Below are 115,343 nucleotides of genomic sequence, written 5' to 3'. Positions count from 1 at the left end.
TTGGTCGTTTGCCGTCTTGGTCGTTGTTATCGTCCCAAGCCTTGGTTACAGTGAAGCTGGTCTTACCTGGGGTGTAGCTGTTGGTGATGTTGTAGCCGTTGATAACTGTTGTATAGCCGTCAACAGCGTCCTCTGTGACAGTGTAAACAATTTCCTTACCATCTGCGTATTTTGGCAGATTAGTAAATGAGTATGCCCAGTTATTATCTGCGCTCACTTGTTGTGAGTCAACTTTCTTGCCATTTGCTAGAAGATTAACGGTGATAGCGCTTGGACGTTTGCCATCTTGGTCGTCGCTATCTTTCCATGTCTTCTTACCAGAAACTTCTGTCGTTTCTGGAGAGTGTGTGTTGGTAATCGTCACGTTGCCGTTTTCCACATTGCCGACTGTGGTGGTGTATCCATCCACTTTAGTGACTTCTTTGACAGTGTAGACGATGTCTTTCTTCTTAGCCTTTTGAGCAAGACCTGTCCATGTATAGGTCCAGTTGTTAGCTGCACTCAAGGTAACCACGTCACCAGATTTTTCACCGTTCGCATAGAGTTGAACGTCAATAGTCTTTGGTCGTTTGCCGTCTTGGTCGTTGTTGTCATCCCAAGCTTTAGTTACGGTGAAACTGGTTTTTCCTGGGGTGTAGCTGTTGGTGATGTTGTAGCCGTTGATAGCTGTTGTATAGCCGTCAACAGCGTCCTCTGTGACAGTGTAGACAATTTCTTTACCATCTGCGTATTTTGGCAGATTAGTAAATGAGTATGCCCAGTTATTGTCTGCGCTCACTTGTTGTGAGTCGACTTGCTTACCATTAGCCAAGAGGTTAACAGTGACAGAGTTTGGTCGTTTGCCATCTTGGTCTTCGTTATCACTCCACGTCTTTTGTCCTGAAACTTCTGTGGTTTCTGGTGTATGTGTGTTGGTGATCGTCACATTGCCGTTTTCCACATTGCCGACTGTTGTAGTGTAGTTATCTACTTTTGTGACTTCCTTAACAGTGTAGACGATGTCCTTCTTCTTCGCCTTTTGAGCAAGACCAGTCCAAGTGTAAGTCCAGTTGTTAGCCGCACTCAAGGTAACCACATCGCCAGATTTTTCACCATTTGCGTACAATTGCACGTCAATAGTCTTTGGACGTTTGCCGTCTTGGTCATTGTTGTCGTCCCAAGCCTTGGTTACAGTGAAGCTAGTCTTTCCTGGGGTGTAGCTATTGGTGATGTTGTAGCCATTGATAGTTGTTGTATAGCCGTCAACAGCGTCCTCTGTGACAGTGTAGACAATTTCCTTACCATCTGCGTATTTTGGTAAGTTAGTGAAAGAGTATGCCCAGTTATTGTCTGCGCTCACTTGTTGTGAGTCAACTTTCTTGCCATTTGCTAGAAGGTTAACGGTGATAACGCTTGGACGTTTACCGTCTTGGTCTTCGTTATCACTCCATGTCTTCTTGCCAGAAACTTCTGTGGTTTCTGGGGTATGTGTGTTGGTAATGTTATAGCCATCAACCGTTGATGTATAGCCTGTTACAGGATCTTCTGCAACCGTATAGACGATTTGATTACCATTATCGTCGTATTGTTTTAGACCAGTGAAGCTATAAGACCAATTATCGTCTGCTGTTACTGTCCGACTATCAACAACCTCTCCATTCGCTAAAAGGTTGATTTTAACAGATTTTGGACGAAGACCATCTTGGTCATTATTATCGTCCCAAGTCTTAGTTCCTGCAATGTCAATCGTTGAGCGTTTATCTGTGATGGTCACAGTAGAATTGTCAGCTACTGCTGTGACAGGGTCTGCAATCGTATAGCCATCTGGTGCTTTTGTTTCTGTGATGACATACTCATCCTTTAAGAGCCCGCTAAGCGTTGCTGTACCATCAGCACCAGTTGTGAGAGTACCAACAACTTGACCATTTGACTTACGAGTAACCGTAAACTCTGCTCCCGCAAGAGGTTCATTAGCTTCATTTACCTTTTTAATCGTCAAATCGTAGTTGTAACCGTTGGCTTGTCCGTTAGCTGATTGATAGTAAACCGTGTTTTTAGATTCATTGATCTGAATGCTGTTTGAATTGTAAGTGGCAGCATTTTTAAGCTGTTCACCGTTTACCAAATCGTATGAAGCTTTCACCTTATACTTGATAGAGTAACCTTTTGAAATGTTCCCAAAGTTAATACTAAAAGCATTGTTATCGGCAGAGCGTACGATATTGTAATTATTTGTTACATCTGTCGCATTGTCTAATGCCCAGTAGTTTTGAGCGTTCTTACGCCATGTTCCTTCAGAGATTCTAAAGCTACCTTCAACATAAGTCAAACCTGCTGAGTTGATCTGGTCTTTAATAACAACATCTGATACACTAGCACCTCTGGTGTTGAAGTTGATGAGGTAAGTGATTTCGTTCGTGTCGTAATCAACATAACCATATTTCCAGAAATCGACATTGTCCTCATCACCACCGATATTGTAGTCAATACCGCCACTATCGATGGTAAAGGTATTACCATTGACTGTGATTGAGGCAGGAATCTTTCTGTTGGTCGTTACCTTTGTCGTATCTGCCCTAACGATCATTGACAAAGATCCAGTGACCTCATCGTGAGTATCCACGTAGTCGGTATAGATCATGGTCAAGGTCTTCGTTGCTGTATCAATAACCGCTGATGCTACAACGGTTTGCCCATCAGGAGCATAGACGTTGAATTCTTGATTACGCTGAAAATTCAGCTCCTCTGGCAATGAAATAACCGTTTTATCTCCTGACTTTGCGGAGTTAGGAACCCCAAAATCAAAAGCAAATTCGGTTGAGTCCGCCCCTCTCAAACTGTTCTGCGTCAACCTAGGATTACTAACGGTAATATCCACTGTATCTGCAAGCGCTGTCTTTACAGAAAAGATACTACCCAAAAGTAATAACAAGGTGACGATCACTTTACTTAGCTTCGTCATTATTTTCCTCCTTCTTAAAATAAGCTTAAACGCCCACAGTTTCATTCTAGCATATATTCAAGGGAAGGCAATCTTTTTATATTTACACAGTGTAAATATAAAGTAAGGGTTTTCTCTTTGATTTATTTGTCTTGTTTTCAAAAAAGAGTTATACTTTTCATGGAAACGTTTTAATATTTGTTAAGGAGTGATCATGGCAAAATACACACGTGAAAAAATTATTGAAGCTTTTTTTGAATTAGCTATCAACCATCCTGAAAAGACGAGTTTCACAATGGTGGAAATCGCTGAACAAGCTGGTATTTCTCGGCAAGCCATCTATCAAAAACATTTTAAAAATTTCCAAGAGATTATAGACTATGTCCATAATCTCATTGACGAGCAGATCTATCAGATTTACGATAATTATGATATGACGAGCAACGTCAACCCGTTTGACTACGTAGCAGAAAATGTCCTTCCGACTATTTATAAAAATAGAAAGTGGATTAGTTGTTTATACACTTCTGCTATTGATCCCTCATTTGAAGGATTTATCGTGTCAACCTACACTAAATGGGGCATGAGAAATATCCGCCCTAAGAGTGAGATTTTTCACTTGCCTGACGAAGTTCTCATCCAACTCATCGTGGAACAGACGACGATGATTATTAAAGATTGGATTACACAAGAGAAACCGACACCGCCGGGACTGTTTAAGGAAGACTTTTTGCAGCTCGTTAAATCTCCTTTATACGATTACCTTACTATGGAACCTTAAAGTTTTTCAAAAATAAACGACCTCGGTTATGGCATTACATCTACAAAACAGGAAGATGAGGTGTCTTCTCTTGGTTTCGGCAGGCAAGTCAACAAAAAGCCCCGCAAGGATTATGTCCTTGCGGGGTTTTCTCTTACTCCATATCATCTAGCAGTTGCTTTAGTTGGTTGAGTTGGGTGTCATCAAGCGAGCCTAGGCGTGGTGTGGTGAGGTCAATGTGGGCTGACATCTTATCAAGGTCAGACTTGACCGTCTCCACTCGCTGCTCAAGCTCACGAGCAGACACTCGCAGAGCGCCTTGGGAAAACACGGTCCACTGCTCATTGAGGTCGCTAGTAGCGACAGAGACTAGATAGCGTGCGGACTGATTGAGCTCAGCCGCTAAGCGCTCAATATAGCTGTCAGCGGTCTCATCTTCCTTGGTAAAGACGACACTAATCTGGTAGCTATCGTATTGCTGGCGATGCCCCGGCACATGCTGGGCGTCAAAAACACAGATAATCTCTATATGCTCAAAATGCGCATAGTGATTGAGCTTTCTAAGAAGCACTTCACGTGCTTCGTCCAAGCGATTGGTCTTAAAGAGTTGACGGGTAGACTCCCAAAAGGCAATCATGTTGTAGCCGTCAACAAGTAGGATATTCTTCTTTCTCATAGGCGATTGCGAAACACTTCATACATGAGAAGGGCGGCAGCGACACTGGCGTTTAAGCTCTGCACATGCCCATTCATCGGGATAGTAATCATCTCATCCACTTGCTTTTTAATATTTTTAGAGATACCCTTACCTTCGTTACCAATGATAAGCGCTAGCTTGCCTTGGGTGTTCCACTTGTGAGAAGGGGTGCCGTTCATGTCCGTTCCAAAAATCCAAAAGCCAGCCGCTTTTAGCTTATCTAGGGTCTGGCTGAGATTGGTCACACGACAAATAGGCACATGCTCAAGCGCACCTGTTGCGGTCTTTGCCACAACAGGAGTGATCCCCACAGAGCGGTGCTTAGGAATAATGACCCCGCAGACATTGGTCGCATCTGCCGTTCGCAAAATAGAGCCGAGATTGTGCGGATCGGTCAGCCCATCTAGGATGAGAATGAGGGGATTGTCCTCTTGCTCTGCTTTTTTGAGGAGAAAATCAAGCTCTGTATAGCTAAAGGCTGCCACCTTGAGGACAAAACCTTGGTGGACACCGCCATCACACATGTCAGACAGCGTTTTTTTAGGTGTCCAAGAGATAGAGACCTTTTTCTCCTTGGCAAGGAGCTTGATTTTGTCAACATTTTTGCCACGGAGGTCTTCTTGGATGTAGAGTTTATTGCCGGTATTGGCTTGCAGGCTTTCTGTTACAGCGTGCAGTCCGTAGACGATATCATTTGTTTCCATACGCATTAGTTCTCTTTTCTTTCGACAGTTTCAATGCACCAAGCAATCAGCTCCTCAAGGCGCTCTATATTTTCAGTCATGTGGAGATAGCCCAGCAGCGCTTCAAAGCCTGTTGACATGCGGTAGGTCACGACATCAGCATTTTTAGCCTTGGTGTGGCTGTGAGCGTTTCTTCCACGCTTGTAAATCTCAAGCTCTTTATCACTGAGGAGATTGTCCTCTATCATGCGACTAATCAGCATGGCTTGGGCTTTTGCTGAAACGTAGCGTGTCGCTTTTTGGTGGAGCTTTTGCGGCTTTGTCATACCTTGAAAGATGAGATGACGGCGGATATACATGGCATAAACCGCATCCCCCTCAAAGGCGAGAGCAATACCATTGATAAGATTGACATCCAAATTAGTCACGTGTCCACCTCACACCGTCCTTGGTATCAAGGAGTTTAATGCCTTTTTCAGCCAGCTCGTCTCGAATTTTATCTGCTGTGGCAAAATCACGGTTTTGGCGTGCCAGCTGACGCTTTTCAATCAAAGCTTCAATGTCAGAATCAAGCACCTCTTCTTCAAAGACGATACCAAAAATAGACAGCAGTTGTGCAAAAGTCTCTTTGACCTCTTCGCTATAGTGCCCAGAGTTAATCCACTTGGCAAGCTCAAAGATGACGGTGATACCGTTTGCAGTATTGAAATCATCATCCATAGCTGCCTCAAAGTCTGCCACAAACTGCGCTAAGTCTGTCGTATCCATATCTTCCTTGACAGGGAGCAAATAAGTATTTTTGAGATACTTAAGGTTGGCTTTAGCGTCATGGAGTGCTTTTTCGGTGAAGTTAATCGGCTTTCTGTAGTGCTGCGTTGAGAGGAAGAAGCGTAAAATCTGCCCGTCCACGCTCTCTAGCAGATCATGCACAGTCACGAAATTCCCTAGCGACTTGGACATTTTTTCATCGTCCACATTGACAAAGCCATTGTGCATCCAGTAGTTGGCAAAGGTCTTGCCAGTTTTGGCTTCAGATTGAGCGATTTCATTGGTGTGATGAGGGAACTCAAGGTCAGACCCACCACCGTGAATGTCAATGGTGTCACCTAAAATCTCTGTCGCCATGACAGAGCACTCGATGTGCCAACCAGGACGCCCCAAGCCCCAAGGGCTTTCCCAAGACACTTCTCCTGCCTTGGCTTTCTTCCAGAGGGCAAAGTCCAGCGGATTTTCCTTGCGACTGGTTTCCTCATCAACACGACCTGAAGCCCCTACCTCGAGCTCTTCTAGGGTTTTATTGGCTAATTTGCCGTAGTTGGGCGCTTTTTCCACACGAAAATACACATCACCCTCTGAAGCGTAGGCGTAGCCCTTGTCAATCAAGACCTCAATGAAGTCCATGATGTCACTCATATAATCGATGACACGAGGGTTTTTACTAGCAGGCTTGACACCAAGCGCCTTGACATCCTCCATAAAGGCAGCGATAAACTTGTCCGAAAAAGCCTTGGTGGTCATGCCAGCGTCAAGCGCACCTCTAATAATCTTGTCATCCACATCGGTAAAGTTGGACACGTAAGTCACGTCATAGCCCTTGTACTCAAAGTAGCGACGAATAGTATCAAAAGCCACAACACTTCTGGCATTGCCCACGTGGATGTAGTTGTAGACCGTCGGACCGCAGACATACATCTTGACTTTTCCTTCTTCAAGCGGGACAAAGTCTCGCAAGTTTCTCGTCATTGTATCGTAAATTTTTATCATCTTTTCATTCCTTTGCTATCTCACCTTTTAGAGGTTTGAGGAGTGGAGACTTTCATGGCGGAGTTGGTCTAGCTTTGAGGTGTAGTATTTGGACTCACGCTCTTCTTCTATTTGGTGAATGGCGTCCTTATCCTTTTTGCCATGCACACGCACGACCTTAGCAGGAATGCCAACGACCGTCACATCACTTGGCACGTCTGAGACAACGACTGCGGCTGCCCCCACCTTGGCGTTTTCTCCAATCTCGACAGGTCCAATCACCTGAGCATGCGCCGAGATGAGAGCACCACGGCGAACAGTTGGGTGGCGTTTACCAACGTCCTTGCCAGTACCTCCCAAGGTCACACCGTGATAGAGCATGGCTCCGCTCTCAACGACAGCCGTCTCACCTATCACAAGCCCTGAGCCGTGGTCAATAAAGACACCTTGTTCTATTTGTGCTCCTGGGTGAATCTCAATCTGTGTCCAGAAGCGCCAAAACTGGCTGTGCATACGAGCTAAGAGTTTGAAACCATGTCTCCAAAGAAAGTGCGATAGGCGGTGCGCAGCCAGAGCCTTGACACCAGGATAGGTCAAAAGCACCTCAAGCGAGCTCCTTGCCGCAGGGTCATTTTCTTTTACAACTTGTATGGTTTCTCTCCACCAGCCCATAAACTACCTCATTCACTTTCAATATCGGACCAATCCACTAAAATCTGCTGTTCATCAAAAGGATTGATGGCTACGCCAAAGGTTTCTTCTAAATCCTCTTCGCCGTTACGTGGACGGTAAATGTCGTTGATGGTCCATGTGACAACGACACCTTGATTTTCCCTAAAAGGAACACCAAACTCTGGGTTATTATACCACTTGGCAAAGCTGTCAAGCGTTGTAAAGGCAGGCACATAGCTCTTGCCTTCTGGCGTTGCCATTGTCGGGAAAAGACGCTCAAACTGCTCATCCCCCTTAGGAAAGACAAAGACAGGCACCAAGTAGACCTTGTCCATGATGTCAGCGTCTGTATTTTCCTCAGTCATAAGAGTGTTGACAACACTTGTCAACTGGTTGATGTAAGGCACTAGCTCGCTATTGGTAAAGACGACACTGTTATCGCTGTTTTCTTCGGGTTTGAGGTTGAAAGCCAGCCCGTCAAGCGACTGGGAGATTTCCTCTTCCATGACATCAAAAGCAATACGCTCAACCCATTTTTGCTTGTGACTGCTTTCTTGAACGGCTTTAAAAGCCTCTAAGTCCGCTGCTGTTGTAAAGACAGGCACAACCTTTTGCCCATCAACTTCAATCGCATAAGGCTCTTTTGGCGCTAGGATTGACATAGTATGAAAAGCATCCACAAGAGCGATACCATTTAGAAAATGGTCAGGCTCTTTTAAAAAGGCACGTAAGCGAAAATCAAACTCTGTAAATTTACTCATGGTTGTCCTCTCCTTTAGCAGGTTTAGCTGGTTTTGGTCTTGGTAGTAACGCCTTCATAGACGCATCAATACGTCCTTTGTCGTCAATCTTGATGACCTTGACATCGACCTCTTCGCCGACCTCTAGGACGTCAGAGACTTTTTCGGTACGTGTCCAAGCAATCTCAGAGATGTGCACCAAAGCGTCGGTCTTGTCAAAGAGATTGACAAAGGCTCCGAATTTCTCGATACGCACGACCTTGGCATTGTGATAAACCTCACCGACCTTGGCTTCACGCACGAGGCTTGCGATGATTTCCTTAGCTCGGTTAATAGCGTCTTGGTCGCTTGAGTAGATAGAGACATTACCCTCTTCATCGATGTCAATCTTGACACCTGTCTCGTCGATAATCTTGTCAATGGTCTCGCCACCTTTTCCGATAACGACCTTAATCTTATCCACGTCAATCTTGATGGTGTCAATCTTAGGCGCTGTCGGTGCCAACTCTTTACGTGGTTCTGGGATGGTTGCCTCAATCAAGTCCAAAATCTCAAAGCGTGCTTTCTTGGCTTGCGCAAGCGCTTCTTGTAAGATTTGTGGGGTAATCCCTTTAATCTTGATGTCCATCTGAAGCGCTGTAATGCCCGCACGAGTCCCAGCAACCTTAAAGTCCATGTCACCAAAGTGGTCCTCAAGCCCTTGAATATCGGTCAAAATGGTGTAGTTGCTACCATCTGAAATCAACCCCATAGCAATCCCAGCAACCGGCGCTTTGATTGGCACACCACCAGCCATCAAAGCTAAGGTTCCTGCACAGATAGAGGCTTGTGAAGACGAACCATTAGACTCCAAGACCTCAGCCACCAAACGAATGGCATAAGGGAACTCTTCTAAACTTGGCAAGACTTGTGCAAGCGCACGTTCACCCAGCGCACCATGCCCCAACTCACGACGCCCTGGCGCACCGTAGCGTCCTGTCTCTCCGACAGAGTACTGTGGGAAATTATAGTGGTGAAGAAAACGCTTTTTGTATTCTGGGTCAAGCCCGTCTACAATCTGCGTCTCACCCATAGGCGCTAAAGTCAGAACAGAGAGAGCCTGCGTTTGCCCACGGGTAAAGAGCCCAGAGCCGTGCACTTTTGGCAAGAAATCAATCTCTGCTTCCAAAGGACGAATCTCGTCCACACGACGTCCGTCAGGGCGGATTTTGTCCTCGGTGATGAGACGGCGCACCTCAGCGTGCTCCATCTGCTCGAGAATCTCTGCCACGTCACGCATGATACGCTCAAACTCTTCGTGCTCAGCGTGTTTTTCCTCATAAGCTGCGATGACTTCTTCCTTGATAGCTTCGGTTGCCGCTTCACGGGCTTTCTTTTCCTCGACCTGCACGGCTGCTTGCAGTTGGCTGTTGTAGTTTTGGATGATTTCGGCTTGGAGGTCAGCGTCTACCTGCAAGAGCTCAACTTCTGCCTTTTCCTTGCCGACAGCTTTTACAATCTCATCTTGGAAGGCAATCAAGTCACGCACCGCTTCATGCCCTTTAAGGAGCGCTTCTAGCATGACCTCTTCAGATAATTCCTTGGCACCTGACTCGACCATGTTGATAGCGTCACGGCTACCAGCAACTGTCAGCTCTAAAAGAGAGCTTTCTTTTTGCGCTTGACTTGGGTTGATGATAAGCTCACCATCTAGGTAGCCCACCTGCACCCCTGCGATAGGTCCGTCAAAAGGAATATCAGAAATGGCTAGGGCAAGCGATGAGCCAAACATAGCTGCCATCGGTGCTGAAGCGTCCTCGTCATAGGAGAGAACGGTATTGATGATTTGCACTTCATTGCGAAAACCTTCCGCAAACATAGGACGAATCGGGCGGTCAATCAGTCTCGCCGTCAAGGTCGCATCTAGCGAAGGACGTCCCTCACGCTTGTTAAAGCCTCCTGGGAACTTACCTGCTGCATACATTTTTTCCTCATAGTTGACTTGCAGTGGGAAAAAGTCGCCACTTGCCATTTTTTTAGACATGACAGCAGCTGATAAGACCGTTGTCTCACCGTAGCGGATAAGCGCTGCACCGTTAGCTTGTTTTGCCACTTGTCCAATTTCTACGCTCAAAGGTCGTCCAAAAAAGGTCGTTTCAAAGACTTGTTTTGTCATAAGATTCTCCAAAGATTAAAATTTTTGCGTTTGATACCATGTTTTCTACAAAGCTCAAGAAAAGAAGTGCTATTTCCTCAACTTTGCATAAAACAATGTATCACGCTTATTTTATCATATTTGACAGCAAATTTCAGCTATTGAAACCAATTATCTTTTGTGGGGACAATCGTAACCACTAGCTTACACTGTGGCTTGTTCTTGATTATAATGAGAAAATACGCTAAATATATACCAAACCACTATCAGCAATAAATTGCAACATCCAAAAATAGTAAAAAGACCTTCTCAGGTCCTTTTTATAAGTCAATTATATTTACTTGATAACCAATGGATTCAATAAATAGCATTAAATCAGTTGTCTTTATAAAAATTGTTTTTTCATTTGTATTAGGGTGAAAGCTCATTCTTTGTTCGGTAGTAATTTCGTTATCAATATAAACTAAAATATCTTTATCTTTGTTATTTAATAATCCAAATGGCGACACAACGCCAGGTGGTAAAAGCATTTTATCATAAAGACTATCACTTGAAGCCATACGGATTCGATTAGCGTTCGTTAGCTCTTTAAACTTTTCCATGTCTAGCCTTTTTTTATCATCCATTACGAGTAGGTAGTATTGTGTCTTCTTTTTGTTCGTTAAAAACATTGTTTTCGTACGTACACCTTCAATACCTTCAATAAAACTATCTGCTTGTTCTGTGGTCAATGCTGGTTCGTGTTCCACTATTTCAAATCCAATATTGAGTTCATTGAGCTTTTCTACTACAGGAGTATACAAATCCTTTTCCATATTTTCCACCTCTTTCATCATTATTATACCAAAGCAAGAAAGGGCTTTCAATAAAAAGGGAAGAAAGACAAATGTTCTCTCCCATATCTTTAAATCCCCAAGTAAACAATTGCTATTTAGCAACGAACTAATCCCCACCTAAGTCAATCACACGGTCAAAATGAGGTAGAAGCGCCTTATCGTGCGTCACTACAATAATCGTCACGCCATCATCACGCAGTTCTTTTAATGTGTCCATCACAAAAAGGCTGTTTTTCTCATCCAGCGAAGCCGTTGGCTCATCTGCAAAGAGAATCTTGGGTTCTTTGAGTAGCACCCTGATGAGCGAGACACGCTGCTGCTCACCGCCACTCAGCTGATACACTTTTTTATAAAGAGAATCCTCACCTAAGCCAAACATGTCTAGATATTCTGTGATACGCTCTTTATCCTTAGAGATAAAGCTCAGATTTTGATAAACCGTTTCATTGTCAACTAGGGCAAAATTTTGAAATAAAAACCCAAACACCTCTCGAAAATACTTCTTGCGATTTCTTTTGGTGACACGCTCGCCCTCAATCACAATCTCACCGGTATCGACATCATCGAGCTGTCCTAGGCAGTTGAGAAGCGTGGTCTTACCTCGCCCACTCTCACCGATAATGGCAACCATCTCACCTTTATGAATACTGAGCGAAAAATCCTTAAAAATCACCTTATCCTTATAAGCTTTTGAAATATGCTTAACCTCTATTTGCGCCATACTCACTCTCCTTGTTTTAACATTGCCAAACGCTCACGCTTTTCAAATAACAGCAACAAGCTACTATACATCACAACATCCATCACTAAAATGCCCACTACTATCGGCAAGTTCACTAAACCTAGCGCCAGCACGACCACAAGTGGTAGCAGTGGCAAGCAAAACATGGCTATCAAGAAAGGTTTGTGACGTGTGAGATACGACTTCCCAAATAGATACCAGATGACCAGCTTTTTCTTTTGACTTTCCAGATAAGTCATGATTAAAAAATAATTGATAACCACAAAGACAAGGATACTCATGACCACGCCGACAAGTCTCAGATAAAACTGCGAACGCACCTGTCTTAGTTTTGACAGACCTAGCTCACGCCCAGACGTCAGCCTTGCAAAATCCTCTGTCAACTGATGCGTCTCAAGATAGTTCATGACAGGCTCCTTCTTTTGGAAAAGATAGCGCCCTTGCGACATCTCGCCAACTAAGGCGTCGACCTTGTCGCCAAACAAAGCTGGATTTGCCACTAAAATGACAGGATTATCCACTTCTGTCTGCGTAAAGTCACTGGTATTAAAGTTAAAAACTTTTTGCCCTGAACGTAAGAAGGTCACGTCTAGTTCACCAGCATAGGCTTCATTTTCATCTGCTGAGACATTCTGATGAAAAGCGATAACTTCTCTCATAGTCTTCTCAATAGCTGCCTGCTGCTTTCTTAGATTTTCGGGTATGATGAGCTGAAATTTGTCCTTAGCTAAATCACCCATCGCCTTGCCATCTGGTCTATAGACAGCAACGTCCTTTAAAAACTGATGATTGACCACCATGTAGGAAAAGCTTGTCTGCTCAGCAGACTGACTTTCAGCGAGAACTGCTCCTGTCTCTTCACCGATAGCAAGCAAGTCTGACACCACTTTTCTGGCTTTTTCATCTCGTGCTTCTATCTCCTTTTGGCTACTGTGAGCTGTTGGAAAAAGGCTGGTATCGCTACTAAAATTTAGTACCAGATAATCAGGCAGTTTTTGCCAGACGGCAATAGCTTTTTCCATTTTACCTAGTCTATCGATATCCGATAAGCCCTGAGAGAGCGATAGGGCACAGACAAGAATAGCTAGTAGCTTGATGATGACATTGAAAAAGAGGAGTTTTTTGTAGGGCTTTTTCGCCTTTATCTTCTCCACGATAGTCGTGAGATGACTTGCAAGCGCCAAGCTAAGGATATGACTCAGACATAACCACAAACAAACGATAGCCGCTAAAACTAAAAAATAAGACAGCCCCAGCGGAAAACGCCAAATCAAGATGGCCACGACACCTATGACCAAGGGCAATTCAAAACGTAAAGGAAGAACAGCCAAAGGCAAAGCCGTGTGCCCATGTAAGGCAAGTATGCCCAGTTTTTTGGATTGGGAAATGAAAACAAAAACATCAATCACAAAGAGGATAAGCCCGAGGAAAATCAAGAGCCCGCCCAAATCATTGGCGAAAAACTGCGCCAAAACGGACGCCATAAAGCCCGACGACGTCGTAACCTCTAGCCCTAAATCCTTAAAGACGGACACCAACTCCTTAGGAAGGGAACTTGTCAGATAGTAACTGCCCAAGGGATTTTCAACCGTTAGGTCGCTACTCTTTTTAAACTGAACCTTGTCCTCAAAGAAACTGTCATCGTAGTGATAAGGCTTGTTTGATGGGTAATAATAGACATTCTTGACCATACTGCCATCGTCAGACGTCCCAAAGGTGACCTTGTAAAGTGGGAGCTTGTGTTTTTTTGAAAACTCCTCCAAGGTCTGATAGATTTGAGTTGCAGACTTTGACTTATCCCAATCAACCACTTCTATAGTTGCCCTAGCCTCTGGCAAGGTTAAATTGTACACTTCTGTGATGACCTGCCCCATATAGAAAAACAAGGACAGCAAAAAAGTCACCAAGACAGACCAGTATATTTTCTTCATCAAAATCTCCCTCCTATAAACCTATTATATCATGACACAACTATTTTGTAGACATTTTTGGCCAAAGTGTCTATATTTACTTTGTGAGCTTTTAGTTACAGCTAAAGGCAGTTACACAAAAAAGCTCTAGCCGTTTGGCTAGAGCTTTTGACTTCGCTTTTGAATTAACGACGAAGTCCAAGTGATTGAATCAATTCACGGTAGCGGTTAACGTCTTTACGACGAAGGTATGCTAACAAGTTACGACGGTGACCGATTTTTTTCATCAATCCACGGTAAGTTGCGTGGTCTTTTTTATGTTGTTTGATGTGGTCGTTAAGGTGGTTGATTTCCCAAGTAAGTACAGCTACTTGAACTTCAACTGAACCTGTGTCACCTTCGTGACGTGCGTATTGTGCGATGATTTCATTTTTTTTCTCTTTTGAGATTGCCATTGTTAGTCTCCTTTGATCTTAATGCTCTATCCGAGTCCTAGGTCTGGCAGTTCCTAAAACCAAGAAAGAGTGCGTCTTATAGACATTTCAATTGTATCAGACCTTTTGGGATTTGTCAAAAAGATTCACTCAAAAACTAGAGTTCTATCACCTGTGGTTTGATAGCTGTGTCGTGGTTGGCAATAACCTGGATACAATTTGCTAGCTCGCTTTGTGCTTTGACCCATTTGAGAGAAGTCATCTGCTTGTCCTTATCTAGCGAAATGCCTGGTAAAATCAGCTCTTTCCATGACTTTTCAGCGTAGCCAGCGTCTGACGCCAAAAGGACAAAGTTGCCATCGCCATTTGTCACCTTGACCGCAAAGAGACCATCTGCATGCCCTGGGATATGAATCATCTGAATAGACCCATCGCCAAAAAGGTCGTAGGAATGCTGAAAAGGACCTTCATTTTCCGTCCAATCAAAGGCAGTTAGAGGGATGTCTTTCCACCATTTTTCTTGGTAGCGAGGCTTGTGATGTGGCGCTGATAACAGCTCATCTCGTGAGACGAGGATGTTTTTAGCAGCAGCGACGGAGTGAAGCCCTGAAGCGTGGTCACAGTCCAAGTGCGTCATCAAGACATAATCCAAGTCCTCAGGCGCATAGCCAAGTGCAGCCAACTGCTCAACAACAGCCTCACCTTTTGGCACGACGCCTTGGTTGACATGGTAGAGGATGTGACTGCCGAGGTGCTTGATTTGCGCTTTTTTGTCAAAGCTACCATCTGGACTCATCTCACGACTCCAGCCTGTATCCACCAAAATCAAGCCCTTAGGGTGCTCAATCAGATAAGCCGAAACAGGTAGCCACAGCTTTTTGCTAGCTGGCATCAAGAGACCAGACGCCTTTAGAAGATTGGTGTGCTCCCCACCAAAGGGAAGGTCTGGTGCTACTCGCACCTGACCAGTATGCATGATGTGTATCTTAATCGTTGACATGAAAAGCTCCTTTTTCGTTTTTACTAGGATAGCACTTTTTGGACACAACGTCAAAAACAAACCCTTGACATCTGTCTATTTTAGCATTTATTTTTTTCAAAAAAAGGCTTGACATGGAACGCGTTTCAGACTTTACAATAAAGGCAATAAAAGATGAAACGAGGAAAAAACAATGATTAAACGGATTTTTTCAGACATGGACGGCACTCTTTTAAACAGCAAGGGAAAACTGGCTGAGAGCAACGCTAAGGGTATCAGGGAGGCGGACATTCCTCTGACTTTGGTCTCTGCCAGAGCTCCTATGGAAATGCTTGAGGCTATTTGTGCGCTAGAGCTGACAGGACCTCAAGTCGCTTTTAACGGTGGCTTGATTTATCAGATGGAAAAGGGGCACATCAAACCTCTCTACGCTCAAGCCATCAAAAAGGATACGGTCAAAGAGCTGCTTTTGCGCTTGTCGACAGACTTTCCGCAGGTCAGCTTGTCTTATTATGACCTCAAGCACTGGTATTGTGATACAATAGACCAAGGCATACGCTATGAGAAAAAGTTGACAGGCTGTCAACCAACTAAGCTCAGCCGTGAGCGTTTTTTAGCTCCGCAAACAGCTATTTTCAAGCTTATGCTCATCACCTTTGATGAGACAATCATGCAGGCGCTTTTATCTTATCTTGCTAAGCTTGATAGAAGCGACATCACTTATCAGCGCTCGGGGAAAGCTTATCTGGAAATCACACATCATTTAGCGAAGAAATCACAGGGGATTGGTCGCATTATGCGAGAGGAACAGCTCAAAAAACGAGACACCGCTGCCTTTGGCGATGGGCACAATGACCTTCCTATGTTTGAGCAGGTAGGCTATGCTATCGCTATGGACAATGCTATGAAAGCTATCAAGGACTATGCCCACTACATCACACAATCAAATGACCAAGACGGTGTCAGCTATGGTATCAAACAGTTTTTACAAAAGGAGAGCTTATGACCAGTATCAGGGATTTGGCGGATTATACAGGATTTTCCGCAGCGACTATCTCTCGTGTGCTTAACAACCACCCGCATGTGGCAGAAGAGACCAGAGAGGTGATTTTACAGGCGATTAGGAAGCTAGACTACAGACCCAGTCAGATGGCTCGGGACTTGAGCTTTGGACAGACCCACCGTATCGGTGTGGTCGTGCCACATACTCGCCACCCTTACTTTACCAAGATGCTAGAGGGGATGATGGACGCAGCAAAGGAGAGCAGCTATCAGCTTCTCCTGCTTCCGTCTGATGATTATGATGACCAGAAAGAAAAGGCTTATCTTGAGATGTTGGCTGGGCGAGCTATCGACGGGCTTATCTTTAGCTCACGGGCTCTTTCGATTTCTAAAATTGAGCCTTATGCCGACTATGCACCTATTGTCCTTTTGGAACCTGTGGACAGCACTAGTCCGCTATCTTCTACCTACAGCCAGCGCTCTAGCGCTTATGTGGCGCTTTTTACCCGCTTAAAAGAGATGGGACTCAAGCGCATAGCTCTGCTATTTTCCAGAAATAGCAAGGCTTCTGCTACCTATCAGATGACCTTGTCGGCGTTTGAGCAGGTCTATGAGGAGAAGCCAGTGCTTAGCATGGGGCATGTGGATAGCCCTCATGAGGTCAGCGAGGGGCTTAGAGAAAGCCTCGAAAAGGCAAAACCACAGGCGATTTTAGCCACCAGTGATGAGGTGGCGGCTTATCTGATAAAGTGCTATCAAGATAAAGAAGCTCCTCTTATCATCGGTCAGGAAAATCAAAGTATCAGCCAGATTTTAGACTTTCCAACCATTGATCACCACGCTTATGAGCTGGGAAAATGCGCCTTTAGACAAGCCATCTCTTCAGCTAAGCAAGAACGTCCCTTTACTTCGGAACTTATCTGGCGCTAACCAAAAACACCTCCCTAAGGGAGGTGTTTTTGGTTACTCAAGATGAGTAGAGCGATTAAGCTTCATCATCTGCTTTTTTCTTTTTCTTCTTACCAAGGAGGAAGGCTCCAAATAGAGCGCCACTTCCTAGGAGAGCTGCACTAGAAGTTTCGTCACCTGTGCTTGGCAATTTAGCATGTGCTGGTTTTTGCGCAAAGTTCACTGGCATTTGACGTGGTGCTTCGCTTGTGCTGTGGTTTTCTGATGTAGACTGGTGAGAAGATTCACTTGTTGATTCAGAGATAGATTCTGAAACAGATTCACTTACGGACTCAGAGATAGACTCTGATAAGGAAGCAGAGATGGATGTTGAGATAGACTCTGATTCAGATGCTGAGACTGATTCTGAGGCACTTACTGACTCTGAAACGGAAACAGAGATAGATGTTGAGATAGACTCAGACATTGAGACAGATTCGGATTGTGAAATAGACTCTGACTCTGAAGTGCTCAAGGACTCGCTGTAAGACTCAAGTGGGAACTCTGATAATGAATGAACTTCTGGATCACCCATTGACCAGATAAACTCACTGTTAGAGTTACTTGTTGATTCAGAGATAGATTCTGAAACAGATTCACTTACGGATTCTGAGATGGACTCAGAAACGGATTCGCTCACTGACTCTGAAATAGATTCAGAAACAGACTCGCTCACGGACTCGGAAATAGACTCAGACACAGATTCGCTGATTGATTCTGAGATAGATTCGGAGACGGATTCACTTACTGACCCGGAGATTGACTCAGACACGGATTCACTCACTGATTCTGAGATGGACTCTGATACCGACTCGCTCACTGATTCTGAGATTGACTCTGATACAGATTCGCTTACTGATTCTGAGATGGATTCAGACACAGATTCGCTTACGGACTCGGAGATTGACTCTGATACGGATTCACTCACGGACTCAGAGATAGATTCTGATACAGATTCGCTCACGGACTCAGAGATAGATTCGGAAACTGATTCGCTCACGGACTCAGAAATAGATTCTGATACAGACTCGCTCACTGACTCAGAGATAGACTCTGAGACTGATTCGCTCACGGACTCAGAGATAGATTCTGAGACGGATTCGCTCACTGATTCTGAGATGGACTCTGAGACTGATTCGCTTACGGACTCTGAAATAGATTCGGAGACAGATTCGCTTACGGACTCAGAGATAGATTCTGAGACTGACTCGCTCAAGGACTCAGAGATGGATTCTGATACAGATTCGCTTACGGACTCGGAGATGGATTCGGAGACTGACTCGCTCACTGACTCTGAAATAGATTCAGAAACAGACTCGCTAACTGATTCTGAGATGGACTCTGATACAGATTCACTTACTGATTCTGAAATAGATTCTGAGACGGATTCACTGATTGACTCAGAGATAGATTCGGAAACTGACTCGCTCAAGGATTTTGAGATTGACTCAGATACTGACTCGCTCAAGGACTCGGAGATGGATTCTGAGATAGACTCTGAGACGGATTCGCTCAAGGACTCGGAGATAGATTCGGAAACAGATTCACTCACTGATTCTGAAATTGACTCAGATACTGACTCACTCAAGGACTCAGAGATAGACTCTGATACTGATTCACTTACGGATTCTGAGATAGACTCTGATACAGACTCGCTCAAGGACTCAGAGATGGATTCAGAGACGGATTCGCTCAAGGACTCGGAGATAGACTCTGATACTGATTCACTCACTGATTCTGAGATAGACTCTGATACTGACTCGCTTACGGATTCTGAAATGGATTCTGAGACGGATTCGCTGATTGACTCAGAGACTGACTCGCTCACTGATTCTGAAATTGACTCGGAGATGGATTCAGAAACGGATTCGCTCAAGGACTCGGAGATTGATTCTGAAACAGACTCACTTACTGACTCTGAGATAGACTCTGATACAGACTCGCTTACGGATTCTGAGATAGACTCTGATACGAATTCGCTCAAGGACTCAGAGATGGATTCTGAGACGGATTCACTTACTGACTCGGAGATTGACTCAGAGACTGACTCGCTCACTGATTCTGAGATTGATTCTGAGACGGATTCACTTACTGACTCTGAGATAGATTCTGAGACGGATTCGCTTACGGATTCTGAGATAGACTCTGATACGGATTCACTCACTGATTCTGAAATGGACTCTGATACAGATTCACTCACTGACTCGGAGATGGATTCGGATACAGATTCGCTGATGGACTCTGAAATAGATTCGGAGACTGACTCGCTTACGGACTCAGAGATAGATTCTGAGACGGACTCACTTACTGATTCTGAGATGGACTCTGAGACGGATTCGCTCAAGGATTCTGAAATGGACTCAGATACAGATTCACTCACGGACTCTGAAATTGACTCTGATACTGATTCGCTCACTGACTCGGAGATGGATTCGGATACAGATTCGCTGATGGACTCAGAAATGGACTCTGAGACGGATTCGCTCACTGACTCAGAGATGGACTCTGAAATAGATTCGGAGACGGACTCGCTTACGGACTCAGAGATAGATTCGGAGACGGATTCGCTTACGGACTCAGAGATAGACTCTGAGACGGATTCGCTGACCGATTCTGAGATGGACTCTGAGACGGACTCGCTCAAGGACTCTGAAATAGATTCTGATACTGACTCGCTCAAGGATTCTGAGATGGACTCTGAGACGGATTCACTCACGGACTCTGAGATGGATTCAGACACGAATTCACTGATTGACTCTGAAATAGATTCGGAGACGGACTCGCTGATTGACTCGGAAACAGATTCGCTCACTGATTCTGAAATTGACTCTGAGACGGACTCGCTCAAGGATTCTGAGATAGACTCTGAGACAGATTCGCTGATTGACTCTGAAATAGATTCTGAGACGGACTCGCTCAAGGACTCGGAGATAGATTCTGAGACGGATTCGCTTAATGATTCTGAGATAGATTCTGATACAGACTCACTGATTGACTCTGAAATAGACTCTGATACAGATTCACTTACTGATTCTGAGATGGACTCTGAGACGGATTCACTTACTGATTCTGAGATAGATTCAGACACAGATTCACTGATTGATTCTGAGATAGACTCTGAGACGGACTCGCTCAAGGACTCAGAAATAGATTCTGATACAGATTCACTGATTGATTCTGAGATGGACTCAGACACAGATTCGTTGATTGACTCAGAAATAGATTCGGAGACTGATTCACTTACTGATTCTGAGATGGACTCTGATACAGATTCGCTCACTGATTCTGAGATTGACTCTGATACTGACTCGCTCACTGACTCGGAGATGGATTCTGAGACGGATTCGCTTACGGACTCGGAGATGGACTCAGACACAGATTCGCTCACTGATTCTGAGATAGATTCAGACACTGATTCGCTGATTGACTCAGAGATAGACTCGGAGACTGACTCTGATACTGACTCGCTGATTGACTCAGAAATAGATTCGGAGACTGACTCGCTCACTGATTCTGAGATGGATTCAGAAACAGATTCGCTAACGGATTCTGAGATAGACTCTGATACAGATTCGCTCACTGACTCAGAGATAGATTCGGAGACTGACTCACTCAAGGACTCAGAGATAGATTCTGAGACCGACTCGCTCACTGATTCTGAAATTGACTCTGATACAGACTCGCTCAAGGACTCGCTGATTGACTCAGAGACAGATTCACTCACGGACTCGGAGATAGACTCAGACACTGACTCGCTGACGGATTCGGAGATAGACTCAGAAACTGATTCACTTACGGATTCTGAAATTGATTCCGATACAGATTCGCTTACGGACTCAGAGATAGATTCTGAGACGGATTCGCTTAATGATTCGGAGATAGATTCTGAAACTGACTCACTCAATGACTCAGAGATAGATTCTGAAACAGATTCGCTAACTGACTCAGAGATAGATTCTGAGACTGACTCACTTACTGATTCTGAGATTGACTCTGATACAGATTCGCTGATGGACTCGGAGATAGATTCTGAGACGGATTCACTTACTGACTCAGAGATAGATTCTGATACAGATTCGCTGACTGATTCTGAAATTGACTCTGATACGGATTCGCTCAAGGACTCAGAGATGGATTCTGAAACGGATTCGCTCAAGGATTCTGAGATGGATTCTGATACAGATTCGCTAACTGACTCAGAGATAGATTCTGAGACTGACTCACTTACTGATTCTGAGATTGACTCTGATACAGATTCGCTGATGGACTCGGAGATAGATTCTGAGACGGATTCACTTACTGACTCAGAGATAGATTCTGATACAGATTCGCTCACTGATTCTGAAATTGACTCTGATACGGATTCGCTCAAGGACTCTGAGATGGATTCTGAAACGGATTCGCTCAAGGATTCTGAGATGGATTCTGAAACAGATTCGCTCACTGACTCTGAGATAGATTCTGAAACAGATTCACTGATTGACTCTGAAATAGATTCGGAGACGGATTCGCTCACTGACTCTGAGATGGACTCTGATACGGATTCGCTCACTGATTCTGAGATGGACTCTGAGACGGACTCGCTCACTGATTCAGAGATAGATTCTGATACAGATTCGCTCAAGGACTCTGAGATAGACTCTGATACGGATTCACTCACGGATTCTGAGATGGACTCTGATACGGATTCGCTCACTGATTCCGAGATGGATTCTGAGACTGATTCACTTACTGACTCGGAGATTGACTCTGATACGGATTCGCTAACTGACTCGGAAATTGACTCAGACACAGATTCGCTAACTGACTCCGAGATGGATTCTGAGACTGATTCACTTACTGACTCGGAGATAGACTCTGATACGGATTCGCTAACTGATTCTGAAATTGACTCAGACACAGATTCGCTCACGGACTCGGAGATAGATTCTGAGACTGATTCACTTACTGACTCAGAAATAGATTCAGAAACTGACTCGCTCAAGGATTCGGAGATGGACTCTGATACGGATTCACTCAAGGACTCAGAGATAGATTCTGAGACTGATTCGCTCAAGGATTCTGAGATAGACTCTGAGACTGATTCGCTCAAGGATTCTGAAATAGACTCAGACACAGATTCGCTTACTGATTCTGAGATGGACTCTGAGACTGATTCGCTCACGGACTCTGAGATAGATTCTGATACTGACTCGCTCAAGGACTCTGAGATAGATTCTGATACTGACTCGCTCACTGACTCAGAAATAGATTCTGATACTGACTCAGAGATGGATTCGGAGACTGATTCGCTCACTGACTCAGAGATAGATTCTGAAACAGACTCGCTCAAGGATTCTGAGATGGACTCTGAGACTGATTCACTCAAGGACTCAGAGATAGATTCTGAGACTGATTCGCTCACTGATTCTGAGATAGACTCTGAGACTGATTCGCTCACTGATTCTGAAATAGACTCAGACACAGATTCGCTTACTGATTCTGAGATGGACTCTGAGACTGATTCGCTCACTGACTCAGAGATAGATTCTGATACTGACTCGCTCAAGGACTCTGAGATAGATTCTGATACTGACTCGCTCACTGACTCAGAAATAGATTCTGATACTGACTCAGAGATGGATTCGGAGACGGATTCGCTCACTGACTCAGAGATAGATTCGGAGACGGATTCGCTGACGGATTCTGAGATTGACTCAGATACTGACTCACTCACTGATTCTGAAATTGACTCAGATACAGATTCACTTACTGACTCTGAGATAGACTCAGATACAGATTCGCTGATTGACTCTGAAATAGATTCGGAGACGGATTCACTCACAGACTCGGAGATGGATTCTGAGACTGACTCGCTTACTGACTCAGAGATAGATTCAGAAACTGACTCGGAGATTGACTCTGATACAGATTCGCTAATTGACTCAGAGATGGATTCTGAAACAGATTCACTGATTGACTCGGAGATAGATTCGGAGACGGACTCGCTCACTGACTCTGAAATTGACTCTGATACAGATTCACTCACTGATTCTGAAATGGACTCAGATACTGACTCGCTCAACGATTCTGAGATGGACTCTGAGACGGATTCACTCAAGGACTCAGAGATAGATTCGGATACAGACTCGCTCACTGATTCTGAAATTGACTCAGATACGGATTCACTCACTGACTCGGAGATGGATTCGGAGACGGATTCGCTCAAGGACTCGGAGATGGATTCGCTGATTGACTCTGAAATAGATTCTGAGACGGATTCACTCAAGGACTCAGAGATAGATTCGGATACAGACTCGCTCACTGATTCTGAAATTGACTCAGATACGGATTCACTCACTGACTCGGAGATAGATTCGGAGACGGATTCGCTCAAGGACTCGGAGATGGATTCGCTGATTGACTCTGAAATAGATTCTGAGACGGATTCGCTTACTGACTCAGAGATAGATTTGGAGACTGATTCACTGATTGACTCTGAAATAGATTCTGAAACTGACTCGCTCACTGACTCGGAGATTGATTCTGAGATGGACTCTGAGATGGACTCTGATACGGATTCGCTCACTGACTCGGAGATAGACTCTGAGACAGATTCGCTCAAGGACTCTGAAATAGATTCTGAGACGGATTCGCTCACGGATTCTGAGATAGACTCTGATACTGATTCGCTGATTGATTCTGAGATAGACTCAGACACAGATTCACTGATTGACTCTGAGACTGACTCGCTCAAGGACTCTGAAATAGATTCTGAGACGGATTCACTTACGGACTCTGAGATAGATTCTGAAACTGACTCGCTCACTGATTCTGAGATTGATTCTGAAACAGATTCACTTACGGATTCTGAGATGGACTCTGATACAGATTCGCTGACGGATTCTGAGATAGACTCAGACACGGATTCACTCACAGACTCGGAAATAGACTCAGATACTGACTCGCTCACGGATTCGGAGATGGACTCTGAAACGGATTCACTCACTGATTCTGAGATAGACTCTGAGACTGACTCGCTCACGGATTCTGAAATAGATTCACTTACAGACTCACGAATTGATTCTGAGACAGAGTTAGAGACTGACTCACTGACAGATTCTGAAACGGATTCTGATACTGACTCTCTCGTTGACTCTGAAGTAGATTCTGAAACGGATTCTCTCGTTGACTCAGAGATAGATTCTGAGATAGAGTTCGATAGGGATTGACTTTGTGACTGAGACTGACTTTCAGATAATGATTGTGAGCGGCTCTCACTCTCGCTTTGCGATTGAGATCTACTTTCTGACTCAGAAATAGACTCTGATGAATGGTTGACAACCTCAATGTCATACTCTTGACTATCTGTTCTAGTGATTGTCGTGCCGACTTCTGGGCTAATCTTATAAGTAACACCATCTTCGGTAATAATATTTGGATTTGTCAGATTATCAAAGTTATAAGTCCCTTGTTTGATGACACCACCATCTGTTGAGTACCCGTCATCATTGGTGATTTCATAGTTAGGCCATTGACTAACTACTTTTTCAGGACTGTAGGTCTCACCAGAACTATCTGTAAGTTTATCCCCAACAGCTCCTGTAAATGTCTCATCGCTACCAATTTGTACTGGATTGTTAGCATCTGTTACATCAATATAGCGGACTGTAGCGGTTTGTGGTCCATACTCGATGATGAGATCTTGACCAGAAATCAAGGTTGTTGTCTCTGTAGTAACGCCATTTGTTCCTTTAGTGGTATCAATGGTTTGTGTTACCGTACCATCTTGGTTGGTATGGTATTTATAGTACGTCGTTGTTGTCGTACGTGTTACAGAGTCCTTACCTTGTTGGACAATAACAGCTGTATTTGGCGCTAAGTCGGCATTGTAGCGATAAACAACATTATAGTCAACAACTTTAGTTGCAACAGTTGTTTCTTCACCTTCTCGATCAAGAGATTCAATGGTCAAACGCTGTGACTCAGCTGGGTTAAATCCAGAATAACGGTCTGAGAAAGCGACGCCAGATTCAGTACCGGCACCATCACCACTAATACTTGTTGGATCGTTCTCGCCATTGATACTGATAGACGTTGTTTTTCCAGATGGATTAAAGCTCTTATAAGGAACTGTGAAACTTTGCACACCATACCAGACATTTAGTGGCGTACCAGTGGTATCAGATTCATTTTCCCACTTAGAAATACGATAGTTCCCTGTTCCTTCTACAGTACCGTTAGCACCAAAGTAAATCAGATTTCCTTGTGATTTCCCTTCAGCATTTTTATGTCCTGTGATAGGATTGTAGCGCTGCAAGTTGACATAGCGGACATTATCAAAGACATACTTGTGGGTTGTACCACTACCCAATGGTACAGAAATCAACTCGGCATAGTAGTCTGTATTGTCATCTTGGATATCAAGTGTCGCATTTTCACCAACGTAGAAAATCGCTTGACTGCTTGAACCTGTACTATTAATAGCAACCGTATCATTGTAGTAGTTAGCGCCACGGTTTTGCATTTTGACGATGAGGGTACCGTTTTTCTCAACACGGATTTGACCATTTTCGTTCAAACCAACGTAGTTACCATAAGCGTAGCTACCACTACTGCTCTTACCGTCTGACTGCAAGTTGACAACCGCATTTGAAAGCACCTGGAAGAGACTGGAGTTACCCATGTCAAAGGCAATACCATTTCCGTAGTTTTGGAAATTAACCTTACTGTTTGCGCTAGCAACAAATGATGAGTTGTTACCCATGTAAACACCGTCACGACCGTAGAAGTTAAAGGTTGCATTGTCCCCTACTGTAAAGGTCGTAGCGTTATTTTTTTTAAGGCTTTCTTGATTAGCATCAACAGCGGTACTTGTGTAGGTTTGTCCCATTAGGACACCTCGACCATGACCGACATTAAGGTTCAGTGTTGAAGAGTCACCAACAGTGATAGAACCACCGCCACCATTTACAATACGGATAGCTGTATTATTATTTTCAGCATTTGCTGTTTTTTCAGTTGCAACGAGGTTTGTAGCCGTACCATCTTTTAATGTGATTGTAAGATTACTCAAGGTACCGACTGTCAAGCTGCCATCAGCTTTCAAGGTGATACCATCACCATCTGTTGTACGAGAGAGTGTAACCGCACTAGCTGTAGTTGTCGTTACAGAGCCAGCTTCAGTGATGATAGCTGTTCCAGTTGTTGTTAGACTACTTGATACAGTACCATCAAGAGTGATAGCAACACCTGTTGATGAACTACCGTTAAACAGAACACCTGTTGACGTTGTATCTTTGAAGGTCAGACTACCACTGCTCTTGGTCAATACAGTACCGTTAGCATTTGTCGTTGACAAATTGACATTGTTGAACGTTAAGTCAACACTTGACGTACTCTTAATGGCGTTATTACCAAAAGTAATGGTATAGCCATTACCGTTAATAGTCACGGTATGACCATCGTAGTTATATCCTGTAGTGGTTGTTGGACTGACAGCAGTTGATACTGTCGTCGCAGTGATATCATTTTTTAGATTGATTTCTGTGATAGTGCTGTCTTGCAGTGCTGCTGTCAACTCATCCCATGAAGAAACATCGGTACTTGTCGTTGTCGCACGGCGTATTCTGACAGTTGTGCTGCTTTCTGTAGCACTAGTAGCTTGTAAACTTTTGGCAAGTGCATTTGCTCTTTGTGTTAGAGAGTCAATTTGCATTTGTGTAGCAGAGGCTGACGCAAGCAAATCTTCTGCTGTGCTAAGCACTGTCTTAGCTTCAGCTACTTTTTCTTCGTAAGCTTGACGCTCTTCTGTTGTCATTTGTGACAAATCAACAGACTCGCTTGAAGTGATTGCCTTTGTTAGAGCGTCTTTAGCAACACGCAAACTACCTGTTGCTACTGTAGTGGTCATCTCACTGCTTGTGCTTGTTTCTGATGTTTCAGATGTACTTTGTGATTCTGAAGCGCTTACTGACTCTGAGGTTGACTCAGACTGGCTTTGCGATTCTGAGCTACTTACAGACTCTGATTCTGAAGCAGATTCAGACACTGACTCACTGACGGATTCGGAGATAGACCCAGATACTGACTCGCTGAGTGATTGAGACTCAGACAAAGAGTTTGATACGCTCAATGACTCAGAAGTTGATAGTGACAATGAAGCTTCATCAACAGCAGTTGTTGTCGTTGTTGCTTCTGTGACTGTCACTGGCTGAGCTGCTGTGTCGTCTGCAGTTGTGCTACTTGATGACATAGCAACAACATCAGTCCCCACTAGCGTATCTGTTGAGGTTTCAGTCTCAATAGCTGGTGTCTCCTCAGCCAGAGCCGTCTGACTAGCAACACCACTTGCTGCAATAGCTCCAAGGGCTGCTGCTCCTTTTAAGATATGACGTGAGACCGAAACATCATCAAGTGTTTCTTCAACTTGACTAATAGTCACGTCGTTTATTTTAGCTCCTTTAGTGAGACGTAGCAAGCCAAGCTGTGACATGAGGACACTCACCCAGCGCTTACCGGACTTGTGCATCTTAACACGAGACTTGTGAGATGTCTCACCAAAGTTGTTGCCAACTTTTTTGCCTTTCATATTTTCCTATTCCTCCAAATTCCTAGTACAGATAATATATCTTTAAAAAATGTCTAATTTCCCAATTATATTATATCTCTAAGAAAATACTTTAGCAAAGAAAGTGCTCGTTTTCTTTTTTTATGTCAATAAATGGTATTTACTTTTATATTGTGTTCAAGCACACACAAAAACAGCAAGGAAATATCCTTGCTGTTTTTATTTTCCAGTAGCACGTCTGCGGTAGGTAAGGAGAGCTTGTCCGATAAAGACGACCATGGCAAGTAGCAGGCTCATCATGGCATAGACCAGCTGAGCAGGGTAGGATGGGCTGATAGTAGCAAAGAGCTCCAAGACATAAGAAGCACTTGCTCCGCCCAGTAGGCAAAAGACCAAAATCAAGGTCGTTGCGCTAGCAATCTTTGACTCCTCCACCACTTCTGACGCTAGACTAAAAGTGGTCGTGACGATAATGCTGTATAAAAAGCCTGAAATCATAGCCCCTAGCGACATGACCAGTAGATTTTGCGCTAGAGAGATGAGTGTTAAACCGCAAGCTAGGAAAAGCAATGAGAGCACGATGAGGTAAACGCCAAAGCGCTTTAGTAGCCCTCCAAAAAAGAGACCAGCGACAATCCCCATCAACATCATGATACTGAGGATAAAGCTCGCCTGACTAGCGCTTCCCAAGCCTAGACTGGTGATAAGGATAGGGATACGTAGGGTGTTTGCGCTATTGATATTGATAGCAAAGCCTGCCAGTAAAGCCAGAGCGATGATGATAGACAGCTCTCTTTTGGTAAAGCGCACCTTAGACTTTTGCGTGACTTTGGGAGTTTCTTTTGCTTGACTCGCAGGTGAGCACAAAAGGTAAAAGATGAGGATAGGCAGAGCAAAGAGATAGATGGCAAAGGCAGTTGACCATCCAAAGCCAAGGACGAGTCCCACGATAGCTGTCAGCACTGCATTTCCCAAAATCTCTACAGAACCTCTGATACCTAACATCTGCATGCGCTCAGCGCCACGGTAATTTTCACTAATGATACTAATGGCACGTGCATTGATAAAGCCAAGTCCCAAGCCAAGGATAATCCGTGACAGATAGACTAGGGCGTAGTCCTGCACAAGCACGGGCAAGCTCCCACCAAAAGCCACCAAGAGAAGCCCTGTGATAATCATCGCCTTTTCTGACATAAAGCGACTCAACCAAGACGTCACAAGAAGCATGGCAAGAACCGCAAAGGACGAGAGGGAAAATAAAAACTCCACACGACTAGCTGCGATACCCTGCGTCTTAAAAAAAGCAATCATCTGTGGCAGAGCTGACGATGGTGAAAATGTCGACACCAACATCAAAGACAGAGACAAAATACTGAGCTTTTCTAAATGTTTCTTCATAGAGACCTTCCTACTTGTTTTTTAGCATAATTAGAGTATAATCAATATCAGATGATAAAAATAGGACATTGGTCCCATTTAACAAAGTAAGGAGCAAGTAACAGAGTAAATGACAGACTACAGAGCTGACTTGGCAGCGATTTTTCCAGAGAGATACCAAAAACACCTCAGACTCTATGAGCTTGAGGCTGGCGAGGTCATTTGCCACCAAGGCGACAAACTTGGTGCCCTCTGCTACATCCTTGAGGGGCAAATCAAGGTCGTACGCAGGCTCTACAATGGACGTGAGCACATCCTTGATACCAAGACTGCACCAGCTCTTATTGGGGAGATTGAGCTGCTCACCCAGCAAAAAAATGTCTCCTCGGTCGTCACGCTGACAAAAGTCACCATTGCAAAACTGCCCCTAGCCCACCTCGAGGATGACCTCCTAAACGACGCTAGCTTTCTACTCAATATCGGAAAAGAGCTGGCACAAGCTCTCTATCAGCAAAATATCCGCAGTACCACCAACATCACCTACACCCTAAAAGAGCGCCTAGCCACTCACATCCTAAAGCACGCTGAGGGCGACCGCTTTCGCCCAGAGCGCACACGCCTTGCCGAGTCCTTTGGTGTTAGCTACCGCCATGTCAGCCGTGTCCTACAGCAACTGACCAAGGATGGTATCCTCGAAAAAGACAAGCCCTACTACTCTATCAAGGACAAGAAAGCCCTCAAAAAGCTACAGATAACAGACTAGATGACTTTCTTGTGACCTTATGATATGATAGAGGAAAAGAAAAAAGTGGACACAAAAACAAAGAAAACATAAAAGGAGACCCTATGCCTACAATAGACAAACTCACTAAACCTAGCCATTTAATCAACATGTCTGACATCATCCGTGAGGGCAATCCAACTCTTCGTGCTGTCGCAGAGGATGTGACCTTTCCCCTTTCTGACCAAGACATCATCCTTGGTGAGAAAATGATGCAGTTCTTGAAAAACTCACAAGACCCTGTCATCGCTGAAAAGATGGGACTGCGTGGAGGTGTGGGTCTTGCTGCACCGCAGCTTGACATCTCAAAACGTATCATTGCTGTCCTTGTCCCAAATCCAGAGGATGCTGATGGCAATCCACCTAAAGACGCCTACAGCCTAGCTGAAGTCATGTACAACCCCAAAGTCGTCGCTCACTCTGTCCAAGACGCAGCGCTTGCTGAGGGTGAAGGTTGCCTCTCTGTTGACCGTGAAGTGCCAGGCTATGTCGTGCGCCACTCTCGTGTCACTGTCGAGTATGTGGACAAAAACGGCGAGAAAAAACGCATTAAACTGCGTGGCTACAACTCTATCGTTGTCCAACACGAAATCGACCACACCAACGGTATCATGTTCTACGACCACATCAACAAGGACAATCCATTTGCCGTCAAAGAAGGACTGCTTATTATCGAATAATCACAAAAAGGTTTAGAGCAAAGCTCTAAACCTTTTCATTGTCCTTTGGCACATACTGCGCTGTCGCTTTAAGTAGGAAAGGAGCGACCAGCGTTGTGATGATGATAACCGTCACCAAAGCCGAGTAAGTGTCAGTCTTTATCAACTGGCTTTGATAGCCGACTTGGGCGATGATAAGCGCCATCTCGCCACGAGAAATCATCCCCGCTCCGACAAAGGCGGACTCGCCCATTGAAAACTTAGCCAGCTTAGCCCCACATCCAGCTCCAAGAAGCTTACTAAGCACAGCGACGACACTCATGATGACAATCAACCAAAGCTGACTTGAAATCCCATCAAAGCGCATGTTTAAGCCGATACTGACGAAAAAGACTGGGATGAAAACAGCATAGCCGATAGGCTCGATGGATTGATTGACCTCGTGACGTACAGAGGTTTGACCGATAGCGATTCCTGCAAAGAAAGCACCAACCACCGCACTCAAGCCCGCAAGGTCTGCGATGTAAGCCATTCCCAAACACAAAATCATGGCAAGAAGGGTCGCACCAACTGGTAGCAAGAGACGCTTGCCCAGTCTAGCTAGGAATGGTGCAATGTAGCGAACCACAAAGAAAATGCTGATAAAGTACAAGAGCTGCTCAAGAAGCGTCAATCCAAGAGAAGCCGAGCCTTCGCTGCTACCTCCAATCATGCTCACCATGACACTCAAGAGAATAACTGCCACCACATCATCAATGACCGCAGCCCCTAGAATGGTCGCACCGCCCTTACCCGAGAGCACGCCAAGCTCCTTCATGACGGCTACCGAGATAGAAACCGAAGTCGCTGCAAACAAGACCCCAATAAAGATACTCTCCATCATGGATAAGCCAAAAGCGAACGCAACAGCCGTGCTAGAAGCAGCAGGCACCAAGATACCTAGAGCAGCCACTAAAACACTTGGCTTTAGATAGCGCTTCAAAAGGTCCAAATCACTCTCAAGTCCCGCTAAAAACATAAGGATAATGACCCCTAACTCTGACATATCATGAATGAAATCTGTCATGGTCACCCAACCCAAAATAGCAGGTCCGATAATCACACCAACCAGCAACTGCCCCAAAACCGCAGGCAAACCAATGCGTGCACAGTAGTGCCCTGCCAAGGTCGTCGCCAGCAAAATCAATACAAGATTGGCAAGAAATTCCAAGAGAAATCCTCCTTATTCACACAAAAAGTACCCCAAAGCCATGCTACATCACGAGCACAGCATCAAAGCACTCACCATCATTTACTCATAATATTATAACAAAATCGTTATTTATAGTCTATTTAAAATTATATGACAATATTTCCGACAAAAGAAAAGAGAGTGGGACAAAAATCGGCCATTTCGTAGAAATGTGATGTAAAGTCTAGGCACTTACTTCGTAAGTGTTATTTCCCAATTAAAAAGGTTCTCCCGAACCTTTTTAACCCACCTCCGCATACAGCTCAAAAGGTTCACAAAACCTTTTGAGGTTGGAAATAAAATCAAGTGAAACTTGATATCAAAAAGGGCTATAATAGTTGATTTATCGACGCATTAGAGCACACTCACAGGGATTGATTGGTACTAAAGTACCTAATCAATTGTGCATGGGAAACTCTTAAGTGACTAAAGTCACTAGAGTTTCTCCAAACCACTGCGTCTCGTACATCAGTCTATAAAATAAAAGCTGGGAACTTTTGTCCCAGCTTCTTTTGTTTTAGTTCCAAGGATTGTAAAAACGCCCTTGATTGACCACAATCAGCCAAATGCTCACAGCTAGGATAAGAACAGAAATGCCAATGACCAAGTAATCTTTTGTGGTCATGGCTTGCGCACGGTACCAAGTGCGCTTTTTTTCTTTCCCAAAGCGTCTCAATTCCATAGCCGTTGAGACCGTGTCAATGCGCTCAAGCGAGCTAAAAATCAAAGGGATGATGATTCTGAGATTACCCTTAATGCGCTCGTAGAGTTTGCCTTTTGAGGACAACTCCAAGCCACGTGCCTGCTGAGATTGCTTAATCATCTGAAACTCCTCTTGCACATCTGGGATGTAGCGAAGCGTCAGACTAACCGCATAGGAAATCTTGTAAGACACACCAAGGCGATTGAGACTTGAGGCAAACTGGCTTGGCTGTGTTGTCACTAAAAAGAGAAGCGCTAGCGGTGTTGTACACAGATACTTGAGTACCAGATTAAAGAGGTAAAAAAGCTCTTGACTAGTCAGCTGATACCAGCCAATACCTTTAATCAGCACCGTTGACTTGCCATAAATAGTCGCTCCATAGTTTGGCGAAAACAGATAGACCATGAGGACATTTAGAAGCGCAAAAATGGCGATAACGGTCACGACAAAGGAAATCTGACGCCACTTGATATTGGAAAAATAGAGCAAAACGCTAGACGCAATCCCCACAAAAAGGAGCAGGCGGGTGTCGTAGCTGATCATACACGCCACCGAAATGAAGATAAAGGCTAAAAGCTTACTTGCTCCTGAGAGCTGGTAGAAAAAGCCTTGACCTTCTTGATAGCCCAGTAGTGAATTAGCCATGCACATCCTCCTTTTTAGCGATATAGTCCTTGGTCAGCGCTCTTGAGTCAGCACCGATTTTTTCTGCTAGCTGATAGAGACTGGTCTTTTTGAGATAGGCTTTCTCAAGTACTGCCTCATCTGAAAAGAGCTCGATTGGCGTACAGTCAGCCAAAAGCTCCCCATCTGTAATGACAAGCGTGCGGTCCGCATACTCTAGCATGAGCTGCATGTCATGGGTAATCATGATGATGGTATGCCCCTTTTGGCTAAGCTCCTCTAAAAAGGACATCATCTCCTCATAGTGGCGCTTATCCTGACCAGCCGTTGGCTCATCCAGCAGGATAACCTCGGGATTTAGCACGAGGATAGAAGCGATAGTGACCCGTTTTTTCTGCCCAAAGGACAGCGCAGAGATAGGCCACTTGCGAAATGGATAAAGCCCACACACTTTGAGTGTCGCCTCCACACGCTTAGCTACCTCTTCTTCAGCGACACCACGCAAGCGAAGCCCCAGCGCCACCTCATCAAAAATCATGGTCTGACTAATCATCTGATTAGGATTTTGCAGGACGTAGCCAATCCTGTCTGCACGCTGCTTGATGGAGTCAGCGCTGATTTCTTGCCCCTTGAAATAAAGCTTACCACTTGGTGTGACAAATTGGCAGAGGCTTTTTGCCAGCGTTGACTTACCAGCACCATTTTTGCCGACAATGGCAATCTTCTCACCCTTGTGCAAATCAAAGCTAATGCCCTTTAAAATCAGATGATTCTCATCATAGCCAAACTCTAGATTTTCAGCAGATAAGATAACCTCTTTGGCTTCAGGCTTGGTCTCAGTGTAAGCTTTTTCAAACTGCACTTGACTCAGATCCAGCTTATCAAGGTTACTGAACGGCTTGTCCCCCTCAAAAGAATAGCTCAAATGCCTAAGCTCTGTAATGTACAAGGGCTCACGAATGCCGTGTTCTTCTAGGATGTTGGTCTTCAACAGCGTATCTGGCGTGCCGTCAAAGACGATTTTCCCCTCATCCACGACGACAATCTGATCCACCTGACGGTACAAGACATCTTCTAGACGGTGCTCGATGATGATAGTCGTGGCATTTTGCTCACGGTGCAGGCGATCAATCAAATCAATAGCGTCCTGACCAGACTTGGGGTCGAGATTGGCAAGCGGCTCATCAAAGAGTAAAATCGGACTCTCATCAATGAGGACACCTGCTAGGCTGACCCGCTGCTTTTGCCCACCAGACAAATCCTGCGGACGCTTGTCAAGAAGCGGCTCTAGCTGCAGACGCTTTGCCCAGTCATGGACACGTCTAGTCATCTCGTCTTTTGCGACATTGTCATTTTCCAGCGCAAAGGCGATGTCCTCAGCGACACTCAGCCCGATAAACTGACCATCTGGGTCTTGCAGAACTGTTGAGACCAGAAGCGACTTATCATAGATAGACGGACTGTAGGCGTCCTTTTGGCTGATAGTGAACTCGCCAGTCTTTGTTCCTTGATAGCTGTTTGGAATGAGACCGTTGATGAGATTGCCTAGCGTTGACTTACCAGAACCAGAAGGTCCTACAATAAGCACTTTCGCCCCTTTTTCAATGGTTAAGTTAATATCTGTCAGCGTCTTTTCGGCTTGACTATGATACTGAAAGCTAAAATCCTTCCACTCCAATAATGTACTCACACGCTACTTCCTTTTTGTTAATCTTTGCTGAGACTACCTGCCTTGGTACGGCTCTTGGCGTAGGCTGCAAGCAGTAAACTGCCGCCAATAGCAATGGTTAGGCTGTTGACCCCAGCGGATAAAAATCCTTGAGCATAGACTTTGTTGCTTGCTTCGTGGTAGATAGCAACGTCACCCCACGGCGCTAAAATCCCCCAACCAACGATGTTAGCGGCAACTTGGACGATATTGAACCAAAGATAGTCCTTAGCTGTTAGATAGCCTTTTTCGATGTTGATTTTCTTTGCCAAAAGCCCGATAGCAAGCCCAATCAAGGCACTGACTAAAACCCATGTCCACCATGGATTTCCATACTGAAAAGCGTCCTTTAGAGCATGCCCGATAAGCCCTGTGAAAAAACCGACACTAGGTCCATAGATGATAGCAAAGAGCGCTAAAACAGCGTACTGCAACTGAATGCTCGTGTTTGGGATAGGCGTTGGAATGTTAATCAACATCCCGATGATGACAAAGAGTGCAGCCCCGATACCGATAGCAACAACTTTTTTGATGGATTGATTTTGCATGATAACTCCTAATTTTCTAAACGACGGATGTCAATGCGCCAGTTTGAGCCGACACCGACATTGTAAGCCTTGGCAAATGACCCTTGGTTAATGGCAAGCCCCACACGGTAGAGCGAGTTGATGTAGATAAGAGGTTGTCCGATACGCACATCAGCAAAGGACTTGCCATAGGTGACTTGGTTTTGATAAACCAGCATGTCATTGTTAAAGATAGTCACCTCAAAACGTTGCCCAAACTCTGGCTTGAGGCTGTAAAACTCTTCTCGAGTGATAGAAGTCCAAAGCGAACCAAAGCGCACATCTAGGATGTCAATAGCGCCCATCACCGCACCGTCTTCGACCTTGGTCTCAACAACAGGCAGCTCAACGATATGGTCGACAGACAGCTCTGGACCTACCTCGTCAAAGCTGATGTGACCGCTAGCCAGCTTAGCTCCTGTGTAGGCATAGACATCACGCCCATGGAAAGTGTAAGACAGCTCGGTATTTTTTCTGCGATTTTCTACCTCGGAAATCTCACGCACCGCCTTGATACCGACATGTTTTTTTATGTAAGACAAGGTCCCATTGTCTGGTGTGACGATATACTGACCTGTCTCTGTCAGAGCGACAACACTCTTACGCTTTGAGCCAACACCTGGGTCAACGACGGACACAAAAGTCGTCCCGCTTGGCCAATACTCAATCGTCTGGAAAAGACGATAAGACGCCTCAAAGATATTATAAGGGGTAATATCGTGCGTCAGGTGATGAATATCAAGATCTCGTGCCTCTTGGAGTGCCACCCCTATCATAGCTGACACAGCCCCATCCACTAAGCCAAAATCCGATTGCAACACCAATAAATGATTGCTCATATAAACTCCTCTCAAAAAACAAAAAATTGGGTGTTGAATTATTGTATCACAAGTTTCTGACTTTTTAAACTTCCTAATAACTAGAGCTAGCTATAGTTTGAAAAAGAAAAGAGATTGCAACAAAAGTCATCAATCTCTTAACCTATTTATAAATTAAGCACCCATTTCTCTTAGCAGTGCTGTTGCTTGCTTTTTGAGGTCAGCTAAAACTTCTGGTGTGGCTTGGTAATTGCCATCTGCCCATGCAGAGTCATTGACACGTGAGTAGGTGATTTCATCGACAAACTGGGTGCGGATAAATGGCATCAAGTTGCGGTAAATCTCTGCGGCTTGCTCATGACCACCATTTGCCACCAAAGAAACGGTCGTAACCTTGTCATGAATGGCTGAAATACCTGTCGTATCAGACAAATCAATGGCACGACTCAACCAGTCCAAGAGGTTTTTCACAGGACCTGGGATAGAGAAGTTGTAAACTGGTGAGAAAATCCAGATAGCGTCAGCCTTTGCCACTTCATCACGCACGGCTTGCACAGCAGGAAGAACAGGTGCCTCCAACTCTTGGTTAAACATAGGCACATCCTTCCAGTCCAGATAAGTGACATTTGCCTTGCCTTCTAGCATTTTTTCCGCTTCTTTAGCCAACTGCCCGTTAAAAGACCCTTCCCTAAGTGAACCAACAACAAATAAAATATTTTTCATCTTTATTCCCCTTAATCATTTATTACTATGTAGTAATTATAGGACAAAAAATGCTGCTTGTAAAATATCTAGCTCACACATAGCAAAAAAGCAACAACCAAGTGGTTGTTACTTTTTAATCATGTCTTAAAAAATGATTGGTGGAATCATTAGCAAAAATAATGCTACAAGTGATAATAAGTGTAATCGCTTCATTTATCCTTCTCCTCAATATCTATCCCTAATTTTTGAGCCATATTTTTAAGAAGCTCCTTATTTTCCAATTCAAAAAGAGTAATGGCTTGATGGCAATACTTTTTAGCTTCATCATACAACTTCATGCTCTCTAAAATGTAAGCCCTCATCAATAGAGAATCACCTAGCAAATACATCGATTTTTCTTCGAGTAACTCATCAATAGCTTTTGAAATGTAAGTCAAGGACTTATCAATGTCTCCCTCTACAAAGTAAGCTCTGGAAATACTGTATAAAAAAGTAACACGGTCTCGAAAGTCATGACTAACTTGATAATCATTGACAATGGACTCAAAGGCAGAAAGAGCAAGTGCGTTTTCTTGATTGTCGCTATAAATGCTACCGATAGCAGAAACTATCTTAAGATATAGTTGTTGATAGGTAGTCTTTGTTTTGGGTAAAAGTGCGTTTAAACGTTCTATCGTTTTGGTAAAAGAGATTTGCTTGGTCATATAGCCAGCAATAGCCCTCAACCACTCGTAATAAAGCAGCTCTTCTTCAGTCATCTCAGCAGGATTTAAGGTCTTTAACACATAAGCAAGATTATCATAATCCCTCATATAAAGTAACTGCTTGACCTTGTCCGAGTAGACACCGTTATGATGAGCAGTGTTATTCAAGTCAAACATACTAGAAATGACTGACATATCAATATCTAGCTTTTTAGCTAATTTGAAAAAAAGGTCTACTGAAGGAGTCGTCTCCCCTTTTTCAATCTTGCTGATGACAGCTTGGACACAAATTCCTTCGGCTAACTCTTTTTGAGTAAGCCCTTTTTCTTTACGTTTAACCTTAATCAATGTTGCAATATCCGTTATCATTTTTCCTCCCGATTATCACTATTATAACAGCTAATAGAGATTTAGGAAATATCATACTGTCTTAGTTTTTTATTTGAAAAATAAAGAAAACCAATCATGAGAAAAGAAATAGCAAACACAAGAACAAATAAGCGCCACGAAAGAAACTTAGCGACAAACCCAAACACAAGAGAACCGACAGCAAGAGTTGGAATGGTTACCGTGTAGAAAGCACTGAAAACTTCACCCAGACAGTCATCTGGAATCTCTGTTTGTAGGATAGGCTTTTGAGCCACGTGTGTAATGCCAAGAAACAAGCAGGAGATAAACCAAATGCCTAATAAAACAAAACTATTCTGCGCCAAGCTGGTCAAGCCTATACCAAGACCAAAAAGAACCGTCGCCAACCAAAAGGCTTGTCCAACACTCATCTTTTGTAAAACAAAGTTAGCCACAACTGTTGTCCCTAATAAAGTACCAATAGCACTCGCAGACACTAAAAACCCATAAAAAGCAGCATTTCCAACATCTTTTGCAATCAAGAGTTGATAAACATTTAAACCAGCAAAGAGAAAATTAGCAGCTGCTCCGCCTAAAGTAATCAACAAAACCACTTTATTTTGCCAAATAAAGCGTAGACCGCTTAAGAAATCTGTTGATTCATCTGTCTTTTTAATCGTTTCTTCAAACTCTATTTTTCTAAACAGTAAAATAGACGCTAAAAATGTCAAAACATCAAGTAAAAGCAAAGGGATGTAACTTATGACAGAAAGTAAGAAACCACTGATAGCCGTAAAGACATACTCCGTTCCATTGTAAGCTACGGACATATACATCTCCGCTTTAGCTAAGTCTTTAGAGGGAACAATTTTAGGGACAAGAGCGTCTTGGACAGTATAAGTATTTAATCCTACAGTAGACGCTAGAAAAACACATGTAAATATAAGAATTAGGCTCAAATTAGTATTGATACTGTTTAAGATTATTCCTAGTATGATACCTACTACTGCCACTAACTGTGCTAACTCTAGAAAGATGAGTAAACGCTTTTTAGGTAAAGCGTCAATCTTTTTGCCAAATAGAAAAGAAAAGGTATTGGGGATAAAGATGAGAAAATTTAACACCCCTACATACCAAGCACTATTTGTCATCTCCAGCACATACCACGACAAGACGATAGTATAGATAGAATCCCCACAATTACTAATCAAGCGTCCCAAAAACAACTGACAAAAATCCTTATACTTTCTTAATAACACCCTTTATCTTCTCCTTATGACTAACTGACAAAACAAAAAGCGATAATTCTGCTTGAGATATACAAAATTATCACTTATCAGCATTATAAGCACTCTCTGCTATTATTTCTCGATAACTTTTCCACCTATAATCTCCCTATACGACATCTATTATACTGCTTTCAAAACCATTTTGTCAATACAAAAATTACTTTTTTTATTTATATATTCTTTTTTGATTATATACTCAAAAAAAGCAACAACCTTGTGGTTGTTACTTTTTAATCATGTCTAGGTGAGGAATGCCGTCTTCGAGGTAGACGTCTGAGATTGGCTCAAAGCCAAAGGAGGCGTAGAAGTTTTGGAGGTAGCTTTGCGCTTGGGCGTGGACAGGAAGATTTGGGAAGTGTTCCTTGCAATAGTCAAGGGCTGTCTGCACCAAGTCTCGTCCGTAACCGTCCTTACGATGTGCCTTTGGCACGACCACACGTCCAAGGTGAATGGACTCTTGGTCTGGGATGAGACGGCAATAAGCAACCAGCTCACTGTCCTTGGTCAAGCAAACGTGAAAGCTCTTTAAGTCTGCTTCGTCCACTTCTTGGTAGTAGCACTCCTGCTCTACCACAAAAACAGCAGTCCTCAGATAATAAATATCAAATAGTTCTTTGGTCGTCAACTCTTCAAATGGCTTAATGGTCCACATGATTCTGTCCTCCTTTTTCATTTATCTTTAGTATAGCAGATATGAAAAATTATGCAAGATAAAGAGGTTTTCAGCGTGCTTGACGAAATTTCTTGAGCAGCGTGATGAGCTGCTCCTGCTCGTCCTCGCTAAGGACAGCAAAAACTTCCTCGACACGCTCGATGTGGGCGGGCAGAGCTTTCTCGATAAGCTCAATCCCTTTATCTGTCAGACTGATGGTAAAGGCACGCCCATCACAAGAGCTCTTTTGCCGCTTAATCCAGCCGTTTTTCTCCATGTTGTTGAGGACAAGGGTCATATTGCCAGAGGTGGCTAGGATATTATCCACCAGCTGACCGATGGTCATCTCACCCTTAGCATAGAGGACATCTAGAACGGAAAATTGTGTCGGCGTCAAGCCAAGACTTCTAAAGGTCTCTGAGGTCTTGCTATCAACTGTCCGAAAAGCTTTTCGCATGACGACCATAGCCTTGACGGCATTATTTTTTAATTTTGGCATAGTGTGTAGATACCCAGTGTGCGGTCAACATCGAAGCGCACGCCGTTAGCGTTATAGCTGCGATATTGATACTAGATAGCTCTAAGCTATAGCTAAAGTGTTTGTCTGTGTGGTTGTTGTCTGTTTGAATGCTTAATTTCATGTCTTGCCTCCTTAAAAGAAATCATCAAATAGACTGAGCTGGTTATCTTCGGGGAGATTGCCTAGGATACCCATCTCGTCCATCTTGTCAACGAGTGTAGAGGACAGACCGCCTCGTTTTCTGAGTTCCATCTTGGAGAGAAACTCGCCTTCACTTCTAGCTGCGACCAGCTGTTTTGCAACGTTTTCACCCAGTCCATCGAGGGCAACAAAAGGCGGGATAAGAGTATCACCGTCAATGATAAACTCGGTGGCGTCGCTGCGGTAGAGGTCCAGCTGACCAAACTTGTAGCCACGCTCCAGCATTTCATTGACCAGCTCCAAGGTGGTAAACAAATCATTTTCAACATTTGAAGCTTCGTTGTTGCGTTTCTTTTCCTTGATGTCCTCCATACGGCGCTTCACCGCATCAAGCCCTGCACTCATAGTCTTGAGCTCAAAAGCTTTAGCACGAATAGAGAAGTAAGCACAGTAGTAGAAAATCGGGTGGTGTACCTTGAAGTAAGCCACACGAAGCGCCATCATAACATAGGCTGCTGCATGGGCTTTTGGAAACATGTACTTAATCTTTCCACAAGACTCGATGTACCAGTCAGGAACATTATTTTCCCGCATGGCTGCAATATAGCCGTTGCGCTCTTCTTCAGAGATTTTGAGCCAAAGCCCTTTACGTACACGCTCCATAATGGTAAAAGCCATCTTGGGCTCAAGCCCTGCGTGCATGAGATAAACCATGATGTCGTCACGACAGCCAATCACAGTCGACAAGGTCGCAATGCCGTCTTTAATCAAATCTTGGGCATTGCCCAGCCAGACGTCTGTCCCGTGAGAAAGACCTGATAGCTGCAAAAGCTCCGCAAAGGTGGTCGGATGGGTCTCATCCACCATGCCACGGACAAAGTTTGTCCCAAATTCTGGGATACCAAGCATGCCCGTTGAGGTGCCAATCTGCTCCTCAGTCACTCCAAGCACCTCTGTCCCTGAAAAGAGCTTCATGACCTCAGGGTCATCGGCTGGGATAGTCTGTGGGTCAATGCCTGACAAGTCCTGCAATTTACGAATCATAGTCGGGTCATCATGCCCCAGAATATCAAGCTTGAGGACATTTTCATCAATATCGTGGAAGTTAAAGTGGGTCGTCTGCCACTCAGCAGAAAGGTCATCGGCTGGGTACTGCACTGGTGTAAAGTCATAAACATCCATGTAGTTAGGGATAACAACGATTCCCCCTGGGTGCTGACCAGTGCTGCGCTTGACACCAGACGCCCCTAGAGCTAGACGGTCCACTTCTGCTTCTGGGTAGAACTTGCCATAGTCACGCTCATAACCCTTGACAAAACCGTAAGCCGTCCTGTCCGCAACCGTACCAACGGTACCAGCTCGAAAGGCATACTCTTCTCCGAAAATGTCACGCACATCCAAGTGCGCATGCGGTTGGTCATCTCCAGAGAAGTTAAGGTCGATATCAGGCACCTTGTCACCATCAAAGCCAAGGAAGGTCTCAAAAGGAATGTCCTGTCCATCTTTTTTATAGAGCGTACCGCACTCTGGGCAGTTTTTATTGGGCAAGTCAAAGCCTGAGCCGACAGAACCGTCTGTGATGAACTCAGAGTGTCTACAAGACGGGCAGACATAGTGCGGTGGCATAGGATTGACCTCGGTGATACCAATCATGGTCGCCACAAAGCTTGAGCCGACAGACCCCCGAGAGCCTACCAGATAGCCACGCTCATTGGAACGCTGCACCAACATCTGCGACGCTAGATAAATCACAGCAAAGCCATTTCCCAAAATAGACGCCAGCTCTTTTTCAATCCGCAGGTCAATAATATCTGGAAGTGGATTGCCGTAAAGCTCAAAGGCACGCTGATAGGTCATCTCAGCGACCTGCTCCTCAGCCCGTGGGATAAAAGGTGTGTAGAGGTCTTTTTTGACCACCTCAACCTCCTCAAAGCGCTCAGCAAAAGCTTGTGTATTGGTCACGACAATCTCATAAGCCAACTCCTCACCGAGGAAAGCAAAATCATCCAACATTTCATTGGTCGTTCTAAAGTGGGCTTTTGGTAGCGGTGCGGGCTTAGCATGCTCACCACGTCCGATATTGCGGTTAATCATTGCCCCTTGACCGAGACTTCTGACGATAATCTCACGGTAAATCTCATCCTCAGGCTCTAGGTAGTGGACATTTCCCGTCGCAAGAACAGGCTTTCCAGCTCGCCTTGCCACTTCGATGACATCACGGATAACCTGATGAATGCCCTCCTCGTCCTTGATCAGCTCACGTGCCACCAAGGGCTGATAAATAGCTGGCGGCATAACCTCAATCATGTCATAATAGCGAGCCACCTCAACCGCAGCGTCCACACCTTGCGAGAGAACAGTGTCAAAGACCTCTCCTTCTGAGCAGGCACTGCCGATTAAGAGCCCCTCACGGTACTCATCCAGCACAGGACGTGGAATACGAGCCACCCCTTCAAAATACTTGACATTGGAGAGGCTGACCAGCTTAAAGATATTTTTTAAGCCCGTCTGATTTTGCACGTAGATGGTCGCATGCTTGACCCGTGCTTTTTTGTAAGAGTCCTTAGAGACGAGCTTTGTGTTCAGCTCAGAAAGGTCATTAACCCCACGGTTTTCTCTGGCTTCCTTGAGGAAGATAAAGAGCAGGCGCCCAGTGGCTTCGGCATCGTAGTTTGCCATGTGGTGGTGCTCCAGCGACACTTGAAAACGCTTGGTCAAAGGTCCTAGACCGTGGCGCTTGTACTCAGGATAGAGGTTACGTGCAAACTCCAAGGTATCAATCACTGGCTGCGTGATAGTAGGCAATCCCTGACGCTCATAGTTGGCATTCATAAAGCCAACGTCAAAGGTGGCATTGTGGGCGACAAGCACTGTGTCACGGCAAAAGTCTTGAAACTCTTGAAGAACTTGAAGTAGAGGCTTTGAACCCTTGACATGATTGTCCGTAATCCCTGTCAGCTCTGTCGTAAAGGCAGACAGAGGGTGCCCTGGGTCGATAAACTCATCAAACTGCTCGATGATATTGCCCTTGTACATCTTTGAGGCGGCAATTTGGATGAGGTCGTTATTGACCGCAGAGAGCCCTGTCGTCTCCACGTCAAAGACCACATAGGTCGCCTCGTGAAGATCCATAGGCACTTCATTGTAAGCAATAGGCACCATAGCTTCAACGATGTTAGCTTCTAAGCCAAAAATCGCCTTGATACCAGCCTTTTTCGCCTTGTGATAGCCGTGCGGGAAGGACTGGACATTGGCATGGTCAGTGATAGCAATGGCTGGATGTCCCCATTTGGCTGCCTTGTCAATCAAGTCCTCAACCGTAGGCAGAGCGTCCATAGTGGACATATTGGTGTGGGCGTGAAACTCCACACGCTTCTTGCCCTCTGGCATCAAGTCCTTACGCTCATTGTGCACAATAGTCTTGACGTCTTGAACATTCATGGTCAGAGCCTTAGTCCATTGATTGTGCTCGATATTACCACGCACACGTAGCCAAGCACCTTTAGCAATCATATCGTACTTGGCGAGCTCCTCATCGTCCTTTGCCCAACGTTGCATGGCAAAAGAGGAGGTGTAGTCGGTCATCTTAAAGCTAATGATATGACGTCCTGTGCGGGTCGTCCTGCGCTCCACATCAAAGACCAGACCCTCAAAGACAATCCGATTTTCCTCAGTCGTCACCTCAATCATCGGTGTGATATCTGCTTTGTCAAACTGTGCCTGACGTTTTTGGGCACGTTCTTTGAAATCATAAGCTGGCTTTTGCGCATCATCAGGCGGCATAGACGCCTCCAATGACTTTTGCGATTCTAACGCTTTTGTGACTTCTTGTGTCGCTTTTTCCATCAACTGCTCACGATTTGTCTCATAAGACATCTGCAGTTCCTTGGTCTTTTCGTCATCCGAAATCAACTCAAAAGTCAACTCACCAAAGCCAAACAAAGCAAACTGTTTTGTGAGATTGGGGATATGATTTTTACGAAAATGGTCGTTATTGACAAAGTCTGGGCAAAAAATCTGAACCTTCTGCCCATCATAATGGATAGACAAACCCGAAAAAGAGCTTCTAAAGTTTGCACTATCGCAAAGAGAGTGTGCAAATGCCTCCTCATAATAAGCCGCTAACAGCTCATCAGACAGTTCAATATGTCGTGCTGCAATATCAAAGGTCGCTGTGATGTCCGCCTTTTTAAAGGTTGACGTCAAGCGCTCATGCAACTCACGATAGATCTCAATAGGCAAAATCCCATCAAAGACAAAGTGAAACTCCCACAAACGTGAGATAGCATGCACCTTGACCTCACGAATATCAGCAGATGAAAAAGCACTTGACTGTCTCATCTCAAGTGGCATCTCTATCTGTTCCATTAGTTGCTTAAATAATTCCGACATGACACTCTCCTTGGTCTTTCTCTTCCCTATTTTAACATAAATGCTGAGCTTTTTCGATGAAAAGGCGATAGAGGAAAAAGAAGCTAGGAACTTTTGTCCTAACTTCTTTAACGATTTGCCCAAGCGGTATCCTCATCTAGGGTGGCTTGGTCAGTATAGCTGCCTCGATAGCTGTTCCAGACTTGACCACTAGCATAGCTACCTGTGCCAAGGTCCACCGTATCATAAGCCGTCAAGCCATAGGTTGCGATGATTTGATTGAGCTTTGTAGCATAGCTGGTGTCAGTCGCATAGGTGCCAGTCAGAGAGGCTGTCGCATCGAGATACGATGAGGTATTAGACTTGTGGACGCCTGCATAGTAGTCTGAGTTGAGGACACTTGCATAGTCGTAAAGGGACGCCGCATAGCTAGGATAAGCCCGAAAGGCTGCATTAACCTGATAAGCGTTGCCACTGCCATCATCCTCCCAAGTCGTCATGGTCACTTGAGAGCCATTATAACTGCCCTTAATGCCAAAAAGGTTGTAATAAGGGCTTTGAGAAAGAGCAGACTGCCCATTACTAGACTCTAAAACAGCTTGCGCAATCAAAACAGACGCATACAAGTCGTATTCTTGCCCAATCTGCCGTGCTGTTGGCGCAATAGCGTCAATAAAACTGCGAGTGCTAGACACAGTCGTTCCTGTCTCTGCCTTTGCTTGAGTGCCACTTGAACTATAAGATTTGATCAAGGCTGCACCCACCCCTAAAATAGCTACAGCACTGACCAGACGTACCACAAATGATTTTCGCATTGAACTTTCCTTCTACCTACTAATACTACTGCCATTATAGCATAGTAAAATAGAACAACTCAAGAATAAAGAAGCTTGTCATCAAAGTGTTAGAGGATTGAGATAAAAAAGTCTCATAACTCAAAATCTCCCAAGAAATATCTTGGGAGATGGGTTTATTAGTCTTTTTTGGTTAAGATTTCAAGGGTTTCAATGAGGTTTTCACTATTGACCTCAATGGTGTCACCTGTGGCTTTTAGCTTGACCTCGACAATGCCTTCAGAAGCTTTCTTACCGACCGTCACACGGATAGGCAGACCAATCAAGTCGCTGTCTGAGAATTTTGAGCCGACACGTTCATTGCGGTCGTCTGTGAGGACTTCATAACCTTTTGCCATGAGCTCAGCTTCGAGTTTATCTGTCAAAGCAACGGCTTCTTCGTCCTTGACATTGACCGTAATCAAGTGAATATCAAACGGTGCCAGCTCTTCTGGGAAGTTAATCCCCCATGAGTAGCGGTAAGCGCCTTTAGGGGTCTTAGTGACAAAGAGGCGAGCGTGCTGCTCAATGACTGCTGATAGGATACGGCTGACACCGATACCGTAGCTTCCCATGATGATAGGGATAGAGCGACCATTTTCATCCAAAATCGTAGCACCCATGCTCTCAGAGTAGCGTGTACCAAGTTTAAAGATGTGTCCAATCTCAATGCCTCGTGCAAACTTGAGGACACCCTTGCCGTCTGGTGCGACCTCGCCTTCTCTCACCTCACGAACGTCCACGTACTCAGCTGTGAAGTCACGCTCTGGGTTGACACCTGTCAAGTGATAGCCGTCTTCGTTGGCGCCGACAACGACATTTGCTACATTTTGCACCTTGCGGTCTGCGATGATACGCACATCATCCGCTAAGCCGACAGGACCAAGTGAGCCAAAGTTGGCACCAAAGACACGGTTGGCGTCGGCTTCTGTCGCTGGCTCAAGGAAGTTGGCTCCGAGATGGTTTTTCAGTTTGACGTCGTTGACTTGGTCATTGCCGACAAGTAGCACAACAACGGGCTCACCATCTGCCATAAAGAGCAGGGTTTTGACTGTCTGCTCTTCCTCAACTTGTAAGAAAGCAGCCACATCGTCAATGCTCTTGCAGTTTGGTGTTTCCACTTTTACGACATCATCTTGGGCTTGAACTTTGGTAGATACTTCAAAGGTATTTGTCGCCATCTCGAGGTTGGCAGCGTAGCCAGACTCTGTAGAGTAGGCGATCGTGTCCTCACCAGAGACTAGCCATGACGATAGCTCCGCCTTAATCTCCTCTAGCACATCCTCTGGAATGTCCTCGATAGACGTGATAGACTTGTCAAGCACTAACCAGTGGTTAAGGTCTGTGCGGTCTGGTGTAATCGCCATGAACTCTTGGCTGTCCTTACCACCCATAGCACCACCATCGCCGATAATGCCACGGAAATCAAGCCCAGCACGGGTAAAGATATTTTCATAAGCCTTACGATAGTCCTCGTAAGTCACATCCAAATCCTCATAGCTTTGGTGGAAGCTATAGCCGTCTTTCATGATGAACTCACGTGTACGCAGTAAACCGTTACGTGGGCGCTTTTCATCACGGTATTTTGGCTGGATTTGATAGACATTCATCGGCAATTGCTTATAAGACGTGATGGCGTCACGGATAAGGCTGGTAAAGGTCTCCTCATGTGTAGGACCTAGGATAAAGTCTGAACCGTCACGGTTTTTGAGCTTGTAGAGGTCCTCACCATAGGTCTCATAACGCCCTGACTCACGCCAAAGGTCAGCTGTCAAAAGCGCTGGTGCTAGCATTTCAACCGCACCGATCTTTTCAAACTCTTCACGCATGATTGCCTTGAACTTCTCAAGAGTACGCTGTGCTAATGGCAGGTAAGCGTAAATCCCCGCAGACACTTGACGGACATAACCTGCTCTTAGCATGAGAGCGTGGCTGATGACCTGTGCATCGCTTGGCATCTCACGAAGGGTTGGAATAAGCATTTTTGATTGTTTCATTGTCTACACTAGTCGCAAAAGCGACTTCCTTTCTTTTTTTCAAAATAGGAACAAGCTAGATTAGCTTGTTCGTTTGATATCTTTCTAGAAAAAGGCACGCATGATGTCATTCCATGTGACAGCTATCATGAGGATAACCATGAAAGCCGCACCTGCTAGAGTGATGTAAGTCTCTGTCTCCTGACGAAGGGGCTTACGTCTGATGGCTTCTAAGATATTGATGACAATCTTACCACCGTCAAGGGCAGGTATCGGAATGAGGTTCATAATCCCAAGGTTGATAGAGAGCATACCAAGGAGCTGCAGGACAGTCTCAAAGCCTGCGCTAGCCGCTTGATTGCTCATCTGATACATAGCGACAGGACCTCCTAGCTTATTGAGGCTAAAGTTTGTAATCAAGCCTCTTAGACTGTTGAGGATGAGAAAGGCACTGTCCCAAGCCTGCTTGAGCCCACCAAAGATTTTATCGGTCAGGCTGGTTTTGAGAGCTGGCTGAACACCAATCATATAAGAGCCATTTTGCTTTTTAGGTGTGATGTTGAGGGTCTTTGTTTTATTGTGAGACTTGACAGTGACTGCGATGGTCTGACCTTCTTTGAGTCCATCTGTTGAGCTGTCCACTGCCTCAACCAAACTTTCCCAGTTGGTGACCTTTTGACTTCCGATTTTTAAAATCTGATCATTGTCACGCACACCTGCTTGATACATGGCACCGTCTGAGGTCACACGGAAGTGATTGCTCGAGTAGTCAGACACACCACCAGCGACAAAGGCTAGTAGGACAAAAACCACAGCCCCTAGGATGAAGTTGTTCATGGGACCAGCAAAGTTGGTGATGAGACGCCCCCAGACGCTAGCATTTTGATACTGCACATCAAGCGGAGCAATCCTCAGCTCTGTGCCGTCCTCCTCGATGATAGTAGCGTCATGGTCGACAGGATAGGTCTTGGTCTCATCCATGACAAGCCCAGTAATGACAAGCTTATCCTCCAAGTCATAGCTTGTGACATTCATCGGGAGACTATTCATATTGGACGTTTTTTGAGAGAGGTCGATACAAGTCACAACGCCCTCGCTATTTAGCGTGAGACTAGCTGGGCTTCCTGTCTTAATCTCAGTTGTATCATCACCCCAACCTGCCATACGTACATAACCACCTAGCGGCAAGATACGTAGCGTGTAGGTCGTTCCGTCTTGACCACGATGGGCAAAAATCTTTGGTCCCATGCCGATAGAAAACTCACGCACTAGGATACCAGATTTTTTAGCAAAATAGAAATGCCCAAACTCGTGTACAATGACGATAATCCCAAAGATGATGATGAAAGTGATAATTCCTAACATAGCATTCCTTTCTTTATAGACTTCCCTTCAAAGACTAGAATAAACCAAAGAAGTGCATAATCGGAAAGACAAAAATCATGCTATCAAAGCGGTCTAAGATACCGCCGTGCCCAGGAATGAGCTTGCCAGAGTCCTTGACACCGTAGCGGCGCTTAATACTGCTCTCCACCAAATCCCCAAACTGCCCAAAGATACTAAAGAGAACCACTAAAAACAGCATGACGATAAAATTGTGTGGAGCGTAGACCGACTTGTCCACCAGCATAAAGACAAAAGCCACCACCACAGCAGACAAGATACCACCTAGACTGCCTTCAATCGTTTTATTAGGCGACACGGCAGGCAAAAGCTTGTGCTGACCAAACTGGCGTCCGATAAAGTAAGCACCGCTATCTGTTGCCCAGACGATAAAGAGGGCTAAGAGCACCTTGTCAAAGCCTGCGATACGGGCATTGATGAGGTTTTGAAAACCAATCCCCACATAGAGACTCGCTGCAATCGGAAAAGCTGCCTCCTCAAAAGAGTAGCGACTGCTATTAAGGACCGTGCCTGCCAATATCAAGAGGACAAGGATACTGTAAGCTGAAAAGCTAGCGTCCACTGGCAAAAAGCCAAGGTAGTTGTCCAGCGGCACCGTCAGCACAAAGGCTGCTAACATGGCTAGAACCCCTTCAAATGAAAAGATTTCTAAACGGCGCATTTTGAGCATTTCAGACACTCCAATCATGGCAAGAATACCGATTAAGAGCTGAAACGGCAAACCACCAAAATAGAGAAAAGGTAGAAAAATAGCCAGTGCTATCGCACCCCAGATAATGCGTTCTTTCATAAAATAACTCCTTAAACACCACCAAATCGGCGTTGGCGTTGGTTGTATTCTTTGATTGCCTCATAAAGCCCGTCTCGTTTGAAATCAGGCCACAAGGTCTTTGTAAAGTAAAATTCACTGTAAGCAGACTGCCAAGGCAAGAAATTGCTAAGACGCAACTCACCGCTTGTTCTGATGATGAGATCAGGATCTCGGTACAGGTAAGGTAGCTCGCTAGTCATGAGATGACTGGCAATCGTGTCTTCATTGATAGCAGCTGGATCGAGCTCGCCCTTTTGTACTGCTTGAGCGATTTGTTTAGTCGCCTCAACTAGCTCACTTCGTCCACCGTAGTTGAGGGCAAAGTTAAGCACCAAACCAGAGTTGTGCTTGGTCTTTGCAATAGCTCGGTTCATGGCATCAAGTGTTGCCTCAGGCAAACGCTCCAGCTCGCCAATCACTTGGACACGCACATTATTTTCATGGAGCTTTGGCACGTATTTATCAAAAAACTCGACAGGGAGATTCATGATAAAAAACACCTCATCTCTAGGTCGTGACCAATTTTCCGTTGAAAAGGCGTAGACCGTGAGTACTTTGACACCAAGGTCAGACGCTGCGATAGTGACATCCTGCAGCGCATCCATACCAGCTTTGTGCCCAAAGACACGTGGTTGTAAGCGTTTTTTAGCCCAACGACCGTTACCATCCATGATGATACCGATATGGTTGGGAATTTTTTCCAGCGTCGTCGCTGTTTGTTTTTTCTTAAACGTAAACATCATAATCCTTAACCGGTCTTTTTAGCTTTATTCTAAAAAGACAAAATTTCTTATTCCTTTATTTTACCATATTTAGGCACAATATTAAACGTTTTTAGCGTGTTTAGCTGTTTACTTACAAAAAAGAGACTAGAATATCTAGTCTCTTTTTATGTCATCGCTCTAAAAAGCTTAGTCTTTCGTGTCTACAGCTTCGTCTGTCTTGTCATCATCACTTGACACAGCAGAGTCCGTTGTCTCGATAGCAGGTGTGCTTGTTGCTTCTTCACTTGCTGTTTCATTTTTTGAAACGACACGCTTAATCGCTGCAATCTCAAAAGTAAGGTAAACACCTTCGATGTCAAGAACCATCTTTTGAGCGTCACGATCAACTTCGTCAATTTTACCATAAAGCCCACCGATAGTGACAACCTCATCACCTGGTTGGATAGCGTTTAATTGTTCTTGACGTTGTTGTGCTTGCTTTTTCTGGCTACGTTGCATGAACCAAATCATAGCCACCATCAGCACAATCATAATTATTGCTGGCATAATGTCTCCTCTAATCTGTCATTTACTAAAAAACGAACCTTCGTTTTCTAAGAGCCATTATACTATATCAAAAATCTTGGCTTCTAGCAAGTTCTAACAGCTATTCGCCGATAAAATCTTTGATCGCTTCTGGGCTAAGTGATGAGTCGCACACCACACGCACCTGACCAGCTTTAGCCACTAAAAGAGCTGGTACTGTTGGGATAGTGTTAGCGTCACGAAAGGCAGCAATAGCATTGGCGTCCTCGACGTTATCACTCTCTAGGTAGCTGACTTTAGCCCCTGTTTCACTGATAACTTGGGCAAGTTTTGGAGCAAAAAGTTGGCAGTATGGACAGGTTGGACGCCCGATAAAGGCAATCACATCCTCACCTTTTGTAAGCGCTCCTTCTAAATCAGCAATGCGCACTTCTGTCATCTGTTTAATAGCTTCATCAAATGTCATAATTGTTCTCCTTTGGTTTTTAGTGCTTTCATGATACCTTTTTTAGCCTTAAAAGGCAACTAATCGCTACGCAAAAAGAAGCTAGGGAGTTCCTAGCTTCTGTCATTAGTAAATCAGTCCTCATAGCCATTTGGGTGGCTAGAGTGCCATGCCCAAGCGGTTTCGATGATTTTGTCAATGTCGTCAAAAACAGGTTTCCATCCGAGAACTTCTCTTGCTTTTTGCGAAGAAGCAACGAGGGTATCTGGGTCTCCAGGGCGGCGCTCTGCGATTTCCATAGGAATGGCTGCTCCTGTCACACGGCGAGCTGCCTCAACGATTTGGAGATTTGAAAAACCAGTCGATGAGCCAAGGTTGAAAGCCGTTGAGGGCTTACCAGCTCTTAGATAGTCGACAGCAAGAAGATGAGCGTCAGCAAGGTCAAATGGGTGCACGTAGTCACGGACATTTGTCCCATCTGGTGTCTGATAGTCATCGCCAAAAATCATGAGCTTGTCACGCTTGCCTTGCGCTACCTGTAAAACGATAGGAAGTAAGTGTGTCTCTGGTCCATGATCCTCACCGATAGAGCCGTCTGGCTTAGCTCCTGCTACGTTAAAGTAGCGCAACGCTACAAACTTGATACCGTAGGCTTGGTCTGTCCATTTCATGATGGTTTCCATCATGAGCTTGCTCTCACCGTAAGGGTTGATTGGTTTTTGCGGAGTTGTCTCAAGGATTGGACTCTCCTCTGGGATACCATAAGTCGCTGCAGTTGATGAAAAGACAATCTTTTTCACGTCAAACTCACGCATAACCTCAAGCAGGCTAATCATACCTGCTGTGTTATTGTCAAAGTACTTGAGTGGCTCTGCGACAGACTCAGCCACAAGGGAAAAAGCAGCAAAGTGGATAATGGCATCAATCTCTGGATTTTCGCTAAAGACCTTGCGCATAAAGTCCTTATCAGCGATGTCTCCCTCGTAAAAACGCGCCTTTTGATGAACAGCCTGTCTGTGACCAGTCACAAGGTTGTCAACGACAACCACCTCTTCATCTCCCTTTTCAATCAAACGATCCACCATGTGTGAGCCGATATAGCCCGCACCACCTAAGACTAAAATTGCCATAAGCATCCCTTGCGCTACCTGTAGCGCTTATCCTTTCTATCTTTCAACCCTTATTCTAAGCCTAAGCTGTCAATAAAACGCAGCAAAGCTTTTTGCCCTTTAGTATCACGCTTATAGACACCTGCATCCTCAAGCACACGAGCAAAGACCAAACCAACAGCTTCATGGACAAGATCTGCTACCTTATCTCTTGTCACATCAGGGTGAGCCTCTTTGATGGCTTTTGCCCACTCTCTGTGGTAGTCTGCCATCTGGTGTGGCTCATCTAAGAGATACTTTTCCACCTCTTCTAGCTCTTCTTTGAGACGTGGCGGCAATATGGCTAAGCCCATGACCTCAATCAGTCCGATATTTTCCTTTTTGATGTGCTGAACATCTGGATGTGGGTGGTAGATACCGTCTGGGTATTGCTCTGACGTTTGGTTATCACGTAGCACCAAGTCCAGTTCAAAAACATCTCCTTTTTTTCTAGCAATGGGTGTCACTGTGTGATGAGATTCACCGTGTGACCTAGCTAAAACGCCAACGCTCTCATCTGAGTAAGATTGCCACGCTAAAAAAATCTTGGTTGCTAAAGTGATGATTTCCTCTTTTTGTCGACTTTTGAGACGAATAACGGTCATAGGCCATTTTACTACACCCGCCTTTACCTTGTCAAATCCCTTCACAACAAAAGAATGCTCTATCTCTGCCTTTTCCATGGGAAAGGTGTGACGTCCGCCCTGATAATGCTCGTGTGTCAAAATCGAGCCACCGACAATAGGCAAATCTGCATTGCTTCCTGCAAAATAATCAGGAAAACGCTCGACAATTGCCAGCAAGCGCTCAAAGGTCACTTGGCTGATCTGCATTGGTGTGTGCTTGCCGCAGAGAAAAATCGCATGCTCATTAAAGTAAGCATAAGGAGAATACTGAAAGCCCCAAGTCTCTCCCTCTAGGTCAAAACGAATAATGCGATGATTGGCTCTAGCTGGGTGATTGATTCTTCCTTGATAGCCCTCGTTTTCCATGCAGAGCTGACACTTAGGGTAGTCTGATTGGGGGAGTTCTCTAGCTTTAGCGATTGCCTTAGGATCTTTTTCAGGTTTTGAGAGATTGATGGTAATCTCTAAGTCCCCATAGGCTGTTTTTGTGCTGTAGGCGATATTTTTAGCGATTGCTTTTGTTTTGATATAGTCATTACGCTTGCTGAGTTGATAGAAGTCAGCGATTGCTTGCTTTGGGGAGCTTTCATAGGTCTTCCAAAAGTCATGATTGAGTTGGCTCGGACAGGGGGTGATAAAGTCCATGAGACTAGCCCCTAGACAGTCCTGCTCAGCGAAACTGTCACCTACCTTACCATTGTGATAAGCAATAGCTACTAGCTGTTCCTTAAGGGCAATCAACTCACTACTTTTCGCTTCTGCTGCCACGCCCTCTTCACCTACCAAAGACATGATACGATTATTTAGATAGATACGATCTAGCTCATCAAAACGACTATTTGCAATGACTTGGTCTACAAAAGCTTGTAAAACAGTTTTCATCTAATCACCTCTATTTATGAGATAAAACCTTAGAGCCACTTGCGATTTCAGCGACATAGAAGTCTGGAGTGTAGCCGACAACCTCAACGTAGCGCTTGCCAACTGCTGTTTTAAAGTCTTCTACCTTATCTTTTTCAACGATGGCAATACCACATCCTCCAAATCCTGCACCGGTCATACGAGCACCGAGGACACCTTCTTGCTGCCAAGCCGTATGCACCAAGGTATCAAGCTCAAGTCCTGTCACCTCATAATCATGCTCTAAAGACACATGTGAAGCATTCATCAAGCGACCGAACCGCTCGAGATTGCCAGCTTCTAAAGCCTTGCGTGCTTCAAGCGTGCGCTGATTTTCAGAGACAGCGTGACGAGCACGTTTGATACGGTTTTCCTCCTTAATCAAATAGCTGTACTCATCAAAAGTTTCAAGGTCCAAGTCACCTAGAGTCTTAATCGCAAGTTTGGTTTGCAACTCACCTAGAGCTGTTTCGCATTCACTTCGACGCTCATTGTACTTGGAGTCAGCCAACTCACGGCGTTTATTGGTATTCATGATGACAATGACATTGTCACCCAAATCAAGGGGAACAAGGTCATAGTCTAGGGTGTTGGTATCTAGATAGATGGCTTTATTATCAGCTCCCATGCCGATAGCAAATTGATCCATGATGCCAGAATTGACACCGATAAAGTCATTTTCTGTTTGCTTGCCAATCTTGACCAAATCAAGACGAGTCACCTCAAGGTCAAACAACTCTTCAGCTATGATACCAATCAAAAGCTCCAAAGAAGCAGAGGACGACAAGCCTGAGCCGTTAGGGATATTGCCATAAATAAAGACATCCATACCACTGTCAATCCTATGCCCAGCTTCCTGCAAAAACTTCAAGACGCCTTTGGCGTAATTGGTCCAGCCATCTGCCTTATCAAAGGTCAAATGGTCTAGTGACACCTCAATGATACCAGCCTCCTCAAAGTTGGCTGAGTAAAAGCGTAGCGTTCTATCAGAGCGCTTTTTAGCAGCGCCATAAGTCCCTAGGGTAATAGCTGCTGGAAAAACATGCCCGCCGTTATAGTCTGTGTGTTCACCAATGAGATTGATACGCCCTGGCGAGAAAAAGAGAGCGTCAGCTTCTTCACCAAAAGTCGCATAAAAAGCGTGTTTTAACTCTTCTGTTTTCATTCTGGTCACCTCTACTTTCTAAAATGAAAGCCCTTTATTTGTTTCTTCACTTGTATTGTATACCTTCAGTTAGTAAAAGTCAATTTTATTTTAGTAAAATTTTAGTAAACTTTTTTTGCTTTCTCTATTATGAGCATGCTATAATAGTAGAGACTAAGTAGAAAAGAGAATATGATGGTAACCTTAAAAGATATTGCAAAGCGTGTTGGTGTCTCACCTGCCACCGTCTCACGTGTTCTTAACCAAGACAAGACCCTATCTGTCAGTCAACAAACCAGGCAAAATATCCTGCAAGCAACAAAGGAGCTTGGCTACAACAAGCACCGTAAAATACAAAACGACTCCCCAGCTACACTTAAAATCGCTCTTGTACAGTGGTACAGCAAGCAAGAAGAACTCAATGACCTTTACTACTATGCCATTCGTCTGGGTCTTGAAAAGCGAGCACAGGAGATGCAACATCAGCTGCTGCGCTACTTTCACAATGATTTTTCAGAGATTCCTGATGATATTGACGGTATTATCGCTATTGGCAAGTTCAGTCGTGAGCAGATTAGAGAGCTTGAAAGCTTTACCAAGCAGCTTGTCTTTATTGATAGCGATACCTTGTCTCTTGGCTATTCCTGTGTGACCTCTGACTTTGATAATGGTGTGCGTCAAGCCATTGATTGTCTGCTGACACACTCTAAGACCATTGGCATGATAGCTGGAAAAGAGATGACAACCGACCAAGAAGAGCTTGTTCCTGACCCTAGACTGGCTACCTTTGAGCGCTATACTAAGGAAAAAGGCTGCTACAATCCTGAGGCGATTTTCACTGGCGAATTTTCCAGCCAAGCAGGCTACACGCTGATGACACAAGCTATCACAACACTAGGCGACAAACTGCCAAAGGCGTTTTTTATCGCTAACGATACACTGGCTGTCGGAAGCCTCAGAGCGCTGCAAGAGCACAAGCTATCCGTCCCAAATGATGTTGAGCTCATCTCCTTTAACGATACGAGTCTCACACAGCAGGTCTTTCCAACGCTCTCAAGCGTGCGAGTTCACACGGAAAAAATGGGCGCTTGTGCCCTTGATATTCTATGCAGGCAAATCCACGAAAACGATGACATCTCTAGCATGACAAGACTTTCCACGAGACTAATCAAACGTGGCAGCACACTTTGAAAAAAGATATCGCTTTTTTGTTTACTTTCCTTGCAAAAGGGATTATAATAGTAGTGTTTTGTTTATCATAAATTTCTCATTTATTTAGGAGGTATTCATGGTTCGTCGTTATGCGCCAGGAATCGGCGTTTGCCTTTTAATCTCAGTCGTTGCTTGGATTTTGGGAAATTATTTCCCAGTTATCGGTGCCCCTGTTTTTGGTTTATTGATGGGGATTGCCATTGGTATGGGTTACACTAACCGAGACAAAACGGCTGAAGGAATTGCCTTTACGTCTAAATACCTACTGCAAACAGCAGTTGTCTTTTTAGGGTTTGGGCTAAACATGACACAGGTTTTGCGTGTAGGAGCGCAATCTCTACCTATTATTATCGTAACCATCAGCGTTGCTTTGATTGTGGCTTATCTCTTAGCCAAAGCCTTTAAATTGCCATCTGACAGTGCGACTCTGATTGGAGTGGGGTCTTCTATCTGTGGGGGGTCTGCCATTGCTGCAACGGCTCCTGTTATCGAAGCGAGTGATGATGATGTGGCGACTTCGATTTCGGTTATTTTCTTTTTCAACCTTATCGCAGCGCTGGTCTTTCCTAGTCTTGGTGAATGGCTAGGACTTAGCAATCATGGCTTTGCCATTTTCTCAGGAACAGCTGTCAATGACACCTCATCTGTAACGGCAACTTCTGCTGCTTGGGACGTTATCCACAACAGTAACACGCTAGCAGAAGCGACTATCGTCAAATTGACACGAACACTGGCTATTATCCCTATCACCCTTGCCCTATCGACTTATCGCTACTACAAAATCAACAAAGGGCAAGGCGGAAGCCAAACCTTTAAACTCTCTAAAGTCTTTCCAACCTTTATCATCTACTTCATCGTGGCTTCATTGATTACGACCTTGTTTAGTAGCATGAACTGGGATATGAGCATTTTCCACTACTTGCAATTGCTTTCTAAATTCTTCATCGTGATGGCAATGACAGCTATCGGGCTAAACACCCACATCGTCAAGCTCATCAAAACTGGTGGCTCTGCTATCGGACTTGGTGCTTGCTGCTGGGTTGCTGTCAGTGTAGCTAGTCTTATCATGCAGCACTTGATGGGGATTTGGTAAGAGACAATCATCCGAGCGATTCGGATGATTTTTTTATAACTCACTCCGCTAAAAACTTTCAGAAAAGCTTTATAAATCACTTGACTTCTATCGTGAAAGCGCTATACTAGTTTGCAAAGATTAAAAGGAGGATGCTATTTCATGAAGCATTGGTGGCAAAAAGCGACGATTTACCAGATTTACCCTAAGAGTTTTAAGGACAGTAATGGCGATGGTATCGGTGATTTACGAGGGATTATCCAAAAGCTGGATTACCTAGAGGAGCTGGGGATTTCTGCCATTTGGCTATCACCCGTTTACCAGAGCCCTATGGATGACAATGGCTATGACATTTCCGATTATGAGAAGATTGCTGAGTGCTTTGGGGATATGAGTGATATGGATGAGCTGCTACTAGAGGCAAAGCGCCGCAACATTCGTATCATTATGGACTTGGTGGTCAACCACACCTCTGATGAGCATGCTTGGTTTGTCACAGCCAAGGAAAATCCAAACAGCCCTGAGCGTGATTTTTACATCTGGCGTGACCAGCCCAATGACCTCGAATCCCTCTTTGGTGGCTCTGCTTGGCAATATGACGACAAGTCACAGCAGTATTATCTCCACCTCTTTAGCAAGAAACAGCCTGACCTCAACTGGGAAAATCCTGCCCTGCGCCAAAAGGTCTACGACATGATGAACTTTTGGATTGACAAGGGTATCGGTGGCTTTCGCATGGACGTTATTGACATGATCGGAAAAGTCCCAGATAAGGGGATTACGACAAACGGACCTAAACTCCATGACTATTTGAAGGAAATGCACCGAGCAACCTTAAAAGACAAGGATTTATTGACCGTTGGGGAGACCTGGGGAGCGACACCTGCCATTGCCAAAGCCTACTCAAACCCAGACAATCACGAGCTTTCCATGGTCTTTCAGTTTGAGCACATCGGACTGCAGCACCTTGACAACCACCCTAAGTGGGACTTTACCAGCCTAGATGTGCCGAGGCTCAAAGCTATCTTTAGCAAGTGGCAGATTGAGCTCGACCCCACTGAGGGCTGGAACTCTCTTTTTTGGAACAATCACGACCTGCCTCGTGTCCTCTCCATTTGGGGCAATGAGACGACCTATCGTGAAAAATCCGGCAAAGCCTTTGCCATTCTATTGCACCTCTTGCGTGGGACACCTTACATCTATCAAGGCGAAGAAATCGGCATGCTCAACTACCCTTTCAAGGCTGACTTTTCTGAGATAGAGGACATCGAATCTCGCAACTTTATCGCTGAAGCCAGACAAGCTGGTAAATCTGAAGAAACTATCATCGAGAGCATTCGTAAGGTCAGCCGTGACAATGCTAGAACGCCTATGCAGTGGGATGATAGCCCTCAAGCAGGCTTTTCAACCGCTAAACCGTGGCTACCTGTCAATCCTAACTACCAAACCATCAACGTCGCTAAAGCCCTAGCCGACAAAAACAGTCTCTTTTACACCTACCAAGCCCTTATCAAGCTCCGCAAGGAGGAGGATTGGCTGGTGGACGCAGACTATGAGCTTCTGGAGACCAACGACAAAATCTTTGCTTACCTCAGAAAAGCGACTGATAAAACCTACCTGGTCCTTGTCAACCTCTCTGACGAGATACAAAGCTTCACTAGCAACTACACGATAAAAGACACCATCATCGCAAATACCAAGACCCCTCAGACACTTGAAAACCTCACACTAGAACCTTGGGACGCCTTTTGTCTTGAGGTGGACTAAGAAAAAACCACTCTTATGACACCGTATATTATCTAGATGTCTAAGAGTGGTTTTTCTTATGTGGTCCGTTCATGCGCAAACATAATGGTGTATGTTTTGGTTTCATCAGGACGGATGATAATATCACCAAAGTCTGCATGATTAGGCGTATCTGGTGGGTATTGTGCTTCAAGAGCTACAGCTTCATAGGCTCTGGCAGGTTTTCCCTTATCACGCATAGGATAGACACCTTCCTCTACACTTCCCATCGTGTAAACCACAAGAGCGGTGCGGTCAGAGTAGAGCTTGATTGTGTGACCACTCTCTTTGTCAGCTAGAGTCGCTGTAGGTGTCGTAAGTGTCGGCTGAACGATAAAGGTATCGTCTAAACCGCCTGTTTGCTGGATAACTTGTCCAAGGTTTTGTCCTTGTCGTAAATCATAGCCTGTACGTTCTACAGCACACAAATCACCTGTTGGCACAAGGTCTTCTCTAGTTTTTAGATAATGGTGACTGGCTATACTAAGCTCATGCGTCAGCAAGTCTTGCCTAGAACCAAGATTAAAGTACACATGATTCGTTGGATTGAAAAGCGTGGGTGCTGTCACATCTTTTGCGGTATAAGTGATGGTCAAGCGGTTATTGTCATCAAGCGAAAAGCATGCCTCCACCGTCATGTCCCCTGGAAAGCCATCAACAACTTCACATGCCCGATAAGTCATAATGACCTCAACCTTATTCTCACTTTCTCTGGTCTCATAATCCCAGATGTGCTTGTGAAATCCCTCAAAACCACCGTGCAAGCAGTTTCCCTGTTCGTTTTGCGGAAGCTGTCTTTTTTGACCATCTAAAACGACTTGTCCTTTATCAATCCGACCTGCTACACGACCAATGGACTGCCCAGCGCAAAGTGTATTTCTGAGATAGTCGCTTGGCTTGTCAAAGCCGATGATGAGATTTTCCTTACTGCCAGTTTCACTCGGCACGTAAAAGGCTTGCCAAGTCGCTCCTAAGGTCAGAAAATCGGCTTCAATGCCATTGTTATTGGTCAATTTTATCTGTGTAATAGCTTTTTCTTCTATCGTTTCAACAACCTGTGTCTCTATTGTCATATCGTCTCCTTACTAAAACCAAAAGGTCACCTCTAAGTCATAATGTTCTTGCCCTAGCTGATAGCGCTCTGGTAATTCTGGTCCACAGCTATGAGAGCCAATGCCAGCCTGTGCAACGTCCAGATAGAGATAAGTCGCTTGACTGTCTCTCAAAAGGTCAATGTGGCTACATCTGGTCAATTCCTCTAGACTATAGGGACTAGCATTAAAAGATATCGCCCGCTGTGACACAACACTTAAAGCCAAATCCTGACTCCTCAATCGTGCAGCATAAACCTGACAACGATTACCAGACTCCTGAGGATAGATGTAGGCTTCTCTCATCTCAGAGACTCTTGTCTCAAAACGCCCAAAGTAACTCGCCTGACGCTTATCGCTGTAATTTTCCTTAGGACCATTGCCCATGTAAGAAAGCTGTGCCATCTCTTTTGGAAGTACCAGCTGCAAGCCCAGTCTTGGTAGACTAGGAAAGACCTTATCTTTGATAAAATGTGCACTCAAGCTTATAGCGCCATCAGAGCGAAAAGTCCACGTGAGTTGTGCTCTCAATACAGACTGCACTCCAGCAGCCGCTAGACTGATAGAGGTTTCAAGAACTATGCTATCTAACGTTTTCAAAAGACTGGTCTCGTAGGCACGTGAGCGTACTCGGTCGTAACCTGCAGCCTTCCAAAGTGGCAGGAGCTTAGTATCATTGTCGGTTGGCGCACGCCAAATGATAAGCTGCATAGGCTCGGTCAAATAGGCTGTATCCCCAAGCTTAACCTGTGAGAGAAAGCCAGTTCTCTTATCAAAAGTGACACTCATCTCACCACGCTTTAGCTCAATCCTTGCAGCGTACTCTGTAGCCTGCCAAGATTGAGGTTTGTTTTCTTTTTGGAAAGAAGATAAGTCAGGTGTCACCTCTCTTAGGCAGATACTTTTCACACCAGCCTCCTCACCAAGCCAAATAAAGTGCACACGCAGGTCAACACGCCCATGGTACTCTTGCCAATTGGTAAACGGAGAGAGCAATTTCAGCTCACTACGTGCTGGCATATCCACAATAGCTTCGTTGTGCTCCTTGACGACCTCGCCATTCACCACCAGCTGATAAAGCAAGCGAAGGTCACTTTTTGTTGCCGTGAAAAAGTAGGTATTTTTCAAAAGCAAGGTGCCGTCTGCTAGTTTATCTATTTTAAAAGGACAGTGCATTTGCTTAAACAGCGCAAGGCTGGTATGAGGAAGTCTATCTGGTGACACCAAGCCGTCTACGCAAAAATGCCCATCGTGTACCTCTTCACCAGAATCGCCACCGTAGCGAAGGACCTGTTTTCCCTCTTTTTCAAGGACAAAGGCATGGTCGCACCACTCCCAGACAAAACCACCTAGAAAGTTAGGATAAGCTTGCATGAGCACATCATAGTCAAAAAGGTCGCCACAGCTATTGCCCATCGCATGGGAATACTCACATAAGAGGAAAGGCTTGTCACGCTTTTGCAAATAATGCAACTCAATATCCTCTAAACTCGCATACATGCGAGAATGAACATCAAGTAAACTGCCATCAGCTGTGCTGTCCGCATGAAAATACCCTTCATAATGCCGCAAGCGACTAGCATCTAGCGCCTTCACCAAACGCAGACCTTCCTCGAAATTAGTGCCAAAACCTGACTCATTACCAAGGGACCAAGAAAAGATAGAGGACATGTTGACAAGCGGAACAATGCTACTCTCTAGTCTATCAAGGATAGGTGCTAAAAAACGGCTGTCATTAGCAAGCTGATTGTAATTGTCATAACCACCAAGTCCATAGAGGCTGACGATACCGTGCATCTCAATATCTGCTTCACTCATGACATAAAAACCGAGTTCATCACAGAGCTGGTAAAACTCTGGTGATTTAGGATAGTGAGACGTTCTGATAGCATTGATGTGATGTTTTTTCATCATGAGCAAGTCTTCTTTTTGCTCCTCCAAGGTCACACAAGGTCCAGATAGAGGGTTGCTATCATGATGATTAACGCCGTAGAGTTTGATGGGTGCTTGATTGAGGTAAAAAACACCATCTGTGATGGTCAGCTCACGAAAGCCTATGCGCTCGCACACCCATTCATCTCCAAAATGTAAAAGTAGAGTATAGAGCTTTGGGCACTCAGCCGACCAGAGCGAGATAGAGGTAAGCTCGATTTGCGTGAGGTCATCTCCTTTTGCGACCAGCTCACCAGACGGAGCGTAGCAGAGATAAGGCACAGCTGACTCCCAATTGTCAAGTTCTAAGGAAAGGAGCGCTGTCTTTGCCTTGCTGTCGGTCGTTTGATGGAGTCGATATTGATAAAAGCTGTCTTTGTCACGCTTTAACAGATAAACATCTCGGAAAATCCCGCTGACACGAAACTTATCCTGTGCTTCTAAGTAAGTGCCATCACACCACTTCAAAACCAAAACATTTAGGATATTGTCTCCATCATAGAGGTGAGGTGTGATGTCAAACTCTGATAGGCTATGAGAAATCTGACTGTAGCCGACAAATTGGCTATTAACCCAAAGGTAAAAACAGCTATCCACCCCCTCAAAAGTCAAATGATAGTCAAAACGAGCTCTATCCTCACTAGAAACCTTAAAGTTTCGTTGATAAAGTGCGCAAGGATTATCGCAAGGAACGTAAGGAACATCAAAAGGAATGGCAAATCGTTCATTGAGATAAGCAAGCTGGTCATAACCGTTGTACTGCCAAACTGACGGCACCCAAATAGTCTCTGACAAGCTAGCACTCAGCTGAGCGATATCCTCATCCATAATCTCTGCTAAAGAGGGAAAATAGGCAAACTGCCAGCTACCATTGAGACTAACAAAGCGATTGGACTCTTGCCGCAAGCACGCTCGCCTAGCGCTTTCTTGGTCAGAATATGGGATATAATAATTACGTCTAGGAAGCGTATGAACATGAAACTGTGTCATATCCTCGTGAAAAACTCTGTCTAATAACATAGCCACCTCCTATTTTGATGCACCAAGCATACCCGCAACAAAGTGTTTTTGTAAAAGAAAGAAGATGAGTAAGGTTGGCAAAGTTGCAAGAAGCACCGCTGTCATAATCAGCCCAAAATCAGGCGAATAGCTCGAGCTGAGATTAGAAATCAACAAAGGAACCGTCTGCTTTTCTGGAGTTTGTACGACAATCAAAGGCCAGAGATAGTTATTCCAGCTATTCATGAAGGTGATAATCCCTGCTGCAGCGTAGGTTGTTTTCATGGTCGGCATATAAATCCTAAAAAAACAGCCAATGTCCGATAAACCATCTATTTTCCCAGCTTCTAGAAGTTCACGTGGGAACATCTTGGTGTTTTGTCTAAAGTAGAAAACGAGAAAAGCTGTTGAGAGATAAGGCAGATAGATAGACGCATAAGAGTCAATACCAATGACATCACTCACCTGTGACAACTGCCCAAACAGACGAAACAAAGGAATCATAATCGCCGCAAAGGGAATCATCATAGACAGCAAGAGCGTGTTAAAAATCATGTCCGTCCATTTATTCCGATAAATCTCAAAACCATAGCCAGCAGCAGAACCGATAAGAAGCGCTAAGCTGGTTTGAATAAGAGTGATAATACTAGAGTTGGCAATAGCCTTTAGCATGTCTGTCCTCTCAAACAAATGGCTGAGATTTTCTAGAAAATGACTGCCAAAAAGCAAACGCCCATTGGTCACGTCTATGCTGGTGTTGGTCATACTGACAAGCAGGAAATAAAAGGGAAAGGCAAACACAATTGACATCATGACGAGAAATAGATAGGAGAGAAGATGAGAGCGTTTCATTTTTTACCTCCAATTTTTGACTGAATGCCTGAAAAGAGAACAACCAACACAACGATGACATAAGAAATCGCTGCCGCATAACCAAAGTCTGGTGTGTACTTAAAGCTGATATTGTAGATGTATTGGGAGATGGTTATGGTCGCATTTCCAGGACCTCCGCCTGTGATATTCATCGGTTCTGCAAAGAGTTGAAGCGTACCAATCGTAGACGTCACAGAGGTAAAGAGAATCACAGGTTTTAAGAGAGGAACTGTAATGTGGAAAAATTTCTGACGGGCACTTGCTCCATCGACATCTGCTGCTTCATAGATTTCAGGGTCGATATTTTGCAGAGCGGACAAGAAGAAAATCATGTTGTAGCCTGTCCAGCGCCAAGTAATGGCAATAATAATCAACACTTTTGCCCAAAACGGATCTGATAACCACAAAATAGGCTCACCAATCACATGAAGACCCATCAGCATCTTGTTAATAATCCCTTCGTTACTAAAGAGGTATTTAAAAACGATAGAATAAGCAACAAGCGAGGTCACGCTTGGGAGAAAGACGAGGGTTCTAAAGATACCCTTGAATTTCAGCGTTTTTTGGTTGAGAACAACAGAGAAAAAGATAGCAAGTAGCACCATGACAGGCACTTGAACAATCAGAAACAAAAGCGTATTGCCAAGAGAGGCTAAAAAGACAGGATCACTCAGCAGGCGCTTATAGTTATCAAAACCCACAAACTGCAACTGATTACCAGGTCCTGAGGTTAGCGACATGATAAAGGTCTGCACCATCGGGTAAAAATAGAAAATGCTAATCAAAAAGGTAGGAATTGTGATAAACCCCAGAGCTACTAATCGTTTTTTCAGACGTACCATATCGGTCTCCTCATCTCATAAAGGATGAAAGCATCCGCCTCCACCCTTATCTTTATTTATTCACTTGTGTTTCTGCTTGCTTTTGCGCAGAAGCTAATACAGTATCCAAGTCCTTGCCTGAAATGTAATCTTGCAAACTAGAAACAACGATATCTTCTAGTGCATAGGTGTCTTTGCCATAGTTGACAGCTGGGATTTTTTCAGACCAAGTCGCAAAGTCTTGATAGATTTTTTGGTTGCCAAAGTATTCGACTTCGCTATCGTAAGCACCTGATTTGGCAACGGGTTTGTAGGTGCCAAGCGCTCCTGCCTCTTTGAGAATTTTCTTGTAAAAGTCAACATTTGACCCAAAGGTTTTGGCTAGAAAATCAGCTGCCGCTTCCTTGCCATCAATATTGAGCACGTAAAGGGAAGCGCCGCCAAGGTTTGAAGTGTTGACAGACTTGTCTAGGTCTTGGCGTGGCCAAGGAACAACTGCCCACTTGCCTGACTGGCTCGTCTCAGCTGTGATGGATGGTGTTATCCAGTTGCCTGAAGGTACTGTCGCAACAACACCTGTATTAAAGGCTTTTAGCATCTCGCTCCAGTTATTGTGGATATTCACAAGCCCCGCATCACGTAAAGACTTGATTTGCTTGAAGGCTGCTTTTAGCGCTTCATTGTCTTTTAGATATGGGGTCTTGCCGTCAGACTTGGTGTACCAAGTACCGCTGGACTGCAACATCCCTCGAATGAGCGTTCCTGAGTTTAAATCAGAAGATAACAATTTGGTACCTGTCTTATCTAAAATATCCTTACCAACCGTCTGCAATTGAGACCAAGTGATATTGGTGACATCATCGAGGCTGTGACCCGCTTGCTCCAGCAAATCCTTACGAACATAAAGTCCGGTTGCCCCAGAATCAAACGGGATGGCATAATTAACCTTGCCAACGGTGGTGGCTTTAATCTTGTAGCTATCAAAATCACTGGCTTTAAAGAAATCCGTCAATGGAAAGAAACTATCAGGATAGGCTTCTAAAAAGCTCTTGGCACGATAATCCTCAATGAGAACGATATTTGGAAGCCCTTTAGTCACACCTGAACTCAGTGCGGTATTGAGCTTTTGGACAATATCATCTTGAGCGTTTTCTGTGATTTTGAGTTTTATTTTATTGGGATTCTCCTTTTCATAGACATCACGTGCCACTTCTAGGGCTTTGATGTTAAAGTTTGGGTCCCAAGCCCAAGCTGTCAGCTCTGTTTTTCCCGAAGAACTTTTTGACTGACTTGAGCAAGCACCAAGAACAACTCCTAAAGCTAGCAAACTAGCTAGTAAACAAACAATCTTAATCCTACGCATAAACTCCTCCTTCGTTTTACCATCCTAACGATGTAGCCATTTTTTAGACTGCGACCAAGAGATAACTCCTGATACTAATAGCATGGTGATGAGTGTTCCCTCACGCACAACAAGCGCTTGATGACCGAACAAACTAATCACAAGAGACCCTAGCACACAAAAGACATCAATGCTGTAGCGCAGCTGCACAAATCTAAAACGCTTCCATTTATCTGCGACAAGCTGACAAAAATGTTCAATCGGAAACTCCAGTATATGATAAGCCAACACTCGCCCTAAGCCGATTCCTGTGACCATTATCCCAAGAAGCAAACAAAGACATTGCTCCACATAGTTTGAGAGTACGATTGGAGATAAGACTTGATAGTAAAAGAAATCAATAACCTTACCTTGACAGATTAGAGCAAGAGCGATAGCTAGGTAATGCTTAATGCCTCGTTTATCATCAAGGAGCAGACAAAGAAGTAAGAAGATGAGATTGAGCACCATAGTGACCATACCTACACTTACGTCTAAGGCCTCTGAAGCTGCTACACTGAGTGAGAGAAAACTACCAACTCCCATATTGGCTTTGATACTTAGCGCATTGCCAAACGATGCTAAAAAGTAAAAGCACAGCGATAAAAAGGTCGATCTAATCATACACCTCCTCCCAAAGGTAGGCTTACCTTTATTATATCATGAAAGCGTTTTTGTTTTCTTTTTATAATGTAAAGCCAGCGTAATTTTTCGCTACTTCAATAACACGATAAACATCTAGATTTTCTTGGAAATCCGCTTCATGATTGCGGATATAATCCAGCACATCACGCCAGTAGATCTGACCTTCTAGATGTTGACCTGACGCCATGAGATATAGGGCATGTGCCAGCTTGACCACATAGTCTCGGTGATAGGCTAGTTGTCGCCAAGCTTCTTTTTGAAGCCCTGTAGTCACAGCAATATTCTCCTCCAGCGTGTTGATGAAGTGAAAAGCAAGCTGACTAGAGATAGCATACTTAGCCGCTAGATCTGCGTCTTGTCTGTCACCAATGGCGTTGAAGTAGTCACAGGACGAGTAATCAGACAGCTTTTCTAGATAGGTGACGACAGCCTGCCAGTTTTTTCCGTAGAGCGCCCCGAAATAAACCGCTTTCAAATCTTCATAAGCTTCCTCCTTGTTCCACAGCATTTGTCCCATGACAAAGTTAGGGAAATTGTGTGGGAAACCTGAACGCAATTCTTGGCAGCTGATGTAGCCATTCAACCCTAAATGGTACAGATAAGCAATGTCACGATAGATAACCTTGCTAATCTTCATATAGCCAAGGTCGCCATAGTGCGCACGCCCCAGCGGATAATCATAGACAAAGCTGTCTCCCTTGAAGATTTTTTGCCAAGCAAAGAGATAAGAAAGATTTTCCTCCAGCGAGTTTGGTAAGACCATCTGATTACGCACATAGTCTTTTGGAGCTGGAATGCCATGTTCGTAGTCCACATCGGCATAGCTCATCTCAAAGGTACGTGTGATTGGCGCAAACATCATGGTATAGCGATCTGGATTTTTGATGGTTTCTTTTTGCGGTGCAAAGAGTAATTCATGATAGAGCAGGAAGCAAATCTTGGTATCAAGCCCTTCTGCCGTCAAGGCTTCATCAAGCTGATTGAGAATGCGCACATACTGATCCGCTGGAATATCCTTTTGACAGTCTGGGCACTCACAGATATTATTGCGAGCGTCTGACAGCCAGACATGGAGATAGTCGACATCGGGACGGTTCTTGGCATAGTCCACGATGAGCTGGCACATCTTGTCGCCCACCTCTGGATTGGAAAAGCATAGGCTGGTCAAAATAGGTGCCGTATCATAAAGTTCTCGTTTGCCATCAAGTTCAGCTGCAAAGGCTTTTTTCTCTTCTGGTAAGGTCAAGCCAGACTCCCAGCCGTACTTAGACGAATAGCCCAGTACCTCACCGGTCCAACCGTGCCCAACACGGTGGTGCACTAGCCCACGTTTGGTTAGTTCTGCGTCCAGGCGGTCACTCATCTCTTGCGCTATGTCATTGCTAAAAGGCTCTTTCTCCGCATAAGGGTTGAACTCATGCTCGTACCAGCGCTTGAGGAAGGAATAAGGATTTTCAAACTGGACAAAGAAAGCATTCATCCTTATCTTTGGTAGCCAATCCAGAAAATCAGCAATGTTCTCATAAGAGTCAGCCCCCTCGATACAGACACCACGGTGCTTGTAGCTAGCCGTTTCTTCTATCGTGATACTAGCTTTTTGCCAGTCTGCCTCAGATAGACTTGGCAAATACTCGTTTTTACGTCCTGGACGGGTAAAGACCACCCCAAATGCATTTAAGAGACGATAGACCCCAATCAAGAGAGCTACTTTACTGTTGGCAACGATATGCCCTTTCCCATTTTCAAGCCGAATCGCAATCGTATCGTTAGCCCTTGTTTCCTTTATATCAAGCACCAAGTCCGCTTCTTCTTTTGTTTTAGCGACAATAGCCTCCGCACCGAACACATGCTTAAGATAATAGCTCAGCTCACTAATGGCAAAATCCACCGTTTCACTTTCAATACTTTCAAAAAGTTTTACTAACATGGCTATTCTCCTAACATTTCTTGTTCCAAGTTCTTCTTATCAGCAACTTTAAAGAATGGATAGTAAATAGCAAAGGAAACCAAGACAAGAACCACCTGCAAGACAGCGCCTTGCCAACTACCACCCGTTGCTAAGAAACCACCGATAATAGGAGGTGTTGTCCAAGACAGTACCACACCAGTTGTGAGCGGCACAAGTCCTGTAGACATAGCCACATAAGTAATGATAGCATTGATACTTGGTGTAAGGACAAATGGAATCATCATAATAGGATTAAGCACTGTCGGGAAGCTAAAGAGGATAGCCGTATTGATATTAAAGAAAGAAGGGATGATAGAGAGACGACCGAGTTGTTTGTAGGTTTGGCTCTTACTAAAGAGGATGAGACAGAGTGCTAAACCAATGGTTGCACCACCTCCACCGATAAAGACAAAGAGGTCTTTAAACGGAAGCGTGATAATGTTCGGAAGCACATGACCAGCAGCAGCTGCTGCTTGGTTTTCTTCAGTCATTTGGAGCCAGACCGGGTCAACAAAGGCATTGAGCACTTGTCCACCGTTGACACCACAGAACCAGAAAAGAGAGTTAACAAGAACGACAATGACCATACCAATGACATTACCAGCAATGAGACGAAGCGGTTGTCCAATGATAAGCCCAAGAACAGCATTGAGACCACCTTTAACCCCTGCTGCGTCAAGACCTTTCAAGACACATGCCCAAAAGATAAGCGCTGTAAGAGCAGGAAGCAAAGCTGAGAAGGACTTGCTCACCACATCCGGCACATTCTTAGGCATCTTGATAACGATACCTTTTTGGATAAAGATACGGTAAATTTCAGCTGTAATCAAACCAATAGCAATCGCCATAAAGAGCGTGCTTGAGTTGAGACTGGAAAATGGAATAGCTCCGCCAAAGAGTTGTGTCACAGCTTTCCCTTTTTCGTCAAATGTCTCAGCTGAAAAACGTGGCGCCATCAAGATAAAAGATGACAAGGCCAAGACCCCTGCTGAAGGACCATCTGTTCCATAAGATTCTGACAATCTGTAAGCTATCCCAAAACAAGCCACCAATGAAATGATAGCCATAGTGGATTGGTTCATAGTCGACAAGATGTCATAGACACCAATATTTTGCAAGAAACCTTGCACTGAAAAAGGAAGCGACTCATCTGGCCAGCTAATAAGCAGCAAGAAGATAGAACCAATAAGCACCAATGGCATTGCCATCATAAAGCCATCACGGATAGCTTTCATGTGTCTCTGGTTACCAATCTTAGTCCCAAAGGGAGCTAATTTGTTTTCAAGGAAATTCATGAATCCGTTCATGTCTTTGCCCTCCGTTTTATTTTTTCTAAATAAATTATATAACGAAAACGCTTTCCTGTCAATATGTTTTATTTATTTTTATAAAATATTATAAATTGACTTTTAGGCAAAAAATAAGCTATAATAAAAGGTAAAGATTTCGTGTAAAAAAGGAGTTCTATCATGGCAAAACGTTCAGATAGCAATAAAACCAATCAAGCAAAGGTGCTCGAATACCTCTATCGAAAGCAACAAAGTTCTCGTATTGACCTGGCACGTGACACGCAGCTGACACCTGCTGCTATCACACATCTCACCAGCCATTTTATTGAAGAAAATAAAATCATAGAGACAGGCGATCAATTTCGTATCAAAAAGGGCTCTGGTCGTAGCCGAAAAGTACTCACCCTAAACAGTGACTACTGCTACTTTTTAGGCATTGAAATCAACAGCAACGGTATCAGTAGCGTACTTACAAATGTAATCGGAAAACAGATAGACCAAAACCACATTGCCCACAGAGATTATCACAAGGACGACATCAACGCTACCTTGATTGCACTCATCAAGCAAATGCTAGATAAACACAGTGAGAAGTATATCCATAGTATTGGTCTTGCAGTTCCTGGGCATTTCGACCAAGAAACGGGTACTATTGTGTCGAACAACCACATTTGGCAGCACTTTAATTTATCCCAAATAAAAAAAGAAATATCACTTCCCATTGTGATTGATAACAATATTGAGTGTATGGCGCTCGGTGAATACCTCTTCAACCCTCTCAATACACCTGATAATTATCTTTTCATGCACATCGGACCTGGGCTTTTTTGCTCATTCTTTGATTCCAGTCGCATTACAAGCAAAAGCAATTTCTACATCGGTGAAATTGGGCACACGGTCGTTGATATCAATGGACCACAGTGTGAGTGTGGCAAGCGAGGGTGCTTGCAGACCTATATCTCAACCACTTGGCTTATCCAATACGCAGAGCTTCTCTATCAGTCTAATCCTAGCTCAGCCATTAAAAACCTCATTGACAAACCTGAGGATATAACTCTAGAGACAATCATCACTGCTTATCAGTTGGGGGATAGCTTTCTAGTAGACAAGATTGACACAGGACTAAAACTTCTTGCGACTTCTATTGCAAACACGCTCATCCTTTATGACGCCAATAAAGTGTACATCAATAGCGATTTGCTCAATCATCTCGATTTCAAAGAAAAATTGCTCGAGCAAATTCGTGAACAACTGAATTTTATTCCAAATAAAACCGATTTAGAAATCGAAATTCTGCCTTTCGATGATTATCGTGGTGCACGTGGCGCTTGCGCACTGAGCGCCTATGTTAACTACATTAAACAAGGACTTGAAGACTAAAAAAGCTGAGATTATTCTCAGCTTTTTTCAATGTCTTTACACAGCATTTCCTTCTAAAACAACTGATTGACACCGTAGTCGTCCGCATGGCTAATAGCGCCACGCACAAAGTCTTTAGACTGACGTACAGCTTCTTTGACAGGCTCGCCTTTAGCGATTTTGCTAGCGATACTTGAGGCAAAAGTACAGCCAGCACCGATGTTGTTGCCAGCAAGGATTGAAGCACGTAAAAAAGTAAAGTCTTCGCCGTCATAAAAAAGGTCGATGGCTTCCTTGTCATCAAACCGGCTTCCCCCTTTGATGACCACGTAACGTGCACCAAGCTCGTGTAGTTTCTTGGCTGCTGCTTTCATGTCATCAAGGGTCTTAATCTCCATCTGGGCTAATAGCTGCGCTTCGACCAGATTTGGCGTGATAATCGTCACATATGGGAAAAACTTGACCAATTCATCCCGCAGTGAGCTGACTTCAAGGTCGTGCTTTTCCTTACATACAAGAACAGGGTCTAGCACGACAGGCGTGTCCTTATGATTTTGGACAAAGCGGAGCGCCTGCTCTGCCACTTCAACATTTGGCAAAAGCCCTAGCTTAATGGCTGCAAAGTCAACATCCACCAAGCTATCCAGTTGCTGCTTGGCCACTGTAGCATCAATAGGAATGACCTCAAAGCCATTAGATGTCAGAGCCGTCAGACAGGACACCGCCAAGAAACCATGCAGTTTATTAGCTGCAAAGGTCGTCAAGTCAGCGTGCAGACCACCCCCACTGAAAATATCATTTCCTGAAATCGCTAAGATATGAGAACTCATCAAAAACCTCCATCGGTAACTTTTTTCTATAGATTATACCACGCTGACTTCACCGCTCTCAAGCCTGTAAAAAGCTATCTGTACGGGGACAGGCAAAACAAGAAAAAGCTCTGGTTTTCCAGAGCATTTTCATTATTCACCTTCTAAGACATCTTTGACTTTATCGAAAAAGCCTTTTTTCTTAGGTTTTGAGATACTGTCGTCACTAGCTTCTGCAAAGGCACGAAGGGCTTCTTTTTGCGCACTGTTTAGTTTAGTTGGCGTGACCACTTTGACAGTGACGTGCTCATCCCCCTGACCGCCACCACGCAGTTTTGGTGCTCCCTTACCACGCAAGCGGAAGGTCTTGCCGGTTTGAGTACCCGCTGGGATAGAGAGCTCTACGTCTCCATGAACCGTTGGTACATCCACGACATCCCCAAGAGCGGCTTGGACGATATTGAGATTAAGCGTGTAGTAAATAGTAGAGCCTTCACGCTCAAACTTGTCACTTGGCTGAACGGTGATCATGACAAACAAGTCACCGTAAGGACCACCGTTAAAGCCAGCCTCACCTTGACCCGCAAGACGGATTTGTTGACCAGTTTCTACACCTGCTGGAATCTTGACAGAAACCGTGTGTTTTTCTTTTTCGTGACCAGTACCGTGGCAGGTTGGACATGGGTCTTTGATTTCTTGACCGGTACCATGACAGACATCACAGGTTACTTGACGGCGCATAGTCCCTAGCGGTGTTTGCGTATCAACGGTAATCACCCCTTGACCATGACACTTGTGACAAGTCACAGGGCTTGTGCCAGGTTTGGCACCTGAACCACCACAGGTGTGACAAGTCGCTTCACGATTATAAGTGACTTCTTTTTCAGTACCAAAGACAGCTTCTTCAAACTTGAGTTGCACACGGTACTGCAGGTCGTCCCCTTGACGTGGTGCATTGGGATTACGTTGCGCAGCTCCGCCGCCAAAGAAACTAGAGAAGATGTCCTCAAAGCCGCCAAAGCCACCAGCGCCATCAAAACCACCAAAGCCGCCAGCACCACCGTTAAAGCCATTAGCACCCGCTGGACCATATTGGTCGTAGGCAGCACGCTTTTGCTCATCTCCTAGGGTGTCATAAGCTTCTTGGACTTCTTTGTACTTCTCCTCAGCTTCTGGCTCTTTATTGATGTCTGGGTGGTATTTTTTAGACATCTTACGATAAGCTTTTTTGATTTCCTCCTGGCTAGCGTCCTTAGACACTCCCAGACGGTCATAATATTCTTGATTATTCATACGTTAAGCTATTAAGCCGTTAAACGACTGTTCCTTTCTTTTAGATACTAAAGGCATTTAACGGACAAGGTCAGCTAGACACAGTCCCTTGCCTACACATCTCTTTATCCTATTATAACAAAATAGACGGAGCGAGGCGCCCCGCCTAGAATGTTTTTTTATTTTTACTGAGTACGACACTCGCTAAATACTTACGACGTGAGCAAGCAAAATCGATATTATTTTGCTTGCGAGCTAGTAAGGCATCTAGGCAAACCGCTCTATAGCGGTTGCCGTATAATGACAATCACTTTAGTGATTAGTCATTATTGATGCCTTATTTTTCCGTAAAGTCGCCGTCTACAACGTCGTCTCCAGAATTGTTAGCGTCAGTTGCACCTTCAGCGCCTGCTTGCGCTTGTTGAGCTGCTGCAGCTTGTTCGTAGAGTTTCATAGCAAGGGCTTGTGCTTTTTCATTGAGCGCTTCAAGTTTTGCCTTCATGTCGTCAAGATTGTTGTCTTCTTGCGCTTTCTTGAGGTCGTCAAGAGCTGATTGAGCAGCGTCACGCTCTGCGTCAAAGCCTTTACCTTCAGTTTCTTTGAGGGTCTTTTCTGTCGCAAAAATAGCTTGGTCAACTTCGTTACGAAGGTCTACTTCTTCCTTACGTTTTGCGTCAGCTTCTGCGTTAGCTTCAGCATCTTTCATCATTTTTTCAATTTCTTCGTCAGTCAAGCCTGAGTTAGATTGGATGACGATGGTTTGTTCTTTTTGAGTACCAAGGTCTTTAGCCTTAACAGACACGATACCGTTTTTGTCGATGTCAAATGTTACTTCGATTTGTGGAATACCACGAGGAGCTGCAGGAATATCTGTCAATTGGAAGCGACCAAGAGTCTTGTTGTCTGCTGCCATTGGACGTTCCCCTTGAAGCACGTGGATATCAACAGCTGGTTGGTTGTCTGCTGCAGTTGAGAAGACTTGTGATTTAGACGTTGGGATAGTTGTGTTGCGGTCGATCAGTTTTGTAAAGACTCCACCCATAGTTTCGATACCAAGTGACAATGGTGTCACGTCAAGAAGGACAACGTCTTTGACATCACCAGTGATAACACCACCTTGGATAGCAGCACCCATAGCCACCACTTCGTCAGGGTTTACAGATTTGTTTGGTTCTTTACCAGTTTCAGATTTAACCGCTTCAACAACGGCAGGGATACGAGTTGATCCACCAACGAGGATAACTTCGTCAATGTCAGAGATAGAAAGACCTGCGTCTGATAGAGCTTGACGAACTGGAGTCTTAGTACGTTCCACAAGGTCACGAGTCAAATCGTCAAATTTAGCACGAGATAGTGTTGTTTCCAAGTGAAGAGGTCCAGCTTCACCAGCAGTGATGAATGGCAAGCTGATTTGAGTAGATGTCACACCAGACAAATCTTTCTTGGCTTTTTCAGCAGCGTCTTTAAGACGTTGAAGTGCCATTTTATCTTGGCTAAGGTCGATACCATTTTCTTTCTTGAACTCATCCACTAACCAATCAATGATTTTTTGGTCAAAGTCGTCACCACCAAGTTTGTTGTCACCAGCAGTTGCAAGAACGTCAAAGACACCATCACCAAGTTCTAGGATAGACACGTCAAAGGTACCACCACCAAGGTCAAAGACAAGGATTTTTTCATCTTTATCAGTCTTATCAAGACCATATGCAAGAGCAGCTGCAGTTGGTTCGTTGACGATACGTTCTACTTCAAGACCTGCGATTTTACCAGCGTCTTTAGTCGCTTGACGTTGTGCGTCGTTAAAGTAAGCAGGTACAGTGATAACGGCTTTTGTCACTTTTTCACCAAGGTAGTCTTCAGCATAACCTTTAAGGTATTGAAGAATCATAGCTGAGATTTCTTGTGGTGTGTATTCTTTACCGTTTGCAGAAACTTTTTCAGAAGTACCCATCTTAGATTTGATAGAGATGATAGTTTCTGGATTTGTCACTGCTTGACGTTTTGCAGCGTCACCAACAATGATTTCACCGTTTTTGAATGAGACAACAGAAGGTGTTGTACGGTTTCCTTCTGGGTTAGCAATGATTTTGCTTTCAGTACCTTCAAGCACTGCAACTGCTGAGTTTGTTGTTCCTAAGTCAATACCAATAATTTTAGACATAATGTTTACCTCTTTATATTCTTGAATGTTTTCTATTTTTACTTTGCGTCTTCAACACGCCACATCCTAGTTGTAGACAACTACCATAGCTGGGCGGAGCAAGCGCTCGTGCAATTTATAGCCTTTTTGGAGCACTTGAGCGATACTATCTGCTGGATGGTCGTCATCCGCTGGCAGAGTTTGTACCGCCATGTGGAGATTGTGGTCAAAGCTTTCCACCTCAACCTCTTCAACGCCTTCTTCCTTAAGTGCTTGGATGAGGCTTGCTTGCACCATCTCAAGACCTTTCTTGACATCATCTGTCAAGCCCTCAACAGACAAAGCACGCTCTAAGTTGTCAAGACTTGGTAAGATAGCTTTTGCCAAATCTTGCGAGCGATAGCGTTGCAATTGCTGACGTTCCTCGTTGGCACGGCGCTGAATGTTTTGCATCTCGGCGTGTGCACGCAGATACTTGTTTTCAAACTCTTCAGCTTTTTCCTGTGCCAACTCTAGTTCTGTTTTTTTAGGAGTTTCCTCCTCAACCACTTCCTCAACAACCGGCTCCTTTACTTCTTCGACTTCGACGTCTTCTTTTTTCACTTCTTCTTTTGTTTCTTCTGCCACTGGATCGCCTCCTCTAAAGACTTTATCTTATATTTCAAAGTTAATGGACCTCGTAGTGATTGCTATTTAGATAGCGGTAGTAATCGGTCAATTTAGCTGCTAAAACACGGCTAATCACATTGACCAAACTAATGGAGCGCTTGTAATCCATATCAATCGGACCAATCAAAGTCAAACTTCCAATTCCTCGGTAAGGAATCAAAAACTTGCGACTGAGAACCGTTAAATCACTAAGCGCAGCCACCTTGCTATCAGCAACCTGAACAGATGTGACTTCTTCATCTGATAAGCTATCACGCAAAACTCTAGCAACCGCCTGCTTATCATCTAAAAACTGATACGTGTCAAGCGTCGCGTAGTTGAGCGAGTGCACCTTACCTGCGATAAAGACCGTCTCGTCAAATAAACTTTGAAACAGATAATCAATCAACTCCAAGACACCATCAACCGTTTTAAAGTAATGTTGGATAACTTGAGGGATTTCTGTTCTTAGCTTATAGTGAATGGTCATCAGCGAACTGCCTAGCAGACGCTCTGCTACGAGTTGCTTTAGTGTCACCAAGTCACGTGCCAAAAAGCTCTTTGGAATGGCAAACTGCACTGTCAGTGACTTTGATTCGTCAAGGGTCATAACTGCTAGCGCATCATGACTACTCAACTGCACAATATCAAAGCTCGTTAAGCGTTGATTGCTAGGCTCAACATCCAAAACAACGGCGCTATAGCCTGTCAAATCACTCAACAGCTTTGCAGCTTGCTTTAAAATATCCTCGAACTTATAGGCTTCAAAGTCAAAGGCTTTAATCACCTGATAGACATCAGCCTCATCAGCACTTTCCGTCAGGGAATGTTCCACGAAGTACCTAAACCCAGCCGCACTCGGCATCCTACCGCTAGAGGTATGCGCCTTCTCTAAAAGCCCTAACTTTTCCAGCTTTGCCATATCATTACGAATGGTGGCGCTACTAGAGTCAATCGCATCCTTTAGCGTTTTGGAGCCAACAGGCTCATGGGTTTGAGTGAACATCTCGACAATTAAATTCAAAATATCATTTTGACGTTGTGTAATCATCGCATCCACCCTTTCTTTTAGCACTCTAATAGTTAGACTGCTAATCTATGTTTCTATTATATCTCTTTTAAAAAGATTGTCAAGAAAAAAAGCAAAAAAATTAGCACTCTTTTTTCTGAGTGCTAATTACTTGTCGTAATCGGTTAATTGATAGGTTTTGATGATACTTTTCAAGTCCTTAGCATAGGTCTTGCTGGTTGAAAAGCCTGAACTCTGCAAAACATCCGCCAGAGTATTGACATTTTTATTGGCTACAAAGAGCCTGTAACTGTTAGAGTTTCCAATTTGCCCTGCTTTTAGTTGTGCCAGATAAGCGCTGATACTTTCTTGATAGGACTTGTAGCGTGCATAGGAGACCTGCTGCCCGTTGCTGTCACGCAGCTTGATAAAAGCCTCTCCTGTCAACGCTTTGCTGTTAAAAAGATTATCATAACGTCTAGCCAGCAAGGTTCTACCAAAATCTGACTCCAAGCTCGCCTGTGCAATGATAATAGAAGGTTTTATCCCATAAGCTTTAGCCAGCTCTTGACTGGCGGGGGCAATGGACTTGATAAAGGCAGTCTTCGTCTGAGAAGTATCCGCTTTTTCCTGAGCAGACAGTCCCTCACGGTGCACAACCAGAGGCGTCACAAAGACAAACACAAAAATGAGTAAGCCTAAAACAGCTTGTACTAATGAAAAACGCTTACGCATCTCTTTCCTCCAGCAATGCTACATATTCTTCTAAAGTGAGATTATGCTTGGTCATATACTCTGCTGACTTTTTACCCACATAGCGGAAGTGCCAGTCCTCGTAGTCAACACCTGTGCTAGAGGATTTTCCCTTTGGAAAACGCAGGACAAAACCATATTGAGGTGCCAAGGCTTGAACTTGCTTAGCAACAGTTGTGTCACTTTGATTGAGCGCATCCACCGTACTCATATCAATAGCGAGCCCTGTTTGGTGCTCACTAGCACCCGCTGGCTGTGAGTAGGTCTTAACCAAGGTTTCAGCCTCAGACTCCGATAAGCTCGGGTCTGCTGCCATTTCCTGCTGGACGTAGCTGTTAAATAGCCCTTCTTGATAAGCCACGCTACGGTAGCCCGAGATGAGGTGCTCACTGGCGTCAATCGCTTGCGCTGCAGCAAGAAAAGCCTCAACATTTTCAGCGATACGAGCATCAACTGAGATACCGTTGACAGTGGCTAGCTCTGGATTCATCTCTTTTGTGATATGGTCACGATTGACCAAGACCAGCTCCCAGTCGCTAGCAGAAACATTAGGCAGCGAGCTTGTCTTTTTCTTGGATGATGTTGTCGTTGATTGACTGGTTTTAGTTGTAGCTGTGGACTGCTGATTGTCTTTTTTTCCTCCTATAAAATAGACAATGGCTAGCACAAACACAATAATAACAATCCCTGCCACTAAACGCTTTGTAAAACTAGTTTTCATATTCCCCTTCTTCTAAAAGACGACGTCCTTCCTTACGATAAGACATATCGCCTATTTTTTCAATAGTAAATGCGCCGTCTTCATAGGTCACAACAGACACACTGCCGTTATCCAGCGCTAACCCTTTAGGCGTCTTTGGATCAATCAGCCACATCAGCGTCGCAATGGTCATTCCATGACTGACAATGATGGCATTGCCCCCGCCATCGCTCTCCACCTTATCTGCGATTGCTAAAAAGCCCAGCCAGATTCTCTCCTTGATCGTCTCCCAACTCTCAGCCCAGCCTGCTGTATCCACCTGTTGGATACCTTCAGCGATTTCTTGGTAAGTCAAATCCTTAATGTCTTTTTTAAAAATACGAGGCAAAACACCGCCAAATAACTCGCCGTTATAAGCTCCATCAAGACTACCAAAACACCACTCACGAATACGCTTATCTCGTGTATGCGGGATAAAGTCCTGCTGACAGGCTTCTAGGATAATCTCAAGCGTCTGCACGGTCCTGCTGCTATCGCTTGTAAAAGCTTCTTTAAATGAAATCCCCGCTTCTTTAAGACCAAGCCCCAACTCATAAATCCCACGTTCTCCTTCTGCTGTCAGAGGTGTGTCGCTCCACCCCTGCGCCCGACCAATCGTATTAAACATTGTCTTGCCGTGACGCACAATGTATAGACGTGTCTTAGCCATCTTCCTTACCTCCAAAAGGCTTTTCTTTTATTATAACAAATTCTAAAAGGCTTTCATACCAAAGACTAAAAAAACTCCAGACCAGCTGGAGTAGGAGTTAGTTTTTAAAACTGTGAATCGGCGCTGGAATCTGTCCACCACGAGCGATAAAGGCCGCCGAAGAATTTTTATTGACAGACATGACTGGTGCAGTCCCAAGCAAACCACCAAACTCAATCATATCGCCTTCTTGACCTTTTGGAATAATGCGCACAGCTGTTGTTTTTTGATTGATAACCCCAATTGCCGCCTCATCCGCAATCATAGCTGCAATCGTTTCTGCTGGCGTATCCTCTGGGATGGCAATCATATCAAGCCCAACCGAGCAGATAGCCGTCATAGCTTCGAGTTTTTCAAGATTGAGCGAACCTGACTGCACCGCAGCAATCATCCCCTCATCTTCAGAGACAGGGATGAAAGCACCAGACAAACCACCCACTTGATTACATGCCATAGCACCGCCTTTTTTGACTTGGTCATTTAAAAGCGCAAGCGCAGCAGTCGTTCCGTGCGTACCAACTGTTTCAAGTCCCATCTCTTCCAGCACACGAGCAACAGAGTCCCCAACAGCAGGTGTTGGTGCTAAAGATAAATCAACAATTCCAAACTTCACACCTAAACGCTCGCTTGCCATTTGACCAACCAACTGACCGATACGAGTGATTTTAAAGGCAGTTTTCTTAACGGTTTCAGCGACCACATCAAAGCTCTCACCACGGACTTTTTCTAAGGCACGCTTAACAACACCAGGTCCAGAAACACCAACATTGATGACCACATCCGCTTCACCGACGCCATGAAAAGCACCCGCCATAAAAGGATTGTCTTCAACCGCATTTGCAAAAACAACCAGCTTGGCAGGACCCATCTCAGACGCTTCTGAAGTTTCCTTGATGATACGCCCCATATCACGAACCGCCGTCATGTTAATACCTGACTTGGTCGATCCAATATTGACAGATGAACACACTTTTTCCGTCTCTGCCAAAGCACGAGGAATCGAATTGATCAAAATCTCATCGCCCTTTTGATAGCCTTTTTGCACCAAAGCTGAAAAGCCACCGATAAAGTCAACACCAATCTCATGCGCTGCCTTATCCAAAGCCTTCGCAATCGGCACATAATCCGTTGCATCCGTCGCTGCACCAATCAATGAAATTGGCGTCACAGATACACGCTTGTTAACAATCGGAATACCAAGTTCACTTGCAATCTCATCTCCTACCTCAACAAGCTTACTTGCTTTTGCAACAACCTTGTCATAAACCTTAGCTGCTACACGGTCAATATCAGTATCAATACAATCAAGAAGCGAAATCCCCATCGTAATCGTACGAATATCGAAATTCTGCTCCTCAATCATCTCTATTGTTTCTTGAACCTGCTTAATATCCATTGATTTTCTCCCTATACATTATGCATGGCATCAAAAATAGCCGAACTTTGAATATTGATCTTCACTTGAAGCTCTTCACCCAAATCTTCCAGCTGAGCTCGCAAATAAGAGAAATCCTTCTTCTCATCACTAGACACCACCGCCATCATTGTAAAATACTCATCCAAAATCGTTTGTGTAATGTCATCAATGTTTAAGCCTAATTCTGCCACTTTTGTTGAAACTGCCGCAACAATCCCTGACTTATCTTTACCAACAACTGTGATAATTGCTTTCATCATCTGCCTCCAAAAATCTTTTTGTTTAGTTTACCACAAATGACAAGAAATTACCACTATATCCGAACAAATTTCGCTCAAACCTCCAATTTGTATGGCTATTTCCGAAATTCTCTCTTCACCGCCCAGATATAATAACGATAGAAACATTCCTTATCCTCCAACAACTCTGGATATTGTTGCACCAATCGGTAGAACAACAACTTGCTCTCTCTCAGGATATCTTCTCTTCTTTCCTCATCACACCCCACCTGCAGTTGACAAATCAGCGGCTTAACAACCCAAAACAAATAATCAAAATCTAAAGTATTCATTACTAACTCCTTCGTTATATTTGATACATCTATTATAGCGTCTCCCCTAAAAAAAGAACATGACATTTTTGTCATGTTCTTTTTAACGAAAATAGTGTAGATACAGAAGTATAGTACAAAAAAAAGAGGTAAACACCTCTCATTTGTTTATCAACTCCGCCAGTAGGACTCGAACCTACGACATCATGATTAACAGTCATGCGCTACTACCAACTGAGCTATGGCGGATAAGAGCCAAGCGACTACCATATCTAACAGGGGGCAACCCCCAACTACATCAGGCGTTCTAGGGCTTAACTACTGTGTTCGGCATGGGAACAGGTGTATCTCCTAGGCTATCGTCACTTAACTATTGAATAGATCTCTTGTCTACTCAAAATTGAATAACTATCTAAACAAGTTAACCTTACGCTACTTCTTTATGACTCTTTGGATAAGTCCTCGAGCTATTAGTATTAGTCCGCTACATGTGTCACCACACTTACACTCCTAACCTATCTACCTGATCATCTCTCAGGGCTCTTACTGATATAAAATCATGGGAAATCTCATCTTGAGGTGGGCTTCACACTTAGATGCTTTCAGCGTTTATCCCTTCCCTACATAGCTACCCAGCGATGCCCTTGGCAGGACAACTGGTACACCAGCGGTAAGTCCACTCTGGTCCTCTCGTACTAGGAGCAGATCCTCTCAAATTTCCTACGCCCGCGACGGATAGGGACCGAACTGTCTCACGACGTTCTGAACCCAGCTCGCGTGCCGCTTTAATGGGCGAACAGCCCAACCCTTGGGACCGACTACAGCCCCAGGATGCGACGAGCCGACATCGAGGTGCCAAACCTCCCCGTCGATGTGAACTCTTGGGGGAGATAAGCCTGTTATCCCCAGGGTAGCTTTTATCCGTTGAGCGATGGCCCTTCCATACGGAACCACCGGATCACTAAGCCCGACTTTCGTCCCTGCTCGAGTTGTAGCTCTCGCAGTCAAGCTCCCTTATACCTTTACACTCTGCGAATGATTTCCAACCATTCTGAGGGAACCTTTGGGCGCCTCCGTTACCTTTTAGGAGGCGACCGCCCCAGTCAAACTGCCCGTCAGACACTGTCTCCGATAGGGATAACCTATCTAGGTTAGAGTAGCCATAACACAAGGGTAGTATCCCAACAACGCCTCCATTGAGACTGGCGTCCCAATTTCATAGGCTCCTACCTATCCTGTACATGTGGTACAGATACTCAATATCAAACTGCAGTAAAGCTCCATGGGGTCTTTCCGTCCTGTCGCGGGTAACCTGCATCTTCACAGGTACTAAAATTTCACCGAGTCTCTCGTTGAGACAGTGCCCAAATCATTACGCCTTTCGTGCGGGTCGGAACTTACCCGACAAGGAATTTCGCTACCTTAGGACCGTTATAGTTACGGCCGCCGTTTACTGGGGCTTCAATTCAGATCTTCGCTAAAAGCTAAACCCTCCTCTTAACCTTCCAGCACCGGGCAGGCGTCACCCCCTATACATCATCTTACGATTTAGCAGAGAGCTGTGTTTTTGATAAACAGTTGCTTGGGCCTATTCACTGCGGCTGACTTAAAGCCAGCGCCCCTTCTCCCGAAGTTACGGGGCCATTTTGCCGAGTTCCTTAACGAGAGTTCTCTCGCTCACCTGAGGCTACTCGCCTCGACTACCTGTGTCGGTTTGCGGTACGGGTAGTGTATGATTAACGCTAGAAGCTTTTCTTGGCAGTGTGACATCACTCACTTCGCTACTAAACTTCGCTCCCCATCACAGCTTGGTGTTATAGATATAAGCATTTGACTCATATCACACCTCACTGCTTAGCCCAGCACTTCCAATCGCTGGGACAAGTTAGCCTACTGCGTCCCTCCATCACTTCATACACTAGTACAGGAATATCAACCTGTTGGCCATCGGATACACCTTTCGGTCTCTCCTTAGGTCCCGACTAACCCAGGGCGGACGAGCCTTCCCCTGGAAACCTTAGTCTTACGGTGGATGGGATTCTCACCCATCTTTCGCTACTCATACCGGCATTCTCACTTCTATGCGTTCCAGCGCTCCTCACGGTACACCTTCAACACACATAGAACGCTCTCCTACCATCCCCTAAGGGATCCACAGCTTCGGTAAATTGTTTTAGCCCCGGTACATTTTCGGCGCAGGGTCACTCGACTAGTGAGCTATTACGCACTCTTTGAATGAATAGCTGCTTCTAAGCTAACATCCTAGTTGTCTGTGCAACCCCACATCCTTTTCCACTTAACAATTATTTTGGGACCTTAGCTGGTGGTCTGGGCTGTTTCCCTTTCGACTACGGATCTTAGCACTCGCAGTCTGACTGCCGATTATATCTCATTGGCATTCGGAGTTTATCTGAGATTGGTAATCCGGGATGGACCCCTCACCCAAACAGTGCTCTACCTCCAAGAGACTTAACATCGACGCTAGCCCTAAAGCTATTTCGGAGAGAACCAGCTATCTCCAAGTTCGTTTGGAATTTCTCCGCTACCCACAAGTCATCCAAGCACTTTTCAACGTGCCCTGGTTCGGGCCTCCAGTGAGTTTTACCTCACCTTCACCCTGCTCATGGGTAGGTCACATGGTTTCGGGTCTACGACATGATACTAAGTCGCCCTATTAAGACTCGGTTTCCCTACGGCTCCGTCTCTTCAACTTAACCTCGCATCATATCGTAACTCGCCGGTTCATTCTACAAAAGGCACGCTCTCACCCATTAACGGGCTCGAACTTGTTGTAGGCACACGGTTTCAGGTTCTATTTCACTCCCCTTCCGGGGTACTTTTCACCTTTCCCTCACGGTACTGGTTCACTATCGGTCACTAGAGAGTATTTAGGGTTAGGAGATGGTCCTCCCAGATTCCGACGGGATTTCTCGTGTCCCGCCGTACTCAGGATACTGCTAGGTATAATCACTATTTCGACTACGAGGCTTTTACTCTCTTTGGCTCATCTTTCCAGATGACTCGTCTATAATCATTAAGTCCACATTGCAGTCCTACAACCCCAAAGAGTAAACTCTTTGGTTTGCCCTCTTACCGTTTCGCTCGCCGCTACTAAGGCAATCGCTTTTGCTTTCTCTTCCTGCAGCTACTTAGATGTTTCAGTTCACTGCGTCTTCCCTCCTACACCTTAACAGTGTAGGATACTAACCATTAGTTAGTGGGTTCCCCCATTCGGACATCCCTGGATCAGCGCTTACTTACAGCTCCCCAAAGCATTTCGTCGTTAGTCACGTCCTTCATCGGCTTCTAGTGCCAAGGCATCCACCGTGCGCCCTTATTAACTTAACCTTATTTGGTCTATTGACCTTAAACTCATTAAATCACAGCGTTTCGGTTTATTTTCTTGTTGCTATTTGATAGTTATTCAATTTTCAATGGACAATCTAGAATCTTACGATTCTATGGAGCCTAGCGGGATCGAACCGCTGACCTCCTGCGTGCAAAGCAGGCGCTCTCCCAGCTGAGCTAAGGCCCCACAAGACCTCTCAAAACTAAACAAGACAATGTACAGTTCCGTTTTTTCCTTAGAAAGGAGGTGATCCAGCCGCACCTTCCGATACGGCTACCTTGTTACGACTTCACCCCAATCATCTATCCCACCTTAGGCGGCTGGCTCCTAAAAGGTTACCTCACCGACTTCGGGTGTTACAAACTCTCGTGGTGTGACGGGCGGTGTGTACAAGGCCCGGGAACGTATTCACCGCGGCGTGCTGATCCGCGATTACTAGCGATTCCGACTTCATGTAGGCGAGTTGCAGCCTACAATCCGAACTGAGACTGGCTTTAAGAGATTAGCTTGCCGTCACCGACTTGCGACTCGTTGTACCAGCCATTGTAGCACGTGTGTAGCCCAGGTCATAAGGGGCATGATGATTTGACGTCATCCCCACCTTCCTCCGGTTTATTACCGGCAGTCTCGCTAGAGTGCCCAACTGAATGATGGCAACTAACAATAAGGGTTGCGCTCGTTGCGGGACTTAACCCAACATCTCACGACACGAGCTGACGACAACCATGCACCACCTGTCACCGGTGTGCCGAAGCAAAATCCTATCTCTAGGACGGGCACCGGGATGTCAAGACCTGGTAAGGTTCTTCGCGTTGCTTCGAATTAAACCACATGCTCCACCGCTTGTGCGGGCCCCCGTCAATTCCTTTGAGTTTCAACCTTGCGGTCGTACTCCCCAGGCGGAGTGCTTAATGCGTTAGCTGCGGCACTGAGTCCCGGAAAGGACCCAACACCTAGCACTCATCGTTTACGGCGTGGACTACCAGGGTATCTAATCCTGTTTGCTCCCCACGCTTTCGAGCCTCAGCGTCAGTTACAGACCAGAGAGCCGCTTTCGCCACCGGTGTTCCTCCATATATCTACGCATTTCACCGCTACACATGGAATTCCACTCTCCCCTTCTGCACTCAAGTCTCACAGTTTCCAAAGCGTACAATGGTTAAGCCACTGCCTTTAACTTCAGACTTATGAAACCGCCTGCGCTCGCTTTACGCCCAATAAATCCGGACAACGCTCGGGACCTACGTATTACCGCGGCTGCTGGCACGTAGTTAGCCGTCCCTTTCTGGTAAGATACCGTCACGACATGGATTTTCCACTCCCACATCCGTTCTTCTCTTACAACAGAGCTTTACGATCCGAAAACCTTCTTCACTCACGCGGCGTTGCTCGGTCAGGGTTGCCCCCATTGCCGAAGATTCCCTACTGCTGCCTCCCGTAGGAGTCTGGGCCGTGTCTCAGTCCCAGTGTGGCCGATCACCCTCTCAGGTCGGCTATGTATCGTCGCCTTGGTAAGCCGTTACCTTACCAACTAGCTAATACAACGCAGGTCCATCTGATAGTGGAGCAATTGCCCCTTTTAAACTAATAACATGTGTTATTACCTCTTATGCGGTATTAGCTATCGTTTCCAATAGTTATCCCCCGCTATCAGGCAGGTTACCTACGCGTTACTCACCCGTTCGCAACTCATCCAGAAGAAGCAAGCTTCTCCCTTCAGCGTTCTACTTGCATGTATTAGGCACGCCGCCAGCGTTCGTCCTGAGCCAGGATCAAACTCTCATTTAAATCATGATTTGTTTGAGTCTTCACTCATTCTGTTCTCTGACAGATTTATTTTTGACTTCTTTAAGAAGCCCTGCACATCGTCTTGTTCAGTTCTCAAAGGTCTTTGTCTCTCAAGAGACAACTTCTATATTCTATCAAACTTTTAATAGCTTGTCAACACTTTTTTTGAAGTTTTTTCAACCTCTCGTGTTAACGTCCTCTCGTTTGACAGCTATATTAGTTTATCAAACTTCATCTACACTGTCAATAACTTTTTTGAAAAAGTTTTTCAAGTCTTTATGTTAACAGTGCTCTCGTTTGACAGCTATATTAGTTTATCAAACTTGACTGACACTGTCAACATGTTTTTTAATTTTTCTTTAAAAAAGAAAGCTAAGTCTAGCTTTCTTTCTCATATCGTAGTTTTTAGAGGTCTTTGAGATAACTTTCTTCACCGTAGCCTCGTGATTGTAATCCTTCTTCTGCAAGCTTTACTAGGTGGCTGCAAATGACGTCTAATTCTTTTTCATCGTCTGTAGGAAGGGTTGTTTTTGCAAAAAGACGTCGCATTTTTCTATAATCATGATGGTATTTTTCATATAAGGGAAGATTATCCAAATAATCGCCTAGTTTTTCAAGGTTATTAAATAAGCCAAGATGAAAGGCAACGGGGGCAAAGTTTTTATCTAGGGCTTGCGTGCAGGTGCTTCGGAACTCAACGGTGCCCCTTGTTGTCACATCTTCGTAGTTATAGCTCCGATGATAAACAAAATCCTCCTCTTTAGGTTTTATGTTGATAGTATTACCCTCTAAATCATAGGCTTTTATGGTATCTTTTTCAAGATAATCTTTGGCTCTAATAGGAGAAAAATAGAGCAGTTTGCCCTCTCGCATGGTGGTAAAAAGACTAGTTTGGTCAAGATAATTTATCAAATCATCAATCCCTGTCAAAGTATGGTCATAAAGCCCGCTATTTTGGAGATGTTTGCCATGCATGGACTCTTCCCAAAAAATGTCCCGTGACAGACGTGTATCCCAATTGCTATCCCAAAAGGTAGAATTAGCAAATAAGTAAGCTTTTATCGGCTCTAGCTGGTTGAAGCGGTTAAGCACTGGGATGAGGTTTTTCTCTGAAATGTCAAGTTGCACTTGATTGCCACAAATAAAAGCGCCATAGTCTGGATAAGCGTGAAAGGCACCCGCCTGCTCTTTTTGTGATAAAGCCAGATAAGCTAGCAACATCTGATAACGTGGCAAGGCAACTGGGCGATTGTCATTGATTTTCCAGTGGGGGTGAACGCCCCAGCCTTGCAACTCGTGATGGTGCTTACGGAGATAGGGCTGGATAAGCTCCAGATAGCGATTAAAGCACTGGTCGATTTCTTGGATAGTCAATGCTTTTTCAAAAGCGAACTCTAGGATATTATAAGACACTTCAAAAAGGATAGCATCTCCAGAAGCGGGCTCTTTGACCTGAACATGGGCGCCGTCTGCGTCTTTTTGCACGGATTGAAAGCCGCATTCCTCTACTAAGTAGGCTAGCAGCGCCTTTGAGACGGCAATATCTGTCGCAGCACCCAGTGTATTGACAATAGGAAATTCAAACTCGACTCCTATATAGGCTTTGGGATTGGTTTTAATCGGCTTGATATAGCGATTGTATAGCAATTCCTTTGAACGTGTCATGGTAACCTCTCACTTTTTCTTTTTAACATTATACCATACTTTTCTTTATTATCAGAATATTTCGATAGCAAAAAAGCGCTACTGCGCTTTTTTATTTTTAATCTAAACCAATGCGTTTGAAAACTTCATCAACACGTTTGGCGTAGTAGCTTGGGTTGAAGAGTTCGTCAATTTCGTCTTGGGTCAGACGGCTAGTTACTTTTTCATCAGCTTCTAGCAGTGGCTTGAAGTCCACTTGATTGTCCCAAGAGTAAGCTGTTTTTGGCTGCACGAGGTCATAAGCTTCCTCACGAGTCATGCCTTTTTCAATCAGGGTCAACATGACACGCTGGCTGTAAATCAAGCCGAAAGTAGACTGCATGTTGCGCAGCATATTTTCAGGAAATACTGTGAGATTTTTCACGATATTTCCAAAACGGTTGAGCATGTAGTCGATGAGAATGGTCGTATCTGGTGCGATGATACGCTCAGCAGATGAGTGAGAGATGTCACGTTCGTGCCAGAGGGCAACGTTTTCGTAAGCTGTCACCATGTGACCACGGATGACACGTGCAAGACCTGTCATGTTTTCAGATCCAATTGGGTTGCGCTTGTGTGGCATAGCTGAGCTACCTTTTTGCCCTTTAGCGAAAAATTCCTCCACTTCACGCTGCTCAGACTTTTGCAGACCACGGATTTCAGTCGCCATACGCTCAATTGAGGTTGCAATCAAGGCAAGCGTTGCAAAATATTCAGCATGGAGGTCACGTGGCAAGACCTGCGTTGAAATTTCCTGCGGACGAATGCCTAGCTTGTCGCAGACGTATTTTTCCACAAAAGGTGGGATATTAGCAAAGTTACCAACGGCACCAGAAATCTTACCAGCCTCAACACCCGCTGCTGCACGCTCGAAACGCTCGATGTTGCGCTTCATCTCGCTGTACCAAGTGGCAAGCTTGAGCCCAAAAGTCGTTGGCTCTGCGTGAACCCCGTGGGTACGTCCCATCATGATGGTGTGCTTGTGCTCACGTGCCTTGTCCGCCACAATCTCAGTAAAGCGCTTCAAATCTTCACGGATGATATCGTTGGCTTGCTTGTAAAGGTAGCCGTAAGCTGTGTCCACCACGTCAGTTGAGGTCAAGCCGTAGTGCACCCACTTGCGCTCTTGACCGAGGCTCTCAGACACGGCACGAGTGAATGCCACCACGTCATGGCGTGTTTCTTGCTCGATTTCTAAAATGCGGTCGATGTCAAAGGTCGCCTTCTCACGAATCAGCGCCACATCTTCCTTGGGAATCTCACCCAGCTCAGCCCATGCCTCATCAGCTAGAATCTCTACCTCTAACCATGCACGGTACTTGTTTTCTTCACTCCAAATGTTCGCCATCTCAGGGCGTGAATAACGTTCGATCATTTTGTTTTGCTCCTTATTAAATTTTTGGATTTTGTTCCACTCTTTCACTGTTAGTTCTAATACCCTTAAGTAGAGTTATCATATTCAGCAAATATCATTTTAAGAAAATTTTAATCAGGTTTCCATCTTTTGAATTATCTCGCTTCTTTATATTATCTAAGATACGTTTTTCTGTCTCAGGCGACCAATAAATATTTAATTGTTCCTTTGCTCTAGTGACCGCTGTATAAAAAATACTGTGTGTTATATTCTCTTCAATTTCATTAGCAATAATAACTTTTACTGACTTATATTCTAAACCTTGCGCTTTATGAATCGATGAAGCATATGCAACTTGAAACGGCACAATTGTGTCAAAGTCACTCGAATCATAATCCGTACTTCTATACTTTTTCACAGAAAAACGAATTATACTATGCCCCTCTGGGGTACTACTGATAAGACACACATCAGGATAACTAGATAAATCAAAGGAAGTAAGCACTAACTCTTGTAATACTATATCAAAAACAATAAAATTGTCCTCAACTTTAATACTATGAATCACTCCTTTAACGTTATTGTATATTTAGAGGAAAGAACCTAGGTGTATCAATAAACAAAATTGGGTCTCCAACCTTGTATTCTGCAGTACCCCATATAACGCTCTTAGAAGGATTTTGAGCCTGCATGAAAGCATTTATATTGTTTATCCCATACAATCCGCCATAGTTCAAACATAAAATTATCTCATCTTTATTGAATGAGGAAAATAGATTTGCATCCAACGCTCTAGAAAAGTTACTCTTCGAAAGATGCTCTAAAATATCCTTTTCATTATTTCTAATTTTATTCCATACGGTTAACAGTTCCTTTTTGTTAGTTCTGTATGTAGTAGACAATTCATATTTACTATCTTTTATATAATATTGTATAACATCAAACCAATTACCAAATCGTATAGACTCAATTTGATAAGTATCCCCTACAACAATCAACAGCTCAAAATTAATACTATCTAGTATTTTTCTGAAATCAGCATTACTAATTGTACTACTCTCATCAACTATAAGTAAATCACATTCTAAACTTCTACATTTAGCTTTAGCAACTGTACTAAACTCTGAATTTTGTATATTAATTTTCCTTCTCAAATTATCTACAGCAGTGTTTGTGTTAGCTAAAAATAATTTATTTTTATCCGAAAAGTAATCAGAGATATAATTTATTAAAGTCGATTTTCCTGTTCCAGCAGCACCATATATCATTGCTACTTTAGACTTAGCAAACATATTCACTAAACAATCAATCTTAATTTCATCATCAATAATTTCTACTTTTTTCTCCAACCATGATTGAACAGAATAAGAATAACCTTCAACTCCAGAATTTGTGAGACTTTGCATTTTTTTAACTATATATACAACATCATCTTTATATCCCTCAATAAACACATGCCCTTTTTCGAGACATAGACGTCTATGTTGGTGTTTATGGTATAATTTAGAGTTATAAAGTTGTATTAATTCAGGAATATTTTCAAAATTATCAATTTCTTTTACAGATGTGAAAAGCTGTCCTCTTATTTCCGAATTATTCTTAATATATCTAGCAAATAATTCATATTCTCTCCCTTCTGAAGGTATACACATAAGAAGATTTGATAGTCTAGGATTATGTTTTTTGAGACTTGAATCAAAAGGCATCCTATCAAAAGGAACACACTTCCAATCTAATCTCAAATTAGATAATTTAGGGTTTCCTCCTTCTAGATACTTTTCAGGAACATACTGTGACTTGAGAACCTTGTTATTCATGCAAAATAATAAATATCTTATAACCCTAGAACCATCTAAGTTGTTTTGTATTAATTCTCTAGCTGTATCTAAAATTAAAAATAACCTAGACTGCTTACTCTCTGCTAAGATTAGCTTTTTTACAGATTTATATAAACTATCATCAAGTTCAACAATAGTTAGCAAATTCATTCTATATTTCTGAACAAATTCCATCAATTTTTTATATTCTTGGTAAGACGTCTGAATATCTGGAAAATCTAGCTTCAATATATCCCTCATTTTATTAAACTCACACGGTCTAATTGAAACTTTCCAGTTATCTATAATAAGAATCGGCATTATTTTTCCAAAGATATTAATTTTCACCTTTTTTATCCATAGTAGGGTTGCATAATTGGTTAAAATTGGTTTATCCGTGAAGGCAATCATTCTATCAAATTTGGATGAGTAATCATTAGCAGCAAAATAAGTTACTTCATAATATTTACAATCATTTACAAAAAATGGCTTTACTTTATAAATATAATACCTATCACTATATGACACTCTTTCAAAATTAGTATATGGATTATCTATCGCTTCAGAAATTACTTCATAATACTCAGTTAATTGTGAATCTTGATAACGAGGAAAATCTTCTAAATTAGATAGAACATCAAATCCTAAATATCTTTTTAAATAGTTCCTAATGTCCAATAAATAACTATAGTATTTTAACATTAACCTTTCTGAATTATCTTCATCTAGTGTATAGTGAGAAACTGAAATTTGTAGCAACTCATGAAATTCTCTTATAAATACATATTTAGAATGTCGAAATACATGTTTTATTCCAAGCTGTATATTACTGTAGTTCAATTCAATTTCTGCGTTGTTGTCTACACAATACAATTTCACAGAAATATATTCTACAAAATTTCTTAATTGAGATAGTATATTTTGAGATAGAAATCCTCGTTCTTTAATCTGTTCAATATTTCTACATAAATTTTTATCTATATCCAAAATTGCTTCATCTATGTTTTTCACTTAATTCTCCCTAATTTATAAAGAAATCAGATTTATATCAGAGGTAGTTCTAAAATCTGAAAAACAAAAACCACTGGCTAAATTTGAAAGCTAACACATTTGATTACTGATTAATCCTCCCAACACACGATATTTTCTTCTAGAACCGTCACATGCCCCATTTTGCGGTTGTGTTTAGCTTCCGCCTTGCCGTAGAGGTGGAGGTGGGCAGAGGGGTGGGCGTGGACAAAGTTTTGGGCTTTCTCGACATGCTGACCGAGGACATTGAGCATGACGGCTGGGGCGTGGAGGTGAATAGCAGGAAGCGTCTCTCCCAGAACACCTAGGATATGGGTGTCAAACTGCGAAAAGTCGCAAGCTTCAATGCTGTAGTGCCCAGAGTTGTGCGGGCGTGGCGCAATTTCGTTGACGAGGATATCGCCTGCTGTCGCAAACATCTCAACGCAAAGCGTACCTGATAAGTGCAGCTGCTCAGCGATTTTTATCGCCATTTGCTTGGCTTTTTCTGCTAAGTCCTCTGAAATGCGGGCTGGTACGATGGTTTTTGAGAGGATATTGTTGCGGTGGATATTTTCCTGCACGGGAAAGACGGTTACGTCATGCCCGTTACCAGAGACGATGACAGAAATTTCAAGGTCAAAGTCGACAAACTCTTCTAGCACGCAGTCGGCTTGGTCTGCCAAGTCACGAGCTACCTGCAAGTCCTCTTGACTACGAATGACCACCTGACCATGTCCATCATAACCACCAGTGGCTGTTTTGAGGACGTAGTTTTTGGAGAGGTCAATGTCGTCCAAGTCTTTTGCAGACTTGATGACCTTGTAAGGGGCAACTTTCACCCCTGCTTGATTGGCAAGAAAGTCTTTTTCAAAAATGCGATTTTGCGAGATACGTAGAAGATCCGTGCCCTGCGGCAGTTGACCAGGCTTGATGACCTGTTCCAGACCGTCCGCGTCCACATTTTCAAACTCGTAGGTCAGCACATCGCAACGCTCTGCCAGCTCACGAAGAGCTGCCACATCGTCATAGGGAGCGACGATAACCTCGCTGACACGAGAGGCAGGACAGTCCGCAGCAGGGTCAAGAGTGATGACCTTATGACCCATGTAAATGGCAGAAATCGCCATCATCTGCCCCAGCTGACCGCCGCCAATAATGCCAATGGTCTTAGATGAGTTCATCGGTTGACGCCTCCGCAATCTTTCCTTGTTCCTCTGCAAAGTCTGCCAGCTGCTGCGCAAGGTCTGCGTCCTCAATAGCGAGGATACGTAAAGCCGTCAGAGCTGCGTTGGTGGCACCAGCTTCGCCGATTGCCATGGTGGCAACAGGCACACCGCCTGGCATTTGCACAATAGAGTAGAGCGAGTCAAGGCCACTCAGGGCACGAGACTTGACGGGCACACCGATTACCGGCAGAGTGGTCTTGGCTGCGACCATACCTGGTAGGTGGGCTGCACCGCCTGCGCCTGCGATGATGACCTTGATGCCTCTGCTACGTGCCTCTTCGGCATGGCGAAACATGAGGTCTGGCGTGCGGTGGGCAGAAACCACCTTTTTCTCATAAAGAACGCCGAATTGGTCTAGTACTTCGGCGGTTTTTTGCATGGTTGCCCAGTCGGACTTGCTCCCCATGATGATAGAAATGATTGCTGTCATAGTGCCTTGCTCCCGATATCTGATCTGTAAAATAGTCCTGTCGTTTCTTGCTCTTTTAGCTTAGCATAGATAACCTTTTGCGCTGTGGCAACGTCATCTGCTGTGGTGACCAGCATGTAGACACGTCCGCCGTTTGACAGCAGGTCTTTGCCATTTTCTGCCAACTTAGCGCCTGCATAGTAGGTCTTGATGTCACCTGTCGTCTTTTCTGGCAAGCGCACGCCTTTTTCATAAGCCAGCGGATAACCTTCGCTCGCTACAACCACACCTAAGGTCACACCCTCATCTGTCCAAGTGATGTCAGGTGTCTTTTGTTCCAAAATATCCGTGATATTCTGCGCAAAATCACTGGTCAAGCGTGGCAGGATAATCTGGGTCTCAGGGTCGCCAAAGCGCGAGTTGAACTCGATGACCTTGGGACCGTCCGCTGTCAAAATCAGCCCCGCATAGAGCACACCTAGATAAGGGCGCCCTTCTTTAATCATGCCCTCAAGCACAGGCTTGATGATGGTCTCAACAGACGTCTCAACGACAGACGGCGCCAAGTGTGACACAGGTGCGTAAGCGCCCATGCCACCTGTATTTGGTCCCTTATCACCGTCAAAGGCACGCTTGTGGTCCTGCGCTGTTGGCATGATGTAGAACTTATCGCCATTGACAAAGGCAAAGAGGGAGAACTCCTCACCGTCCAGAAACTCCTCGATGACCACGCGCGCACCGCTGTCGCCAAATTTATTGTCCAAAAGCATGTCGTGGGCAGCAACTACCGCTTCCTCCACCGTCATGGCAACGACCACACCCTTACCAAGCGCTAAGCCGTCGGCCTTGACCACGATAGGTGCACTTTCTTTTGCGATGTAGGCTTTTGCTGCTTCAAAGTCTGAGAAGGTCTCATAGCGTGCCGTTGGCACACCGTATTTTTTCATGATAGACTTGGCGAAGTCCTTGGACCACTCCAGCTCTGCTGCTGCTTTTTTAGGTCCAAAAGCCTTGAGCCCAGCAGCTTCAAAGTCGTCTACAATCCCTGCTGCCAAGGCGTCATCTGGACCGATAAAGGTCCAAGCAATGTCCTGCTCTTTGGCAAAAGCAATCAGTGCCGAATGTTCGGAAATTCCGATATCCACTAAATCCAGACCATCTAGCGTCATTCCGTCATTTCCCGGTGCGACAAAAACCTGACTCACCTCTTTTGAGTCCAACAGTTTTTTTGCAATAGCATGCTCACGTCCTCCTGAGCCAACAACTAAAAGTTTCACAACCTCACCCAAACGAACGCCTTAAAAGAGCCAATAAACGGATATTAGCAGCTCTTTTTAGGTTCATCCTTTCAAATAACGAATTTTACAAGATTATTATAACACATTTGTTCGTCTAAATCTATTGGAAATCAAAAGGCTGAGAAGAAATTCTCAGCCTTTTCTTAAAATGGTAGCTCCTCTTCTTCTAAGACGAGGTCAGCAAGGTCAGCGCCTGTGTTGTTTTCACGCATAGCACGCTGGGCACGACTCTCTAGAAGCTGGAAAGACGATGCCAAAACTTCTGTGATGTAGTGTTTTTTGCCGTCTTTTTCGTATTTTCGTGTTCTCAGCTCACCATCTACTGTGATGAGACTGCCTTTACTGCCATAGCTGGCTAGCGTCTCTGCTAAGCGCCCCCAAACAACGATATTGATAAAGTCAGCCTCTCGCTCACCGTCTTGGCGCTTAAAGCGACGGTTGACCGCCAAGGTCACACGAGTGACCGACTTGTCATTAGGTGTTTTGACCATTTCTGGCGTAGCTGTTAGACGTCCGATAAGAATTACTTTATTATACATAACTTACCTCCTCACCTTACTTATTCGTCAAAAAATGCTAAAATGAAATCACTTTTTGAAAAAGGAGAAAGCTATGAGCGTATCGATTGACCATTATAAAAAAATGCTGGCGCAACCTTGGGGTAAAATCCAGTACGAGTTGACCTTTTACCACCTGCGCCATATCACAAACAAAAAAGTCCTAGACTTTGGTGCAGGCTTTGGCTTGACCAGCCAACACCTCTCAAAGCACAATCAAGTCACAGCTGTCGAGCCTAACTGCGACTTGCTTTTTGCCGACTCTAATCAGACCTTTACCAAAATCGCAGGTAGCCTTGAGGTGCTCGAGACATTTCCTGATAAAAGCTTTGATATCATCCTCTGCCACAATGTCCTCGAGTACATCCCAAAGGAAGAGCACGCCGACTACCTCGCAGCGTTTGAGCGTCTCTTGACAGACGACGGGGAGCTATCGCTCATCAAGCACAACCTCACTGGCAAAGTCATGCAGGCGGTGGTATTTGAAAACAACACACAAAAAGCAAATGCTCTACTAGCAGGCGACACGGACTTTGATAGCCCTAGCTTCTCGCAGGGCAACAGCTACACTCTTGAAGAATTAGTCGCAAACACTCGTCTCAAACTACAGAGCTATCAAGGCATGCGCACCTTTTACTCTCTGCAACCAAACAACGTCAAAATGGAAAAAGATTGGCTGGAGCGAATGCTCGCTATTGAGATACAGGTCGCTGACCTCAAACCCTACAAAGACATCGCCTTTTTACAATACGTGACGCTAACAAAATAGACCGTTACCTAAGGTAACGGTCTATTTTTAACCTTGTGTCCAGTGTTTTTGGCTATCAAAAGCTTCGCTTACAGCGCTAGTCTCGTCTAGCTCGATGACACCACGTTTTTGAGGGGCGTTTGGTAGCGCCAACTCACGAGGACTGCACATCATACCAAAACTATCTTCTCCACGCAATTTTCCAGGGAAAATGAGGCTGCCATTTGGCATCATTGCACCTGGTAGAGCTACGATGGTTTTCAGACCGAGCTTAGCATTTGGTGCTCCAGCGACAATCTGCACTGTCTTATCCTCTGCGATTTTGACTTGGCAAATGTTGAGGTGGTCACTATCTGGGTGTGCTGTCATCTCGACAATCTCACCAACGACAAACTTAGGCGCATTGTCATTGACCAAACGCTCACTAAAGCCTTCAGCTTCAAGCTCTTGGTTAAGTCTAGCGACGTCTTCGTCTGTCAAAAAGACTTGCCCCGCACCGTCCAGTGTGATGAGACTTGAAGCGTCAAAAATATTCCACGCTACGGTTTCATTGCTGTCTTCTAAAAAGACACGTGCCACCTTTCCTCTGCGCTCAAAAGAGAGCTTTTGGTCTTTACTATCTGTGACAATCACCATCAGCACATCTCCGACGTGTGCTTTATTGTAGCTAAAAATCATGCCTGTGTTTTCCCTTCTAAATCGGCTAAAAATGCCGTAATCTCTGCTTTTGTTTTACGAGCTTTGCTTACAAATCGTCCGATTTCCTTGCCATCTTCTAAGACGATAAAACTTGGAATCCCATAAACGTCCCAAGTCTTTGCCAAATCAAGGAAATCATCCCTGTCAATGCGAAGAAAGGTAAAAGTTGAAAATTTCTCCTCAATCTCTGGCAAAGCGGGATAGATAAACTGACAATCTGGGCACCAATCTGCTGTGAAAAAGAGCACCAAACGCTCACTCTTTTCAATATGATCTGCAATGTCTTCATAAGATTTTGGACTAATCATGGCACATTCCTTTCTGTACTATCTGCTCTTGACAGGTCAATATGGACTATCGTTTTTTATTTTACCATAAAATAGTGTAAAATAGAATTATAGAATCGAGGTAATTATGACTGAACTTTTTGACAAAATCAAAGCCGTCACAGAATTGGACGGTATCGCAGGACATGAGCACAATGTCCGTAACTACATGCGTAAGCACATGACACCGCTGGTTGACAGCATTGAGACGGATGGTCTTGGTGGTATTTTCGGTATCAAAAAACATGCTGACGCTAACGCTCCTCGTATCATGGTCGCAGCACACATGGACGAGGTTGGCTTTATGGTTTCTAGCATCCAAGCGGACGGGACTTTTCGTGTCGTAGGGATTGGCGGCTGGAACCCGCTCGTTGTCAGCTCTCAGCGCTTCACCCTCTACACACGCACAGGTCAAGCCATCCCTATCATCTCAGGCTCTGTGCCTCCTCACTTCCTACGTGGGAAAAATGGCGGAGCTGCTCTTCCAAGTGTCTCTGACATTATCTTTGACGGAGGTTTTAGGGACAAGGCAGAAGCAGAGCAATTTGGCATCGCACCTGGGGACATCATCGTCCCAAAATCCGAAGCCATCCTCACTGCCAACCAAAAAAATGTCATCTCGAAAGCTTGGGACAACCGCTATGGCGTCTTGATGGTGCTTGAGCTGCTCGAGCAACTCAAAGACACACCGCTTGATAACACCCTCATCGCTGGCGCCAATGTCCAAGAAGAGGTCGGTTTACGTGGCGCACATGTCTCCACAACTAAGTTTGACCCTGAGCTTTTCTTTGCCGTTGACTGCTCACCTGCTGGTGATGTTTACGGTGACCAAGGGCATATCGGTGATGGCACTTTGATTCGTTTCTACGATCCAGGGCACATTCTTCTAAAAGACATGCGTGATTTTCTCTTAACCACCGCCGAAGAAGCAGGTATCAAGTACCAATACTACACTGGAAAGGGCGGTACAGACGCTGGTGCCGCTCACTTGCAAAACAGTGGTGTGCCGTCTACAACTATCGGTGTCTGCGCCCGCTACATTCACTCTCACCAAACCCTCTATGCTATGGATGACTTCTTAGAAGCGCAAGCCTTTTTACAAGCGCTCCTCAAAAAACTCGACCGTAGCACCGTTGATTTGCTGAAAGCCTACTAGGAGGACCTATGAAAATCGGATTTATCGGTGTCGGGAAAATGGCTAGCGCTATCATCAAGGGGCTAAAAACCACCCAGCATGAACTCATCATCTCAGGCTCGTCTCTAGAGCGCAGCAAGGAAATCGCAAATGAGCTCGACCTTGCCTACGCCAATTCGCACCAAGAACTCATCGACCAAGTGGATCTGGTCATTCTAGGTATCAAGCCGCAGCTCATGGAGACTGTGCTAACACCACTAACCGTCACAAAGCCTGTCCTCTCTATGGCAGCAGGTATCACCCTCTCACGGCTAGCGCAGCTGACCTCCAGCGAGCTTCCACTCATTCGTATCATGCCAAATATCAATGCCGCAATCCTAGCCAGCACGACCGCCATCTGCGCAAATGAGCTTGTCTCAGAGGAGCTATTCGCCACTTGCCAAGCCATTTGCAACAGTTTTGGGGAGACCTTTGCTATTACTGAAAAAGACTTTGATACCTTTACCGCTCTAGCAGGCTCAAGCCCAGCTTATATCTACCTTTTCATCGAAGCGCTAGCTAAGGCTGGGGTCAAGCACGGTCTCGCAAAAGACCAAGCCCTAGCTATTGTAACGCAGACTGTTTTAGCCAGTAGCAAGCACCTCCTAGAAGAAAATGAGCAACCTCACGCTCTTATTGATAAGATTTGTAGCCCAGGAGGGACAACCATTGCCGGACTACTTGACCTTGAAAAAACAGGGCTGACAGCCAGCGTCGTCTCAAGCATTGACGCTACTATCCAAAAAGCAAAAGAACTCTAAAAAAGCTAGAACATCTGCTCTAGCTTTTTGAAGTCTGAATAACATAATGATAAAAGACCGCTCCAGTTAGCCCTGCCACTAAACAGCCAATACCACGTGCTAACCAAACATTGTTAGCAACAAGTCCTTCAAAAACATTACAGAAAAAAGTACCTACAATTGCTGCTAAAACCAGCAAAACGAACCATTTTAAAACTGTTGTCATCATACATTTCTCCTTTTATTGCTATTATCTTTATCAAAGAATACCTGCTCTAGCTTTTTATTGCGCCATCATCAGGGCAAAGGCAAGGGCGTTGTTTAGAATGTGAAGCGTGAGACTGTACTCAAAGCGCTCGGTCTTGTAGTAGAGAAAAGCCATGACCGCTCCCATACCACCATAGATAATCCAATCTCCTAGACTATCAGCGCCATGAACTAAAGCAAAGCCAAGTACACCCACGATAAAACCAATAATTTCGTAGTTTTTAAAGAGAACTTTTGGAATCAAATAACGAAAGATCAGCTCCTCAATGAGAGGCGCTATAAGAACCACAAAGAGTCCCATAAAAGCAGGCGACAAGAGCGTAAACAACTGTTCAATAGTTGCTTGATTGCTGGTTGTCGTCGCACCAGAACCTTCTATCAAAGTCATACCCACTTGATTGCAAAGGATAATCAAGACATATCCAAGAAGTTCCCACAGGATGAGTGACTTGGGCTTGATGGTCTTAAAGTCCAACAACCCTTTTTTCTGAGCATAGGTCACAAAACCTGCAAAAATCGCAAGAGCCAACAGAATCCTTAGAGCAAAGGCAAGCGAGCTCTGATAAACACTTGTTGCCATCATGACGGCAAGTAAACCTTGGTCAATGGCTGCAAAGCCAATAATCACGCCGATAACTTTTAACTTTTCAATAACTGTTTTCATGCTTTTTTCTCCGATTGTAGTTGATGGTGGCGCAAGCCCCAGAAAAGCAGAGCACCAGTTAGCACAAGCCACAAGAGTAAGAAAATCAGAGATTTATCCATAAGCTGATAGTGTTTTCTATCTAGGAGATAGTTAGTCATTGTGCCCATAAAGGTAAAGTCAATGGCTTTTTTGAGGCTGTTATCCATCATGGCAAAAAATGGCATAAAAGCAACTACCAACATAAATGGCAAGCTCAAAATCGTTGCTTGCGTCTGCGTCTTACAGATGATACCAATGAAAATAAAGAGACCTAACGCCACAAGAGCCGTCAGAAGATTGACCACAGCATAGGTAAGCCCCAAGCTAGACAGCGAGACACCAAGATAGAGCGGCAAAGCGATGAGATAGACCAGCTCGATGACCAAAGGCAGAGTGAGATTTGCTAGTAGATACTCTAGGCTCCCCATACCCGCTAGCTGGAGACTGGTCAGATTGTGCTTTTCATTTTCCTCGGCAATGAGATAGGTAATGGTTGTGCCGATAAAACCGAGTATAATCGAAGGCATGGTCGCCATAATCATATCAGATGACTGGTCTGATGGCATTTTACTAAACATGAACTGATAAAGTAGCACCATCGCAACAGGAAGAAAGAGCTGCACCAAAAGCGTTTTATTTGCTGCGATAATCTCCCACCGTAACCACAATAAAGCTTTAAACTGTTTAAACATCTAACTTTCCTCCTGTCAATGCAATGAAAACATCCTCCAAAGTTGGCTCTGTCGAATGAATGGACTCAACAGCCGTCATATCAAGCCGACTAAGCTCACTATAGGACAGCTCGACTTGGCTGTCATCGTCATAGGTGACCACGACTTTTTTGTCTGTGTGGTATTTTTTAATCAGGTCTTTTGGACGACCTGTCTCAACGAGACTGCCCTTATCAAGGAGCGCTAGGTTATCACACAAGAGTGTTGCTTCGTGCATGTCATGCGTGGTCAGAAAAATCGCTGTGCCTTTTTCTTTTAACTCCAAGAGCAGACGGTGGATGAGACGAGTCGTCATCGGGTCAAGCCCGCTGGTTGGCTCATCCAAAAAGAGAAGAGCTGGTTCATTGAGGAGCGCTCGTGCCAGCAGCATGCGCTGCTTCATACCGTTGGATAGCTTTTCAGCTACCTTGTTGCGGTCATCATAGAGATTGACACGCTTTAGTAGCTCGTCAACTCTCGCTTTTGAAACACCGTAGAGCTTAGCGTAAGCCAGCATATTTTTATAAAGGGTCATCTTTTCATAAAAACCGCTGGTGTCACTGACGATACCGATCTTTTTATAGTCTTCTCTTTTAAGATCCGCTGGAGTCTTGCCAAGGACAGCAATCGCACCCTTATCAGAGGACAATTGCCCCGTCAAAATCTTAATGGTCGTTGTCTTACCAGAGCCAGACGGACCTAAGAAACCAAAAATTTCTCCCTTTTCAACAGCAAAGGAAACGTCTGATAGCGCTAACTTATCTGCAAATTGTTTTGCTAAATGCTTGACCTCAATTAAAGCCATAATAACCTCCTAATAAACCCTCTCCACAATAAAACGAACACCGATAAAACCGTAAGATATCAAGACCAAAAAACTATAGAGCAAGGCTTCATAACTAATATCAAACCCCAGCAAATGATGACACAAAAGCAAGATCATGACAGCTGTCGCAAGCAAACTATAGATAATCTTGACAGTCAGCTGTGTCAGATACTTGTTGCGCTCATCTATTGCCTTGATGTAACTAGCCTTTAAGCGCTTATCGCTTCTTAGCACGTAGATATTTCGTCCGATACATGCGACCAGCCCTATAATCAAGCCCAGAACAAAGCCACTGTTAAAGCTATCTAAGGACAGCTTGTAGAGTAGCACGGCAAAGACCAAGACTAAGACACACAGCAAAGCCGTCACTCGCTTTGTCATCTTACGATAATTTTCCACCGATGGCTTGCCACTTTTTGTCGTCATAAAGGTCACAAACATCTTTTCCTCCTTCATCATGCACCAGACCTCAGTCCACCTCTTCGTAGATGAAAATGTCCTCGATTGATTTGCCAAAAAAACGAGCAATCTTAAAGGCTAACTCTAGTGACGCAGTATAGCGCCCTTTTTCTAGCGAGATAATGGTCTGTCTGGTGACACCTAGTGCATCCGCCAGCTCAGCTTGACTGAGCTTTTGTGTTTTTCGCAATTCTTGAATGCGTGTTTCCATGTTTCACCTCACATTCATTTAGTAAAGTTTGCTTTACATCTATAAGTATAGTACACTTTACATTTTATGTCAAGCCTCCTTTACATTTTTTATAATCATAACCACCCGTCTAACGGGTGGTTTGAACAGGGGCTATAAGCCCATAACACTAGCCAGCGCCTAAAGACGCTGGCTTTCACTTTGTTCAAGCCTTATTGCTCTTGACTCGTCACTAGCCTCTCAAAGAGGCATTAGTACTACTTACCATTATCCCTAAAGGGATCTTCATACTCTTTCACACTCAATTTATCTAGTGCAATGTCATGATTCTCCTGTTCTTGAATATATTTTTTAATGGTGGCTTCGTTAAGTCCCACCGTACTCACATAATAACCCTCTGCCCAAAAATGGCGGTTACCAAACTTATATTTGAGATTGGCGTGTTTGTCAAACATCATAAGAGCACTTTTGCCTTTCAAGTAGCCCATAAAACTCGAAACGCTTATCCTCGGTGGGATACTCACCAACATGTGAACATGATCTGGCATAAGATGTCCTTCGAGAATCTCAACACCTTTGTAACTACATAATCGGCGGAATATTTCACCCAAGCTACTTCTATATTGATTATAGATAATTTTTCGTCTATACTTAGGGGTGAACACAATGTGATATTTACAATTCCATTTTGTGTGTGATAAACTATGTGCTTTTTGAGCCATACTTTTCTCCTTTCGCTTTACAATAGGCTTGAACACCTTTATTGTATCGCGTTTGGAGTTTTTTTGTATAACCTGCGATGCGCACCCGCATAGCGGGTGGTTTATTTGTCTCGCACCTTCGGAGCGAGACGGACTAAAGTCACATAACAAAAAAGCTGTTGCTTGCAACAGCTTTTCTGGTCTTATCATAATATTTGATAACAAGGTTAATTATTTTTGAAAAACTCCACATCACGCGCAATCATGAGTTCTTCATCTGTTGGCACAACGAGAACCTTGACACGAGAGTCTGGTGTTGTGATCTCACCAACATGCCCAAAGACATTCTTTGCTGGGTCAATTTCCATACCAAACCAAGAAAGCCCTTGGATAATATCCTGACGCATCATCGGAGCATTTTCACCCATACCTGCTGTAAAGACAATAGCATCCGCACCGTTTAGCACGGCGAGATATTGTCCGATAAACTTCTTCAGACGGTCAATAAAGATATTATAAGCTAGAACTGCATTTGGGTCATGGCGCTGCAATCCATCCTCAATGTCACGCATATCACTAGAGATACCCGACACTCCAAGAAGCCCAGACTGCTTGTTAAGCATATCCACAACATCAGCAGCGTCTTTTAGCTCTGGATCTTGAGCGATAAGATAAGGGATGATGGCTGGGTCAATATCACCTGAGCGTGTCCCCATCATAGGACCTGCAAGCGGTGTGAAGCCCATTGACGTATCCATAGACTCACCGTGATAGTTGGCAGTGACAGAAACGCCGTTCCCTACATGGGCTGTGATGAGCTTGAGCTCCTCAAGCGGACGCCCTAGCATTTTAGCGGCTTCTTGAGCGACATACTTATGGCTTGTGCCGTGCGCTCCGTACTTACGCACCTTATATTTTTGATAATATTTCTGTGGAATCGGATAGAGATAAGCATGCCTAGGCATGGTCGTGTGAAAAGAGGTGTCAAAGACAACAACACTGACAATATCTGGCAAAATCTCACGAAAGGCACGAATACCAGCTGCCGCACCAGGATTATGTAGAGGCGCAAGAAGCGACAGCTCCTCCACCTGCTCAATCACTTCCTCAGTGACCAGATCCGATTTTTTAAAATACTCACCACCAGCCACCACACGGTGACCCACACCTGTGATTTCATCGTAGTCTTCGATGATACCGTGGCGCTTCAAATCCTCTAGCAAAATCGTAACCGCCTGCGTGTGGTCTACGATATCTAGCGTCTGTGTATCTGAGGTCCCGTTAAATTTTACGGTCGAGCGTGAGTCTTTAAGCCCAATACGTTCAATCAATCCTTTAGCGATAACGACTTCGTCTGGCATCTCATATAACTGCCACTTGAGACTTGAGCTTCCAGCGTTAATGGCAATTGTCTTTGTCATAAGTCACCCCATCTAATTTTATTTAAGCGTTTTCAACACATCTCTATTCTATCATAAAATTTTAGGATTGACCATTATCAGTTTTCCATTTTTGGAAATTTTCGATAAAAGCAAGCATACTTTCTTGCTGCTGCAAGTCGCCAAGCTGGTAGACAAAGGTCTCTTGTGGCGTGTCTGTTTGCTTTTTAAGGACAAAGATGGACTTGGCATTTTTTTCATGCCCAAAGAGATTTTCTGGCAAGGCAATAACCGCTAGAACACTAGCTGCTTGATGGAGCCAAGCCTTTAACAAATCGCTTTGCGGGCTGGTCAGTAGATTGTTTGGCGCTAGGAAAATAGCCAGACCATCCTTCTTTAGGTATTTGAGCGATTGCTCCATGAGCAGATGATGGGCATAAGTATGCTCGCTCGTGCTAGCCACTTGATAGCGTTTTGCAATAGCGTCGTTTGGATAATAGCCAATTGGCAAATCACTGATAATCACATCACTTGGCTTCATCAATTGCGGGCGCACAGCGTCTTCTTGGATAAACTGCGCATCTAACTGCATGACATCAGCCATACTTGCAGACAAGTCAATCAGCAAATCATCCACTTCAATCCCCATGTAGTGCAGTTCTTTTTGGCTGTTATTTAAAAGCGTGTAGGCGAGATTTCCCGTACCACTGCCAATCTCCAGCACATCAAGACTCTTATCTGCCGTCAACTCCTCTAGCAAATACAAAAGAATAAAGCCAATGCTATCTGGAGTCAATTGATGATTGACCTGCAGCAGCTCTGTTTGTGAGGCTTTTATCAGTAAGAACTGAAAAGCACGACGCCACTCCTCAGCAGAAAGATTGAGCTTTTCAAGCGCTTGGTTATTGTCTACAATACGAGAATATTGCGCTTCCTTTGTCACGTAGAGCGCATTTTGCTCAATCAGCGCATCGTAAAAAGTCGTTTTGAGCTGATTTTGAATGAGCTGTACATTCTCAAGTAATAAGGCATAAGCCTTTTCAATGGTTTCAAAATTCATGTCTTCCTCCGTGTCTTATCATACCAAAAAATAAACAGAAAGAAAAGCTAGGCTGAACCTAGCTTTTCGATGAATTGGGCGTGTCTTGGTCTGTCTTTAGCTCAGTCACGGATGTAGAAGGTATCGTTTCTTCTTGGGTTGAGGAATATGAAACATTGGTTGAGGATTGAGATGAGGACGACACATCTGTTTTTGGTGTCGTATGAAAAGTGTAGTGATACCTTCCTTTTGAGGAGAGAGTGACTGTTACATCCAAGCGTTCTTCTTTAGGCTCTACTGTGACCTGTGCCCCTTCAAAGGTAAGATCAGCGTCTTTTTGGTCTTTGACTAAGGTCGCAATCAGATAAGCTTTACTGGCTTCTTCTTGCGCCAACTGCTGGATACGACTGGCTTTTACACGCCCTAGGTAAAATTGTAACAAAAGAGTGAAGATAGCTGCCATCAAGAGAGCATAGAGGAGGACTCCCGCCTTAACTTTGCGCTTTAAAATCATAGATAAATGTCCTCTCTAAGCCGTCTTTAAAGGTCAAGTGCAGGGTGACAAGCCCATTTATTTCCTGCACCTGACAGGCTTTTAAGCCAAAGAGCATGGGCTGATAGCCTTTATTGTTGCCATTTGTTTTACGAAAATCATCGCTAGTAGACAAGCCATAAGCCAAGTCTTGGTTGCCCTTTTTAACGTAGACTTTTTGCTCTGTCACATGGTCTAGCTGGCAGTTTTCCCACTCACTTTGCAGCTGCTTGGCAAAGAGTAGCCAATTACTTTGATGATTGCTAGAAAAATAATGGATATTACTTGAGAGCGTTCGTGTTAGCCCTTGATAGACAAGGACAGAACCCGATATAACTAAGAGTGCTATCAAACACTCAAGCAGGGTAAAAGCTTTAAGTTTACTCTTTAAGCGCATGGAGAAGTTCCTCTTTTTCATGATAAACAAAGACGCCTCCTGAGTGCTCTTTGATTGAGACAGACACTCCGTTGAGGCGGAGCTCTTTTTTCTTTGCGTTAATCGCCATTGTCGCTAACAGCAAAGCTTCCTGTCTGTCTTGACTTTCTTGCAAAATCTTTCTTTGTCTGTCAAATTCGCCTAGGAGGATACTTGTGATACAGGCTAAAATAGCCAGTGCCACAAGGCTTTCAAGGAGAATGTAGGCGGCTAGTTTCTGATTTTTTATAGTTACCACTTCCTAGATAGAGTTGATAGGTGACAAGCTTGTCTGCCGTTTGAAATTGGATTTTAGCTAGAGAGGAGTTGCCACCTGCGCTATCAAACACGATATGCTTAGGCTCTAGCGCTGTCACTGTCTCTGGCAGAGCAAGACTGGTGTAACCATTTGTAACGGTACTTGTGACATCTAAAGCCATCTGGCTTTGCCTTGTCGCACTCAGCTTTTGCGTATCTCGGTAGATTTGCTCAAATTGTAGCCAAAAGAGCGTTTCCTTGACACTGGCAAAAGTCTTTCCTACTGCTCCAGATAAGAGAAGAGTTAAAAAGGAGAGGACAAAGAGAGTGACAAGGCTCTCGAGAAGCGTAAAGGCTTTAATTTGCCACAGTAGCCGTTTCTTTAGGATTTTGTGCATAGTATTCGCTGTAAGCTTTTGACTGCTTGCTTGAGATGTCGCCAGATTTGACCAGCTTAGCAAGGGTTGCCTTGTCCTCGTGGTTGAGATTGTAAAGCTCTGCTTGACTCTCAACAACCTTGACAACAGCGGCGTTTCCAGTCTGTGTGACTTTTTCTTTTTGCTTAGTCAGATTAGGCACAAAAAGAAGCAGCAAGACACTGATGATAACAAGGACGACGAGCATCTCAATCAAGGACACTAAAATTTGTAGTCGCTAATCTCTGAAATCACGTCAACCATACACTCTACTGTCACGATCTCATGAGGTTGGACGTCCTCACCGTCCAAAACAAAGTCGTAAATTTTACCGTCTTTGCGGACGACTTTATCTGTTCCTTGGTAGTCCAACTGTCCAAGTGCGATAGCTTCGATAAAGTTATATAATGTATTATTCATATTTACCACCTTTCAACACTAGTCTATCACAAAACAAAAAATACCAACATGACATTTATGTCATGTTGATTCAATTAAACCCTATTCTATGTTGTCACAAGGCAACAAACTTTTACCAATTATAATGCTGTATAAGAATCGCTAATACCGCTGAGCACAACAAACTAAACAAAACAACACTCAAATAAAATCGATGTCTTCCGTAGATATGAAAAATATTATTGCAACGCCCAAGACAATCACAACTTTTGTCCACTATAGATTTTCCAGATACTTTTGAAGTCCACAACAACAAAGCATATACGATGGTAAAAATGAAACCAATAAGGATACTAGCTATCATTAAAGTCCTACCTAAAGACACTTCTTTAGCACCTAAATTATCTAAAATCTCTGATAAACTAGAGAAGCCTCCAAACATAACAAAAACAAAAGCTGAGAACACCCCAAGAATACCAATAATTTCTCCGTACATATTATTGATTTTTTCAGGTATATTTTCGTTCAGTTCATTTTGTAAGCCTGCTAACCTTTCATAAGACGCATTGATCTCTCGCGTTAATCGTTGATTTTCTTGTTCTAACGACATATAAGTGTTATGTAATTCACTCTGCAAAGAATTATAAAGCTCACTTTTTTGAACTTGAGATAACTCTGCTTGGTTTAACATCTTTTTTAGTGTGACAACAGGCTTTTCATCGTAATTTTCTTCCAAGTCTTGTAATACAATTTTTACTTTTTGGAAAAAACTTGTAAATTCAGCATACTGACTAGTATAAACTTTTCTTGCTACAAACTGATAATCAATAATCACTGTATCAGTTGTCGGAATTTTATCTAGTAAAGCTTTTATATCATCTTCTAACTCTGCAGAATCAACAGTGTCAGCAGGAGGAGTTACAGAATCTAGTTCATCTACAATATTAGACTGGCTTGCAGAACTATAACTATTATTGCTTTCCTTATCAAGAATTTGTAAAAAAGCCCCTAAATAATCAGTTTGTTGTTCCATCTCTTAATACATCATCAAGTGGATAACTTATATCGCTACGGCCATAGACAATAGCTTCTTGGTTATTTTTCCAAAAGTGGTGAGTATGGCTTGCGCTAACCATTCTAAATGGTGCAACATCTAGAAATTTATCTATTAAAGGATTTAGTTTTTCATAACGTTGATTAGCTTGATACTCCCCTACTATCTCAGAGGACCCAAAGATATTGAAGCGATTATATTCCGATTCAACTACTGGACCATACCGCCATACTAAAAATGGTTCAGAATATATCTCTTCTTGCTCGTCTCGAGTCAATATCTGTGATGAGTTGCGTAAAACAAAGTACATAATTTTTTGCAAGGATAAATTAGTGACGGGATGTTTTGTTTCTTGCGCTCTAGCCAGTATGTGGTCTGCAAACTCTCTCATTGTCATTAGTCTTTCCTCCCTAACTTACACAAAAAAACACAGTGTCACATCTGTCACCTGTGCTATTTTTAAAATTATATTACCAACTTATATGCACTTGTTTCTAACAGATGGTCTGTTTTGAACAGATTTTCTGTTAACACTAAAATAAGTGTATTATATTTTTGTTTTTTTGTCAATTATCTATTTCGCTAAATAGCTATTTAGCTATTTCACTATTTCACTATTTCGCTATTTAAACTTCTCCAAAGACACACAAAAGCCCTCTGGTCTCAACCAAAGGGGCTTTACTACGTTCGCTACTTCGTCTTTAGCCACTGACGATAAGTGGTCAAAAGGAGATTCCTCAATTCTGTTTTAATTTTTGGCGTAGCTCACGTTGTGTACAAAATTTCTTAGTTATATTATATCAGATTTTCTTCAATTGCATGCCAGCAATCACACGAACGTACCAAGGCGCTCCTGCATCCCATTTGTAGTGTGGCATGTCTCGACCAGTACAGTCTTTGTAAATGTGTTGAATGATTTTCCATTCATCGATATTAGTTAGTCCTCGATAAATACCACGAGAGGTATTTGCGTAGTAGACAGTGCGTGGGTCGTGGGCTTTGTCGCCAGAGATTTGAAATGTGAATTCCATGGGTAGTCCTCCTAAAGATTGTGTTGATTGTGTAGTAGTTGTTGTTGCGTCATCGTCTAACAAGACAATGTTCTTGTCTAGTCCGCCTTGTAGAGCGCTTGAGGTGAATTGCCACCAGCGAATACCGTCCATTGATGGAAACCAGCTCGCTTTTGCCACGTCGACTGTTGGCATAACGCTGTAGTTGGCGTATGCAGCAATCCACAAGCTGTTGGGGTACTTGGCTAGTATGCGGTGGTAATCGTCCAGATTAGCCAATGTGAACGGCTTATAGCTGTAGTAAATAGGCTCGTAGCCGTTTGCCTTACAAACGTCCATGAAAGCCAGCACAGCGTTTGTGTTGGCTGTTTTATTGCTACTTGGGCTGTCCTCATAGTCACAGACCAGATAGCGCACTTTCTTGTTTGGTAAGTTGCGGATAAAAAAATTTGCTTCAGCTTGTGCTTGAGCGACATTGCCACCAAAACGTGCAAAGTGGTAATATCCCACAGGCTCGCTGGAGTTAGCTTGTTGTTGACGGACAGGCGATAGCCAGCCAGTCCCCTCAGACACTTTGATGATCGTCTTATTAGTCCCAGCAGCCGCACAAGTTCCTCGTAAGTCCGCTGCTTGATAAGCCGATACATCAATAAAATAATCGTATTTCTTCATTGCGATACCTCATTATTTTCGTGGTTCAGCATAGTCCAGTGCTTGCCCACTGTCACTAATGCCGTGCGTGGTTGGGTCAGTCACGACACCAAGCAAGACTAATAGTGTCAAGATAGTATTGACAATATCGGACACATTGCTTGGCAATGTCAGCCCTAATTGCTGCAATAACAAAATCACTGTACTAATGATTGCTAAAAGTGTTGTTTTGTTAGTAAAACGTAGTTTCCAGTTAATGCGCATGATGTTCCTCCTGTAATTTTTCATTGATTTTTTTCAAGTCTGTTCGGACTTCTTTAACGTCTTCAGACAAGTTCTTGATTTGTTCAATCATTGCCATCATTGTTTTTTGCTCTTCATCGTGCTTATTTAGTCGGATGTTTTGTTCTGCAATGGTCTTAGCTTGATAGTCGTTTTCCGTTTCAAGTCGTGTGATACGGTGCTCTGACCTCGCTATGTTTGAGCGTAGACCAGCCACGACACCACCAACTGAAATCACAATCGGCAATACGACTGTCATAAACCAGTGCATTAGTTCACGCTCTGGCATTAGTCACTCTCCTTTGCTTTGTCCGCTTCAGCTTCGGCAAGGATAGCGTCTTCAATCTCGTAGCGTAAATCACGCAACTTTTGCTCGTCTTTACGCATAGCAGTGCGGTTTTTAGCGTACAAATCAGGCAAAAGCAAGTTTTCATAAAGCGTTGAGACAGCTTCGTTATTGACATCAATTGTTGTCTGTTTAACTAGTTTTTCCTCACCGTTTTCAGTAACGAAAAATTCAGCAGTAATGCGACGTGTTTTATTAATTCTTAACATAATGTTTTCCTCCATATTAAATCATGATAGTAATTTGTCCTCTGTACACAACACCTTTACCAGAAGAGAGGATAGTAAGGGCGCTCGTGTTGGCGTTGATTTGTAAATGACTGTTATCACTACCGCCTATACTCCATCCAGCAATAACAAACATATAGTTTTGAGGGGCTGACCAGTTGGGTATATAGCCAATGGTAAGATTGCTCCCTGTCCCTGTACACTCATAGCGCACCGTCAGCACGTCACCAACACGTTTATAGTACGTGCCAGCAAAACCAGCTGATTGCCAGCCAGTGTTTACGAGGTTCGGGTGGTCAGCCTTGGCGTAATACACCCATGGCTTCCATGTGCCGTTGGTTTTAACACGATAGGCTGATATAGCACCATTGAAGTCAATGGCTTCTTGCAAGACATAATTGTCCAGATGTCGTGTGACTCTGACATATTTCCAGCTGTGAACACCATCGCCAGTCGGCTGGTTGGGCAAATTAGACCCCATGTAAAAGCCTGTGGTGATGATATTGTTCCAGTCCGTTTTAACCTCAATAGCTTGTCCGCTATTTTGGCTGACTTGATGTTGTTGAATTGGCTTATCTCTTGCATAAATGTCACCTTTAGCGTCAATAGAGCCAGCAATGCCACGCTCTACAATCTTCCCAACACCAAGACGACCTTGTTTGTCATAACTGAACGTCACACTTTCAGTCGGTACAGTCACAGTGAACTCTGTGTTGGTAAATTTATCAGAGAGCGTGCCGATGACTTGCCATGATGAGTCAGCGCCGTAAGTGCTCGACAAGTTAGCTTGAGAGTTGGTAAGACTTGCCATGGTCGTCCAAGACCCCGATGCTGGTCCACTGTCTGAACTAAAGCTCGTAGAGCCTAGTTTAGCCACTCGAAACGTCAACGTCATGACGTTTTTTTGACTGTTTGAAATCATCAAAGGCGCTATTTTAGCGTTGCGTGTAATGGTAAATGTGCTTGACGTTGAGCCAGAGCGTGCCACAGAAAAACTAAGAGCTGGTGCAAAGTACTCCAAGACATTGATAGTCATGTCTTTGGTGTCTGATTGCCTGCCACGACTATCAAAGACACACGCACGAATGACCGCTGAACCGTTAAAATTCATAATACCGAGCGTGCCACCGTTGCTATTTGTGACCTGCTTTTTACCAACTAGCTCCGCTTTGTAGCCTGTTATGGTTGAGCCATAAGCGCCCTTTTGTCCATTGAAATTGACCTGCACATTCGACAAGACCTGTACAAAGTTATTGCCAGACATAAGCGCCTTGACCTGCGTATTTGTGTCCGTCAACGTCAATCCAGTAAAGGACGGCTTGATATTGCTTGGCAAGCTCGCTGTAAAGTTCGTTGATTTTGTACCAGTTAAGGTGCTACCGCTGTAAGTATCGATGTAGATAGTCCCTGTACCGCTGGTGGCGTTTGGTATGTCGTTGGCAAAGTCCATAGGGATAGACCATGTACAGCTCGTCCCAACGTTTGTAGCGATTGTACCTGACTTGCCACCCCACGCATACCGTACAGTGTGCGTGAAACTGTCATTTTGACGATTGATAGTGATATTCACACTACTGCCAATCACACCACCCCCAACGCTTGCTGTGCTCATCCGTGGGATTGTTGTCAGTGTGAACGTCCCTGTTCCAATCGTGAGCGTGTTCGGTGACCAGCCACCAGCACCATTAAATCGTGCTGCAAAGTTAAATGACTTAGTACCGTCAGCATTATGCCCCACGGTGATTGTCTGGTCAATCAGCCAAGTTGTGGAATTAAAGCCGACTGACGGACTGCCTGACCAGTTGAGCCGTTGCCCATTGACGTTCACGAAAGCAGACACGCTATAACTTGCAAAACTCACATTTGTGTTGAGTAGGGCTAGTCGCACTCGGACTTGACTGCTGTTGTTTCCAATGTTTTGTGAAACTTGGTCTAGCCATAGCCGAATGCGATAGCCCCTGTCATTATTTGACCAAAATTCTGCCATGTTTATCCTCCTACATACCGCATAACGTTCATGTCTGGATTAGAGTGATACTGCTCTTCTCTAAAACGTCCAATCTGCAAAGTTTTAGTAAATACACCATTGTCAATCTGCAAGACACCATTTGAGATATAAGCCACTTCTTGACCAGCTGAGTAAAACGATATACGATTATCAGAAATCCGAACCGATGATGAACCGTCATTCTTACCGATGACAAGTCCCTCATTACCCGCTTTCATGTAAGTATCTATGAAAGACCAGCGTTGAGCCATGTTGCCTAAATTGGTATCAATCGCATTGACACGTTGAGACAGTGTCACAATGTCGTTGTTTGAACGTTGCATGCCTGCTTTTTGGTCTTTGGCAAATTGCTGATACTCCGCAAACCACTTCGTCACAGTGTCCATGGCTGCCTTGGCTTCCATTTCAGCTTGAATAAGCCCAGCACGTTCATTGAGTGCATTGATTTGCTCTTGGGTCAGCGCTTGGTCTGCTTTGGTGTTTATGTCCGCTTGAATGTCTTCGGGTGCTTCAGAATAGTCTGTTGAAATAGTTCCGTATTCGATTTTGGGATGGTTTACCCAGACAGTGCCTTGTCCCCATACATGGAAAATCCATTCAGAGGTAGCGTTGCCAGTCGGCTTTTTGACTAGTGGAAATGAGTAGTATTTCCAATCTGTGGTGAGTTTAAGTCCAGCCTCGGCTGTTTCACTTTGGTAACCTGTCCGTGAAACAAACGGCAAGCCATTAACACTAGCTTTAGCCCAGAAACTCATCATGACAGTCTTACCTGTCCACTCGGTAGCTGTGGCAAGTCTACTATCACCACCAACGGCAAACGTGACTTTTTGATTGTTTTGTTTGCCATTGAAAGTAGAGACAATTTTCAAGCTATTTGCACCCATGTAAGTAACGGTGTTGTCAATGGATATTGCAAGCTGTCCTTGCGTATCAGCTTGATTGGCACTGATAGCATAAGTTGAATAGCTGTGCGTTAGCGGAAATTTGAACAGTGAGTTTAAAAAGAGATTGCGCCCACCGACTTCGATTTTTGCCCAGCGGTCAACCCACTTGTATTTCTTAGGGTCAGAGCTATCGGACTTTTCATAGTCACTGTAATAGCCAAAATAACGTTGACCATTGTCAGTCACACTAAAACCAGTACGACCGTCTGAACTGTCAGCGTAGGCAAAATGGATGTAAGGCGTTTTGCCATCTGCTCCAGCCTTGCCAGGCACTCCTTGAGCACCGTCGGACCCTCGCCATTTGGACCAGCGATAGTCCGTTGGGTTCTTGCTGTCAGTGGCTGTAAAGTCTTGATACATGCCGATGTAGACCTTAGTATCATCAGTCTGACTAAAACCTCCACCAGTGGCGCTGTCGGCGTAGGCGATA

General features: G+C 44.2%; 101 protein-coding genes, 2 tRNA genes, 3 rRNA genes and 3 pseudogenes (2 of these 109 cut by a window edge). 13 read left to right on the top strand and 96 right to left on the bottom strand.

The genetic code is table 11. From position 1 onward, the window contains the following. Positions 1 to 2,941, bottom strand: the 5' portion of a protein-coding gene (locus G5B60_RS01550; protein ID WP_164682266.1) for a Cna B-type domain-containing protein. The gene continues 938 nt to the left of window position 1, outside the view; only the first 2,941 of its 3,879 coding nucleotides appear in the window; the start codon lies at positions 2,939 to 2,941; its stop codon lies off the left edge, out of view. A 193-nt stretch (positions 2,942 to 3,134) separates the two neighbouring features. On the opposite strand from G5B60_RS01550, the gene G5B60_RS01545 reads away from it, so the two are divergent. Then, positions 3,135 to 3,701 (top strand): TetR/AcrR family transcriptional regulator, encoded by a 567-nt coding sequence (locus G5B60_RS01545; protein WP_164682265.1) that lies wholly within the window; start codon positions 3,135 to 3,137, stop codon positions 3,699 to 3,701. Positions 3,702 to 3,834: 133 nt separating this feature from the next. On the opposite strand, the gene G5B60_RS01540 is transcribed toward G5B60_RS01545, so the two are convergent. The 12 genes from G5B60_RS01540 to G5B60_RS01485 all read right to left on the bottom strand — a co-directional run bounded on the left by G5B60_RS01540 (position 3,835) and on the right by G5B60_RS01485 (position 15,271). Next, complete coding sequence (locus tag G5B60_RS01540; protein WP_164682264.1) at positions 3,835 to 4,356, bottom strand: NYN domain-containing protein; 522 nt, start codon at positions 4,354 to 4,356, stop codon at positions 3,835 to 3,837. Beyond that, positions 4,353 to 5,081 (bottom strand): 23S rRNA (guanosine(2251)-2'-O)-methyltransferase RlmB, encoded by a 729-nt coding sequence (gene rlmB, locus G5B60_RS01535; protein ID WP_164682263.1) that lies wholly within the window; start codon positions 5,079 to 5,081, stop codon positions 4,353 to 4,355. Before rlmB ends, G5B60_RS01540 begins: the two co-directional genes overlap by 4 nt. A gap of 5 nt (positions 5,082 to 5,086) precedes the next feature. Then, positions 5,087 to 5,488, bottom strand: a complete 402-nt coding sequence (locus tag G5B60_RS01530) for a Mini-ribonuclease 3 (RefSeq protein WP_164682262.1) — start codon at positions 5,486 to 5,488, stop codon at positions 5,087 to 5,089. Continuing rightward, on the bottom strand, positions 5,481 to 6,824 hold the full coding sequence (gene cysS / locus G5B60_RS01525; RefSeq protein ID WP_164682261.1) for a cysteine--tRNA ligase: 1,344 nt from the start codon (positions 6,822 to 6,824) through the stop codon (positions 5,481 to 5,483). Before cysS ends, G5B60_RS01530 begins: the two co-directional genes overlap by 8 nt. 27 nt (positions 6,825 to 6,851) lie before the next feature. Beyond that, positions 6,852 to 7,475: a serine O-acetyltransferase gene (gene cysE / locus G5B60_RS01520; RefSeq protein WP_164682260.1), complete on the bottom strand. Its 624-nt coding sequence runs from the start codon at positions 7,473 to 7,475 to the stop codon at positions 6,852 to 6,854. Positions 7,476 to 7,483: 8 nt separating this feature from the next. Then, entirely contained in the window at positions 7,484 to 8,236 is a 753-nt protein-coding gene (locus tag G5B60_RS01515) for an SseB family protein (protein ID WP_164682259.1), read from the bottom strand. Continuing rightward, positions 8,229 to 10,370 carry a polyribonucleotide nucleotidyltransferase gene (gene pnp / locus G5B60_RS01510; protein ID WP_164682258.1) on the bottom strand — a complete coding sequence of 714 codons (2,142 nt, stop codon included), beginning with the start codon at positions 10,368 to 10,370 and terminating at the stop codon, positions 8,229 to 8,231. The genes G5B60_RS01515 and pnp overlap by 8 nt, the downstream gene beginning before the upstream one ends. Positions 10,371 to 10,669: 299 nt before the next feature. Then, a complete protein-coding gene (locus G5B60_RS01505; protein ID WP_115268126.1) occupies positions 10,670 to 11,164 on the bottom strand; it encodes a prolyl-tRNA synthetase associated domain-containing protein in 495 nt (164 codons plus the stop codon). A gap of 127 nt (positions 11,165 to 11,291) precedes the next feature. After that, the gene (locus tag G5B60_RS01500; RefSeq protein ID WP_164682257.1) at positions 11,292 to 11,906 is read right to left on the bottom strand and encodes an ABC transporter ATP-binding protein; all 615 of its coding nucleotides are present in this window, start codon (positions 11,904 to 11,906) and stop codon (positions 11,292 to 11,294) included. A 2-nt stretch (positions 11,907 to 11,908) separates the two neighbouring features. Further along, on the bottom strand, positions 11,909 to 13,858 hold the full coding sequence (locus G5B60_RS01495; RefSeq protein WP_164684078.1) for a hypothetical protein: 1,950 nt from the start codon (positions 13,856 to 13,858) through the stop codon (positions 11,909 to 11,911). 164 nt (positions 13,859 to 14,022) lie between these two features. Beyond that, positions 14,023 to 14,292 (bottom strand): 30S ribosomal protein S15, encoded by a 270-nt coding sequence (rpsO, locus tag G5B60_RS01490; RefSeq protein WP_115268123.1) that lies wholly within the window; start codon positions 14,290 to 14,292, stop codon positions 14,023 to 14,025. A 136-nt stretch (positions 14,293 to 14,428) separates the two neighbouring features. Then, positions 14,429 to 15,271: an N-acyl homoserine lactonase family protein gene (locus tag G5B60_RS01485; protein WP_164682256.1), complete on the bottom strand. Its 843-nt coding sequence runs from the start codon at positions 15,269 to 15,271 to the stop codon at positions 14,429 to 14,431. Positions 15,272 to 15,443: 172 nt separating this feature from the next. Here G5B60_RS01485 and G5B60_RS01480 point away from each other — a divergent pair, with 172 nt between their 5' ends. Further along, complete coding sequence (locus tag G5B60_RS01480; protein ID WP_164682255.1) at positions 15,444 to 16,256, top strand: HAD family hydrolase; 813 nt, start codon at positions 15,444 to 15,446, stop codon at positions 16,254 to 16,256. Next, positions 16,253 to 17,182 carry a LacI family DNA-binding transcriptional regulator gene (locus G5B60_RS01475; RefSeq protein WP_164682254.1) on the top strand — a complete coding sequence of 310 codons (930 nt, stop codon included), beginning with the start codon at positions 16,253 to 16,255 and terminating at the stop codon, positions 17,180 to 17,182. The genes G5B60_RS01480 and G5B60_RS01475 overlap by 4 nt, the downstream gene beginning before the upstream one ends. Positions 17,183 to 17,237: 55 nt before the next feature. On the opposite strand, the gene G5B60_RS11270 is transcribed toward G5B60_RS01475, so the two are convergent. Together G5B60_RS11270 and G5B60_RS01470 are read right to left on the bottom strand one after the other, a co-directional pair. Then, on the bottom strand, positions 17,238 to 17,840 hold the full coding sequence (locus tag G5B60_RS11270; RefSeq protein ID WP_241154544.1) for an LPXTG cell wall anchor domain-containing protein: 603 nt from the start codon (positions 17,838 to 17,840) through the stop codon (positions 17,238 to 17,240). A 741-nt stretch (positions 17,841 to 18,581) separates the two neighbouring features. Continuing rightward, a pseudogene (locus G5B60_RS01470) lies at positions 18,582 to 26,897 on the bottom strand (DUF445 family protein); the annotation flags it as partial. Between the two features lie 130 nt (positions 26,898 to 27,027). On the opposite strand from G5B60_RS01470, the gene G5B60_RS01460 reads away from it, so the two are divergent. After that, positions 27,028 to 27,285, top strand: coding sequence for a hypothetical protein (locus G5B60_RS01460; protein WP_164682252.1), 258 nt, complete (start codon positions 27,028 to 27,030; stop codon positions 27,283 to 27,285). Positions 27,286 to 27,533: 248 nt separating this feature from the next. Here G5B60_RS01460 and G5B60_RS11715 read toward each other — a convergent pair. Both G5B60_RS11715 and G5B60_RS01450 read right to left on the bottom strand, forming a co-directional pair. Beyond that, positions 27,534 to 27,770: pseudogene (locus G5B60_RS11715) on the bottom strand (accessory Sec-dependent serine-rich glycoprotein adhesin); the annotation flags it as partial. Between the two features lie 198 nt (positions 27,771 to 27,968). Then, positions 27,969 to 29,147: an MFS transporter gene (locus tag G5B60_RS01450; RefSeq protein ID WP_164682251.1), complete on the bottom strand. Its 1,179-nt coding sequence runs from the start codon at positions 29,145 to 29,147 to the stop codon at positions 27,969 to 27,971. A gap of 109 nt (positions 29,148 to 29,256) precedes the next feature. Here G5B60_RS01450 and G5B60_RS01445 point away from each other — a divergent pair, with 109 nt between their 5' ends. Together G5B60_RS01445 and def are read left to right on the top strand one after the other, a co-directional pair. Then, positions 29,257 to 29,889, top strand: coding sequence for a Crp/Fnr family transcriptional regulator (locus tag G5B60_RS01445; RefSeq protein ID WP_164682250.1), 633 nt, complete (start codon positions 29,257 to 29,259; stop codon positions 29,887 to 29,889). Between the two features lie 83 nt (positions 29,890 to 29,972). Further along, positions 29,973 to 30,587, top strand: coding sequence for a peptide deformylase (gene def, locus G5B60_RS01440; protein WP_164682249.1), 615 nt, complete (start codon positions 29,973 to 29,975; stop codon positions 30,585 to 30,587). 25 nt (positions 30,588 to 30,612) lie between these two features. Here def and G5B60_RS01435 read toward each other — a convergent pair whose 3' ends face one another. From G5B60_RS01435 to G5B60_RS01330, 22 genes are all read right to left on the bottom strand, one after another. Further along, entirely contained in the window at positions 30,613 to 31,776 is a 1,164-nt protein-coding gene (locus G5B60_RS01435; protein WP_164682248.1) for a cation:proton antiporter, read from the bottom strand. A 538-nt stretch (positions 31,777 to 32,314) separates the two neighbouring features. Beyond that, entirely contained in the window at positions 32,315 to 33,145 is an 831-nt protein-coding gene (locus tag G5B60_RS01430) for an energy-coupling factor transporter transmembrane component T family protein (protein WP_164682247.1), read from the bottom strand. Further along, positions 33,138 to 34,814: an ABC transporter ATP-binding protein gene (locus G5B60_RS01425; protein ID WP_164682246.1), complete on the bottom strand. Its 1,677-nt coding sequence runs from the start codon at positions 34,812 to 34,814 to the stop codon at positions 33,138 to 33,140. Before G5B60_RS01425 ends, G5B60_RS01430 begins: the two co-directional genes overlap by 8 nt. 17 nt (positions 34,815 to 34,831) lie before the next feature. After that, positions 34,832 to 35,380, bottom strand: coding sequence for an ECF-type riboflavin transporter substrate-binding protein (locus G5B60_RS01420; RefSeq protein WP_164682245.1), 549 nt, complete (start codon positions 35,378 to 35,380; stop codon positions 34,832 to 34,834). Positions 35,381 to 35,388: 8 nt separating this feature from the next. Further along, the gene (locus G5B60_RS01415; protein ID WP_164682244.1) at positions 35,389 to 36,237 is read right to left on the bottom strand and encodes an SAM hydrolase/SAM-dependent halogenase family protein; all 849 of its coding nucleotides are present in this window, start codon (positions 36,235 to 36,237) and stop codon (positions 35,389 to 35,391) included. 153 nt (positions 36,238 to 36,390) lie between these two features. After that, entirely contained in the window at positions 36,391 to 36,939 is a 549-nt protein-coding gene (locus G5B60_RS01410; RefSeq protein WP_164682243.1) for an NADPH-dependent FMN reductase, read from the bottom strand. Positions 36,940 to 37,130: 191 nt separating this feature from the next. Further along, a complete protein-coding gene (locus tag G5B60_RS01405; protein WP_164682242.1) occupies positions 37,131 to 37,994 on the bottom strand; it encodes a helix-turn-helix domain-containing protein in 864 nt (287 codons plus the stop codon). A 41-nt stretch (positions 37,995 to 38,035) separates the two neighbouring features. Further along, positions 38,036 to 39,232: an MFS transporter gene (locus tag G5B60_RS01400; RefSeq protein WP_164682241.1), complete on the bottom strand. Its 1,197-nt coding sequence runs from the start codon at positions 39,230 to 39,232 to the stop codon at positions 38,036 to 38,038. Between the two features lie 253 nt (positions 39,233 to 39,485). Beyond that, positions 39,486 to 39,914, bottom strand: a complete 429-nt coding sequence (locus G5B60_RS01395; protein ID WP_164682240.1) for a GNAT family N-acetyltransferase — start codon at positions 39,912 to 39,914, stop codon at positions 39,486 to 39,488. A 70-nt stretch (positions 39,915 to 39,984) separates the two neighbouring features. Continuing rightward, on the bottom strand, positions 39,985 to 40,413 hold the full coding sequence (locus G5B60_RS01390; protein WP_164682239.1) for a MarR family winged helix-turn-helix transcriptional regulator: 429 nt from the start codon (positions 40,411 to 40,413) through the stop codon (positions 39,985 to 39,987). Then, positions 40,394 to 40,555, bottom strand: a complete 162-nt coding sequence (locus G5B60_RS01385) for a hypothetical protein (RefSeq protein WP_164682238.1) — start codon at positions 40,553 to 40,555, stop codon at positions 40,394 to 40,396. Before G5B60_RS01385 ends, G5B60_RS01390 begins: the two co-directional genes overlap by 20 nt. A gap of 11 nt (positions 40,556 to 40,566) precedes the next feature. Then, positions 40,567 to 44,967: a PolC-type DNA polymerase III gene (locus G5B60_RS01380; protein ID WP_164682237.1), complete on the bottom strand. Its 4,401-nt coding sequence runs from the start codon at positions 44,965 to 44,967 to the stop codon at positions 40,567 to 40,569. A 107-nt stretch (positions 44,968 to 45,074) separates the two neighbouring features. After that, positions 45,075 to 45,761 carry a glycoside hydrolase family 73 protein gene (locus tag G5B60_RS01375; RefSeq protein WP_164682236.1) on the bottom strand — a complete coding sequence of 229 codons (687 nt, stop codon included), beginning with the start codon at positions 45,759 to 45,761 and terminating at the stop codon, positions 45,075 to 45,077. Positions 45,762 to 45,919: 158 nt separating this feature from the next. Beyond that, entirely contained in the window at positions 45,920 to 47,776 is a 1,857-nt protein-coding gene (locus tag G5B60_RS01370) for a proline--tRNA ligase (protein ID WP_206225081.1), read from the bottom strand. 84 nt (positions 47,777 to 47,860) lie between these two features. Continuing rightward, a complete protein-coding gene (rseP, locus tag G5B60_RS01365) occupies positions 47,861 to 49,120 on the bottom strand; it encodes an RIP metalloprotease RseP (RefSeq protein WP_115268102.1) in 1,260 nt (419 codons plus the stop codon). Positions 49,121 to 49,154: 34 nt separating this feature from the next. Next, positions 49,155 to 49,949 (bottom strand): phosphatidate cytidylyltransferase, encoded by a 795-nt coding sequence (locus G5B60_RS01360; RefSeq protein WP_164682235.1) that lies wholly within the window; start codon positions 49,947 to 49,949, stop codon positions 49,155 to 49,157. A gap of 11 nt (positions 49,950 to 49,960) precedes the next feature. Beyond that, complete coding sequence (locus tag G5B60_RS01355) at positions 49,961 to 50,710, bottom strand: isoprenyl transferase (protein WP_164684074.1); 750 nt, start codon at positions 50,708 to 50,710, stop codon at positions 49,961 to 49,963. Between the two features lie 171 nt (positions 50,711 to 50,881). After that, the gene (gene yajC, locus G5B60_RS01350; RefSeq protein WP_164682234.1) at positions 50,882 to 51,241 is read right to left on the bottom strand and encodes a preprotein translocase subunit YajC; all 360 of its coding nucleotides are present in this window, start codon (positions 51,239 to 51,241) and stop codon (positions 50,882 to 50,884) included. A gap of 100 nt (positions 51,242 to 51,341) precedes the next feature. Then, positions 51,342 to 51,689 carry a thioredoxin domain-containing protein gene (locus tag G5B60_RS01345; protein WP_430523652.1) on the bottom strand — a complete coding sequence of 116 codons (348 nt, stop codon included), beginning with the start codon at positions 51,687 to 51,689 and terminating at the stop codon, positions 51,342 to 51,344. Between the two features lie 110 nt (positions 51,690 to 51,799). Next, the gene (galE, locus tag G5B60_RS01340) at positions 51,800 to 52,795 is read right to left on the bottom strand and encodes a UDP-glucose 4-epimerase GalE (RefSeq protein ID WP_164682232.1); all 996 of its coding nucleotides are present in this window, start codon (positions 52,793 to 52,795) and stop codon (positions 51,800 to 51,802) included. A 50-nt stretch (positions 52,796 to 52,845) separates the two neighbouring features. Next, positions 52,846 to 54,321 carry a UDP-glucose--hexose-1-phosphate uridylyltransferase gene (gene galT, locus G5B60_RS01335; protein WP_164682231.1) on the bottom strand — a complete coding sequence of 492 codons (1,476 nt, stop codon included), beginning with the start codon at positions 54,319 to 54,321 and terminating at the stop codon, positions 52,846 to 52,848. Between the two features lie 10 nt (positions 54,322 to 54,331). Then, entirely contained in the window at positions 54,332 to 55,504 is a 1,173-nt protein-coding gene (locus G5B60_RS01330) for a galactokinase (RefSeq protein ID WP_164682230.1), read from the bottom strand. 174 nt (positions 55,505 to 55,678) lie between these two features. Between G5B60_RS01330 and G5B60_RS01325 the strand changes: the two genes are divergently transcribed. The 3 genes from G5B60_RS01325 (at position 55,679) to G5B60_RS01315 (ending at position 59,534) form a co-directional block, all read left to right on the top strand. Further along, positions 55,679 to 56,674 (top strand): LacI family DNA-binding transcriptional regulator, encoded by a 996-nt coding sequence (locus G5B60_RS01325; protein WP_164684073.1) that lies wholly within the window; start codon positions 55,679 to 55,681, stop codon positions 56,672 to 56,674. 97 nt (positions 56,675 to 56,771) lie between these two features. Then, positions 56,772 to 57,788, top strand: a complete 1,017-nt coding sequence (locus G5B60_RS01320) for a YeiH family protein (protein ID WP_164682229.1) — start codon at positions 56,772 to 56,774, stop codon at positions 57,786 to 57,788. A 141-nt stretch (positions 57,789 to 57,929) separates the two neighbouring features. Beyond that, positions 57,930 to 59,534 (top strand): glycoside hydrolase family 13 protein, encoded by a 1,605-nt coding sequence (locus G5B60_RS01315; protein ID WP_164682228.1) that lies wholly within the window; start codon positions 57,930 to 57,932, stop codon positions 59,532 to 59,534. Between the two features lie 56 nt (positions 59,535 to 59,590). Here the strand turns inward: G5B60_RS01315 and G5B60_RS01310 are convergent, their stop codons facing one another. The 8 genes from G5B60_RS01310 to G5B60_RS01275 all read right to left on the bottom strand — a co-directional run bounded on the left by G5B60_RS01310 (position 59,591) and on the right by G5B60_RS01275 (position 70,549). Further along, a complete protein-coding gene (locus G5B60_RS01310) occupies positions 59,591 to 60,625 on the bottom strand; it encodes an aldose epimerase family protein (RefSeq protein WP_164682227.1) in 1,035 nt (344 codons plus the stop codon). Positions 60,626 to 60,637: 12 nt separating this feature from the next. After that, positions 60,638 to 63,595 (bottom strand): glycoside hydrolase family 2 TIM barrel-domain containing protein, encoded by a 2,958-nt coding sequence (locus G5B60_RS01305; RefSeq protein WP_164682226.1) that lies wholly within the window; start codon positions 63,593 to 63,595, stop codon positions 60,638 to 60,640. Between the two features lie 9 nt (positions 63,596 to 63,604). Beyond that, the gene (locus G5B60_RS01300) at positions 63,605 to 64,426 is read right to left on the bottom strand and encodes a carbohydrate ABC transporter permease (protein WP_164682225.1); all 822 of its coding nucleotides are present in this window, start codon (positions 64,424 to 64,426) and stop codon (positions 63,605 to 63,607) included. Next, on the bottom strand, positions 64,423 to 65,289 hold the full coding sequence (locus G5B60_RS01295) for a carbohydrate ABC transporter permease (protein WP_164682224.1): 867 nt from the start codon (positions 65,287 to 65,289) through the stop codon (positions 64,423 to 64,425). The genes G5B60_RS01300 and G5B60_RS01295 overlap by 4 nt, the downstream gene beginning before the upstream one ends. A 52-nt stretch (positions 65,290 to 65,341) precedes the next feature. Beyond that, entirely contained in the window at positions 65,342 to 66,631 is a 1,290-nt protein-coding gene (locus G5B60_RS01290; RefSeq protein WP_164682223.1) for an ABC transporter substrate-binding protein, read from the bottom strand. 24 nt (positions 66,632 to 66,655) lie between these two features. Continuing rightward, a complete protein-coding gene (locus G5B60_RS01285; protein WP_164682222.1) occupies positions 66,656 to 67,273 on the bottom strand; it encodes a hypothetical protein in 618 nt (205 codons plus the stop codon). 61 nt (positions 67,274 to 67,334) lie between these two features. Continuing rightward, positions 67,335 to 69,221 carry a DUF4838 domain-containing protein gene (locus G5B60_RS01280; protein ID WP_164682221.1) on the bottom strand — a complete coding sequence of 629 codons (1,887 nt, stop codon included), beginning with the start codon at positions 69,219 to 69,221 and terminating at the stop codon, positions 67,335 to 67,337. Positions 69,222 to 69,223: 2 nt separating this feature from the next. Next, positions 69,224 to 70,549, bottom strand: a complete 1,326-nt coding sequence (locus G5B60_RS01275; RefSeq protein WP_164682220.1) for a PTS sugar transporter subunit IIC — start codon at positions 70,547 to 70,549, stop codon at positions 69,224 to 69,226. Positions 70,550 to 70,711: 162 nt separating this feature from the next. Here G5B60_RS01275 and G5B60_RS01270 point away from each other — a divergent pair, with 162 nt between their 5' ends. Next, positions 70,712 to 71,911 (top strand): ROK family protein, encoded by a 1,200-nt coding sequence (locus G5B60_RS01270; RefSeq protein ID WP_164682219.1) that lies wholly within the window; start codon positions 70,712 to 70,714, stop codon positions 71,909 to 71,911. 53 nt (positions 71,912 to 71,964) lie between these two features. Here G5B60_RS01270 and G5B60_RS01265 read toward each other — a convergent pair whose 3' ends face one another. The 24 genes from G5B60_RS01265 to G5B60_RS01155 all read right to left on the bottom strand — a co-directional run bounded on the left by G5B60_RS01265 (position 71,965) and on the right by G5B60_RS01155 (position 96,410). Beyond that, entirely contained in the window at positions 71,965 to 72,723 is a 759-nt protein-coding gene (locus G5B60_RS01265) for a bifunctional hydroxymethylpyrimidine kinase/phosphomethylpyrimidine kinase (RefSeq protein ID WP_164682218.1), read from the bottom strand. Positions 72,724 to 72,852: 129 nt separating this feature from the next. After that, complete coding sequence (gene dnaJ, locus G5B60_RS01260) at positions 72,853 to 73,992, bottom strand: molecular chaperone DnaJ (protein WP_164682217.1); 1,140 nt, start codon at positions 73,990 to 73,992, stop codon at positions 72,853 to 72,855. A gap of 316 nt (positions 73,993 to 74,308) precedes the next feature. Next, positions 74,309 to 76,132 (bottom strand): molecular chaperone DnaK, encoded by a 1,824-nt coding sequence (dnaK, locus tag G5B60_RS01255; RefSeq protein WP_164682216.1) that lies wholly within the window; start codon positions 76,130 to 76,132, stop codon positions 74,309 to 74,311. A 66-nt stretch (positions 76,133 to 76,198) separates the two neighbouring features. Beyond that, on the bottom strand, positions 76,199 to 76,738 hold the full coding sequence (grpE, locus tag G5B60_RS01250) for a nucleotide exchange factor GrpE (protein ID WP_164682215.1): 540 nt from the start codon (positions 76,736 to 76,738) through the stop codon (positions 76,199 to 76,201). A gap of 40 nt (positions 76,739 to 76,778) precedes the next feature. After that, positions 76,779 to 77,810 (bottom strand): heat-inducible transcriptional repressor HrcA, encoded by a 1,032-nt coding sequence (gene hrcA / locus G5B60_RS01245; protein WP_164682214.1) that lies wholly within the window; start codon positions 77,808 to 77,810, stop codon positions 76,779 to 76,781. 126 nt (positions 77,811 to 77,936) lie between these two features. Beyond that, positions 77,937 to 78,503 (bottom strand): glucosaminidase domain-containing protein, encoded by a 567-nt coding sequence (locus tag G5B60_RS01240; RefSeq protein ID WP_164682213.1) that lies wholly within the window; start codon positions 78,501 to 78,503, stop codon positions 77,937 to 77,939. Beyond that, positions 78,496 to 79,242, bottom strand: coding sequence for a M15 family metallopeptidase (locus tag G5B60_RS01235; RefSeq protein ID WP_164682212.1), 747 nt, complete (start codon positions 79,240 to 79,242; stop codon positions 78,496 to 78,498). The genes G5B60_RS01240 and G5B60_RS01235 overlap by 8 nt, the downstream gene beginning before the upstream one ends. Next, on the bottom strand, positions 79,232 to 79,930 hold the full coding sequence (locus G5B60_RS01230; protein WP_164682211.1) for a histidine phosphatase family protein: 699 nt from the start codon (positions 79,928 to 79,930) through the stop codon (positions 79,232 to 79,234). Before G5B60_RS01230 ends, G5B60_RS01235 begins: the two co-directional genes overlap by 11 nt. Positions 79,931 to 80,027: 97 nt before the next feature. Continuing rightward, positions 80,028 to 81,365 carry a PFL family protein gene (locus G5B60_RS01225; RefSeq protein WP_164682210.1) on the bottom strand — a complete coding sequence of 446 codons (1,338 nt, stop codon included), beginning with the start codon at positions 81,363 to 81,365 and terminating at the stop codon, positions 80,028 to 80,030. Between the two features lie 11 nt (positions 81,366 to 81,376). Beyond that, a complete protein-coding gene (locus G5B60_RS01220) occupies positions 81,377 to 81,643 on the bottom strand; it encodes an ACT domain-containing protein (RefSeq protein ID WP_164684071.1) in 267 nt (88 codons plus the stop codon). Between the two features lie 98 nt (positions 81,644 to 81,741). Next, entirely contained in the window at positions 81,742 to 81,957 is a 216-nt protein-coding gene (locus G5B60_RS01215) for a hypothetical protein (protein WP_164682209.1), read from the bottom strand. A 154-nt stretch (positions 81,958 to 82,111) separates the two neighbouring features. Next, positions 82,112 to 82,185: transfer RNA gene (locus tag G5B60_RS01210), tRNA-Asn, on the bottom strand. Positions 82,186 to 82,190: 5 nt separating this feature from the next. Then, positions 82,191 to 82,306 (bottom strand): 5S ribosomal RNA (gene rrf, locus G5B60_RS01205). A gap of 80 nt (positions 82,307 to 82,386) precedes the next feature. Next, positions 82,387 to 85,284, bottom strand: a 23S ribosomal RNA gene (locus G5B60_RS01200). Between the two features lie 114 nt (positions 85,285 to 85,398). Then, positions 85,399 to 85,471 (bottom strand) — tRNA-Ala (locus tag G5B60_RS01195). Positions 85,472 to 85,524: 53 nt separating this feature from the next. Further along, positions 85,525 to 87,073: ribosomal RNA gene (locus G5B60_RS01190) — 16S ribosomal RNA — on the bottom strand. Together the 16S, 23S and 5S rRNA genes with 2 tRNA genes alongside form the textbook arrangement of a ribosomal RNA operon. A gap of 405 nt (positions 87,074 to 87,478) precedes the next feature. Next, entirely contained in the window at positions 87,479 to 88,738 is a 1,260-nt protein-coding gene (locus G5B60_RS01185; protein ID WP_164682208.1) for a glutamate-cysteine ligase family protein, read from the bottom strand. Positions 88,739 to 88,835: 97 nt separating this feature from the next. Then, positions 88,836 to 90,131, bottom strand: a complete 1,296-nt coding sequence (gene purB, locus G5B60_RS01180) for an adenylosuccinate lyase (protein WP_164682207.1) — start codon at positions 90,129 to 90,131, stop codon at positions 88,836 to 88,838. 94 nt (positions 90,132 to 90,225) lie between these two features. Beyond that, complete coding sequence (locus G5B60_RS11310; RefSeq protein WP_241154464.1) at positions 90,226 to 90,678, bottom strand: ATP-binding domain-containing protein; 453 nt, start codon at positions 90,676 to 90,678, stop codon at positions 90,226 to 90,228. Positions 90,679 to 90,688: 10 nt separating this feature from the next. Next, positions 90,689 to 92,938: an AAA family ATPase gene (locus tag G5B60_RS01175; RefSeq protein WP_241154463.1), complete on the bottom strand. Its 2,250-nt coding sequence runs from the start codon at positions 92,936 to 92,938 to the stop codon at positions 90,689 to 90,691. A 110-nt stretch (positions 92,939 to 93,048) separates the two neighbouring features. Beyond that, positions 93,049 to 94,119, bottom strand: a complete 1,071-nt coding sequence (gene purK / locus G5B60_RS01170; protein ID WP_164682206.1) for a 5-(carboxyamino)imidazole ribonucleotide synthase — start codon at positions 94,117 to 94,119, stop codon at positions 93,049 to 93,051. Then, positions 94,106 to 94,594, bottom strand: coding sequence for a 5-(carboxyamino)imidazole ribonucleotide mutase (gene purE, locus G5B60_RS01165; protein ID WP_164682205.1), 489 nt, complete (start codon positions 94,592 to 94,594; stop codon positions 94,106 to 94,108). The genes purK and purE overlap by 14 nt, the downstream gene beginning before the upstream one ends. Beyond that, the gene (purD, locus tag G5B60_RS01160; RefSeq protein WP_164682204.1) at positions 94,591 to 95,850 is read right to left on the bottom strand and encodes a phosphoribosylamine--glycine ligase; all 1,260 of its coding nucleotides are present in this window, start codon (positions 95,848 to 95,850) and stop codon (positions 94,591 to 94,593) included. The genes purE and purD overlap by 4 nt, the downstream gene beginning before the upstream one ends. Before the next feature lie 164 nt (positions 95,851 to 96,014). After that, the gene (locus tag G5B60_RS01155; protein ID WP_115268068.1) at positions 96,015 to 96,410 is read right to left on the bottom strand and encodes a single-stranded DNA-binding protein; all 396 of its coding nucleotides are present in this window, start codon (positions 96,408 to 96,410) and stop codon (positions 96,015 to 96,017) included. 73 nt (positions 96,411 to 96,483) lie between these two features. Between G5B60_RS01155 and G5B60_RS01150 the strand changes: the two genes are divergently transcribed. Further along, positions 96,484 to 97,197 (top strand): class I SAM-dependent methyltransferase, encoded by a 714-nt coding sequence (locus G5B60_RS01150; protein ID WP_164682203.1) that lies wholly within the window; start codon positions 96,484 to 96,486, stop codon positions 97,195 to 97,197. Positions 97,198 to 97,224: 27 nt separating this feature from the next. Here G5B60_RS01150 and ytpR read toward each other — a convergent pair whose 3' ends face one another. After that, positions 97,225 to 97,854 (bottom strand): YtpR family tRNA-binding protein, encoded by a 630-nt coding sequence (ytpR, locus tag G5B60_RS01145; RefSeq protein WP_164682202.1) that lies wholly within the window; start codon positions 97,852 to 97,854, stop codon positions 97,225 to 97,227. Continuing rightward, a complete protein-coding gene (locus G5B60_RS01140) occupies positions 97,851 to 98,183 on the bottom strand; it encodes a thioredoxin family protein (RefSeq protein WP_164682201.1) in 333 nt (110 codons plus the stop codon). The genes ytpR and G5B60_RS01140 overlap by 4 nt, the downstream gene beginning before the upstream one ends. A gap of 106 nt (positions 98,184 to 98,289) precedes the next feature. On the opposite strand from G5B60_RS01140, the gene pepA reads away from it, so the two are divergent. Then, entirely contained in the window at positions 98,290 to 99,357 is a 1,068-nt protein-coding gene (gene pepA, locus G5B60_RS01135; RefSeq protein WP_164682200.1) for a glutamyl aminopeptidase, read from the top strand. Positions 99,358 to 99,365: 8 nt separating this feature from the next. Continuing rightward, positions 99,366 to 100,136 carry a pyrroline-5-carboxylate reductase gene (gene proC, locus G5B60_RS01130; protein WP_164682199.1) on the top strand — a complete coding sequence of 257 codons (771 nt, stop codon included), beginning with the start codon at positions 99,366 to 99,368 and terminating at the stop codon, positions 100,134 to 100,136. A 19-nt stretch (positions 100,137 to 100,155) separates the two neighbouring features. Here proC and G5B60_RS01125 read toward each other — a convergent pair whose 3' ends face one another. The 23 genes and pseudogenes from G5B60_RS01125 to G5B60_RS01015 all read right to left on the bottom strand — a co-directional run. Next, on the bottom strand, positions 100,156 to 100,344 hold the full coding sequence (locus G5B60_RS01125; RefSeq protein ID WP_164682198.1) for a hypothetical protein: 189 nt from the start codon (positions 100,342 to 100,344) through the stop codon (positions 100,156 to 100,158). Between the two features lie 54 nt (positions 100,345 to 100,398). Then, positions 100,399 to 101,046 (bottom strand): CPBP family intramembrane glutamic endopeptidase, encoded by a 648-nt coding sequence (locus G5B60_RS01120; RefSeq protein WP_164682197.1) that lies wholly within the window; start codon positions 101,044 to 101,046, stop codon positions 100,399 to 100,401. After that, positions 101,043 to 101,759 carry an ABC transporter permease gene (locus tag G5B60_RS01115; RefSeq protein WP_164682196.1) on the bottom strand — a complete coding sequence of 239 codons (717 nt, stop codon included), beginning with the start codon at positions 101,757 to 101,759 and terminating at the stop codon, positions 101,043 to 101,045. Before G5B60_RS01115 ends, G5B60_RS01120 begins: the two co-directional genes overlap by 4 nt. Beyond that, on the bottom strand, positions 101,752 to 102,582 hold the full coding sequence (locus G5B60_RS01110) for an ABC transporter ATP-binding protein (protein WP_164682195.1): 831 nt from the start codon (positions 102,580 to 102,582) through the stop codon (positions 101,752 to 101,754). The genes G5B60_RS01115 and G5B60_RS01110 overlap by 8 nt, the downstream gene beginning before the upstream one ends. Before the next feature lie 9 nt (positions 102,583 to 102,591). Beyond that, positions 102,592 to 103,062 carry a hypothetical protein gene (locus G5B60_RS01105; protein WP_164682194.1) on the bottom strand — a complete coding sequence of 157 codons (471 nt, stop codon included), beginning with the start codon at positions 103,060 to 103,062 and terminating at the stop codon, positions 102,592 to 102,594. A gap of 10 nt (positions 103,063 to 103,072) precedes the next feature. After that, entirely contained in the window at positions 103,073 to 103,273 is a 201-nt protein-coding gene (locus G5B60_RS01100; protein ID WP_164682193.1) for a helix-turn-helix transcriptional regulator, read from the bottom strand. 236 nt (positions 103,274 to 103,509) lie between these two features. Beyond that, positions 103,510 to 103,974 carry an IS200/IS605 family transposase gene (tnpA, locus tag G5B60_RS01095; protein ID WP_164682192.1) on the bottom strand — a complete coding sequence of 155 codons (465 nt, stop codon included), beginning with the start codon at positions 103,972 to 103,974 and terminating at the stop codon, positions 103,510 to 103,512. A 206-nt stretch (positions 103,975 to 104,180) separates the two neighbouring features. After that, a complete protein-coding gene (locus tag G5B60_RS01090) occupies positions 104,181 to 105,374 on the bottom strand; it encodes an acetate kinase (protein WP_164682191.1) in 1,194 nt (397 codons plus the stop codon). A 61-nt stretch (positions 105,375 to 105,435) separates the two neighbouring features. Beyond that, on the bottom strand, positions 105,436 to 106,392 hold the full coding sequence (locus G5B60_RS01085) for a class I SAM-dependent methyltransferase (RefSeq protein WP_164682190.1): 957 nt from the start codon (positions 106,390 to 106,392) through the stop codon (positions 105,436 to 105,438). 58 nt (positions 106,393 to 106,450) lie between these two features. Further along, positions 106,451 to 106,885 (bottom strand): competence type IV pilus minor pilin ComGG, encoded by a 435-nt coding sequence (gene comGG / locus G5B60_RS11265; RefSeq protein ID WP_206225080.1) that lies wholly within the window; start codon positions 106,883 to 106,885, stop codon positions 106,451 to 106,453. Continuing rightward, positions 106,863 to 107,300: a competence type IV pilus minor pilin ComGF gene (gene comGF, locus G5B60_RS01075; protein WP_164682189.1), complete on the bottom strand. Its 438-nt coding sequence runs from the start codon at positions 107,298 to 107,300 to the stop codon at positions 106,863 to 106,865. The genes comGG and comGF overlap by 23 nt, the downstream gene beginning before the upstream one ends. Beyond that, positions 107,284 to 107,523, bottom strand: a complete 240-nt coding sequence (gene comGE, locus G5B60_RS01070; RefSeq protein ID WP_241154462.1) for a competence type IV pilus minor pilin ComGE — start codon at positions 107,521 to 107,523, stop codon at positions 107,284 to 107,286. The genes comGF and comGE overlap by 17 nt, the downstream gene beginning before the upstream one ends. Before the next feature lie 7 nt (positions 107,524 to 107,530). After that, the gene (gene comGD / locus G5B60_RS01065; RefSeq protein WP_206225079.1) at positions 107,531 to 107,974 is read right to left on the bottom strand and encodes a competence type IV pilus minor pilin ComGD; all 444 of its coding nucleotides are present in this window, start codon (positions 107,972 to 107,974) and stop codon (positions 107,531 to 107,533) included. After that, positions 107,934 to 108,200, bottom strand: coding sequence for a competence type IV pilus major pilin ComGC (gene comGC / locus G5B60_RS01060; RefSeq protein ID WP_164684067.1), 267 nt, complete (start codon positions 108,198 to 108,200; stop codon positions 107,934 to 107,936). The genes comGD and comGC overlap by 41 nt, the downstream gene beginning before the upstream one ends. 14 nt (positions 108,201 to 108,214) lie before the next feature. Further along, on the bottom strand, positions 108,215 to 108,412 hold the full coding sequence (locus G5B60_RS01055) for a hypothetical protein (protein ID WP_164682028.1): 198 nt from the start codon (positions 108,410 to 108,412) through the stop codon (positions 108,215 to 108,217). 112 nt (positions 108,413 to 108,524) lie between these two features. Continuing rightward, positions 108,525 to 109,424, bottom strand: coding sequence for a hypothetical protein (locus tag G5B60_RS01050; protein WP_164682187.1), 900 nt, complete (start codon positions 109,422 to 109,424; stop codon positions 108,525 to 108,527). Further along, entirely contained in the window at positions 109,408 to 109,836 is a 429-nt protein-coding gene (locus tag G5B60_RS01045; RefSeq protein WP_241154461.1) for a Panacea domain-containing protein, read from the bottom strand. The genes G5B60_RS01050 and G5B60_RS01045 overlap by 17 nt, the downstream gene beginning before the upstream one ends. Before the next feature lie 682 nt (positions 109,837 to 110,518). Then, a pseudogene (locus G5B60_RS01040) lies at positions 110,519 to 111,127 on the bottom strand (GH25 family lysozyme); the annotation flags it as partial. A gap of 12 nt (positions 111,128 to 111,139) precedes the next feature. Further along, positions 111,140 to 111,370 carry a phage holin gene (locus G5B60_RS01035; protein WP_164682184.1) on the bottom strand — a complete coding sequence of 77 codons (231 nt, stop codon included), beginning with the start codon at positions 111,368 to 111,370 and terminating at the stop codon, positions 111,140 to 111,142. Continuing rightward, positions 111,360 to 111,677, bottom strand: a complete 318-nt coding sequence (locus G5B60_RS01030; RefSeq protein ID WP_164682183.1) for a DUF7365 family protein — start codon at positions 111,675 to 111,677, stop codon at positions 111,360 to 111,362. The genes G5B60_RS01035 and G5B60_RS01030 overlap by 11 nt, the downstream gene beginning before the upstream one ends. Beyond that, entirely contained in the window at positions 111,677 to 111,943 is a 267-nt protein-coding gene (locus G5B60_RS01025) for a hypothetical protein (protein ID WP_164682182.1), read from the bottom strand. Before G5B60_RS01025 ends, G5B60_RS01030 begins: the two co-directional genes overlap by 1 nt. 16 nt (positions 111,944 to 111,959) lie before the next feature. After that, the gene (locus G5B60_RS01020; protein WP_164682181.1) at positions 111,960 to 113,948 is read right to left on the bottom strand and encodes a DUF859 domain-containing protein; all 1,989 of its coding nucleotides are present in this window, start codon (positions 113,946 to 113,948) and stop codon (positions 111,960 to 111,962) included. A 2-nt stretch (positions 113,949 to 113,950) separates the two neighbouring features. Next, positions 113,951 to 115,343, bottom strand: partial view of a phage tail protein gene (locus G5B60_RS01015; protein ID WP_164682180.1) — the end only. The gene runs 2,126 nt beyond the window's last position; 1,393 of the gene's 3,519 nt are visible here — the last part of the coding sequence; its start codon lies off the right edge, out of view; it ends in the stop codon at positions 113,951 to 113,953.

The sequence above is a fragment of the Streptococcus hyointestinalis genome (genome assembly GCF_011039275.1).
GTDB classification, from domain to species: Bacteria; Bacillota; Bacilli; order Lactobacillales; family Streptococcaceae; genus Streptococcus; species Streptococcus hyointestinalis_A.
This window is presented reverse-complemented; position numbering and strand designations above follow the sequence as displayed.

Bases quoted from the DNA above. Each gene is read 5' to 3' on its own strand.
- G5B60_RS01545 (WP_164682265.1), top strand. From the start codon at position 3,135: ATGGCAAAATACACACGTGAAAAAATTATTGAAGCTTTTTTTGAATTA.
- G5B60_RS01540 (WP_164682264.1), bottom strand. From the start codon at position 4,356: ATGAGAAAGAAGAATATCCTACTTGTTGACGGCTACAACATGATTGCC.
- rlmB (WP_164682263.1), bottom strand. From the start codon at position 5,081: ATGGAAACAAATGATATCGTCTACGGACTGCACGCTGTAACAGAAAGC.
- cysS (WP_164682261.1), bottom strand. From the start codon at position 6,824: ATGATAAAAATTTACGATACAATGACGAGAAACTTGCGAGACTTTGTC.
- cysE (WP_164682260.1), bottom strand. From the start codon at position 7,475: ATGGGCTGGTGGAGAGAAACCATACAAGTTGTAAAAGAAAATGACCCT.
- G5B60_RS01515 (WP_164682259.1), bottom strand. From the start codon at position 8,236: ATGAGTAAATTTACAGAGTTTGATTTTCGCTTACGTGCCTTTTTAAAA.
- pnp (WP_164682258.1), bottom strand. From the start codon at position 10,370: ATGACAAAACAAGTCTTTGAAACGACCTTTTTTGGACGACCTTTGAGC.
- G5B60_RS01505 (WP_115268126.1), bottom strand. From the start codon at position 11,164: ATGGAAAAGGATTTGTATACTCCTGTAGTAGAAAAGCTCAATGAACTC.
- G5B60_RS01500 (WP_164682257.1), bottom strand. From the start codon at position 11,906: ATGGCGCAAATAGAGGTTAAGCATATTTCAAAAGCTTATAAGGATAAG.
- G5B60_RS01495 (WP_164684078.1), bottom strand. From the start codon at position 13,858: ATGAAGAAAATATACTGGTCTGTCTTGGTGACTTTTTTGCTGTCCTTG.
- rpsO (WP_115268123.1), bottom strand. From the start codon at position 14,292: ATGGCAATCTCAAAAGAGAAAAAAAATGAAATCATCGCACAATACGCA.
- G5B60_RS01485 (WP_164682256.1), bottom strand. From the start codon at position 15,271: ATGTCAACGATTAAGATACACATCATGCATACTGGTCAGGTGCGAGTA.
- G5B60_RS01480 (WP_164682255.1), top strand. From the start codon at position 15,444: ATGATTAAACGGATTTTTTCAGACATGGACGGCACTCTTTTAAACAGC.
- G5B60_RS01475 (WP_164682254.1), top strand. From the start codon at position 16,253: ATGACCAGTATCAGGGATTTGGCGGATTATACAGGATTTTCCGCAGCG.
- G5B60_RS01450 (WP_164682251.1), bottom strand. From the start codon at position 29,147: ATGAAGAAACATTTAGAAAAGCTCAGTATTTTGTCTCTGTCTTTGATG.
- G5B60_RS01445 (WP_164682250.1), top strand. From the start codon at position 29,257: ATGACAGACTACAGAGCTGACTTGGCAGCGATTTTTCCAGAGAGATAC.
- def (WP_164682249.1), top strand. From the start codon at position 29,973: ATGCCTACAATAGACAAACTCACTAAACCTAGCCATTTAATCAACATG.
- G5B60_RS01430 (WP_164682247.1), bottom strand. From the start codon at position 33,145: ATGGCTAATTCACTACTGGGCTATCAAGAAGGTCAAGGCTTTTTCTAC.
- G5B60_RS01420 (WP_164682245.1), bottom strand. From the start codon at position 35,380: ATGCAAAATCAATCCATCAAAAAAGTTGTTGCTATCGGTATCGGGGCT.
- G5B60_RS01415 (WP_164682244.1), bottom strand. From the start codon at position 36,237: ATGAGCAATCATTTATTGGTGTTGCAATCGGATTTTGGCTTAGTGGAT.
- G5B60_RS01410 (WP_164682243.1), bottom strand. From the start codon at position 36,939: ATGAAAAATATTTTATTTGTTGTTGGTTCACTTAGGGAAGGGTCTTTT.
- G5B60_RS01405 (WP_164682242.1), bottom strand. From the start codon at position 37,994: ATGATAACGGATATTGCAACATTGATTAAGGTTAAACGTAAAGAAAAA.
- G5B60_RS01395 (WP_164682240.1), bottom strand. From the start codon at position 39,914: ATGTGGACCATTAAGCCATTTGAAGAGTTGACGACCAAAGAACTATTT.
- G5B60_RS01390 (WP_164682239.1), bottom strand. From the start codon at position 40,413: ATGCCAAAATTAAAAAATAATGCCGTCAAGGCTATGGTCGTCATGCGA.
- G5B60_RS01385 (WP_164682238.1), bottom strand. From the start codon at position 40,555: ATGAAATTAAGCATTCAAACAGACAACAACCACACAGACAAACACTTT.
- G5B60_RS01380 (WP_164682237.1), bottom strand. From the start codon at position 44,967: ATGTCGGAATTATTTAAGCAACTAATGGAACAGATAGAGATGCCACTT.
- G5B60_RS01375 (WP_164682236.1), bottom strand. From the start codon at position 45,761: ATGCGAAAATCATTTGTGGTACGTCTGGTCAGTGCTGTAGCTATTTTA.
- G5B60_RS01370 (WP_206225081.1), bottom strand. From the start codon at position 47,776: ATGAAACAATCAAAAATGCTTATTCCAACCCTTCGTGAGATGCCAAGC.
- rseP (WP_115268102.1), bottom strand. From the start codon at position 49,120: ATGTTAGGAATTATCACTTTCATCATCATCTTTGGGATTATCGTCATT.
- G5B60_RS01360 (WP_164682235.1), bottom strand. From the start codon at position 49,949: ATGAAAGAACGCATTATCTGGGGTGCGATAGCACTGGCTATTTTTCTA.
- G5B60_RS01355 (WP_164684074.1), bottom strand. From the start codon at position 50,710: ATGTTTACGTTTAAGAAAAAACAAACAGCGACGACGCTGGAAAAAATT.
- yajC (WP_164682234.1), bottom strand. From the start codon at position 51,241: ATGCCAGCAATAATTATGATTGTGCTGATGGTGGCTATGATTTGGTTC.
- galE (WP_164682232.1), bottom strand. From the start codon at position 52,795: ATGGCAATTTTAGTCTTAGGTGGTGCGGGCTATATCGGCTCACACATG.
- galT (WP_164682231.1), bottom strand. From the start codon at position 54,321: ATGAAAACTGTTTTACAAGCTTTTGTAGACCAAGTCATTGCAAATAGT.
- G5B60_RS01330 (WP_164682230.1), bottom strand. From the start codon at position 55,504: ATGAAAACAGAAGAGTTAAAACACGCTTTTTATGCGACTTTTGGTGAA.
- G5B60_RS01325 (WP_164684073.1), top strand. From the start codon at position 55,679: ATGGTAACCTTAAAAGATATTGCAAAGCGTGTTGGTGTCTCACCTGCC.
- G5B60_RS01320 (WP_164682229.1), top strand. From the start codon at position 56,772: ATGGTTCGTCGTTATGCGCCAGGAATCGGCGTTTGCCTTTTAATCTCA.
- G5B60_RS01315 (WP_164682228.1), top strand. From the start codon at position 57,930: ATGAAGCATTGGTGGCAAAAAGCGACGATTTACCAGATTTACCCTAAG.
- G5B60_RS01310 (WP_164682227.1), bottom strand. From the start codon at position 60,625: ATGACAATAGAGACACAGGTTGTTGAAACGATAGAAGAAAAAGCTATT.
- G5B60_RS01305 (WP_164682226.1), bottom strand. From the start codon at position 63,595: ATGTTATTAGACAGAGTTTTTCACGAGGATATGACACAGTTTCATGTT.
- G5B60_RS01300 (WP_164682225.1), bottom strand. From the start codon at position 64,426: ATGAAACGCTCTCATCTTCTCTCCTATCTATTTCTCGTCATGATGTCA.
- G5B60_RS01295 (WP_164682224.1), bottom strand. From the start codon at position 65,289: ATGGTACGTCTGAAAAAACGATTAGTAGCTCTGGGGTTTATCACAATT.
- G5B60_RS01290 (WP_164682223.1), bottom strand. From the start codon at position 66,631: ATGCGTAGGATTAAGATTGTTTGTTTACTAGCTAGTTTGCTAGCTTTA.
- G5B60_RS01285 (WP_164682222.1), bottom strand. From the start codon at position 67,273: ATGATTAGATCGACCTTTTTATCGCTGTGCTTTTACTTTTTAGCATCG.
- G5B60_RS01280 (WP_164682221.1), bottom strand. From the start codon at position 69,221: ATGTTAGTAAAACTTTTTGAAAGTATTGAAAGTGAAACGGTGGATTTT.
- G5B60_RS01275 (WP_164682220.1), bottom strand. From the start codon at position 70,549: ATGAACGGATTCATGAATTTCCTTGAAAACAAATTAGCTCCCTTTGGG.
- G5B60_RS01270 (WP_164682219.1), top strand. From the start codon at position 70,712: ATGGCAAAACGTTCAGATAGCAATAAAACCAATCAAGCAAAGGTGCTC.
- dnaJ (WP_164682217.1), bottom strand. From the start codon at position 73,992: ATGAATAATCAAGAATATTATGACCGTCTGGGAGTGTCTAAGGACGCT.
- dnaK (WP_164682216.1), bottom strand. From the start codon at position 76,132: ATGTCTAAAATTATTGGTATTGACTTAGGAACAACAAACTCAGCAGTT.
- hrcA (WP_164682214.1), bottom strand. From the start codon at position 77,810: ATGATTACACAACGTCAAAATGATATTTTGAATTTAATTGTCGAGATG.
- G5B60_RS01240 (WP_164682213.1), bottom strand. From the start codon at position 78,503: ATGCGTAAGCGTTTTTCATTAGTACAAGCTGTTTTAGGCTTACTCATT.
- G5B60_RS01235 (WP_164682212.1), bottom strand. From the start codon at position 79,242: ATGAAAACTAGTTTTACAAAGCGTTTAGTGGCAGGGATTGTTATTATT.
- G5B60_RS01230 (WP_164682211.1), bottom strand. From the start codon at position 79,930: ATGGCTAAGACACGTCTATACATTGTGCGTCACGGCAAGACAATGTTT.
- G5B60_RS01225 (WP_164682210.1), bottom strand. From the start codon at position 81,365: ATGGATATTAAGCAGGTTCAAGAAACAATAGAGATGATTGAGGAGCAG.
- G5B60_RS01220 (WP_164684071.1), bottom strand. From the start codon at position 81,643: ATGAAAGCAATTATCACAGTTGTTGGTAAAGATAAGTCAGGGATTGTT.
- G5B60_RS01215 (WP_164682209.1), bottom strand. From the start codon at position 81,957: ATGAATACTTTAGATTTTGATTATTTGTTTTGGGTTGTTAAGCCGCTG.
- G5B60_RS01185 (WP_164682208.1), bottom strand. From the start codon at position 88,738: ATGACACGTTCAAAGGAATTGCTATACAATCGCTATATCAAGCCGATT.
- purB (WP_164682207.1), bottom strand. From the start codon at position 90,131: ATGATCGAACGTTATTCACGCCCTGAGATGGCGAACATTTGGAGTGAA.
- purK (WP_164682206.1), bottom strand. From the start codon at position 94,119: ATGAACTCATCTAAGACCATTGGCATTATTGGCGGCGGTCAGCTGGGG.
- purE (WP_164682205.1), bottom strand. From the start codon at position 94,594: ATGACAGCAATCATTTCTATCATCATGGGGAGCAAGTCCGACTGGGCA.
- G5B60_RS01155 (WP_115268068.1), bottom strand. From the start codon at position 96,410: ATGTATAATAAAGTAATTCTTATCGGACGTCTAACAGCTACGCCAGAA.
- G5B60_RS01150 (WP_164682203.1), top strand. From the start codon at position 96,484: ATGAGCGTATCGATTGACCATTATAAAAAAATGCTGGCGCAACCTTGG.
- ytpR (WP_164682202.1), bottom strand. From the start codon at position 97,854: ATGATTTTTAGCTACAATAAAGCACACGTCGGAGATGTGCTGATGGTG.
- G5B60_RS01140 (WP_164682201.1), bottom strand. From the start codon at position 98,183: ATGATTAGTCCAAAATCTTATGAAGACATTGCAGATCATATTGAAAAG.
- pepA (WP_164682200.1), top strand. From the start codon at position 98,290: ATGACTGAACTTTTTGACAAAATCAAAGCCGTCACAGAATTGGACGGT.
- proC (WP_164682199.1), top strand. From the start codon at position 99,366: ATGAAAATCGGATTTATCGGTGTCGGGAAAATGGCTAGCGCTATCATC.
- G5B60_RS01125 (WP_164682198.1), bottom strand. From the start codon at position 100,344: ATGATGACAACAGTTTTAAAATGGTTCGTTTTGCTGGTTTTAGCAGCA.
- G5B60_RS01120 (WP_164682197.1), bottom strand. From the start codon at position 101,046: ATGAAAACAGTTATTGAAAAGTTAAAAGTTATCGGCGTGATTATTGGC.
- G5B60_RS01115 (WP_164682196.1), bottom strand. From the start codon at position 101,759: ATGTTTAAACAGTTTAAAGCTTTATTGTGGTTACGGTGGGAGATTATC.
- G5B60_RS01110 (WP_164682195.1), bottom strand. From the start codon at position 102,582: ATGGCTTTAATTGAGGTCAAGCATTTAGCAAAACAATTTGCAGATAAG.
- G5B60_RS01105 (WP_164682194.1), bottom strand. From the start codon at position 103,062: ATGATGAAGGAGGAAAAGATGTTTGTGACCTTTATGACGACAAAAAGT.
- G5B60_RS01100 (WP_164682193.1), bottom strand. From the start codon at position 103,273: ATGGAAACACGCATTCAAGAATTGCGAAAAACACAAAAGCTCAGTCAA.
- tnpA (WP_164682192.1), bottom strand. From the start codon at position 103,974: ATGGCTCAAAAAGCACATAGTTTATCACACACAAAATGGAATTGTAAA.
- G5B60_RS01090 (WP_164682191.1), bottom strand. From the start codon at position 105,374: ATGACAAAGACAATTGCCATTAACGCTGGAAGCTCAAGTCTCAAGTGG.
- G5B60_RS01085 (WP_164682190.1), bottom strand. From the start codon at position 106,392: ATGAATTTTGAAACCATTGAAAAGGCTTATGCCTTATTACTTGAGAAT.
- comGG (WP_206225080.1), bottom strand. From the start codon at position 106,885: ATGATTTTAAAGCGCAAAGTTAAGGCGGGAGTCCTCCTCTATGCTCTC.
- comGF (WP_164682189.1), bottom strand. From the start codon at position 107,300: ATGCGCTTAAAGAGTAAACTTAAAGCTTTTACCCTGCTTGAGTGTTTG.
- comGD (WP_206225079.1), bottom strand. From the start codon at position 107,974: ATGCACAAAATCCTAAAGAAACGGCTACTGTGGCAAATTAAAGCCTTT.
- comGC (WP_164684067.1), bottom strand. From the start codon at position 108,200: ATGCTCGTCGTCCTTGTTATCATCAGTGTCTTGCTGCTTCTTTTTGTG.
- G5B60_RS01055 (WP_164682028.1), bottom strand. From the start codon at position 108,412: ATGAATAATACATTATATAACTTTATCGAAGCTATCGCACTTGGACAG.
- G5B60_RS01050 (WP_164682187.1), bottom strand. From the start codon at position 109,424: ATGGAACAACAAACTGATTATTTAGGGGCTTTTTTACAAATTCTTGAT.
- G5B60_RS01045 (WP_241154461.1), bottom strand. From the start codon at position 109,836: ATGAGAGAGTTTGCAGACCACATACTGGCTAGAGCGCAAGAAACAAAA.
- G5B60_RS01035 (WP_164682184.1), bottom strand. From the start codon at position 111,370: ATGCGCATTAACTGGAAACTACGTTTTACTAACAAAACAACACTTTTA.
- G5B60_RS01030 (WP_164682183.1), bottom strand. From the start codon at position 111,677: ATGCCAGAGCGTGAACTAATGCACTGGTTTATGACAGTCGTATTGCCG.
- G5B60_RS01025 (WP_164682182.1), bottom strand. From the start codon at position 111,943: ATGTTAAGAATTAATAAAACACGTCGCATTACTGCTGAATTTTTCGTT.
- G5B60_RS01020 (WP_164682181.1), bottom strand. From the start codon at position 113,948: ATGGCAGAATTTTGGTCAAATAATGACAGGGGCTATCGCATTCGGCTA.